The sequence below is a fragment of the Promicromonospora sp. NPDC110617 genome, assembly GCF_055598465.1.
In genome coordinates this window covers 286,759-402,101 of record NZ_JBVKBM010000001.1, presented here as the reverse complement: position 1 = coordinate 402,101, position 115,343 = coordinate 286,759, and the positions used below count along the sequence as shown (strand labels likewise).

At 73.1% G+C, this 115,343-nt stretch carries 99 protein-coding genes (2 of these 99 only partly in view); 40 read left to right on the top strand and 59 right to left on the bottom strand.

The window, feature by feature from the left end:
* Both ACZ7LE_RS01725 and ACZ7LE_RS01720 read right to left on the bottom strand, forming a co-directional pair.
* Positions 1–464, bottom strand: partial view of a carbohydrate ABC transporter permease gene (locus tag ACZ7LE_RS01725; protein ID WP_470401673.1) — the 5' end (the start) only. The gene continues 523 nt to the left of window position 1, outside the view; the window shows 464 of its 987 coding nt (coding positions 1–464); its start codon is at positions 462–464; its stop codon lies off the left edge, out of view.
* A 123-nt stretch (positions 465–587) separates the two neighbouring features.
* Positions 588–1,982 carry an ABC transporter substrate-binding protein gene (locus ACZ7LE_RS01720; protein WP_470401672.1) on the bottom strand — a complete coding sequence of 465 codons (1,395 nt, stop codon included), beginning with the start codon at positions 1,980–1,982 and terminating at the stop codon, positions 588–590.
* A 288-nt stretch (positions 1,983–2,270) separates the two neighbouring features.
* Here ACZ7LE_RS01720 and map point away from each other — a divergent pair, with 288 nt between their 5' ends.
* Positions 2,271–3,047, top strand: coding sequence for a type I methionyl aminopeptidase (gene map / locus ACZ7LE_RS01715; protein WP_470401671.1), 777 nt, complete (start codon positions 2,271–2,273; stop codon positions 3,045–3,047).
* Between the two features lie 116 nt (positions 3,048–3,163).
* Here map and ACZ7LE_RS01710 read toward each other — a convergent pair whose 3' ends face one another.
* The 7 genes from ACZ7LE_RS01710 to ACZ7LE_RS01680 all read right to left on the bottom strand — a co-directional run bounded on the left by ACZ7LE_RS01710 (position 3,164) and on the right by ACZ7LE_RS01680 (position 13,601).
* Positions 3,164–3,982: an HAD family hydrolase gene (locus ACZ7LE_RS01710; RefSeq protein ID WP_470401670.1), complete on the bottom strand. Its 819-nt coding sequence runs from the start codon at positions 3,980–3,982 to the stop codon at positions 3,164–3,166.
* 136 nt (positions 3,983–4,118) lie between these two features.
* On the bottom strand, positions 4,119–4,922 hold the full coding sequence (locus ACZ7LE_RS01705; RefSeq protein WP_470401669.1) for an HAD family hydrolase: 804 nt from the start codon (positions 4,920–4,922) through the stop codon (positions 4,119–4,121).
* A gap of 57 nt (positions 4,923–4,979) precedes the next feature.
* The gene (serS, locus tag ACZ7LE_RS01700) at positions 4,980–6,251 is read right to left on the bottom strand and encodes a serine--tRNA ligase (RefSeq protein ID WP_470401668.1); all 1,272 of its coding nucleotides are present in this window, start codon (positions 6,249–6,251) and stop codon (positions 4,980–4,982) included.
* Between the two features lie 10 nt (positions 6,252–6,261).
* Entirely contained in the window at positions 6,262–10,605 is a 4,344-nt protein-coding gene (locus tag ACZ7LE_RS01695; RefSeq protein WP_470401667.1) for a hypothetical protein, read from the bottom strand.
* Between the two features lie 26 nt (positions 10,606–10,631).
* Positions 10,632–11,750, bottom strand: coding sequence for a diacylglycerol/lipid kinase family protein (locus ACZ7LE_RS01690; protein WP_470401666.1), 1,119 nt, complete (start codon positions 11,748–11,750; stop codon positions 10,632–10,634).
* A 33-nt stretch (positions 11,751–11,783) separates the two neighbouring features.
* The gene (locus ACZ7LE_RS01685; protein ID WP_142032120.1) at positions 11,784–12,581 is read right to left on the bottom strand and encodes a glycosyltransferase family 2 protein; all 798 of its coding nucleotides are present in this window, start codon (positions 12,579–12,581) and stop codon (positions 11,784–11,786) included.
* A 195-nt stretch (positions 12,582–12,776) separates the two neighbouring features.
* Positions 12,777–13,601, bottom strand: coding sequence for a DUF5926 family protein (locus tag ACZ7LE_RS01680; RefSeq protein ID WP_470401665.1), 825 nt, complete (start codon positions 13,599–13,601; stop codon positions 12,777–12,779).
* An 88-nt stretch (positions 13,602–13,689) separates the two neighbouring features.
* Here ACZ7LE_RS01680 and ACZ7LE_RS01675 point away from each other — a divergent pair, with 88 nt between their 5' ends.
* Positions 13,690–14,964: a CoA transferase gene (locus ACZ7LE_RS01675; protein ID WP_470401664.1), complete on the top strand. Its 1,275-nt coding sequence runs from the start codon at positions 13,690–13,692 to the stop codon at positions 14,962–14,964.
* Between the two features lie 20 nt (positions 14,965–14,984).
* Here ACZ7LE_RS01675 and ACZ7LE_RS01670 read toward each other — a convergent pair whose 3' ends face one another.
* From ACZ7LE_RS01670 to ACZ7LE_RS01660, 3 genes are all read right to left on the bottom strand, one after another.
* A complete protein-coding gene (locus ACZ7LE_RS01670) occupies positions 14,985–15,830 on the bottom strand; it encodes an LPXTG cell wall anchor domain-containing protein (RefSeq protein ID WP_470401663.1) in 846 nt (281 codons plus the stop codon).
* Positions 15,831–16,080: 250 nt separating this feature from the next.
* Positions 16,081–17,460 (bottom strand): hypothetical protein, encoded by a 1,380-nt coding sequence (locus tag ACZ7LE_RS01665; RefSeq protein WP_470401662.1) that lies wholly within the window; start codon positions 17,458–17,460, stop codon positions 16,081–16,083.
* A gap of 190 nt (positions 17,461–17,650) precedes the next feature.
* Positions 17,651–19,147 (bottom strand): glutamyl-tRNA reductase, encoded by a 1,497-nt coding sequence (locus tag ACZ7LE_RS01660; protein WP_470401661.1) that lies wholly within the window; start codon positions 19,145–19,147, stop codon positions 17,651–17,653.
* Between the two features lie 49 nt (positions 19,148–19,196).
* Between ACZ7LE_RS01660 and hemE the strand changes: the two genes are divergently transcribed.
* Positions 19,197–20,282 (top strand): uroporphyrinogen decarboxylase, encoded by a 1,086-nt coding sequence (gene hemE, locus ACZ7LE_RS01655; protein ID WP_470401660.1) that lies wholly within the window; start codon positions 19,197–19,199, stop codon positions 20,280–20,282.
* Positions 20,282–21,679 carry a protoporphyrinogen/coproporphyrinogen oxidase gene (locus tag ACZ7LE_RS01650; RefSeq protein WP_470401659.1) on the top strand — a complete coding sequence of 466 codons (1,398 nt, stop codon included), beginning with the start codon at positions 20,282–20,284 and terminating at the stop codon, positions 21,677–21,679. The genes hemE and ACZ7LE_RS01650 overlap by 1 nt, the downstream gene beginning before the upstream one ends.
* A 15-nt stretch (positions 21,680–21,694) precedes the next feature.
* Here the strand turns inward: ACZ7LE_RS01650 and ACZ7LE_RS01645 are convergent, their stop codons facing one another.
* Complete coding sequence (locus ACZ7LE_RS01645; RefSeq protein WP_470401658.1) at positions 21,695–22,918, bottom strand: Fic family protein; 1,224 nt, start codon at positions 22,916–22,918, stop codon at positions 21,695–21,697.
* A gap of 174 nt (positions 22,919–23,092) precedes the next feature.
* Here ACZ7LE_RS01645 and hemC point away from each other — a divergent pair, with 174 nt between their 5' ends.
* The 4 genes from hemC to hemL all read left to right on the top strand — a co-directional run bounded on the left by hemC (position 23,093) and on the right by hemL (position 27,508).
* Positions 23,093–24,142, top strand: coding sequence for a hydroxymethylbilane synthase (hemC, locus tag ACZ7LE_RS01640; protein ID WP_470401657.1), 1,050 nt, complete (start codon positions 23,093–23,095; stop codon positions 24,140–24,142).
* Positions 24,139–25,038 (top strand): uroporphyrinogen-III synthase, encoded by a 900-nt coding sequence (locus ACZ7LE_RS01635; RefSeq protein WP_470401656.1) that lies wholly within the window; start codon positions 24,139–24,141, stop codon positions 25,036–25,038. Before hemC ends, ACZ7LE_RS01635 begins: the two co-directional genes overlap by 4 nt.
* Positions 25,039–25,163: 125 nt before the next feature.
* Positions 25,164–26,126, top strand: coding sequence for a porphobilinogen synthase (hemB, locus tag ACZ7LE_RS01630; protein WP_470403265.1), 963 nt, complete (start codon positions 25,164–25,166; stop codon positions 26,124–26,126).
* Entirely contained in the window at positions 26,123–27,508 is a 1,386-nt protein-coding gene (gene hemL / locus ACZ7LE_RS01625; protein WP_470401655.1) for a glutamate-1-semialdehyde 2,1-aminomutase, read from the top strand. Before hemB ends, hemL begins: the two co-directional genes overlap by 4 nt.
* A 111-nt stretch (positions 27,509–27,619) precedes the next feature.
* Here the strand turns inward: hemL and fdhA are convergent, their stop codons facing one another.
* Positions 27,620–28,840: a formaldehyde dehydrogenase, glutathione-independent gene (gene fdhA, locus ACZ7LE_RS01620; protein WP_470401654.1), complete on the bottom strand. Its 1,221-nt coding sequence runs from the start codon at positions 28,838–28,840 to the stop codon at positions 27,620–27,622.
* Between the two features lie 222 nt (positions 28,841–29,062).
* Between fdhA and ACZ7LE_RS01615 the strand changes: the two genes are divergently transcribed.
* On the top strand, positions 29,063–29,371 hold the full coding sequence (locus ACZ7LE_RS01615) for a hypothetical protein (RefSeq protein ID WP_470401653.1): 309 nt from the start codon (positions 29,063–29,065) through the stop codon (positions 29,369–29,371).
* A gap of 4 nt (positions 29,372–29,375) precedes the next feature.
* Here ACZ7LE_RS01615 and ACZ7LE_RS01610 read toward each other — a convergent pair whose 3' ends face one another.
* Positions 29,376–30,224, bottom strand: a complete 849-nt coding sequence (locus tag ACZ7LE_RS01610) for a rhamnogalacturonan acetylesterase (protein ID WP_470401652.1) — start codon at positions 30,222–30,224, stop codon at positions 29,376–29,378.
* Positions 30,225–30,436: 212 nt separating this feature from the next.
* Between ACZ7LE_RS01610 and ACZ7LE_RS01605 the strand changes: the two genes are divergently transcribed.
* Positions 30,437–30,919, top strand: a complete 483-nt coding sequence (locus ACZ7LE_RS01605) for a hypothetical protein (protein ID WP_470401651.1) — start codon at positions 30,437–30,439, stop codon at positions 30,917–30,919.
* Here the strand turns inward: ACZ7LE_RS01605 and ACZ7LE_RS01600 are convergent.
* On the bottom strand, positions 30,873–31,616 hold the full coding sequence (locus ACZ7LE_RS01600; RefSeq protein WP_470401650.1) for a response regulator transcription factor: 744 nt from the start codon (positions 31,614–31,616) through the stop codon (positions 30,873–30,875). The genes ACZ7LE_RS01605 and ACZ7LE_RS01600 overlap by 47 nt on opposite strands.
* 84 nt (positions 31,617–31,700) lie before the next feature.
* On the opposite strand from ACZ7LE_RS01600, the gene ACZ7LE_RS01595 reads away from it, so the two are divergent.
* The 3 genes from ACZ7LE_RS01595 to ACZ7LE_RS01585 all read left to right on the top strand — a co-directional run bounded on the left by ACZ7LE_RS01595 (position 31,701) and on the right by ACZ7LE_RS01585 (position 34,959).
* The gene (locus ACZ7LE_RS01595) at positions 31,701–32,075 is read left to right on the top strand and encodes a metal-sensitive transcriptional regulator (RefSeq protein ID WP_470401649.1); all 375 of its coding nucleotides are present in this window, start codon (positions 31,701–31,703) and stop codon (positions 32,073–32,075) included.
* 67 nt (positions 32,076–32,142) lie between these two features.
* Entirely contained in the window at positions 32,143–32,451 is a 309-nt protein-coding gene (locus ACZ7LE_RS01590; RefSeq protein WP_470401648.1) for a heavy-metal-associated domain-containing protein, read from the top strand.
* Positions 32,452–32,481: 30 nt separating this feature from the next.
* Entirely contained in the window at positions 32,482–34,959 is a 2,478-nt protein-coding gene (locus ACZ7LE_RS01585; protein ID WP_470401647.1) for a heavy metal translocating P-type ATPase, read from the top strand.
* Between the two features lie 4 nt (positions 34,960–34,963).
* On the opposite strand, the gene ACZ7LE_RS01580 is transcribed toward ACZ7LE_RS01585, so the two are convergent.
* The 5 genes from ACZ7LE_RS01580 to ACZ7LE_RS01560 form a co-directional block, all read right to left on the bottom strand.
* Positions 34,964–35,782: an ABC transporter permease gene (locus ACZ7LE_RS01580; RefSeq protein WP_470401646.1), complete on the bottom strand. Its 819-nt coding sequence runs from the start codon at positions 35,780–35,782 to the stop codon at positions 34,964–34,966.
* Positions 35,779–36,642 carry an ABC transporter ATP-binding protein gene (locus ACZ7LE_RS01575; protein ID WP_470401645.1) on the bottom strand — a complete coding sequence of 288 codons (864 nt, stop codon included), beginning with the start codon at positions 36,640–36,642 and terminating at the stop codon, positions 35,779–35,781. Before ACZ7LE_RS01575 ends, ACZ7LE_RS01580 begins: the two co-directional genes overlap by 4 nt.
* Positions 36,642–36,941, bottom strand: a complete 300-nt coding sequence (locus ACZ7LE_RS01570; RefSeq protein WP_470403264.1) for a transcriptional regulator — start codon at positions 36,939–36,941, stop codon at positions 36,642–36,644. The genes ACZ7LE_RS01575 and ACZ7LE_RS01570 overlap by 1 nt, the downstream gene beginning before the upstream one ends.
* Entirely contained in the window at positions 36,934–37,656 is a 723-nt protein-coding gene (locus ACZ7LE_RS01565; protein WP_470401644.1) for a hypothetical protein, read from the bottom strand. The genes ACZ7LE_RS01570 and ACZ7LE_RS01565 overlap by 8 nt, the downstream gene beginning before the upstream one ends.
* Before the next feature lie 96 nt (positions 37,657–37,752).
* Entirely contained in the window at positions 37,753–38,262 is a 510-nt protein-coding gene (locus ACZ7LE_RS01560; RefSeq protein WP_470401643.1) for a hypothetical protein, read from the bottom strand.
* Positions 38,263–38,685: 423 nt separating this feature from the next.
* On the opposite strand from ACZ7LE_RS01560, the gene ACZ7LE_RS01555 reads away from it, so the two are divergent.
* The 3 genes from ACZ7LE_RS01555 (at position 38,686) to ACZ7LE_RS01545 (ending at position 43,710) form a co-directional block, all read left to right on the top strand.
* Positions 38,686–40,188 (top strand): S10 family peptidase, encoded by a 1,503-nt coding sequence (locus tag ACZ7LE_RS01555; protein WP_470401642.1) that lies wholly within the window; start codon positions 38,686–38,688, stop codon positions 40,186–40,188.
* A gap of 53 nt (positions 40,189–40,241) precedes the next feature.
* On the top strand, positions 40,242–41,039 hold the full coding sequence (locus ACZ7LE_RS01550; RefSeq protein WP_470401641.1) for a CPBP family intramembrane glutamic endopeptidase: 798 nt from the start codon (positions 40,242–40,244) through the stop codon (positions 41,037–41,039).
* Between the two features lie 106 nt (positions 41,040–41,145).
* Positions 41,146–43,710: a flippase-like domain-containing protein gene (locus ACZ7LE_RS01545; protein WP_470401640.1), complete on the top strand. Its 2,565-nt coding sequence runs from the start codon at positions 41,146–41,148 to the stop codon at positions 43,708–43,710.
* Between the two features lie 93 nt (positions 43,711–43,803).
* On the opposite strand, the gene ACZ7LE_RS01540 is transcribed toward ACZ7LE_RS01545, so the two are convergent.
* A complete protein-coding gene (locus ACZ7LE_RS01540; protein ID WP_020015632.1) occupies positions 43,804–44,085 on the bottom strand; it encodes an HU family DNA-binding protein in 282 nt (93 codons plus the stop codon).
* 274 nt (positions 44,086–44,359) lie between these two features.
* Here ACZ7LE_RS01540 and ACZ7LE_RS01535 point away from each other — a divergent pair, with 274 nt between their 5' ends.
* Positions 44,360–45,709: an MFS transporter gene (locus ACZ7LE_RS01535; protein ID WP_470401639.1), complete on the top strand. Its 1,350-nt coding sequence runs from the start codon at positions 44,360–44,362 to the stop codon at positions 45,707–45,709.
* 16 nt (positions 45,710–45,725) lie between these two features.
* Here the strand turns inward: ACZ7LE_RS01535 and ACZ7LE_RS01530 are convergent, their stop codons facing one another.
* Positions 45,726–46,466, bottom strand: a complete 741-nt coding sequence (locus ACZ7LE_RS01530) for a copper resistance CopC family protein (protein WP_470401638.1) — start codon at positions 46,464–46,466, stop codon at positions 45,726–45,728.
* A gap of 67 nt (positions 46,467–46,533) precedes the next feature.
* A complete protein-coding gene (locus ACZ7LE_RS01525) occupies positions 46,534–48,597 on the bottom strand; it encodes an NAD(+) synthase (RefSeq protein ID WP_470401637.1) in 2,064 nt (687 codons plus the stop codon).
* 83 nt (positions 48,598–48,680) lie between these two features.
* Here ACZ7LE_RS01525 and ACZ7LE_RS01520 point away from each other — a divergent pair, with 83 nt between their 5' ends.
* From ACZ7LE_RS01520 to ACZ7LE_RS01490, 7 genes are all read left to right on the top strand, one after another.
* Positions 48,681–49,118, top strand: a complete 438-nt coding sequence (locus tag ACZ7LE_RS01520; protein ID WP_470401636.1) for a hypothetical protein — start codon at positions 48,681–48,683, stop codon at positions 49,116–49,118.
* Between the two features lie 93 nt (positions 49,119–49,211).
* Positions 49,212–49,508, top strand: coding sequence for a DUF4287 domain-containing protein (locus ACZ7LE_RS01515; RefSeq protein ID WP_470401635.1), 297 nt, complete (start codon positions 49,212–49,214; stop codon positions 49,506–49,508).
* Between the two features lie 49 nt (positions 49,509–49,557).
* Positions 49,558–50,793 carry an amidohydrolase gene (locus tag ACZ7LE_RS01510; RefSeq protein WP_470401634.1) on the top strand — a complete coding sequence of 412 codons (1,236 nt, stop codon included), beginning with the start codon at positions 49,558–49,560 and terminating at the stop codon, positions 50,791–50,793.
* Between the two features lie 218 nt (positions 50,794–51,011).
* Positions 51,012–52,577 carry a sensor histidine kinase gene (locus ACZ7LE_RS01505; protein WP_470401633.1) on the top strand — a complete coding sequence of 522 codons (1,566 nt, stop codon included), beginning with the start codon at positions 51,012–51,014 and terminating at the stop codon, positions 52,575–52,577.
* Positions 52,574–53,287, top strand: a complete 714-nt coding sequence (locus tag ACZ7LE_RS01500; RefSeq protein WP_470401632.1) for a response regulator — start codon at positions 52,574–52,576, stop codon at positions 53,285–53,287. Before ACZ7LE_RS01505 ends, ACZ7LE_RS01500 begins: the two co-directional genes overlap by 4 nt.
* A 97-nt stretch (positions 53,288–53,384) precedes the next feature.
* Positions 53,385–53,795 carry an SHOCT domain-containing protein gene (locus tag ACZ7LE_RS01495; RefSeq protein ID WP_470401631.1) on the top strand — a complete coding sequence of 137 codons (411 nt, stop codon included), beginning with the start codon at positions 53,385–53,387 and terminating at the stop codon, positions 53,793–53,795.
* Between the two features lie 165 nt (positions 53,796–53,960).
* Positions 53,961–54,428, top strand: a complete 468-nt coding sequence (locus tag ACZ7LE_RS01490; protein WP_470401630.1) for a hypothetical protein — start codon at positions 53,961–53,963, stop codon at positions 54,426–54,428.
* Positions 54,429–54,572: 144 nt separating this feature from the next.
* Here ACZ7LE_RS01490 and ACZ7LE_RS01485 read toward each other — a convergent pair whose 3' ends face one another.
* The 5 genes from ACZ7LE_RS01485 to ACZ7LE_RS01465 form a co-directional block, all read right to left on the bottom strand.
* On the bottom strand, positions 54,573–56,696 hold the full coding sequence (locus ACZ7LE_RS01485; protein WP_470401629.1) for a penicillin-binding transpeptidase domain-containing protein: 2,124 nt from the start codon (positions 56,694–56,696) through the stop codon (positions 54,573–54,575).
* A gap of 104 nt (positions 56,697–56,800) precedes the next feature.
* Positions 56,801–56,986: a hypothetical protein gene (locus ACZ7LE_RS01480; protein WP_470401628.1), complete on the bottom strand. Its 186-nt coding sequence runs from the start codon at positions 56,984–56,986 to the stop codon at positions 56,801–56,803.
* A 146-nt stretch (positions 56,987–57,132) separates the two neighbouring features.
* Positions 57,133–58,395, bottom strand: coding sequence for an RNA polymerase sigma factor (locus ACZ7LE_RS01475; RefSeq protein WP_470401627.1), 1,263 nt, complete (start codon positions 58,393–58,395; stop codon positions 57,133–57,135).
* A complete protein-coding gene (locus ACZ7LE_RS01470) occupies positions 58,383–58,754 on the bottom strand; it encodes a YciI family protein (RefSeq protein ID WP_470401626.1) in 372 nt (123 codons plus the stop codon). Before ACZ7LE_RS01470 ends, ACZ7LE_RS01475 begins: the two co-directional genes overlap by 13 nt.
* Positions 58,755–58,940: 186 nt before the next feature.
* Positions 58,941–59,609 (bottom strand): hypothetical protein, encoded by a 669-nt coding sequence (locus ACZ7LE_RS01465; protein ID WP_470401625.1) that lies wholly within the window; start codon positions 59,607–59,609, stop codon positions 58,941–58,943.
* A 385-nt stretch (positions 59,610–59,994) separates the two neighbouring features.
* On the opposite strand from ACZ7LE_RS01465, the gene ACZ7LE_RS01460 reads away from it, so the two are divergent.
* From ACZ7LE_RS01460 to ACZ7LE_RS01420, 9 genes are all read left to right on the top strand, one after another.
* Positions 59,995–60,204, top strand: coding sequence for a hypothetical protein (locus ACZ7LE_RS01460; protein ID WP_470401624.1), 210 nt, complete (start codon positions 59,995–59,997; stop codon positions 60,202–60,204).
* 95 nt (positions 60,205–60,299) lie between these two features.
* Positions 60,300–63,320, top strand: coding sequence for a helix-turn-helix transcriptional regulator (locus tag ACZ7LE_RS01455; protein WP_470401623.1), 3,021 nt, complete (start codon positions 60,300–60,302; stop codon positions 63,318–63,320).
* A 90-nt stretch (positions 63,321–63,410) separates the two neighbouring features.
* Complete coding sequence (locus tag ACZ7LE_RS01450) at positions 63,411–65,609, top strand: SpoIIE family protein phosphatase (RefSeq protein ID WP_470401622.1); 2,199 nt, start codon at positions 63,411–63,413, stop codon at positions 65,607–65,609.
* Between the two features lie 72 nt (positions 65,610–65,681).
* Complete coding sequence (locus ACZ7LE_RS01445) at positions 65,682–66,707, top strand: sigma-70 family RNA polymerase sigma factor (protein ID WP_470401621.1); 1,026 nt, start codon at positions 65,682–65,684, stop codon at positions 66,705–66,707.
* A gap of 203 nt (positions 66,708–66,910) precedes the next feature.
* A complete protein-coding gene (locus ACZ7LE_RS01440) occupies positions 66,911–67,372 on the top strand; it encodes a universal stress protein (protein WP_377231197.1) in 462 nt (153 codons plus the stop codon).
* Positions 67,373–67,422: 50 nt separating this feature from the next.
* Positions 67,423–67,890 carry a fluoride efflux transporter FluC gene (locus ACZ7LE_RS01435; RefSeq protein WP_470401620.1) on the top strand — a complete coding sequence of 156 codons (468 nt, stop codon included), beginning with the start codon at positions 67,423–67,425 and terminating at the stop codon, positions 67,888–67,890.
* Positions 67,891–67,895: 5 nt separating this feature from the next.
* Positions 67,896–68,291: a fluoride efflux transporter FluC gene (locus ACZ7LE_RS01430; RefSeq protein WP_470401619.1), complete on the top strand. Its 396-nt coding sequence runs from the start codon at positions 67,896–67,898 to the stop codon at positions 68,289–68,291.
* 32 nt (positions 68,292–68,323) lie between these two features.
* The gene (locus tag ACZ7LE_RS01425) at positions 68,324–68,503 is read left to right on the top strand and encodes a hypothetical protein (RefSeq protein WP_470401618.1); all 180 of its coding nucleotides are present in this window, start codon (positions 68,324–68,326) and stop codon (positions 68,501–68,503) included.
* A 51-nt stretch (positions 68,504–68,554) separates the two neighbouring features.
* Entirely contained in the window at positions 68,555–69,487 is a 933-nt protein-coding gene (locus ACZ7LE_RS01420) for a 5'-3' exonuclease (protein ID WP_470401617.1), read from the top strand.
* On the opposite strand, the gene ACZ7LE_RS01415 is transcribed toward ACZ7LE_RS01420, so the two are convergent.
* Both ACZ7LE_RS01415 and ACZ7LE_RS01410 read right to left on the bottom strand, forming a co-directional pair.
* Positions 69,488–70,315, bottom strand: a complete 828-nt coding sequence (locus tag ACZ7LE_RS01415; protein ID WP_470401616.1) for a sirohydrochlorin chelatase — start codon at positions 70,313–70,315, stop codon at positions 69,488–69,490. It abuts the gene before it with no gap.
* A gap of 141 nt (positions 70,316–70,456) precedes the next feature.
* A complete protein-coding gene (locus tag ACZ7LE_RS01410; protein ID WP_470401615.1) occupies positions 70,457–73,144 on the bottom strand; it encodes a phosphoenolpyruvate carboxylase in 2,688 nt (895 codons plus the stop codon).
* Positions 73,145–73,239: 95 nt separating this feature from the next.
* On the opposite strand from ACZ7LE_RS01410, the gene ACZ7LE_RS01405 reads away from it, so the two are divergent.
* On the top strand, positions 73,240–74,211 hold the full coding sequence (locus tag ACZ7LE_RS01405) for a DNA/RNA non-specific endonuclease (protein ID WP_470401614.1): 972 nt from the start codon (positions 73,240–73,242) through the stop codon (positions 74,209–74,211).
* Here the strand turns inward: ACZ7LE_RS01405 and ACZ7LE_RS01400 are convergent.
* Both ACZ7LE_RS01400 and ACZ7LE_RS01395 read right to left on the bottom strand, forming a co-directional pair.
* Positions 74,162–75,607: a dihydrolipoyl dehydrogenase family protein gene (locus tag ACZ7LE_RS01400; protein WP_470401613.1), complete on the bottom strand. Its 1,446-nt coding sequence runs from the start codon at positions 75,605–75,607 to the stop codon at positions 74,162–74,164. The genes ACZ7LE_RS01405 and ACZ7LE_RS01400 overlap by 50 nt on opposite strands.
* A 1-nt stretch (position 75,608) precedes the next feature.
* A complete protein-coding gene (locus ACZ7LE_RS01395) occupies positions 75,609–76,172 on the bottom strand; it encodes a hypothetical protein (RefSeq protein ID WP_470401612.1) in 564 nt (187 codons plus the stop codon).
* A gap of 152 nt (positions 76,173–76,324) precedes the next feature.
* Here ACZ7LE_RS01395 and ACZ7LE_RS01390 point away from each other — a divergent pair, with 152 nt between their 5' ends.
* Complete coding sequence (locus ACZ7LE_RS01390) at positions 76,325–76,903, top strand: TetR/AcrR family transcriptional regulator (RefSeq protein ID WP_470401611.1); 579 nt, start codon at positions 76,325–76,327, stop codon at positions 76,901–76,903.
* A gap of 12 nt (positions 76,904–76,915) precedes the next feature.
* Here ACZ7LE_RS01390 and ACZ7LE_RS01385 read toward each other — a convergent pair whose 3' ends face one another.
* The 9 genes from ACZ7LE_RS01385 to ACZ7LE_RS01345 all read right to left on the bottom strand — a co-directional run bounded on the left by ACZ7LE_RS01385 (position 76,916) and on the right by ACZ7LE_RS01345 (position 89,489).
* Positions 76,916–77,779 (bottom strand): NAD-dependent epimerase/dehydratase family protein, encoded by an 864-nt coding sequence (locus ACZ7LE_RS01385; RefSeq protein WP_470401610.1) that lies wholly within the window; start codon positions 77,777–77,779, stop codon positions 76,916–76,918.
* 113 nt (positions 77,780–77,892) lie between these two features.
* On the bottom strand, positions 77,893–78,678 hold the full coding sequence (locus ACZ7LE_RS01380; protein ID WP_470401609.1) for a deoxyribonuclease IV: 786 nt from the start codon (positions 78,676–78,678) through the stop codon (positions 77,893–77,895).
* A gap of 48 nt (positions 78,679–78,726) precedes the next feature.
* Entirely contained in the window at positions 78,727–80,424 is a 1,698-nt protein-coding gene (locus ACZ7LE_RS01375) for an outer membrane protein assembly factor BamB family protein (protein ID WP_470401608.1), read from the bottom strand.
* 65 nt (positions 80,425–80,489) lie between these two features.
* Positions 80,490–82,160, bottom strand: coding sequence for an outer membrane protein assembly factor BamB family protein (locus ACZ7LE_RS01370; RefSeq protein WP_470401607.1), 1,671 nt, complete (start codon positions 82,158–82,160; stop codon positions 80,490–80,492).
* A 32-nt stretch (positions 82,161–82,192) separates the two neighbouring features.
* Positions 82,193–83,914 carry an outer membrane protein assembly factor BamB family protein gene (locus tag ACZ7LE_RS01365; protein ID WP_470401606.1) on the bottom strand — a complete coding sequence of 574 codons (1,722 nt, stop codon included), beginning with the start codon at positions 83,912–83,914 and terminating at the stop codon, positions 82,193–82,195.
* 64 nt (positions 83,915–83,978) lie between these two features.
* Positions 83,979–85,601 (bottom strand): outer membrane protein assembly factor BamB family protein, encoded by a 1,623-nt coding sequence (locus ACZ7LE_RS01360; protein WP_470401605.1) that lies wholly within the window; start codon positions 85,599–85,601, stop codon positions 83,979–83,981.
* 29 nt (positions 85,602–85,630) lie between these two features.
* Positions 85,631–87,403, bottom strand: coding sequence for an outer membrane protein assembly factor BamB family protein (locus ACZ7LE_RS01355; protein ID WP_470401604.1), 1,773 nt, complete (start codon positions 87,401–87,403; stop codon positions 85,631–85,633).
* Positions 87,400–88,593, bottom strand: coding sequence for an ABC transporter permease (locus tag ACZ7LE_RS01350; RefSeq protein ID WP_470401603.1), 1,194 nt, complete (start codon positions 88,591–88,593; stop codon positions 87,400–87,402). The genes ACZ7LE_RS01355 and ACZ7LE_RS01350 overlap by 4 nt, the downstream gene beginning before the upstream one ends.
* Positions 88,590–89,489 carry an ABC transporter ATP-binding protein gene (locus ACZ7LE_RS01345; RefSeq protein WP_470401602.1) on the bottom strand — a complete coding sequence of 300 codons (900 nt, stop codon included), beginning with the start codon at positions 89,487–89,489 and terminating at the stop codon, positions 88,590–88,592. Before ACZ7LE_RS01345 ends, ACZ7LE_RS01350 begins: the two co-directional genes overlap by 4 nt.
* Positions 89,490–89,890: 401 nt before the next feature.
* On the opposite strand from ACZ7LE_RS01345, the gene ACZ7LE_RS01340 reads away from it, so the two are divergent.
* Positions 89,891–90,595, top strand: a complete 705-nt coding sequence (locus ACZ7LE_RS01340; protein WP_470401601.1) for a hypothetical protein — start codon at positions 89,891–89,893, stop codon at positions 90,593–90,595.
* 164 nt (positions 90,596–90,759) lie between these two features.
* Here the strand turns inward: ACZ7LE_RS01340 and ACZ7LE_RS01335 are convergent, their stop codons facing one another.
* From ACZ7LE_RS01335 to ACZ7LE_RS01325, 3 genes are read right to left on the bottom strand one after another with little or no spacing between them, the layout of a single operon-like run.
* On the bottom strand, positions 90,760–91,434 hold the full coding sequence (locus tag ACZ7LE_RS01335; protein WP_470401600.1) for a response regulator: 675 nt from the start codon (positions 91,432–91,434) through the stop codon (positions 90,760–90,762).
* A complete protein-coding gene (locus ACZ7LE_RS01330; protein ID WP_470401599.1) occupies positions 91,431–92,984 on the bottom strand; it encodes a sensor histidine kinase in 1,554 nt (517 codons plus the stop codon). Before ACZ7LE_RS01330 ends, ACZ7LE_RS01335 begins: the two co-directional genes overlap by 4 nt.
* A 57-nt stretch (positions 92,985–93,041) precedes the next feature.
* Positions 93,042–94,205, bottom strand: coding sequence for a hypothetical protein (locus ACZ7LE_RS01325; RefSeq protein WP_470401598.1), 1,164 nt, complete (start codon positions 94,203–94,205; stop codon positions 93,042–93,044).
* 297 nt (positions 94,206–94,502) lie between these two features.
* Here ACZ7LE_RS01325 and ACZ7LE_RS01320 point away from each other — a divergent pair, with 297 nt between their 5' ends.
* Entirely contained in the window at positions 94,503–95,318 is an 816-nt protein-coding gene (locus tag ACZ7LE_RS01320; RefSeq protein ID WP_470401597.1) for an MBL fold metallo-hydrolase, read from the top strand.
* A gap of 151 nt (positions 95,319–95,469) precedes the next feature.
* Here the strand turns inward: ACZ7LE_RS01320 and ACZ7LE_RS01315 are convergent, their stop codons facing one another.
* Positions 95,470–95,694, bottom strand: a complete 225-nt coding sequence (locus ACZ7LE_RS01315) for a YbdD/YjiX family protein (protein WP_470401596.1) — start codon at positions 95,692–95,694, stop codon at positions 95,470–95,472.
* A complete protein-coding gene (locus ACZ7LE_RS01310) occupies positions 95,691–97,874 on the bottom strand; it encodes a carbon starvation CstA family protein (RefSeq protein WP_470401595.1) in 2,184 nt (727 codons plus the stop codon). The genes ACZ7LE_RS01315 and ACZ7LE_RS01310 overlap by 4 nt, the downstream gene beginning before the upstream one ends.
* 266 nt (positions 97,875–98,140) lie before the next feature.
* Here ACZ7LE_RS01310 and ACZ7LE_RS01305 point away from each other — a divergent pair, with 266 nt between their 5' ends.
* Positions 98,141–98,959, top strand: coding sequence for a CPBP family glutamic-type intramembrane protease (locus ACZ7LE_RS01305; RefSeq protein ID WP_470401594.1), 819 nt, complete (start codon positions 98,141–98,143; stop codon positions 98,957–98,959).
* Between the two features lie 66 nt (positions 98,960–99,025).
* On the opposite strand, the gene ACZ7LE_RS01300 is transcribed toward ACZ7LE_RS01305, so the two are convergent.
* Together ACZ7LE_RS01300 and ACZ7LE_RS01295 are read right to left on the bottom strand one after the other, a co-directional pair.
* A complete protein-coding gene (locus ACZ7LE_RS01300; protein ID WP_470401593.1) occupies positions 99,026–99,805 on the bottom strand; it encodes a DUF305 domain-containing protein in 780 nt (259 codons plus the stop codon).
* Between the two features lie 224 nt (positions 99,806–100,029).
* A complete protein-coding gene (locus ACZ7LE_RS01295) occupies positions 100,030–101,433 on the bottom strand; it encodes an LVIVD repeat-containing protein (protein WP_470401592.1) in 1,404 nt (467 codons plus the stop codon).
* 260 nt (positions 101,434–101,693) lie between these two features.
* Here ACZ7LE_RS01295 and ACZ7LE_RS01290 point away from each other — a divergent pair, with 260 nt between their 5' ends.
* On the top strand, positions 101,694–102,410 hold the full coding sequence (locus ACZ7LE_RS01290; RefSeq protein ID WP_470401591.1) for a DUF305 domain-containing protein: 717 nt from the start codon (positions 101,694–101,696) through the stop codon (positions 102,408–102,410).
* Between the two features lie 103 nt (positions 102,411–102,513).
* Here ACZ7LE_RS01290 and ACZ7LE_RS01285 read toward each other — a convergent pair whose 3' ends face one another.
* The 5 genes from ACZ7LE_RS01285 to ACZ7LE_RS01265 form a co-directional block, all read right to left on the bottom strand.
* Positions 102,514–104,838: a hypothetical protein gene (locus ACZ7LE_RS01285; RefSeq protein ID WP_470401590.1), complete on the bottom strand. Its 2,325-nt coding sequence runs from the start codon at positions 104,836–104,838 to the stop codon at positions 102,514–102,516.
* Positions 104,839–105,125: 287 nt separating this feature from the next.
* Entirely contained in the window at positions 105,126–106,304 is a 1,179-nt protein-coding gene (locus ACZ7LE_RS01280) for an ROK family protein (RefSeq protein WP_470401589.1), read from the bottom strand.
* A 52-nt stretch (positions 106,305–106,356) separates the two neighbouring features.
* A complete protein-coding gene (locus tag ACZ7LE_RS01275) occupies positions 106,357–107,223 on the bottom strand; it encodes a carbohydrate ABC transporter permease (protein WP_470401588.1) in 867 nt (288 codons plus the stop codon).
* Positions 107,220–108,164 carry a carbohydrate ABC transporter permease gene (locus ACZ7LE_RS01270; protein WP_470401587.1) on the bottom strand — a complete coding sequence of 315 codons (945 nt, stop codon included), beginning with the start codon at positions 108,162–108,164 and terminating at the stop codon, positions 107,220–107,222. The genes ACZ7LE_RS01275 and ACZ7LE_RS01270 overlap by 4 nt, the downstream gene beginning before the upstream one ends.
* 3 nt (positions 108,165–108,167) lie before the next feature.
* Positions 108,168–109,580: an ABC transporter substrate-binding protein gene (locus ACZ7LE_RS01265; RefSeq protein ID WP_470401586.1), complete on the bottom strand. Its 1,413-nt coding sequence runs from the start codon at positions 109,578–109,580 to the stop codon at positions 108,168–108,170.
* Between the two features lie 60 nt (positions 109,581–109,640).
* Between ACZ7LE_RS01265 and ACZ7LE_RS01260 the strand changes: the two genes are divergently transcribed.
* Positions 109,641–111,002 (top strand): MGH1-like glycoside hydrolase domain-containing protein, encoded by a 1,362-nt coding sequence (locus ACZ7LE_RS01260; RefSeq protein ID WP_470401585.1) that lies wholly within the window; start codon positions 109,641–109,643, stop codon positions 111,000–111,002.
* A 109-nt stretch (positions 111,003–111,111) separates the two neighbouring features.
* Here ACZ7LE_RS01260 and rplI read toward each other — a convergent pair whose 3' ends face one another.
* The 5 genes from rplI to ACZ7LE_RS01235 all read right to left on the bottom strand — a co-directional run.
* Entirely contained in the window at positions 111,112–111,561 is a 450-nt protein-coding gene (gene rplI / locus ACZ7LE_RS01255; RefSeq protein WP_020013531.1) for a 50S ribosomal protein L9, read from the bottom strand.
* A gap of 17 nt (positions 111,562–111,578) precedes the next feature.
* Positions 111,579–111,815, bottom strand: coding sequence for a 30S ribosomal protein S18 (rpsR, locus tag ACZ7LE_RS01250; protein ID WP_020013532.1), 237 nt, complete (start codon positions 111,813–111,815; stop codon positions 111,579–111,581).
* Between the two features lie 79 nt (positions 111,816–111,894).
* Positions 111,895–112,440 carry a single-stranded DNA-binding protein gene (locus tag ACZ7LE_RS01245; RefSeq protein ID WP_036964287.1) on the bottom strand — a complete coding sequence of 182 codons (546 nt, stop codon included), beginning with the start codon at positions 112,438–112,440 and terminating at the stop codon, positions 111,895–111,897.
* A gap of 110 nt (positions 112,441–112,550) precedes the next feature.
* The gene (rpsF, locus tag ACZ7LE_RS01240; protein WP_285101724.1) at positions 112,551–112,841 is read right to left on the bottom strand and encodes a 30S ribosomal protein S6; all 291 of its coding nucleotides are present in this window, start codon (positions 112,839–112,841) and stop codon (positions 112,551–112,553) included.
* 232 nt (positions 112,842–113,073) lie between these two features.
* Positions 113,074–115,343: the 3' portion of a transglycosylase domain-containing protein gene (locus ACZ7LE_RS01235; RefSeq protein WP_470401584.1), read on the bottom strand. It continues 292 nt past the right edge of the window; the window shows 2,270 of its 2,562 coding nt (coding positions 293–2,562); its start codon lies beyond the right edge, outside the window; its stop codon occupies positions 113,074–113,076.

Genomic DNA, 115,343 nt, shown 5'->3' with positions numbered 1-115,343 from the left:
CAGATGATCGACGCGCCCACCATCGAGATGGCCATCGGCAGGAACACGAGCCCCTTGGCCACCGCCTCGAAGCGGCTCTTGTCGACCAGGTAGGCGTACAGCAGGCCGAGGAACGTGGCCACGAGCGGGGCGACCAGCACCCACAGCGCCGTGTTGCCGAGCACGATGAGGAACTTCGGCTCGGTGAAGGCCACCACGTAGTTGTCGAGACCGACGAACTCCGTGCTGTTGCGGTTCATGAACGAGTTGATGACCGTACGGATCGCCGGGTACACCAGGCCGATCAGGAGCAGCAGCAGCGCCGCGCCCGTGAACCCGAAGCCGACGAACCACCGCGTGGGGTTACGTGGCCGGTCGACCACGAAGAGGATGATGCCCATCAGCACGACGAACAACACGATCGCGATGAGCATCAGCAAAAGTTTGTGCACGGGGTCGTCCCCGGCATACAGCAGCCAGTCCATGGCTATCTCCCTGTCGCGTCCTGGTCCGGTCGTCCTTGACTCGTCCCGCCCCTCAGCCTAGGACGGCGGAGGCGTGGGACTCGAAGTCCCACGCCTCCGCGCGTCATGGTCGAGGGCCGGGCGTCAGTTCGACGGCCAGGAGTCCTCGATCGTGTCGGTGACCTGCTGGCTGCTCTCGTCGCTGGCGAACCACTCGGTGATGCCGTTCCAGAACGAGTCGGTGCCGACCGCGGCCGGCATGAGGTCCGAGGCGTCGAACCGGGCCACGGTGGCCGGGTCGGCGAGGATCTCGGCGGAGAGCCGGTCGAAGTCCGTCGCGAGCAGCTCCGGGTCCAGGCCGTTGTTGGCGCTCACCCAGCCACCGGCGGGCGTGGCAGCGGCCTTGGCGTTGGCCCAGTCAGCGCTCGACAGGTAGGTCTGGAAGGCCTGCACCTCGGGACGGTCGGTGAACGCGCCGATGAACTCGCCGGCGACCAGCGTCGGCTTCTCGTCGGCGGTCATGGCCGGCAGGTAGAACGCGTAGACGTCGCCGTCCGGGCCCACCTCGGTGCCCTCGGGCCACTGCGTCTGGTAGAAGTTCGCGGCGCGGTGCATCCAGCAGTTGCCGTCCAGGATCGGGTAGCCCGCGTCCGTCCAGGTCGCGGTGGCGATCGAGTCGACGCCGCCCAGGCCGCCGTTCACGTAGTCCGGGTTCTTGAGGATCTCGCCCGCGGTGTCGAACGCGTCGACGATCTGCGGGTCGTTGAACGGGATCTCGTGGGTGTACCACTGGTCGTAGACGTCCGGGCCCGCCGTGCGGAGCACGACGTCCTCGATCCAGTCGGTGCCCGGCCAGCCGGTGGCGTCACCGGACTCCACACCCGCGCACCAGGGGCGGGTGGCGCCCTCGTTGCCCTCGGCGATGGTGGCCGTGAGGTCCATCAGCTCGTCCCAGGTGGTCGGCACCTCGTACCCGGCGTCGGCGAACATCGACGGCGAGTACCAGACGTACGACTTGACGTTGGAGCCCAGCGGCGCGGCGTAGAACGTGCCGTCGACCGTGCCGTACTCCTTCCACTCCGGGGCCCAGCCCTCGTCCACGTTGGCCTCGACCTGCTCCGGCGCGGGGAGGACCGCGTCGTAGTCGTTGACCAGCGTCTGGAGCAGACCGGGCTGCGGCAGGATCGCGATGTCCGGCGGGTTGCCGGCCTGGACGCGCACGGGAAGCTGCGCCTCCATCTCGCGCGAGCCCTCGTAGTTGATGGTGACGCCGGTGCACTTCTCGAACGGCTCGTACGACTTGGTCTGGGTCTCGGCCTCGGGCTCCACGATGGTGGTGTAGACGCTGACCTCCTTGCCGTCGAGGTCACCGAACTCGTCGTAGGCGGCACAGTCGATCGCGGCCTCGGTGGCCTCGCCGCCGTCGCTGCCGCCGCCGTCGTCGCCGGTGTCGGCACAGGCCGTCAGGACCAGGGCCAGGCTCGCGCCGGTCGCCGCCAGGGCGATCGCTCGGCGCTTGGAAGCCATCCGGATAGTCATCTCGTGCTCCTCCACTGCTTCGTGGGCTCAGAACCCTCTGACTTGCGGGTACGGACCGGCAGACTGCCGGGTTGCCCGACCTCAACGCAACCGTGGTTCTCGATCCAATGCAAGCCCATACAGCATCACCTTGCATTACGAAATCGTTGCAATCCCACCGGTCGCCCAAGAGTGGCGAAAAGCCGGGTACGCCACGCGCAAGGCGCCCGCGCACGCCCGCACGGCGGGTGGACGGCGCGACGTAGGCTTGTGCCGCCAGATCTCTGGTGCCCCTACGGAAGGACGGACATGATCGAGCTGAGGACGCCGCGCGAGATCGAGGAGATGCGCCCGGCGGGACGCTTCGTCGCCGACGTGCTGCTCGCCGTCCGCGAGGCCGCGGGCGTCGGGGTGAACCTCCTCGAGCTCGACGAGATCGCGCACAAGATGATCCGCGACCAGGGCGCCGAGTCGTGCTACATCGACTACCACCCCTCGTTCGGCGCGATGCCCTTCGGCAAGGTCATCTGCACCTCCGTGAACGACGCCGTGCTCCACGGCCTGCCCTACGACTACGCGCTCAAGGACGGCGACCTGCTGTCGATCGACTTCGCGGCGTCCGTGAACGGCTGGGTCTCCGACTCCGCGCTGTCCGTCGTCGTGGGCGAGCCCGACCCGGCCCGCGCCGCGCAGGACGTGAAGCTGATCCGCACCACCGAGGTGGCGCTGGAGGCCGGCATCGCCGCCGCGCAGCCGGGCAAGAAGATCGGCGACATCTCGTCGGCGATCGCCGAGGTGGCGCACGCCGCCGGCTACTCGGTCAACACCGACTTCGGCGGGCACGGCGTGGGCCGCACCATGCACGGTGACCCGCACGTGCCGAACAACGGCCGGGCGGGCCGTGGCTTCCCGCTCAAGCCGGGCCTGGTGATCGCGGTGGAGCCGTGGTTCCTGGAGACCACGGACGAGATCTTCACCGACCCCGACGGCTGGACGCTCCGCTCGGCGGACGGCTCGCGCGGCGCCCACTCGGAGCACACGATCGCGATCACGCCGGACGGTCCGCTGATCCTCACCGCGCGCTGACGGAGCGGCTCCCGCTGGTCGGGCTGTCGAGACCCGGGTCTCGACAAGCTCGACCAGCGAAGGAGCTCGACCAGCGAAGGAGCTCGACCAGCGAACGGGGCGCGACCAGCCCTGGGTCAGATCAGGGTCTTCAGCGCCTGGATCACGCCGTGCTGCGAGATGTCGCCCACGGTCTCGTTCGCGATCGCCTTCACGGCGGCGGGGGCGTGGCCCATCGCGACGGCGCGGGCGGCCCAGCTCAGCATCTCGATGTCGTTCAGGCCGTCGCCCACGGCGAGCGTGTTGTGCCGCGGGACGCCGAGCGTGGAGCGGATGTTCTCCAGCGACGTCGCCTTGCTCAGGTGCCGCGGGGTCACGTCGATCCAGTCGGGTCCGGCCTCCGTGGCGGTCACGCCGTGCCGGCGGAGCGGCTCCAGCAGGTCCAGCACGTTCGGCCCCCGCAGGATCGCGCGCGAGGCAGGCATCATGCCCAGCTCGTCGACGCCGACCACGCGCTGGGCGCCGTTGACCTCGTGCGGTTCGAACAGCCGGTTCACGCGGTAGCCGATGCCGATCTCCTCGACGCCGATCTGCACGTCGGGGAACCGGCTCAGCGCCATCCGGACCACCGGGCCGACGTCGAACGTCAGGACGTCCTCGAGCATGTAGCCGTTGGTGCACGTGGCGCACAGCCGCGCCGTCACCGCGCCGTTGGAGGCGACCACCCAGCCGTCGGTGATGCCGAGCTCCTTGGCCACGGGCAGAATCCCCGTCAACGACCTTCCCGACGCCAGGACCACGTGATGCTTCCGGCCACGCACGAGCTGCACGGCCAGAACCGTCGGCCCGGGCACGGGCTGCCCGGTGACCAACAGGGTCCCGTCGATGTCGAGGGCGACCAGGTGAGGCGCGTCGTTGCGCACCCGCATGGACACCGATTGGTCGTCCAGGATCATCACGTACCCCCATGGCACCGTGAGCGCCGTCACCCTTCGACGGATCGCGCCCAAATGTACAGGCATTCGCCCTGTGATCCATACCTTTGCACGGATAACTTTCACCCGTGTCGACAGTCGCCAGATCTTGCCCGACTCAGAGCAGCGAGCGGAGGACGTCCACCACGCCGTCGTCGTCGATCGAACCGGTCACGGCATCGGCCGCCGCCTGCACCGGCTCGGTCGCGTGCCCCATCGCCACGCCCCGTCCGGCCCACCGCAGCATGTCGATGTCGTTGCTGCCGTCACCCACGGCGACGGTGTTCTCGGCCGCCACGCCGAGCTCCTTGCGAACCACCTCGAGGGCCGACGCCTTGGTCACGCCCTGCGGTGCGATGTCCATCCACGCGGACCAGCCGACGGCGTACGTGACGTCGTCGAAGCCGAGCCGCGCTGCGATCTCGTGGAACTCCGCGCTCGTCTCCCCCGGGCTGCGGACCACGACGCGCGTGACGTCGCCGGCCCAGAGCTCCTCGAAGTCCACCACACGGTGCTCCCCGTTGAGCTCGCCCTCGGGAAAGAGCTCGGTCATGCGGAAGCCTACGCCGACATCCTCGACCGCGTAGCGCGCGTGCGGCAGCTCGACCTTGAGCATGCGCAGCACCGGCTCGGGGTCGAACGTCTCGACGCGCTCCAGGGTGTAGCCCATCGGGGCGGTGACGTCGATGCGCGCCGTGACGGCACCGTTCGAGGCGACGATCCACTCGTCCTCGATCTTGAGGTCCGCCGCGACGGGCGTCATCGCGATGAGCGAGCGACCCGACGCCAGCACCACGTGGTGTCCGGCGGCGCGGACGGCGGCGACCGCCTCCCGCGCCGCGTCGGACAGCACCTCGTCGTACGTGACGAGCGTCCCGTCGATGTCGAGGGCGATGAGCTTGCGTTCGATGTCACGGGCCACGCTCGCAGCCTACCGACCGGACGGTGAACGCCGGCCGACGGCAAGGTGATCGACCGCCTACTTCACCGGCTCCAGAACCTCCAGGCCGCCCAGGTACGGGCGCAGGCCCTCCGGGACGTGCACCGAGCCGTCCGGCTGCTGGTGGTTCTCCAGGATCGCGACGATCCAGCGGGTGGTGCCCAGCGTGCCGTTCAGGGTCGCGACGTTCCGGGTCGAGCCGTCCTCGGTCCGCTCACGGACGCCCAGGCGGCGGGCCTGGAACGTGGTGCAGTTCGACGTCGAGGTGAGCTCCAGCCAGCGCTCCTGCGTGGGCAGCCACGCCTCGCAGTCGAACTTCCGGGCCGCCGAGGAGCCCAGGTCGCCCGCCGCCGTGTCGATGACGCGGTAGGGCAGCTCGACCTTGGCCATCATGGCCTCTTCCCAGCCCAGCAGACGCTGGTGCTCGGCCGCCGCGTCCTCGGGGGCGCAGTAGCTGAACATCTCGACCTTGTGGAACTGGTGCACGCGGATGATGCCGCGGGTGTCGCGGCCCGCCGAGCCGGCCTCGCGGCGGTAGCAGGCGCTCCAGCCGGCGTACCGCAGGGGGCCGTCGGACAGGTCCACGATCTCGTCGCTGTGGTAGCCCGCGAGCGCCACCTCCGAGGTGCCGACCAGGTACAGGTCGTCCTTCTCCAGGCGGTAGATCTCGTCGGCGTGCGCGCCCAGGAAGCCCGTGCCCTGCATGGTCTCGGGCTTGACGAGGGTGGGCGTGATCATGGGCGTGAAGCCCTGCTCCACGGCCTGGTCCATCGCCATGTTGAGCAGCGCCAGCTCCAGCCGCGCGCCGATGCCGGTGAGGAAGTAGAACCGCGCCCCGGACACCTTGGCGCCGCGCTTGGTGTCGATCGCGCGCAGGCCCTCGCCGAGCTCCAGGTGGTCCTTGGGCTCGAAGCCCTCGGCCGCGAAGTCGCGGCGGGTCCCGACCTGCTTGACCTCGATGAAGTCCTCCTCGCCGCCCGCGGGCGCGCCCTCGATCACGTTGGCGATCGAGTACAGCACCCGGTCGAGCTCCTGCTCGGCCTCGGCCGCGGTGGCCTGGTGCTGCTTCACCTCCTGCGCGAGCTGCTTGGTGCGGGCCAGCAGCGCCTGCTTCTCGTCGCCCTGCGCCTGCGCCACCTGCTTGCCCAGGGACTTCTGCTCCGCGCGCAGGTTCTCGAACTCGGTCAGGGAGGAGCGGCGGCGCGCGTCGGCGTCGAGCGCCACGTCGACGAGGTCGGGGTCGTCGCCGCGGGCCACCTGGCTCGCGCGGACGACGTCAGGGTTGTCGCGCAGAAGTCGGAGATCGATCACGGGGACGAGCCTAACGGGGCTGTCGCTCTGAATTCGTCCGCAGCGCGACCATCGTGAGCAGTGGCACGGCGGGGATGAGCGCGATCATCGCGATCCGCAGCCCGAAGTCGTTGACCAGCGAGCCCAGGACCGCCATCACCCACATCGCGACCAGCGCGGGGCGCAGGAACTCCCAGCTCCGCTCCGCGCGCGTGAACCAGGCGGGCGTCAGGCGTCGCCGCCACGTCGCCGGCCCGAAGAGGGCGAGGCCGACCAGCACGAGGACCACCACGGTGGCCCAGACCGCCGGCCCGCCCGTGATCGAGTTCAGCGCGTACAGCGCCTTGCGCAGCACGGTGGAGACCGCCTCGCCGTCGACCACCTGGGCCACGAACCGGCCGAGGTGCGAGCGCGACTCGGGCGGGCGCAGCCAGTCCAGGACGCCCACGACGGCCACCAGGCCGACACCGGCCGCGGCGACCCAGGTGAACCGCCAGAGAGTGAGGCGCAGCCCGGACGCGGCGGTGGCGACCACCACGAACGCCGGGACGAGCACCAGGCCGCCACCGAGGTCCGCCCCGAGGGTGGGCCAGACGTCGACCGCCATCGCGATCACGCCCACGACGCTGACGGCCAGGGTGGCCAGGACCCGTCTGCCGCGCGACACGAGGAGCTGCGCCAGCGCGGCCGCGAGCACGATCGCCGCCACCGCGTAGACCGAGAACGTCGGGTTGCCGAAGCCGTAGAACCGCGCGCCGAACGTCGGGGCGGAGCCGAGCGGCGCCGCCCGGTTCAGCGGCGTGCCGAACAGGGCGTCCACCGTGAGCGCGACGAACGTGATGCCCGCGACGACGGCAGGGGCCGCCCACAGGGGCCGTCGTGGGGCGAGCAGGCTCAGCCCGGTCACGGCGGCCGTCACGAGCAGGGTGGCGCCCACGATCGCGAGCACGGGCAGGTCGAACCGCCACCAGCCGGTGAGGGAGACGAGGAACCCGCCCGCCGGGAGCGCCGTCAGCGCCGTGGCGGCGACGACGGCGGCGCGCCGCAGCCCGCCCGGCACGAACGCGACCCGTCGCGGCACCCACCAGCAGGCCGCCGCCAGGGCGAGGCCCAGCCAGAACGGCACGTCGACGAGCCAGATGTACGCGTCCCGGCGCACGTGGTCGCGCGCCGTCATGTCCGCGAGCTCGTCGGCGGTGAGCCAGGCCGAGGCGGGGCGCTCCCCGGCCCGCAGCAGCGGCGTCGGGTCGATGTCGGCGGGCAGGTCCACGCCGACGGCGTCGAGCACCGCCGCCGGGACGTCCATCAGGCGCGCGACGCCCTCCGTGCGGGTCGCCGTGCTGGCCAGGTAGCGCGGCAGCCCGTCGTAGTTCGCCGAGGGGCGCACCAGGGCGGGCCCCAGCTCCAGCGCGTGCTCCGGCGTGGTGGCCACGTCGATCACGAGCACTGTCGCGTCCGCGGGGGCGGCGGCCAGCACGCGCCACACCGTGAGGTCGACGGCGGCGACGAGGTCGGCGCGGATGGCCTCGACCTGGTCGGCGCCGTCGGGCTGCTTCTCCAGGTCCGCCCGCTCGGCGACGTCCAGCAGCGCGGAGCCCGCGTCCACGAACGTGACGGGGCAGTCCCAGGCGCCCGAGTCCGCGGCCAGCGCCGCGTCGAGGTCGAAGTACCGGCCGACGCTGCCGTCCCCCTCGGCGAGCGCGACGGCCGCGCCCGGCCCGACGGCCGTCGTGCACTCGTCGGCGAGGGCGTCCCCGAACGTGCCGGGGTGGGCGGCGTAGCCGGAGCCGCGCTGCAGCGCGGTCAGCCGGTCCCACTGGTCGACGACGGCGGGCCGGTCGCCCTCCGCGGTCCCGGCACCGGCCGAGCCGGCGTCCGCGTCCCCGGCGTCCGCGGCGTCCTTGCCCGCTCCGCCGTCCGCCGTGTCCTCCGCCAGCGGCGTCACGGTGATCTCGTCGCAGATCCAGTGCCGGTCGGCGTCGCGCTCGTCGGCGACCTCGGCCAGGCGCCCGGCCGACAGGCTGAGCCACCCGCTGTCCGGGCACCGCGCGGCGCGCCCGTTGGGGAGGGTCAGGCCCGCGGCGTCCGCGCCGTCGGTGAGCATGCCGTAGAGGGTGGGCGCGGGGGCGGTCCCGGTGTCGAGGGACGGCTGGACGTCGGTCCAGCGCAGACCCTGCGTGCCGATCACGACCACGTTCTCGCCGGGCGGCACCACGGGCTCGGCGCTGCTCAGGGAGCCCGACTCCTCGCCGGCGGCCTCGGCGCCGGGCACGGGCAGCACTGCCGCCGCGAAGAGCAGGCTGAGCAGCAGCGCGCCGGACAGGCCCAGCACGGCCGACGGCACGCGGCGGACCGGCTCAGTCTGCCGGCCGGAGGGGAGCCAGCCGCGGGCGCCGAGGAACCGGGTCACCAGGTCCGGACGCGCCGCGAGCAGCGCGACCAGGGCGAACGGCACGAACAGTGTGAGCCCGCGCAGGCGGTCCCCGAAGTACGGCGCGGCGTCCACGGCGACGGTCACGAGCGCGACGGCGCTCACGGCCGCCACCCCGAGCCACACCGGCCGGGTGGGTCGCTGGGTCTCGCGGGCGCGGGCGCCGTCGCCGAGCACCGAGCCGGCGCTCGTCGCCGTGCGCCGACGCGCCGCGTAGGCCGCGAGCCCGCCCGCGAGGACCAGGCCGGACACCGCGTAGATCACGAAGGCCACGTCCGAGAACCCGTAGAAGCGGTCCGCGGTGGCGAGCGACGGGCCCAGGAGCGAGGCCTGCAGCAGCGTGAACCCCGTGACCCCGTCGATCGTGAAGACCAGCCAGGTCAGGCCCGCCGCCGCGACGGCGTTGCGCCACGGGGCCGGAGGGAGCAGCCGCGAGACGCCCCGGATGCCGAGCGCGACGGCGACCGCGGCCACCGTCAGCGACAGGGCCAGGCCGAACTCCGGCGCGGGCCACACCCACCACCGGGAGAGCGTCGCCAGGCTCGCCGCTGCCGGCGCCGACACCGCGAGCAGCACGGCGCTCAGGGCCAGCCGCTGCCGGTACGGCCCGGGCTCCCGCCGGGGACGGGCGGCGCGCCGCGGCAGCACCAGGACGAGCACGGCGATCAGCAGGAACAGGACGATCACCCCGGCGAAGGCGGGCACCTGCGCGGGGATCGTGTCGGCCAGGACGTTGATGTACTGCCGGTTCTCGACCGTGCGGGCGACCGTGGTCCGCCGCGGCTCGCCCACCTCGATCGGCGAGCCGTCGATCGAGGGCTCCTCGAGCGCCGGGTCCGGCCCGGGCTGTTCCTCGGCCTCGGGGTCCGGGAGGGCGCCGGCGGCCTCGGCTGCGGTAGCCGTGAGGTCGGTGAGCTGCACGAACCCGGTGCTCCGCGACGCGTCCGACGTCAGCCAGCGCACCCGGGGGACGTCCACCACCCAGTCCACGACGACCTGGAGGCCCTGCTGCGTGAGCGGCGTGTCCGCGACGCCCGCCACGAGCACCCGCGTGCCGGCGGGCAGGCTCCGGGTCAGGCTGCTGAGCGTGCCGTCCAGGGTCTCCAGCGCCTGGGCCCGCTCGGGCCCCTCGGGCAGGCTGCCGGCGTCGACGACGGTGACTGGGCACTCCGTGAGGGCGTCGTCCCAGGCCGGGCCCCGTGCGCCGAAGGTGCTCGCCGAGCCCTCTGCGCCGTCCGAGGTCAGGGCGTCCAGCGAGGGGACGTACCGGCCCACGGTCCCGTCCGCGCGGGCGAGCATGACGGCGGCGCCCGGCCCGACCGCGGTCGAGCACGCGTCCGCCTCGTCCAGCATCTCGCCGAGGAGGCCGGGGGCGGGCGCCTCCTCGCGCTCGGCGGGCTCGGCCGGCTCGGCGGCCTCCTCCTCGTCCTCGTCCTTCTCCGGGAGCTGCGCCCAGCCGTCGATCGTGGCGCGCGCCGGCTCCGCGTCGCCGGAGCCCTGCCCGGCACCCGTCGCGGGCTCGGGCACCGGCGTGCACGACGTCGCCCCGCGCGCCTCACGCTTCTCGCCGTCCGGGCTCTCGGGGTCCGGCTGGTCGGCGCGCTCGGCGGTGCCGGCCGAGACCGTCCGGCTGCCCGCCGAGAGCGTGAGCCACGCGTCCAGCGGGCACGTGGCGGGCGCCGCGGTCCGCACGTTGATCGACGCGACCGAGCCGCCGCCGATCATGTGCCACAGGGTCGGGGTGGTGCTCCGGGAGACGTCCGTCCACCGCAGCCCGGCCACGCCGACCACCACGACGGGAGCGGCCGGCGCGAGCTCCACGGCCGAGGACGCGGATCGCGGGGCCGCCGACGCGGTCGTCGGGCCGATCAGGCCCAGCAGGGCCGCGACGAGCATGACGAGGGCGGCGGGCACGGTCAGTGTCCGGGTGGAGCGGGGATTCACCCGCCCAGGGTAGATGGCCGCGGCCGTCACGGGGCCCGGACCAGGAGCGCACCCGGCTGGACGCGCACGTCGACCTCGACGGCCCGGCCGAGGGGATCTCCGTCGACCTGGGCCTCCTCGCCCGCGGGCACGCGGATGCGCGCCCGGCGGGCCTTGGTGTGGTCGATGCGGCCGAGCTTCTCTGGCAGCTCGTTCCGCACCCCCACCCCCTGCATGGCGATCTCCAGGGTCAGCTGGGCCCAGCCGAGCACCCCGCCGCGCACGTCGACGGCGGCCACGTCGAGCACCCCGTCGTCGAGCACGGCGTCGGGCAGCAGGGTGACGCCGCCGGGAAGCATGCCCACGTTGCCCACCATGATCGACCGGGCCCGGGCCTCCACCGGCGGTTGGTCGTCGAGCTGCAGGCTGGCGCGCATGCGCCGGGCCTGCATGTGCGAGAGGCCCGCCACGAAGTAGGCCACCCAGCCCACCCTCTTCTTCAGGCCGGAGTCGGCCGTGGCGACCATCGCGGCGTCGAAGCCCAGGCCCGCGATGACGAGGAAGATGTGCTCGCGGTCCGTGTCGGGCTCGTGGTCGGGCTGGTTCGGGTGCTCGTCGTTGCGCGGGGTGTCCGCGAACTCCACGACCCGCAGCCAGCCGACGTCGATGGCCCGCGTGCGGCCGGCCAGGATCACGTCGAGGGCCTCGTCCATGCTGGTCAGCGGCAGCTCGAGGTTGCGCGCCAGGAGGTTGCCCGTGCCCACCGGCAGCACGCCCATCGGCGTGCCCGAGCCGACCATCGTCTCGGCGACGGCGCGCACCGTGCCGTCGCCCCCGGCCGCGATCACGATGTCCGCGCCGTCGTCCAGCGCCTGCCGGGCCTGCCCCTTGCCGGGGTCGTCGATCGTGGTCTCGTACCAGAGCGGCTCCGGGAGCCCGTTCGCCGCGCAGTGCGCCCGCACCTGGGCGGGCAGCCCGCTCGCGTGCAGCTTGGACGGGTTCACGACCACCGCGATCTGCCGGGCCGCCGGCGCGCTCTGCGGCACGGCGCGCCGGCCCTCCCGGCGACGCATCCAGGCCTGCTGCGACCACGCGCCGGCGGCGACGGCGAGTGCCAGTACCCCGATGACGATCGCGATGATGCCAAGCCAGACCTGCCACTCCATGAGGTCAGGGTACGGGGCCGGCCTGAGGGTCGATCAGCTGCGGACGTTCGACCCCGCGTGCCGCACGGCGTCCACCGCGCCGCGCATCTTGCGCGCGTTCACGGCCAGCAGGACGTCGCGGTACTGGGCCGCCCGGTGGATCTGCCCCTTGAGGTCGTTGGCGGAGGCCCGGTGCTTGAGGTCGCACGGCACCTCGACGGCGACGTACCCCTTGCGCAGCAGGTCGATGGTCATGCCGGTCTCGACGCCCCAGCCGCGGGCGAGCGGCGTGGCCGCCTCGAACGCCTCGCGGGTGAGGCACCGCATGCCGGACAACGGCTGCGACGGGCTCCAGCCCGTCATGGCCTCGATGGCCCGGCGGGACGCGCCGACGACGACGCCCCGGCCACCGGCACCGGCCTGCTTGGGCAGCAGCGCGATCGCGAGGTCGGCGACGCCCTCACGGACCGGGCGCACGAGGGGGGCGGTGTTCACGGCGGTGTCGCCGAGGTCGCCGTCGATGAACATGAGGAGACGCGGGGGCCGCCCGTCGGCGTCGCGCATCGCCACCACCGCCGCGCCCGTCTCCATCGCGGCGGCCTTGCCGCGGTTGTGGGAGTGGCGCACGACGACGGCGCCCGCGGCGCGCGCCACGTGCTGCGTGTCGTCCTCGGAGCCGTCGTCGACCACGAGCACGAGGTCGACATGGGGGATCGCACGCGCGGAGCGCACGGTGGCGGCAATGCGCTCGGCCTCGTCCTTGGCGGGAATGATGGCCGCCACCCGCTGGACGTTCTTGCCTGCCTGTGCATTGCCGGGACGCGTGGTCTTCGCGACCGGGAGAGCGTTCACACCTGTCCTGCCTGAAGCGTCGATTTGCCGTGGTGAGTGTTCGGATAGCCCTTTGCTTGGTGAGTGCAAAGGTTTACCCCTGGAATCCTACTCCCTTGGTCCGCTAGTTGCCGAAACCTGGGCCGCTCGTGGCGATCCTCGGTGACAGCCGTAGCGTTCCGGGCCGCTCGCGCACGACCGGCCGGGGCGTCCGGTCTAGCGCAGGGTGACCTGGCGAGAGACGATACCTGCTCTTGCGCGTCGCTCGTTCGCATCAAGCGGCTCCCTGATGGAAAGTGCTTTCGCGAGCTTCTCGCCGAGCTCGGCCACGGGACCCTCCAGGTCGGCGGCCTCGGTGCCCTTCGGCAGCTCCCAGACCGGGACGACCAGGCCGGACGCACGAAACGCTCCCACGAACCTTCCACCCGCGAGCCCTGACTCGCGCTTTGCGTGCAGGCGGGAGATCGCGTCGATGACGTCGTCCTCCGGCTCGGGGCGTGCCCAGCGGAGGAACTCGCGCGACATGCTGCACCAGTAGGCGGACTCGACCGAGGTGACCTTGACGGTGGGGATCGCGCCGTCGGCCGCGTCCTCCAGGTTCTGCTTGAGCTCCGGCGTCACGTCGGCGCTCGGGTCGAGCCAGTAGTCGAACGTGTCGTGCACGGTGACCTCGAACGGCACGCTCAGGTCGAGCACGTCCTGCAGCCGCGGGCCCTCGCCCGGCAGCTCGCCCGACTCCACGGCCGTACCCGGCTCCAGCTCCATCGCCTCCAGCAGGGCGGCGGCGAGGTCGCGGCTCACGTCACCCGAGCCGACGATGCCCTGCACGGCGAGCAGCAGCGTGCCGTCGGCCCGGTGCAGCGCGGTCCAGGCGCCGGGCAGGAGCGTCACCACCGTGACGTCACGGGAACCGTACTCGGCGGTGGTGCGGGCGGTCGCGGTCGCCGACGGGACGATCTCGCGCATCGCCACCCAGTCGGTCTCCCCGGGGAGACCTTCGAAGGGCCGGAGCACGAAGTCGGAGGAGGGGTTCTTGGCCATGCGGCGAGTGTATCCGCGCGCATGGTCGCAGATCTGTCCTCCCGGTGATGTTTCGGGGCAGCCCGTCGGACGGGACGATGATGGAACCGTGGAACCCTGGCTCGCTGCGCACCTGCCCGTGCTCGACCTCGCGCTGGACGCCGTCCTCGCCGTGCAGCGCGCGGCCGCCCGGGCGGGCGCGGCCGACCCCGTGCTCCTCGACCCGGCCCGCGCCGACCCCGCCCGGGTCGCCGTCGGCTTCGCGTCCGACCGCGTCCTCGCGCTCGACGGGCAGCCGGTGCAGGGCTTCGCCCCGCTCTCCGGCTTCTTCGCCACGGCCGACGGCTGGGTCCGCACGCACGCGAACTACCCGCACCACCGCGCCCGCCTGACGGCGCTCGCCGGGCTGCCCGACGACGCCGGCCGCCCCGCGTTCGCGGAGCGGCTCACCGCGCTCTCGGCGCAGGACCTGGAGGACCGCGCCGCCGAGGCAGGCGCGATCGTCGCGCGCGTCCGGACCGAGCAGGAGTGGCGGGAGTCCGCGCCGGGGCGCGCCGCCGCGGCGGGCCCGCTGGTGCGGACCGGGGTGCGCGGACCCGCGACCGGAGCGCGCGCCCGCCGGGCGGGCGCGACGCCGGCGGCCGGCATCCGGGTGCTCGACCTGACCCGGGTCATCGCCGGGCCGGTCGCCACGCGGACGCTCGCCCTGCTGGGCGCGGACGTGCTGCGGGTGGACCCGCCGGAACCCGTTGAGATCGAGTGGCAGCACCTCGACACGGGGCAGGGCAAGCGCAGCGCCGTCCTGGACCTGCGGGACGCCCGCGATCGCCGCACGGCCCAGGACCTGCTCGACGCCGCCGACGTGCTCGTGACCGGCTACCGGCCCGGCGCGATCGAGGTGTTCGGGCTCCGGGTGCCGCCCGGCGCGGTGACCGGGCGGGTGTCCGCCTGGGGCGACGCCGGCCCGTGGGCCGGCCGCCGCGGCTTCGACTCGATCGTGCAGGCGGCCAGCGGGATCGCGCTGCTGGAGGGGGGCGACGGGACGCCCGGAGCACTGCCCGCCCAGGCGCTCGACCACGCCTCGGGGTACCTGCTCGCGGCGGGGATCGTGGACGCCCTCACGCTCCGGCGCGACGACGGCCTCGGCCGCGACGTCGCGGTGTCGCTCGCGCGCACCGCCGCCTGGCTGCTGGACCTGCCGGGACGCGACCCGGTGCACCCGGCCGCCGCAACGGCGTCGGGCACGGGGACGGAGCGCGACGGGACCGTGACGCACGCGGGCGTCACGACCGCGCGGCCGGTGCTCCCGGGGTACGCCGACTACCCGTACCCCGCGCACCCGTGGGGTACGGACGCGCCGGGCTGGCTGCCCGTCCCCGGCTAGGGGCGGGCGCGGGCGTCCGGTCAGGCGCGGATGCGGCTGCGGCGGGCGACCAGGAGCGAGGCGGCGCCGCCGAGGACCAGGGCGCCGGCCGCCGACGTCAGGGCGGTGGCCTCGGCGCCGGTCGTGGCGAGCCGGACGGGAGCGTCCAGCGTGGCCTCGGTCAGCGAGCCGGACTCGCGCTCGGTCGTGGCCGCGGTGTCCTGGCTCGGCACGTACGCGGTGAGCTCGGCCCCGGCGGTGTCGGCCTCGGTCGGGCCCTCCCACTGCTGGCCCGGCGCCTGGACGGCCACCGGGGGCTCCGACGCCTCGACCTGCACGGGGGTGACGGCCTTCGCGGGGGCCTCGGCCTCGGCCTCGGCGGCCGCCGGCTTCTCGGCGGGCGTGGTGGCCTGCTCGACCTCGGTCTCGACCTGCGGCTGCGCCTCGGCGGCAGACTCGTTGGCCTCCTCCACGTACTCCCACACGGCCTCGCGGACCTTTTCCCGGTCCTCGTCGGTCCAGTCGCGGTGGTTGCCCTGGGGCGTCGCGCCGCGACCGCAGTTGCCGTCCTCGGAGCGGCCGTCCTTCGAGCCGCCGTACTGCGGCACGTCGTAGTCGGGCTCCGTGTAGCTGGCGGGCTGGTACGAGCGCGGGGCCTGCGCCTCGCGGCCGCGGTCGTGCCCACGGTCGTTCCCGCGGTCGTGGCCACGGTCGTTCCCGCGGTCGTAGCCGGCGGAGTGCCCGTCCGGCCCGTCGTGCCCGTGGCCCTCGTGCGCCATCGCCGGGCTGGCGACGGCGGTCGCCGCGGTGGCGAGCGCGATCGTCGCCACGACGCGGGTGGCCGCGGACCTGGCGACGGACGAAGGCTTGACGGCGGCGTGCTTCATGAGAGCTGCTCCAGCATGGTCGGCTACGACGGCCCGGAACCCGGGACGCCACGACGCTACCTGATCGGTAATAGCCGGAAAAAGGGGTAGACCGGAAAAACCTGATGCGATGGTAACGATCCGATAACAACGGACACAAGAATGGAACCTTCTGAAAGCGCCGGAGAACGCAAACGGGGTGGAGCGCCAATGGCGCTCCACCCCGCTACGTCAAGACCGAAGAGGCTGGGGTCCTCCCGGGGAATTCAGCTCAGGAAAGACCTCCCAGCAGACCGCCGGTGAGGCCGCTCACGGCACCGCCGGTGAGGCCGTCCACGGCACCGGTCACGCCACCGACGGTGTCCTTGACGGCGCCGCCGGCGACGCCCTCGACGGTGCCGGTCACGGTCTTCACCACGGGCTTGGCCACGCCGTCCACGACGACGTCCTTCACGACGGGCTTGGCGACACCGTCCACGACGACGTCCTTGACGAGCGGCTTGGCCACGCCGTCCACGACGGTGTCCTTGACGACCGGCGTCACGACGTCCTCGACCACGTTGCCCTTGACGACGCCGCCGACGACCCCGCCGAGCACCACGTCACCGACGACGGGCTTGGCCACGCCGTTCACGACACCCGGCACGACGTCGCCGGTCACGGTGCCGACGGCACCCGGGACGACCGAGCCGGTCACGTTGCCCACGGTCGAGGTGACGCCCGGCACGACGCCGCCCTGCACGGCGCCCACGGCGCCCGGCACCACACCGGTGGCGACCGGCTTGACGACGCCGTCCACGGCGACGTCGCCCACGACCGTCTCGACCGCACCGGCGGCCGGGGTGGTGACCTTGGCGACGAGGCCCGGAACGCTGGCGACCACGCCGGGAACGTTCGAGACGACGCTGTTCACGACGCCGCCCACGCCGCCGAGCACGCCCGGCAGGTTGGCCGTGAGGCCGGCGACCGGAGCGGTCACGCCGCCCAGGACGTTCGGCACGTTGCGGATCACGTCGGCCACGGTGGCCGGCACGTTCTCGACGGTGCCGGTCGCGACGCCCGTCACGGTGCCCGCGGCGCCGTTCACGACATCGCCCTGCAGCACGCCACCGGCCACGCCGTTGACGACGTCACCCTGCAGCACGCCGCCGGTCACCCCGGAGACGACGCCGGTCGCGGTGCCCAGAGCACCGCCGCCGAGCACGTTGGCCAGCGCGGCCTTGGCGGTGCCGGTCACGCCGGACACGGCCGAGCCGCCGGTCACGCCACCGACGACGTCGGAGACGACCTGGGGCGCGGCACCCTGGAGGGCGCCCGAGACGTACTGCGCCGGCTCGTAGTTCGGCGCGAGGGCCGTGGTGGGGGCGATGGAGGCGGGGAGCTCAGCCTTCTTCACCACGTCCGTGACCACGTCGGTCGCGGGGAGCGAGCCGGTGAGCTCGCTGAGGTCGATCGAGGTCGACGAGAGGGCAGGGACCGCCGACTTGAGGCCCTCGGCGGTGGTGCCGAGGTCCCCGAGGGAGTCCAGCGGCGAGGCCTCGGCGGCCATGGCCGGCGCAGCCATGCTCGTGGCCGCGGTTGCGATGGCGACGGTCGCGATGGTCCGCGCGCCCGCCGATGCGGTCTTCTTCTTGTGTGCTGCGTGCTTCAAAAGGTGCTCCAGCATCTCGATGCGCAAATGCGCGTTCGGTCCTTGAGCCACCGAACTTAGCCCGCACCCCCGGGTGAATAAAATCACCCTGATCACGATTCGGTAACGATGGACGAATTGGACCCTGGATGCCAGTCCGCCCGGCATATCCGGACAATCGCCGCCGGTTGGTTATCGGCGCGCGGCCGAGTTATCGGCTGGAGCGGTGGTCGGCGTCCCGCTGGGTGGACGCCGTCATCGTCAGGGCCACGGCGCCCTGGACCAGCGCGGCCTCCGCGGCCCGCGCCTCGGCGGTGGCCCGGGCGCGGACGGCGACGATCTTGTCGTGCAGCTCGGCGTGCACCCGCTTGCGCACGTCGCGGGCGATCACGTCGACGTCCGACTCCTCGGGGGCGGGCTCGCCCCGCAGGGCGAGCTCGGCGGTCAGCCGCGCGACGGCGGCGTCGACCTCGGCCACGACCCGGACCTCCGCCTCGTCGAGCAGCGCGACCACCGCGGCGTCGGCCTCCCGGCCCAGGCGCGTCTCCTCGAAGCGCCGGGCGGCGGTGTCCACGATCCCCTGCGCCTGCGCGACGACGTCGTGCGCGACCGCGGGAGCGTGCGCCTTCAGGGTGGCGAGGTCGTAGAGCAGCACGCCCTCGACGTCGGCCACCAGCGGGTCCACGTCGCGGTGCAGGGCGAGGTCCAGGATCACCAGCGGGCGCGGCTCCGGCTCGTCGCCGGCCCGGTCCGCGGCGCGCTCCCGGGCGCGCACCACCGCGGCGGCGTCGAGCACGTGCCCGAGGCTCGCCTCGGGGCCGGCCTCGCCGGTCAGGCCGTGCGGGAGCGTGGTCTGACCGCCGAAGTTCCCCGCGACCATGGCGCCGAGCGCCGCCTCGTCGGTGCCGGTCAGTTCTTCGTCGGCCCGCGCCGCGAGCGCCCGGCCCCGGGCCCCGCTGCAGCTCACCACGATGTCGGCGTCGGCGAGGGCCTCGACGAGCGAGTCCACCGGCCGCACGCCGTGCGACTCCGCGAAGGCCTCGGCACGGCCGGACTGCGAGTAGACGGAGATGTCCTCGCAGCCGCGGGCCCGGAGGGCGGCGACCGAGGCGCCCGCGTACGAGCCGGTGCCGATGAGCACGGCGCGCGCGCCGTCCCACGGCGGCAGCTCGCTCTCGGCGAGGTCCAGGGCGAGCGCGACGACGGACCGGCCCGCCGCGCCGAGCTCCGTGTCCGTGCCGACCCGCTTGGAGGTGCGCGACGCCGTCTGGAACAGGAGCTCCAGGGTCTTGGACGTGGTCTCCTGCTCGCGGGCGATCGCCAGCGAGCGCTTCACCTGGCCGGCGATCTCGCGCTCGCCCACGACCATCGCGTCCAGGCCCGACGCCACGGCGAACAGGTGCTCCGTGACCTCCGGCCCGGTGCGGACGGTGAAGCTGCGGGCGGCGACGTCGCCGGTCACGCCCGACGCGTGGGCCACGAGCTCGGCCACGTGACGCGTCGCGTGCCGCACGCTGTCGCCGCTCAGCGGCGCGTCGACGTCGAGATAGAGCTCGAAGCGGTTGCACGTGGAGATCACCACGGCGCCCGCGACGGGGCCGCACGTACCCACGACGACACGACCCACTGACGACGAACCCGTGGACAGGCGCTCCAGCGCGTCGAGATCGAGCTCGCGGTGGCTGGCGGTGAGGGAGAGGAGAACCACAGTGCTCCAACTTTATGCACCGTGGCCGGGCAGGGCAGAATCGTGAAGCGTGAAGTCCACCACGATCAGCCCTGCTCACCCGCTCGCCGACGGGCGGACCACCGCCGCTCCCCTTGTCCGGGCGCTCCGGGGTGAACGTCCTGGTCGCACGCCCGTCTGGTTCATGCGGCAGGCGGGCCGCTCCCTGCCCGAGTACCGCGAGGTGCGCCAGGGCACCGGCATGCTGGAGGCCTGCCTGCGACCCGACCTCGCGGCCGAGATCACACTCCAGCCGGTGCGCCGGCACGGTGTGGACGCGGCCGTCTTCTTCTCCGACATCGTGGTGCCGCTCAAGCTGGCCGGCGTCGGCGTGGACATCCAGGCCGGGGTCGGGCCGGTCATGGACCAGCCGTACCGCACGTCCGACGACGTCGCCCGGCTCACCTCGCGCAGCCTCGACGACGCGGCCCTCGAGCCGATCCGGGAGGCCATCGCGCTGACCGTCGCCGAGCTCGGGTCGACGCCGCTCCTGGGCTTCGGCGGCGCGCCGTTCACGCTCGCGGCCTACCTGGTCGAGGGCCGGCCGTCGCGCGACCACCTCGCCGCGCGCACCCTGATGCACGCCGACCCCGCCACGTGGGACGCGCTCGTGCAGTGGACCGCCGACCTCACCGGGACGTTCCTGCGGGCCCAGGTCGAGGCGGGTGCCAGCGCCGTCCAGCTCTTCGACTCCTGGGCCGGGTCGCTCTCGCTCGCGGACTACACGGCCCACGTCGCCGCGTCGTCGACCCGCGCGCTCTCCTACGTGGCGGACGCCGGCGTGCCGGCCATCCACTTCGGTACCGGCACCGGGCACCTGCTGCCCGCCCTGCGCACGGTCCTGGTCGACGCCGGACTGGCGGACCACGCCGTCGGCGTCGACTACCGGACGCCGCTCGACGAGGCCGCCGCGCTGCTGCCCGGCGTGCCCCTGCAGGGGAACATCGACCCCGCGCTGCTGGCCGCGCCGTGGCCGGTGCTGGAGGCGCACGTGCGTGACGTCGTCTCCCGCGGCCTCAAGGCGCCCGGCCACGTGGTCAACCTGGGCCACGGCGTCCCCCCGGAGACGGACCCGACGGTGCTCACCCGCGTGGTCGAGCTGGTCCACTCGTCGTGATGCCCTCGGCCGGTCGGTCCGGTGCGGCGGGCGCCGACGCCGTCGTCGTCGGCGCCGGGATCGGCGGGCTCGTCGCCGCGCACACGCTCGCGGCCCGGGGGCTGCGCGTCGTCGTGCTGGAGGCCGGCGAGCGAGCCGGCGGGCCGATCCGCGGCGGGGCGTTCGCGTCGCTGCCGGACGTGCCGCTGGACCTCGGGGCGGAGTCGTTCGCGGTGCGGGGCGGGGCCGTCGAACGCCTCATGGCCGAGCTCGGGCTGACCGTCGAGGTGCCCGCCGGGCTCTCCGCCTGGGGTTATGCCGCCGGGAGGGCGTTCCCGCTGCCGGCGGCGGGTGTGCTGGGCATCCCCTCGCGGCCGTGGGCCGCCGACGTGCGGCGCGCGATCGGCTGGCCCGGCGTGCTGCGTGGCTCGCTGGACCGGGTGCTGCCCGCGCGGCTCGTCGACCCGACCGACCTCGGCACCCTCGCCCGGTCGCGGCTCGGCTCCCGGGTGGCGGACCGGCTCGTCACCCCGGTCGCCGCCGGCGTGCACTCGGCGCCGCTCGACCGGCTCGACGTCGCCGCCGTCGCGCCCGGGCTGCTGGACGCGTACGCGCGGACCGGGTCCCTGTCGCGGGCCGTGGCGTCGCTCCGGGCCGCGGCGCCCCCCGGGTCCGCGGTGCGCGGGATCGACGGCGGCGTGCACGCCCTGGTGAACGCGCTGGTGGACCGCCTGGACGTCCGGTTCGGCACGCGGGTGACGGGCCTGGAGCGGACGGCCGACCCCGCCGCCTGGCTGGTGCGCACGGCCGACGGCCGGGTGCTGCGCACGCCCCGCGTGGTGCTGGCGACGCCCACCGCCGCCGAGCTCGGTCGGCAGGGGGAGGTGCTTGAGCCGCCTCTGGCGCCCGAGCGAGGGGCCGACATCCGGCTGGTGGCGCTGCTCGTGGACGCGCCCGAGCTGGACACGGCTCCGCGTGGCTCGGGGATGCTCGTGGCCCCCGACACGGCCGCGGGCGGTGTCCGGGCCAAGGCGCTGACCCACGCGACGGCCAAGTGGCCGTGGCTCGCGCGCCGCGTGCGCGCCGCCGCCGGGCCGGGCGTGCACGTGGTGCGCCTCAGCTACGGCCGCATGGGCGAGCCGACGCCGCAGCCCACCGCCGAGGAGGCCGCCCGCGATGCGTCGGCACTGCTGGGCGTGAACCTGACCGACCGGGTGCGCGAGGTGCTGCACCAGCGCTGGGACGGCGCGCTGCCCCCGCCCACCCCCGCCTACCGAGCCGCCGTCCGGGAGTACGAGGCAGCGGTGCTGGCCGAGCCAGGCCTCGACGTCACGGGCGGCTGGATCGCCGGGACCGGCCTGGCGGCGATCGTCGCGCACGCCGGACGAACGGCCGAACGCCTGGGCGAGGGTGCCTGAGAGGTTCCGGAGGGCTCAGCCCCGCGAGAGCCGCTGAGCGTAGGCGTCCAGCACCCGCAGGATCCCCGCGTGCTGCCAGACCCGGTTACGTCGCAAGCCAGTACGTTCTTCCAGCACCCCCGCCTCGGTGAGCTGGCTCAGCGCGCGCTGGGCCGTCGTGTCGTTCATGTCGAGCCGGTCGACGAGAAAACGGGCGTTGACGACGGGCTGCGCCACCAGGCAGGGGAGCACCTTCCACGCGGACGCCTGCCGCCGGAGACCGGTCAACTCACGGCGGGACACATCCACCTGGTTCGCGAGCTCGTCGACGAGCTCCGAGCCCGACGCCGCCGCGAACCGGCACGCCGCGGCGAATCTCTCCACGATCGGTCGCGCGTCTCCTTCCCGGAACGCGCCCAGGGCGTCGAAGTACTCCTCGGTCTGGATGAGCAGGCCGGCCGATACCGGCGCGGTCGTGTGTGTGACCAGCCCCTTCGCCTTCAGGATCGCGTGCACGACGGCACGGCCGGTGCGACCGTTCCCATCGCTGAACGGGTGAATGGTCTCGAACTGAGCGTGCGCGACAGCCGCCTGGACCAGCACCGGGAGATCATCCCGGTGCATGAAGCGGACCAGGTCCGCCATCGAGCCGGCGATGAGCTCTGCCTGCGGTCCGACGTGCTGAGCACCACGCGGGGAGACGCTCGTCGAACCCACCCAGACCAGCCCCGAACGGTATCTGCCTGCGTGGTCCTCCCAGCCACGCTGCCGGGACAGCAGCTCTGCGTGCATCGCGAGCATCGCGTCCTCGTCGAGCCGGTCCGCGAGGGCGAGCGCTGCCTCCATCGCCCGGACGTTGGCCACCACCACCCTGGCGTTGTCGCTGCTCGACTGGTCGAGCTCGGCGAGGGCCAGCTGTCGCGCACCGACCGTGAGGTTCTCGATCTGCGACGACGACGTCGACTCGGTCCGCAGCAGGATGGAGCTCATCGGGCCCAGCGTCGGGTTGTCGGCCCCGAGACGCCCTCGCGCGTAGGCATCGAACCCGGCGAGTGCGGCCGCGGCCTCCTCGATGTCCGCCCCGAGATCTGCCGGCAGGTGTGGCGCGTACTCCGCAATCCGTGTCGGGATCGTCGACTCGTACGCCCCGGAGGCTGCGGCGAGCTGGCCGCGGCTGACCAGGCCGTTGTCCTCCGCGACCCAGTAGTGCTCGTCCCGGCCGACCGGGGCGATGGCGAGGGGCTCGGAAAGTGTGACCACGTCACCCATCTTACTAACAGTTTCTTGACAAGTGTTGGTGCGGAGGATCCGCTACTCACACTTCCCCTGGGTTCGCCGAGTCCGTTCTGACAGCACGCCACCAACCCTGTGAAATCCGCCCATCGAGCACCTTCTGGTTTCCTCCCGGCGGGGGTTCGGGTGGAGACTGGGTTGGTGACCCCGACCCCCCTGTCCGTCAGCACCCCTGGAAGCACCCCGGACGACGCCGCGCCGATCCGCCTCGGCACCCGGGCGAGCGCCCTCGCCACGACCCAGAGCGGTCTGGTGGCCAGGCGCCTGGAGGAGCTGACCGGCAGGCCTGTCGAGCTGGTGCACATCAAGACCGAGGGCGACGTGCGGACGGGGAGCCTCGCGAGCCTCGGCGGCACCGGCGTCTTCGTGACCGCGTTGCGCGAGGCGCTGCTGGACGGCCGCTGCGACGTCGCCGTCCACTCCCTCAAGGACCTGCCGACCACCCCCGCACCCGGCCTCACCTTCGTGACGCCCGAGCGCGAGGACCCGCGCGACGCCCTGTGCGCGCGGGACGGCCTCACCCTCACGACGCTCCCGCACGGGGGGCGCGTCGGCACCGGCTCGCCGCGGCGGGCGGCCCAGATCCGCGCGGCCCGGCCCGACCTGGACGTCGTCGACATCCGCGGCAACGTGGGCACGCGGCTCAACCGCGCGCTCGGGCCCGACGCCGACCTCGACGCCGTCGTGCTCGCCTACGCCGGGCTGTCCCGCCTGGGACGCACCGACGTGATCAGCGAGGTGCTCGACGTCGACATCGTGGCCCCCGCCCCCGGACAGGGCGCGCTCGCCGTGGAGGTGCGCACCGCCGACATCGTGTCCGACCCCGGCACGGGCCGGGCCCCCGCGCCCGATCTCGCCGAGGCGATCCACCTGCTCGACGACCGGCCGACCCGGCTCGCGGTGCTCGCCGAGCGCTCCGTGCTGGCCCGGCTGGAGGCCGGCTGCGCGGCGCCGGTCGGTGCGCACGCGACGGTGACCGGCTCGGTGCTGCGCCTGCGGTCCGTGGTGGCCGCCGTCGACGGCTCGGAGCAGATGTCGCGCGGCGGCGAGGCGCCGCTGTCCCAGGACGTCGCGCCCGAGGCGCTCGACGCCGCCGCCCGCACGCTGGGCATCGCCGTCGCCGAGCACCTGCTGGCCGACGGCGCCGAGCGGCTCGCGCCGCTGAGCGCGACCGTCCCGGAGAAGGCGTGACCGAGCCGGTCCCGCCTGCGGTCGCTCCCTCGGGACCGGCCGGGCAGCCCGCCGTGCTGGTCGCCCGCGCCCCGGAGCGCGCCGCCGGGCTCCTCGCTCTGCTCCGCGAGCAGGGGCTCGACCCCGTCGCGGCCCCCGTCATCGAGCGGGCGCCCGTCGAGGACCCGGCGGAGCTCGACGCAGCCCGCGGGCGCCTGGCCGACGGCGCGTACGACTGGGTCGCGATCACCAGCGTGAACGCCGTGGACGCCCTGCTCGGACCGGCGGTGCGCGGCGCGAACGCTGACGATGCCGCCTGGCCGGGGGAAGACACCACGTCCGCGGGGTCGGTTGCCGAGAGTGGACAACGTCTACTCAGTGCAACACACCCCGCGGTACCGGCTTCTCCCCCGGGCGACACGCCCGACACGCTTCCCGCCCGGCCGCTGCGGTGGGCCGCCGTCGGACCGGCGACCGAGCGGGCGCTGGCCGCGCACGGCCTCGCCGTCGACCTGGTGCCGCGGACCGCGACCGGGGCCGGGCTCGCCGACGCGTTCCCCCAGGCGCCCCAGAATTCCGCACGCCGCGTCCTGCTGCCGCTCGGCGACCTCGCGTCCGACACCCTCCGCGCGGGCCTCGTCGCCAAGGGCTGGGCCGCCGACGTGGTGACCGCCTACCGCACGGTCGCGCGCGAGCTGCCCGCGCAGCTGCGCGGCCCGTACGACGTCGTCGTGGTCACCTCGGGCTCGGCGGCCCGCCAGGTCGCGGCCCAGCTGGGCCCGCAGCGGGTCGTCGCGATCGGGGAGCCGTCGGCCGGCACGGCACGAGCCGTCGGGCACACGGTGCTCGCCGTGGCCGTCACACCCACGGACGCGGCCCTGGCCGACGCCGTGACCGAAGCCCTCGTCAGAACCTGATGCACCTGTCGGACGCACAGGTCACCCTGGTGACCTGTGCGTCCGACACCACCACGAGAGAGAAGGACATCGTGAGCTCCTCCGGGATCGTGTACCGGCCGCGCCGTCTGCGCGCCACGCCGGGCATGCGCCGACTGGTCGCAGAGACCCGCTTGCACCCCGCAGACCTGGTGCTGCCGCTCTTCGTCAAGGAGGGCCTGACCGAGCCGGCGCCGCTGGCGAGCATGCCCGGGCAGGTGCAGCACACCGAGGAGTCCCTGGTCGAGGCCGTGCGCGCCGCGCGGGACGCGGGCCTGGGCGGCGTCATGCTGTTCGGCATCCCCACCGTGAAGGACGCGAACGGCTCGCAGGCGGACGCCCCGGACGGGATCCTGCAGCGGGCCCTGCGGGCCTCGCGCGCGGCACTGGACGAGGGCCTCGCCCCCGGCGCGCCCACCCCGGTGCTCATGGCCGACACCTGCCTCGACGAGTTCACGGACCACGGGCACTGCGGCGTGCTCACGTCCACAGGGGCTGTGGACAACGACGCGACCCTGATCCGCTACGCCTCCATGGCGGTGGCGCAGGCCAAGGCCGGGGCGGACGTGATCTCGCCGTCCGGCATGATGGACGGCCAGGTCGCGATGATCCGGGACGCGCTGGACGACGCCGGCTTCGCCGACACGAGCATCCTGGCCTACAGCGCCAAGTACGCGAGCGCGTACTACGGCCCGTTCCGCGAGGCCGTGGACTCGGAGCTGAAGGGCGACCGCAAGACCTACCAGATGGACTCCGCGAACGGCCGCGAGGGCCTGCGCGAGGCGGACCTGGACCTCGCCGAGGGCGCCGACCTCGTCATGGTGAAGCCGGCCGGGTCGTACCTGGACGTGCTGCGCGCCGTCGCGGACCGGAGCGACGTGCCCGTGGCCGCGTACCAGGTCTCGGGCGAGTACGCAATGATCGAGGCGGCCGGCGCGAACGGCTGGATCGACCGGGACCGCGCCGTCCTGGAGTCGGTGACGAGCATCAAGCGGGCCGGCGCCGACGTCATCCTCACCTACTGGGCGCTCGAGCTCGCCGAGTGGATCAAGAGTGGGTGGATCAAGTGACCGAGCAGAACCGAGACACCGTCGAGGCCCAGGCGCTGCGCCGGGCGCCCGAGGCCAACCACGCGGCGTTCCTGCGTGCGCAGGGCGCGATCCCGGGCGGCGTGAACTCGCCCGTGCGCGCCTACGGCAGCGTGGGCGGGGACCCGCGCTTCCTCGCCTCGGCCCGCGGCCCGTACGTCACCGACGTCGCGGGGCGCGAGTACGTGGACCTGGTGTGCTCGTGGGGTCCGGCGCTGCTCGGGCACGCGCACCCCGACGTCGTCGCCGCCGTGCAGGACGCCGCCGCGCGCGGCCTGTCGTTCGGCGCCCCGACCGTGGCCGAGGTCGAGCTCGCGGAGGAGGTCCGGCGCCGGGTCCCGGCGGCCGAGCGCGTGCGCCTGGTCTCCACGGGTACCGAGGCGACGATGACGGCGATCCGCCTGGCGCGCGGTGTCACGGGCCGGCCGCTCGTCATCAAGTTCGCCGGCTGCTACCACGGGCACATGGACGCGCTGCTGGCCGAGGCCGGCTCCGGTGTCGCGACGCTCGCGCTCCCCGGCTCGGCGGGCGTGACCGAGGCGACCGCCGCCGAGACCCTGGTGCTCCCCTACAACGACCTGGCCGCCGTCGAGGCGGCGTTCGCGCAGCGCGGCTCCGAGATCGCGGCGGTCATCACCGAGGCGTCGCCCGCGAACATGGGCGTGGTGCCGCCCGCGGAGGGCTTCAACGAGGGCCTGCGCCGCATCACGTCGGCGCACGGGGCCCTGTTCATCATGGACGAGGTGCTCACCGGGTTCCGCGTGGGCCCGGCCGGCTGGTGGGGCGTCGAGAACGACACGATCCGCGCCGCCGGGGGCGAGGGCTACACGCCCGACCTGTTCACGTTCGGCAAGGTCGTCGGCGGCGGCATGCCGGTGGCGGCCCTGGGCGGACCGGCGTCGGTCATGGAACACCTGGCCCCGCTGGGGCCCGTGTACCAGGCGGGCACGCTGTCGGGTAACCCCGTGGCGGTCGCCTCGGGTCTGACCACTCTGCGGCTGGCCGACGACGCCGTGTACGCCCGGGTCGACGAGGTCTCGCGCGTGCTGTCGGCCGCGGTGGGCGAGGCGCTCACCGCCGCCGGCGTCGAGCACCGTGTGCAGCGCGCGGGCTCGCTGTTCTCGGTGTTCTTCGGGCCGCTGGCCGCGGCGTCCGGCGTGCGCGACTACGCGCAGGCCCAGGCGCAGGAGACTTTCCGGTACACGGCCCTGTTCCACGCGATGCTGGCGGCCGGGGTCAACCTGCCGCCGTCGGTCTTCGAGGCCTGGTTCGTCTCCGCGGCGCACGACGACGCCGCCGTGCAGCGGATCCTCGACGCGCTCCCGGGCGCCGCCGAGGCCGCGGCCGCTGCAGCCCCGCGGTAGCCCGAGCCCTCACCGCTGGTCGAGCTTGTCGAGACCCGGGTCTCGACAAGCTCGACCAGCGGTGGGTCGGCTCGACCAGCGCAGGGTCGGCTCGACCAGCGAGGACCGCCGTCAGGCGGCCTTGATGTAGTCGTTCGGGTTGAGCACGAACTTCTTCGCCGCACCCTCGTCGAACGCGTGGTAGCCCGTCGGCGCCTCCGGCAGCGGGATCGCCTGGGCGTTGACGGCCTTGGCGATCTGCACCTTGTCGTGCAGGATCGCCTGCATCAGGCCGCGGTGGTACTTCATCACCGGGCACTGGCCGGTCGTGAACGCGTGGGACTTGGCCCAGCCGAGCCCCAGCCGCAGGGACAGCGAGCCGACCTTCGCCGCCTCGGTCGCCGCACCCGGGTCGCCCGTGACGTACAGGCCGGGGATGCCGAGCGAGCCGCCCGCCCGCGTGACCTCCATGAGGGCGTTGAGCACAGCGGCCGGCTGCTCGTTCGACGAGTCGGCACCGTGCCCGCGGGCCTCGAAGCCGACGGCGTCGACGCCGCAGTCCACCTCGGGCTCGCCGAGGATCTCCGCGATCTGGTCGCCGATCGGCCCGGCGGCCACGTCGATCGCCTCGCAGCCGAACGACCGCGCCTGCTCCAGCCGCTCCTTGTTGAGGTCGCCCACGATCACCACGCCGGCACCGAGCAGGTGCGCGGACGCCGCGGCGGCCAGACCGACGGGCCCGGCACCGGCGACGTACACCGTGGACCCCACGCCCACCCCGGCGCTCACGCACCCGTGGAAACCCGTCGGGAAGATGTCGCTGAGCATCGTCAGGTCCATGATCTTCTCGAGGGCCTGGTCCTTGTCCGGGAACTTGAGGGCGTTGAAGTCCGCGTACGGCACCAGCACGTACTCCGCCTGGCCGCCGACCCAGCCACCCATGTCGACGTACCCGTACGCCGATCCCGGCCGGTCCGGGTTCACGTTGAGACAGATGCCGGTCTTGCGCTCCTTGCAGTTGCGACAGCGCCCGCACGCGATGTTGAACGGCACGGAGACGATGTCACCCACGTCGAGGAACTCGACGTCCGGGCCCTTCTCGACGATCTCGCCGGTGATCTCGTGCCCCAGGATCAGTCCCGGGGGCGCGGTGGTGCGGCCGCGGACCATGTGCTGGTCGGAGCCGCAGATGTTGGTGGCCACGGTCCGGAGGATCACTCCGTGCGGCACCTTGCGGCCCACGTTGGCCGGGTTGACCCCGGGTCCGTCCCGGAGCTCGAACGTCGGGTAGTCGATGTCGACCACCTCAACCACGCCGGGTTCGCGGTACGCGACCGCCTTGTTTCCAGGCATGTTGGGTTACCCCTTCCAGGTCATCCTTGAACTGGCTTCGGTCCCTTTTCACGCTACGCCGGGCCCCGGCGACTCTCATCCGCGGCCGCGAACCTCATCCACTGCGGCATCCGCTGCGGCGCGAGGTGGGGAGTTCTCCCCACAGACGGCCGGCACACGCTCTGCCACGCTTCGCTCGCCGCGCGCACGGTGCGCGCGGTTCGAGACGAAGGAAAGAAGAACATGGTCTTCTTCGGCTGGGGCAGCAAGAGCAAGACGGCGCCGCTCGACGCGGGGCGAGCCCTGGTGCTGCGCTACTCGTACGTCCACCTGTTCTGGCTGCTGCGGTTCTCGTGGGGCCTGCAGTACAGTCTGGCGACCGCCACCGAGGCCGGGTGGGCGACGCGCCCGCTGTCGGACGCCGAGGCCATGGCGCTGGACGCGCCGAAGCGGCTGAACCTCAACCTCTGGTGGCGGTTCGGCCTGCTCCTGTGGGCCGCCGTGGCGGTCGTCGCCATCGTCGCCGCCAACATCGACGCCGCCATGGGCTGACGGCTCAGGTCGCCGCGGGCAGCTCCTCCGGCCACGTGAACCACTCGACCGGGATGCTCTCGTCGAGGCGACGCACCTGGTTCTCGGCGAGGACGCCCGCGGCGAGCAGGCCGCGCGCCACCATCCGCGCGATCAGCCGGGCGCCGGGCGTGTTGAAGTGCGTGTTGTCCTGCCGCCCCTCGTAGGTGTTCAGGAAGTACACCTGGGTGCCGGCCGGGCCGAGCTCCTGCCACAGCGCCAGGGTCTGCGCGGTGACGTCGATCAGCGGCACGCCCTCGGCGGCGGCCAGCGCCCGCATCGCGTCCGGGTAGAACCCGTGGGTCGCGACGGCGTTCCCGGCGGCGTCGAAGCGGCGGCGCTCCGCCGGGGTCAGCAGCACCGGGCGCGCGCCCCGCTCGCGGGCGCCGTCGACGTAGCGGCGCAGGTGGGCCGGGTAGGTGGTCCACGGGTCCGTACCGACCGCCGGGTCGGCCTTCTGGTCGTTGTGCCCGAACTGCACGAGCAGCACGTCGTCGGGGCGGACGGCGTCCAGGATCGCGTCGAGGCGTCCCTCGGCGATGAAGCTCTTGGAGCTGCGCCCGTTCATCGCGTGGTTGAGCACCTCGATCCGCGGCGCGACGTACCAGGGCAGGCCCATGCCCCAGCCGGTCTCGGGAAAGACCCCGGCGTACTTCTGCGAGGCGGTGGAGTCGCCGGCGAGGTAGATCCGGGGCGCCCGCTGCGCCTGAGCCTTCCGCGTCGCGGCGGGGACCACCGCGGGCGGCGGCACGGGGGTGTTCGTGGGTGCCGCGCTCGCCGTGAGGGCGAGCGGTCCGGCCGCGGCGAGCGCGGCGAGCAGGAGGCGGCGAGACATCGAAGCGGGCATGCCGACGGGAGGACCTCTCGGGGAATCTGGGGTATTCAGGACGAAAGGTATCGGATCCGGCCCCTGAGGACGGCCGACCTCAAGAACCTCAAGAACCTCAAGGGCGATCCTGAGCAGCCCTTGAGGTTCTTCGGCCGGGCGTTGAGTTCCGGGACGCACGCTGGGAGCAGCCAGTCAGGCACTCACGGGGAGGCGCGGCCATGGCTGAGGTATACAACTTCTGGACCGGCGGGGACGAGCTGGCGGCCGAGACCGGCGGCTCGGTCCGCGACGAGACCGGGCCCATGCTCGCCCGGACGCCGCGCGTCCTCGCGACGGACATCCTCGACGAGGGGGTGCTCCACGATCTCGGCCAGGACCTCGGCGAGCCGACCGCCCGGCGGCTCGCCGAGCAGTACGCCGCCGGTCTCAAGCGGCGCCTCGAGCTCCTCACCGTCGCCGCCCTCGACCGCAGCGCGTACGCCGTCTACGACACAGCGGCCGAGCTGGCCGTCTCGGGCGCCATGGTGGGGGCCGTCGCGCTGGCCCGGGCGGCCTGGACCGCGGCGCAGGACGTGGCGCGGACCCGCACCGCCCCGCGGGTCGAGTCGCTGGAGCGGCTCATGCGCCTGGCGCACGACACCGAGGTGGCCCTGGTCAGACATTCTCGAAGCGGTACCCCAGCCCGCGGACCGTATGGATGAAGCGCGGGCTCGTGGGGCTGTCGCCGAGCTTGCGCCGCACGTTGGCCACGTGCACCTCGACCGTGCGGCGGTCCGCCTCGGTGACGTCGCCGCCGTAGCCGTGCTCGTCGGGCCAGAGCAGGCGGGCCAGGTCGCCCTTCGGTACCGGTCGGCCGCGCGCGGCGTGGAGCGCCGCGAGGAGGACGAACTCGGTGCGGGTGAGGTGGACGGGCTCGCCCCCCAGGCGGACCGTGCGGCGCGCGGTGTCGACCTCGAGCCCGTCGTCGCCGTCCGGGCCGGGGGCGGGATCCTCCGCCGACGGCGTCGCCGGGACGAGATGCCCGGAACGGCGCAGGAGCGCGTCGATGCGCGCGCGGAGCTCCCGTGGCCGGAACGGCTTGGTGACGTACTCGTCGGCACCGGACTCGAGGCCCATCAGCGTGTCGACCTCGTCGACCCGGGCCGTGAGCATGACGACCACCGTCTCGGAGAAGGTCCGCAGCCGGCGCACCACCTCGAACCCGTCGATGTCCGGCAGGGAGACGTCCACGGTGGTCACGACAGGCTGGTGGGCCTTCACCAGTGCGACGCCCTGCGCGCCGGTGGCAGCAGGGTGCACGGTGAAACCGGCTTGCTGCAACGTGACCTCGACGACCTCACGGATGAGGTCGTCGTCCTCGACCACGACCGCCACGCCCCGCCCCCCAGACTGGTCCATCGGTCGAACGTAGCAACGTACTCGCCACCGCGCCCGTGGTCAGCACACTTGACTCACTACCCCCATGGGGTATCTCATGGACACATGACCGAGGCGACGGAGACCACTGAGGCGACCGAGGCCGCCACCCGGCACGACGACACCCTGCACCACGACGGGTCCGGCGCGCACGACGGGCCGCACGGTTACGCATCCGACAAGACCGGCTACCTCAAGCGGATGCGCCGCATCGAGGGGCAGGTTCGCGGCATTGCACGGATGATCGACGAGGACGAGTACTGCATCGACGTGCTCACCCAGGTCAGCGCCGTGACCAAGGCTCTGCAGGCGGTGAGCCTGGCGCTCGTCGAGGACCACCTGGGACATTGTGTGGTGGACGCGGCCAAGGCGTCCGACGCCGAGGGCGCCGCCAAGGTCCGGGAGGCCTCGGAGGCGATCGCCCGCCTCGTCCGTATGTGAACGCCGGGCAGCCCCTGCACGGCCCGCAGCACCCGCACGTCCAGCAGCCCACGAACCGAGGAGAGACATGACCACCGTGACCAAGCTCGCCGTGACCGGCATGACCTGTGGGCACTGCGTGTCCGCCGTGACCAACGAGCTGCGCGACGTGCCGGACGTCCAGGACGTGAGCGTCGAGCTGCACGCCGGTGAGACCTCGCAGGTGCACGTGATCTCCAAGCTGCCGCTCGCCGAGGCCGCGCTGCGCGACGCCGTGGACGAGGCCGGCTACGACGTGGCCGACGTCGAGGTGCTCGAGAACGCCGTCGCCGCCGAGTCCGCCGCGCAGGCCCCGGGCCGCCAGGCGACCCGCATGCTGCCGATCGTCCCGTCCTGACCCGGACGCCCCGCCCCTTCAAGGAGAACCGTGCCTGCCGCTGAGGCCCTGCACCCCCTCGGCGAGGTCGAGCTCGCGGTGTCCGGGATGACCTGCGCCTCGTGCGTCGCCCGGGTCGAGCGCAAGCTCAACCGGCTCGACGGCGTCGCCGCGACCGTGAACCTGCCGCTGGAGTCGGCGCACGTCGTGCTGTCGTCCGAGGTGACCGACCAGGACCTGGTCGACGCCGTGGAGTCCGCCGGGTACGAGGCGCGCGTCACGCGGCGCCGGGGCGCGAACGGCGCCGTCGGCCCGGATGACGCCGCGGACCGCGTGCCGGGCTCCGGCCCGGACGACGCAGCCGGCGCCGACGGCGCGACCCCCGCACCCGGTGCCGAGTACCGCGGCGAGGACCTGCTGCGCCGGCTCCGCGTCTCGGCCGTGCTCACCGTCCCGGTGCTCCTGCTGTCGATGGTCCCCGCGCTGTCCTTCCCGGGCGCCGGGTGGGTGGTCGCCGCCCTGGCGCTGCCCGTCGTCGGGTGGGGCGCCTGGCCGTTCCACGCCGCCGCCGCGCGCGCGGCCCGGCACGCGAGCTCCACGATGGACACGCTGGTGTCGATCGGCGTGGTCGCGGCGACCCTGTGGTCGGTCTGGGTGCTGGTCGCCGACACCGTCCGGCCCGCGGGGCACGGCATGGGTCCGGCGCTGTACTTCGAGGTCGGCGCTGTGGTCACGACGTTCCTGCTGGCCGGGCGGTACGCCGAGCACCGGTCGCGGCGGCGCGCGGGCGACGCCCTGCGGGCCCTGCTCGACCTGGGCGCCAAGGACGCGGAGCGCATCGCGCTGGGCCCGGACGGCACCCCGCTCCGCCTGCCGGACGGCGGCTGGCGCACCACCGCGGTCCCCGTCGCCGCGCTCCAGGTCGGGGACATTTTCGCGGTGCGCCCCGGCGGTACCGTCGCCACGGACGGCACGGTGGTGGAGGGCGCCTCAGCGCTCGACACGTCCCTGGTCACCGGGGAACCGGTGCCGGTGGACGTGACCCCGGGCGACGACGTCGTGGGCGGCACGGTGAGCACGTCGGGGCACCTGCTGGTGCGCGCGACCCGCGTGGGCGAGGACACGATGCTCGCCCGCATCGGGCGGCTCGTGGCCCGGGCCCAGACGGGCAAGGCCCCCGTGGCCCGGCTCGCCGACCGCATCTCCGCGGTGTTCGTCCCGGTCGTGCTGGCGCTGGCCGTGCTCACCCTGGCGGCCTGGCTCGTCCTGACCGGTGACGTCGAGGCTGCCTTCACCGCCGCCGTCGCGGTGCTGATCATCGCGTGCCCCTGTGCCCTGGGGCTGGCCACGCCCACGGCGATCCTGGTCGGCACGGGTCGCGGCGCGCAGCTCGGCGTGCTGATCCGCGGCCCGGAGATCCTGGAGAGCACCCGGCGCGTGGACACCGTGGTGCTCGACAAGACGGGCACGGTCACCGAGGGCCGCATGCGCGTGGTCGACGTGTGGAGCCCCGACCGGAGCCCGGCCATGGCCGGCGCCCGCCGCGCGGCCCCGCGCCACGTCGAGGAGCCCGCACGGCCCGACGACGCCGAGGCCGCCGACGACGCGAACCACCTGACCAACGCCCCGGAGGCACTGCGGTACGCCGCCGCCGTCGAGGCGCTGAGCGAGCACCCGATCGCGCGGGCCGTCGCAGCGGCGGGCCGGGCCGCGGCGGAGCCGGACCCCGAGACCCCGCTGGAGGTCACGGGCTTCGTCGCGCACCCGGGCGGCGGCGTCGAGGGCCTGGTCCGGCGCGCGCACGCGGGGCTCGCCCCGGACGGTGCGCTGAACACCCGGCGCGTCCTGGTGGGCCGCCCCGACTGGCTCGCCGAGCAGGGGGTGACCGTCTCCGCGGAGGTGCGTGCCGCCGTCGGCCAGCAGGAGGAGGCCGGGGCGACCGCCGTGGTGGTGGCGTGGAACGGCGCCGCAGGCGGCGTGATCGCCCTGCGCGACCCGGCCCGGCCGACGTCGGCGCGGGCGGTCGCGGAGCTGCGGGAGCTGGGCCTGCGGCCCTACCTCCTGACCGGCGACTCGGCGGGCGCGGCGCTCGTGGCCGCGCGCGCCGTGGGCATCCCCGACGCGGACGTGGTCTCGCGCGTGCTGCCCGCCGAGAAGGCCGCGGCGGTGGCCCGGCTGCAGGCCGAGGGGCGCACCGTGGCGATGGTGGGCGACGGCGTGAACGACGCCGCCGCCCTGGCCACGGCCGACCTGGGCCTCGCGATGGGCACCGGCACCGACGTGGCGATCGAGGCCGGCGACATCACGCTGGTCCGCGGCGACCTGCGGGCCGCCGCGAGCGCCGTCCGCCTGTCCCGGAAGACCCTGCGGGTCATCCGGCAGAACCTGTTCTGGGCGTTCGCGTACAACGTCGCGGCGCTCCCGCTGGCGGCGGCCGGGCTGCTGAGCCCGATGGTCGCAGGCGCGGCGATGGCGGCGAGCTCGGTGCTGGTGGTCGCGAACTCCCTCCGCCTGCGCCGCGCGTCGTGAGCCGTCAGCGGAAGCGGCGGCCCTCGTCGCTCCGGTAGGCCAGGATCGCCAGCACCGCGAACAGGAGGGTCCACCCGGCCAGGACCGGGAGCGCCAGCGCGTAGGCGTCCATGCCGGTGGTGGCCTGGACCAGCAGGTCGCGGCCGGCGCGGGTGGGCGTGGCCTTCGAGATGGCGTCCAGCCAGGCGGGGAACATCTGGGGCGGCAGGAACAGGCCGCCCGCGAAGGCGAGCGGGAACAGGATGACCTGCACGACCGGCAGCGCGGCCTTGGCCGACAGCTTGTAGCCGATGGCCATGCCGAGCAGCACGAACGGCACGGAGACCGCGAGGATGGTGCCGACACCCGCGAGGAGCTGGCCTGCGGTCAGGGTCGCCGCGGTGAACAGCCAGCCGATGAGGATCAGCGGCAGCAGGCCGAACAGCGAGAAGATGCCGCCGTTCAGCACGCGCGCCACCATCTGCGGCCCGGGTCCGGCGGGCAGCGTCCGCAGGAACGGGTAGAAGGGCAGCTGCCGGTCCTCGGCCACGCCCAGGCCGTAGGTGAAGAGGCTGGCGGAGCAGACGGCGAACAGGCCGAGGCCGGCGACCGCGATCGTGGCGTAGAGGGGGTTGCCCGCCACCGACTCCTGCGGCACCACGAAGAAGAACATCGACAGCGACGGGAACAGCACGTTCCCGAGCACCGCGATGGGGATCCGGACGGTCTCCAGGAACTGGTACTTGAGGTGCAGCCAGGACAGCACCCAGATCGACTGGGTCTGCCCGGCGGGGGCGTCAAGGCCCGGTGCCCCAACCCCGGTCGTGCTCGTGGTGGCGCTCATCGCACCGCTCCTTCGTTCGTGGCGTCGGCATCGTTCGTGGCGTCGACGAGCTGGCCGAACGCCTCCTCCAGGGAGGCACCCCGGATCTCCAGGTCGCGGAACTCCGTGCCCGTGCGGACCAGGTCGCGCACGAACGCGTCGGAGTCCGCCACGAGGTGCTCCTGGCGTGTGCCCTCGGCGTCCGTGAACTGCACGCGGCGCGCGCCCACCCGGCCGAGGATCGCGTCGAGGGAGTCGTCGGCGAGCACGATCCCGCGGTCGATGACGACCACCCGCTCGGCGAGCGCCTGCACCTCCTCCAGGTAGTGCGAGGTGAGCAGCACCGTGCCGCCGCCCGCGTGGTACTCCCGGATCGCGTCCCAGAGCGCGCCGCGGCCGGACACGTCGAGCCCGGTCGTGGGCTCGTCGAGCAGCACGACGCGCGGCCTGCCGACCAGCGACAGCGCGACGGCCAGCCGCCGCTTCTGCCCGCCCGACAGGGACCCGGTCTGCCGCTTACCCAGCTCCGCCAGACCGAACTGCTCCAGCAGCTCGCCCGTGGGTACCGGGTCGGGGTAGTGACCGCCCACGAAGTCGACCACCTCGCGCACCCGCAGCGTGGCGGGCAGGCCGGTCTCCTGCGGGGTCAGGCCCAGGACGGTCCGCGACCGGGCATCCCGCGGGTCGTGGCCGTTCAGGCGCACCACCCCGGCGTCGGGCCGGCGCTGGCCGCTGACCAGCGACAGCAGCGTGGACTTCCCGGCGCCGTTGGGGCCGAGCAGGCCGACCAGCTCGCCGTGCCCCACCTCCAGCGACACGTCGTCGAGGGCGACGACCGTGCCGAAGCGCCGGGTCACCCCGCTGACCTCTACCGCACTCATCACCGTGCTCCCTTCAGAAGATCCATCAGTGCCGCCTGGTAGTCCGCGAACGCGGTGCGGCCGGTGTCGGTGAGGGCGAGGTACGTCGCGGGCGTGCGGCCCTCGTGGGTCTTGGTGACCCGCACGTACCCGGCGTCCTCCAGCTTGCGCAGGTGGGTCGACAGGTTGCCGGCGGTCATGTCCAGCAGCTTGCGCAGCTTGGGGAAGGCGACCTCGTCGCCGCGGCCCAGGGCCGCGAGCGAGGCGACGACCCGCAGGCGGGCGGGGGCGTGGATGACCGGGTCGAGGTCCTCAGGCACGCTGGCCACCGCCCTCCGTCCTGCCGGGCGACCAGGGCGATCGGCGGCGGGTCCGGAACACCTGCTCCAGCACGGCCATGACCAGGAAACCGCCTCCACCCGCCACGGCCATCACCAGGTAGGTGTTCGGCATCCCGGCGAAGGCCGCGAGTACCGCGGCGACCAGCATCCAGCCGCCGACGGCGGCCATGCGGACCTCCTCGAAGAGCAGCCCGCCCGCGATGTACATGAGGCCGACGACCACGCATGCGAAACCGTTCGCGGCGATGGCCATGACCTGCGGCGACGCTCCCGCGGCGCCCATCGCGCCGAGCAGCACGCCGAAGGCCGTGAAGGCGAGGAACCAGGTCCAGCCGTACAGCGCGCCGATCCGGGCGCTGTCGCCGCGCATGCCGGCGGTCCGGGTCACGCTGTGCACGATCGTGAAGGTCGTGGCGCCGACGATGCAGCCGGCGAACACCCAGCCGGTCCACGGCTCCGGAGAGCCCGTCTCGCGCGCCGTCGTCCACATGGCCAGGTACCCGATCACCCAGGCCAGACCCCACGCGCCGAACAGCAGACGGCCGTCGGGCTCGGTGGCGTCGCGCGCTGCCTCCTGCTGCTCCCGGATCAGGCGCAGCGTCTCGGCGGGGTCGAGGCCTGTGCCGTCGCCGGGTTCCGCGGGCCTGCCCGACCCTTCGGCAGGCTCAGGACGGCGCGTCGGATCGTTCGCCACGATGAGCTCCTCGTCTTCCAAACTGGTTTGTACTGCAAACCAGTTTGCCGGATCGCCGGGCAGAGATGCAAGGAGTTTTCGGACGAAGTCGGGTGATCAGGCGGAAGCGAGCAGTGCGACCGCCTCGGTCGGCGCAAGCGCCCGTGCGCGCAGGATGTGCGACGCGGCGGCCAGCAGGCGGGCGTCCGCATCGTGCGGCTGCACCACGACGCCGAGCCTCTCGGCGAACCAGTCCGACACCTCGACCCACGAGTACAGAGACGTCTTGCCCGAGCCGACGGCGGCAGGGAAGCCTCCCGGCCCACGGCGGCCGGCGGCGAGGAGCCGGACGGACTCGTGAGTCCGCCCGCAGCGCTCGGCGATCTGGCCGAGCGTGACCAGGTCCTCGTCCCCGATCGCCACGGGGCGCAGGCCGGCCTGGACGGTGTCACGCACGGCGGACACGATCGCGTCCAGGAGACGCGGCGCCTCCCGCGTCACGGCGACATACCCACGACCGCCCTCGGAACCCGGGGAGCTGTCGTCGAGGCCCGCCTCGAAGAGCCGGTCGTAGTCGGCGTCCAGCAGATCTCGGTCGAGGAACATCGTGAACTCGTAGACCGGCATCTCAGCCCTCCTCGTCGTGCACGTGCCGCGTCACGAACCTGAGCAGCCGGCGTGCGTGGTTGTCGGCGTCCCGCGGCGTGGACCAGATCGCCTCCGTGGCGTCACATCCCCCGCACCTCAGCAATCCCCAGCGATGCCCGTTGTGGATCGGCACCACGACGATTCCCTGCGGCAGATCGCAGATCACCGCGTTGATCGCGTTCCTCGGGTGACGCCCGGTGCTGACCGTGCAGTCACAGCCTATCTCTTGTGTTGGATTTCGCCAACACGCCGAAGCCCGAGGGCCCTCAGCGGCGACGCACGACTCACCGCATGCTGCCCGGTTTGCAGATGGATCGCATCCTTAGTGGTCCTTTGTTGCGTATATGCAACGGCGCAACACGCCGGCATCCCGCCGGCAGGGTCGCGCGATAGGTTCCCCGGGTGACCGACGAGAAGCGCACCAGCACCGAACAGCCCGAGGCGACCACGGCGGCGTCGGAGGGGACCCCGGCGAAGAAGCCGGAGCCCGCCGACGACCTCGTCACCACCCACCACACCCTGCACACGGCCGAGGGCGACCTCGTCTACTCCGCCACGACCGGCCGGATCGTGCTGCGCCAGGAGTCCGTCAAGGAGGAGAAGTACGACGGCCGCAAGGCCAAGGCCGAGGTCTCGATCACGTACTACACGCTCGACGACGCCGACGTGACGCAGCGCCCGGTCACGTTCGCGTTCAACGGTGGCCCGGGCTCGTCGTCGGTGTGGCTGCACCTGGGCGTGCTGGGCCCACGGCGGGTCGACTCCGGCGACGTCGGCAACCTGACCGCGCCGCCGTACGGGCTGATCGACAACCCGGAGACGCTGCTGCGCGTCTCCGACCTGGTGTTCATCGATCCCGTCTCCACGGGGTTCTCGCGGGCCACCGAGGGCGAGCAGGCCAAGCCGTTCCACGGCTTCACGGGCGACCTGGAGTCCGTCGGCGAGATCATCCGCCTGTGGACGAGCCGGAACGACCGGTGGATGAGCCCCAAGTTCCTGATCGGCGAGTCCTACGGCGGCACGCGCGGCGCGGCGCTGGCCGAGTACCTGCAGCAGCGCTTCGGCATGTTCCTGAACGGCGTCATGCTGGTGGCCCCGGCCCTGAACATGGAGGCGCTGTTCGACGGCGAGCACTCCAACCTGCCGCACCCGCTCTTCCTGCCGGTCTACGCCGCGACGGCGCACTACCACGGCCTCCTCGGCGACCGGGCGCTGGACGACGTCGTGGCCGAGGCCCGGGACTGGGCCGAGACCTACGCATCCGTGCTGGCCCGCGGGGCGCGCGTGCCCGACGACGAGCGCGCGGCCGCCGTCGCGAAGATCGCCTCGCTGACCGGGCTGAGCGAGGACTACGTGGACCGCGCCAACCTGCGGCTGGAGCACACCCGGGTCTACGCGGAGCTGCTGCGGGCGCGGCGCCTGGTCACCGGGCGCCTCGACACCCGGTTCACAGGCCCGGCGGACCACTACATCCACGAGCAGATGCCGTACGACCCGTTCCTCACCGCCACTTCCGGCCCGTACACCGCGGCACTGCACCACTACCTGCGCGGCGAGCTCGGGTACGAGCACGACGCGATCTACGAGGTGCTCTCCCGGCACGTGCACCCCTGGTCGTACAAGGAGTTCGAGGGCAAGGCCGTCGACGTCGCCGACAAGCTCGCGACCGCGATGATCCTGAACCCGCACCTCCAGGTGCACATCGCCATGGGGCGGTACGACGGCGGGGTGCCGGTCGAGGCCATCGAGTACAGCCTCGACCAGATGGCCGTCCCGGCGTCCTACCGCGAGCGCATCGAGACCCGGGTGTACCCGGCGGGCCACATGATGTACATCCACCCCGAGTCGCGGGTCGCGCAGTCGGCGGACCTCGCGGACTTCGTGCGGCGGGCCTCGAACCGGTGAACCACCGCGTGGCCGGCCGACGAACTGCCGGCCACGCGGGGTAGGTTCCGGACGTGACCGTGACCGAGCAGCCCCTCTCCCGCCGCCGCATCACCGCGGAGGTGTGGATCGTGCTCGGGCTGAGCCTGGGCCAGTCCGGCGTGTACGCGCTGGTCAACATCGTGGCCCGGCTGACGGCGGAGACGCCGCTCGCCGAGCAGACCGCCACGCTCAACGCGAGCCAGTCGGAGCGCCCCTACCTCGACCTCGTCTACCAGCTTCTGAGCATCGGGTTCGCGCTGGTGCCGGTGGCCCTGGCGCTGTACCTGCTCAGCGCGAACGGCCGCAGCGCGGTGCGCAGCCTCGGCCTGGACGCGTCGCGTCCGGGCCGCGACCTCGGGTGGGGCTTCGCCCTGGCCGCCGCGATCGGCATTCCCGGCCTCGCGTTCTACGCCCTCGGACGGGCGGTCGGCATCACCGTGGAGGTGCAGGCCAGCGCGCTGGACGCGTACTGGTGGACCGTCCCGGTGCTGCTGCTCAGCGCGTTCCAGAACGGCCTCCTGGAGGAGGTCATCGCCGTCGGCTACCTGTACGAGCGGACGCGGGATCTCGGGTGGAACCGCGTGAAGTTCGTCGTCGCCAGCTCGCTGCTGCGCGGCTCCTACCACCTGTACCAGGGCATCGGGCCGTTCATCGGCAACGTCGTGATGGGCGTCGTGTTCTCGTGGTTCTACACCTCGCCGCGGTTCCAGCCCGGCGGCCGGCACCGGATCCTCCCGCTCGTGATCGCGCACACGCTGCTCGACATCGTGGCGTTCGTGGGTTACGCCCTGGTCCCGGCCGAGTGGCGCGAGGCCCTCGGGATCCGGTGAGGATGCCTGGACGGACGCCGGGGACGCCGTCGACCTGACCCGGATATTCCGGGCGTCACACCAGCTTCCCGGTCAAGCGCGCCTCAACGGCTCTAGAATCGCGAGCATGTCCAACTCGCGCACCGGCCGGGCTGACGCCGGTGCCGAGGTGTCCGACGTACCGGAGGCAGTGCCCTTCGAGAGCGGCCTCGTCCGTGTCGTCGACACCCCGGAGGAGCGTGTGCGCCACCCGCGCGCGCTCGTCTGGATGATCGCGTGCGCGCTGGGCACCGCGGGCGTCATGTTCCTGTCCGTCGTGGCGCACGGCACCACCGCGGGCGTCACGGAGGACGTCCGGAGCTTCAACGACCTGCTGGCCACGATCCTGTTCGTGCCCGTCGCCGTGCTCCAGGGTCTGGTGATCCTGTTCGCGCCGGTCGCCGTGATGATCGAGCTGGGCGTGCGCCGGCTGGGCCGGCAGATCGTCGAGTCCATCGTCGCCGGGGTCCTCGGGCTGCTGATCGGCGTGCTCACCTCCGTCCTGGTGCGCCACCTGGGCTCGGACGAGCTGGTGCGCGGCATGTCGGTCTGGGAGCGCGGCACGGGGTACGTGCTGACCATCCCGGAGTTCGCGGTCGCGCTGACGGCGATGCTCACCGTCGCCGGGCCCGCGACCCGGCGGCGCACCGTGCGCATCTCGTGGAACCTGATGTTCCTCGCCCTGCTCATCGTGCTGATCACGGGGCAGGTCTCGCTGCCGGGCACCCTCGTCGCGCTGCTGCTGGGCCGGCTGGCGGGCTCCACCGTCCAGTACGTGTCGGGCATCCGCAGCGAGCGCGCCTACGGCCCCGACCTGGTCGCCGCCGTGCGCCGCGCGGGGTTCGCGCCGACGTCGCTGGCCCGGGTGCACGCCGTGTCCGAGCGCGCGCCCGGACAGGGCGCCGCGCGCGACGCCGGACAGCCTGTCGCGGCCGCCCTCGCCGTCGAGCACGGCCCGCCGGACGACCCGGCCGCGCTCGCCCTGGGCCGGGCCGGCGGCAACCGGGTGTACGCCCTGTACAGCGACGACGGGGTGCGCCGCGACGTCGTGGTGCTCGACGGCGACCGCCAGGTGGTCGGCCTCATCACGCGGCTGTGGCGGGCCCTGCGCCTGCGCGGCATCGAGGGCCGGGCCGCCATCTCGCTCAAGGCCGTGGCCGAGCGCACGGCCCTGCTGTCGTACGCGGCGAGCGCCGCCGGCGTCCGCACGCCGCGCCTCCTCGGGATCGGCGAGTACGGCGACTCGATCGCTCTCGTCCTGGAGCACGCCTCGGACGCCGTCTCGCTGCGCGACGTGCCCGACGACGAGCTGCACGAGGACGTGCTCGCCGAAGCCTGGGACCAGCTCGGCCGGGCGCACGCCGTGGGCCTCACGCACCGCGCGCTGACCCAGGACGTCCTGCTGACCCACCGCGACGCCGACGGCCGGGCGCACGTGTGGATCACCGGCTGGGAGCAGGGCGACATCGCGTCGTCGCCGTTGTCCCGGCGCCTCGACCTGGTGCAGATGCTCGCGCTCATCGGGCTGCGGGTGGGCCCGCGGCGCGCCGTCGCCTCGGCGGTGCGCGCCCTGCCCGACGCCGACATCGCCGCCATCGGGCCCCTGATCCAGACGATCGCGCTGCCCCGGACGACCCGCGAGGAGGTGCGCAGGGCGAAGGGGCTCATGGGCGAGCTGCGGAACGCGCTGGTGGAGCGCCTGCCCGAGGCCAGCGTGCAGCCGCAGCGCATCTCCCGGTTCAGCGCGCGCACCGTGCTGACCACGACCGTGGCGATCGTCGCCGTGGCCGTGATCGTCACGACCATCAACTTCGACGAGATCGCCACCGCCGTGCGCGAGGCCAACCCCTGGTGGGTCGCGGTCGCGTTCGTGCTGGCCCTCGTCACCTGGTTCGGCGCGGGCCTCACCCTGGTCGCGTTCTCCCCGGCGCGGGTGCCGATCGGGCGCGCCACCCTCACGGCCGCCGCCGGTTCGTTCGTGGCGCTGGCCGCCCCTGCGGGGATCGGCCCGGCCGCCCTGAACCTGCGGCTCCTGACCCAGCGCGGTGTGTCGATGTCCATGGCCGTCGCCACCGTGGCGCTCGTGCAGGTGTCGCAGTTCGTGGTCACGGTGCTGCTGCTCGTGGCGCTGTCGGTCTTCACGGGCTCGGGGGCGCTCGTGGAGCTGCCGTCGCCGGCCGTGCTGATCACGCTGGCGGGCGTGGCCCTCGCCGTCGTCGCGACGCTGCTGGTGCCGCCGGTCCGGCGGTGGGGCATGGGCTTCATCGGGCCGCGGCTGCGCCAGGTGTGGCCGCGGCTCGCGCAGATGCTGAGCCACCCGGGCCGCCTGGCCCTGGGCGTGGCCGGGAACCTGATCATGACGCTCGGCTACATCGTGGCCCTGTGGTGCTGCCTCGCGGCCTTCGGCGAGTCGCTCTCGCTGGTCGACATCGCCCTCGTCAACCTGGTCGGCAACGCGCTGGGGGCGCTCATCCCCACGCCCGGCGGCCTGGGCGGCGTGGAGGGCGCCCTGACGGCCGGTCTGTCGGCCGCGGGGGTGCCGGCGACCATCGCGTTCTCCGCGACGATCCTGTACCGCCTGTGCACCTACTGGGGCCGGATCCCGATCGGCTGGGTGGCGATGCGGTACCTGGAGCGCAAGGGCGACCTCTGAGCCGCTGACGGCCGCCCGGCCCCGGACATGCGAAGGCCCGGCCCCCAGGGGGAGCCGGGCCTTCGCGTCGCTGAAAAGCTCAGCGGCGAAGCGTCACTTGGCGACAGCCTTCTTCAGCAGCGAGCCGGCGCTGATCTTGACACCGAAGTTCGCCGGGATCGAGATCTCCTCGCCGGTGCGCGGGTTGCGACCCGTGCGGGCGGCACGCTCGACGCGCTCGGCCGAGAGGAAGCCCGTCACCTTGACGGCCTCGCCCTTGGCGAGCGACTCGATCAGCACCTCCTGGAAGGCGTTGAGCGCGGCCTCGGCCTCGGTCTTGTTGATCTCGGCCTTGCTGGCGATGGCCGAGACGAGCTCGGACTTGTTGAGCGACATGCGTTTCCCTTCTTCGGTCACGTCGTGCGGCGGTACCCGCCCGACGACGAGGCCCCATACTGCCAGCAGATCGGCAGGAATTCGCGGAGAACAGGCCTTTCCGCGGCGAGTCGTGCGTAACTTTCTGCTCACAGAGGACGCGAACCTGTGTACGAACCTGTGGACGACGACGGTGTGACGGCTCCCGCGGCCGTGTCAGCCCGCACTATCCGATGACTTCCGCAACCCAGAGCGGTCTACCGTTCCGGTAGATCCGGGCCAATGAGAGGAAATCGTGGAGAATCCGCCGCACGCCCGCCGAAACCTCGTCGTGCTCGTGTTCAGCAACCTCCTGGCCGGGGTCGGGGTGGCCTCCGGCGCCGCCGTCGGCGCCCTGCTCGCGGAGAGCCTGGGCGGCACCTCCGTGGCAGGTCTCGCCCAGGCCGTCAGCGTGCTCGCCGCGGCGGTCGCCTCGATCCCCCTGGCGACGCTCGCCCAGCTCCGCGGACGCCGGTGGGCGCTGTCGCTCGGCTACGCGCTGTCCACGGTCGGCGCACTGCTGATCGTGACGGCGGCCGTGGTCGGCCAGCTCGTCGTGCTCCTGGTCGGCCTGATGCTCTACGGCGTCGCGAACGCGACCAACCTCCAGTCGCGCTACGCCGCCGCCGACAACGTCGGCTCCGGCACCCGCGCCCGCACCATGTCGGTCGTCCTGTGGTCCACGACCGTCGGCTCCGTGGTCGGGCCCAACCTCGCGGCGCCGGGCGCCGTCGTGGGCAGCGGGTTCGGCGTGCCCGACCTCGGCGGGCCCTACCTGTTCTCCGTCGTCGCGTACCTGCTGGCCGGGTTGCTGCTGCTGAGCCTGTACCGGGACCCGGCCGGCGGCGTGGCGGGTCGGGTGGTCCCCGCGGGCGCCGTCGGACAGGGGCACGGCGACAAGCGTGCCGAACCGCGGCGGACCGGGGCCCTCGCGGCGCTGCGGTGGGCCTGGGCCCGTCCGCGCGCCCGGTTCGCCGTGGTGACCACGGCCGTGGCCCACGGCGTGATGATCATGGTGATGGTGATGACGCCGGTGCACATGCAGCACGGCGGGATGTCGCTGCAGCTCGTGGGCATCGTCATCAGCCTGCACGTGCTGGGGATGTTCGCGTTCAGCCCTGTGTTCGGCTGGCTGGCCGACCGCTTCGGCCCGCTCCGCGTCGCCGTCGGCGGCATCGGGCTGCAGGCGGCCGCCGTGGCCCTCGGGTTCACGGCCGCGGCCCTGGCCGCGGACGTCACGCCCGACGCCGGCGCGCACGCCGGGCACGGCGCCGCCGCCCCGGCCCTCGACGCCGAGGTGCTCACGGCGGTCGCACTGGTGCTGCTCGGGCTCGGCTGGTCGGCGTGCCTCATCGCCTCGTCGGCGGTACTGGCGTCCGTCGCGGAGCCGCACGTCAAGCTGCCGCTGCAGGGCGCGACCGACGCGCTGATGAACTACTTCGGCGCCGCCTCGGCCGCGCTCGCCGGACCGCTGCTCGCCTGGGGCGGGTTCGAGGCGGTGAACACGGCGGGCGCCGTCCTGCTGGCGCCCGCCGTGGTGACGGTGATCCTGGCGGTCCGGTCGTCCCGCCCCGTGTCAGACACACAGATCACCCAGGTGACCTGAGGGTCTGACAGATCGATCAGCCCTTCGGGTCCCGGTTGTCGTTGGGCTTGTCGGCGTCCGGGCCGTCGGACTCGGGGTCGTCCTGGTTGCCGGCCCCGCGCAGCCGGTCGTTCTCGAGGATCTTGCGGCGCATCATCACCACGGCGCCCAGCACGACCAGCACCGCGGCGAGGATCCCGCCGGCCACGGCGAGCCCGCTGGGGCCCGAGCCGTCCCCGGCTCCGGCGAGCTCCGTGGGCGTGCTCGCGTCGTCCGTCGCGGCCGTCTCCTCGTCGGCCGGGGCGGCCTCCTGCGTCGACATCTCGGACTCGCCGCTCGCGGTGGGCTCCTCGGTCGGCTCCGGCTCGCCCTCTACGGTGTAGGCGAGCTCGCCGTCGATCGGGTGGCCGTCGGAGGAGACCACGTGCCAGGCGACGTCGTACTCGCCCGGGGGCAGGTCCGCGGGGAGCTGCGCCGTCACGACCTCGTCGTCGACCGTGATGTCCGTGCCCCGCGTGGTGGCGCCGTCCGGGCCGACCAGTGCCACCTCGATACCCGTGTCGAGCGGGGCGGAGCTGAACGTGAGCGCGATGCTCGTCGGCTGCTCGTCGAGCGTGGCGCCGTCCTTCGGGTCGGACGACAGGAGCTGGTCGTGAGCGCTCGCCGGGCCGGCCACCAGCAGCAGCGCGACAAAGGTCAGGACCGCTGCGAACACGGTGATCAGGCGGACGAGGCGACGGCTACCGGGCCGGGCCAGGGCAACGGAAACAGCAGGCATGACGGAACCCTACTCCTCGTAGAACTCGCGGGACGGGGCGTGTGTCCGGCCTCACCAGGGACGTCGGTCACGCCTCCGGGACGTTCTTCGCGAGCTCCGCGAGCCACGCCGCCGCCGATGCGTCCGAGGGCATGCGCCAGTCACCCCGCGGCGACATCGTGCCGCCCGGCGAGACCTTGGGCCCGTTCGGCAGCGCCGACCGCTTGAACTGCGAGGCGAAGAACCGGCGCACGAACACCTCGAGCCAGCTCCGGATCGTCGCCAGGTCGTAGGCGGTGCGGCGCTGGTCGGGGAAGCCGGGGGGCCACTCGCCGTCGTCCGCCACGCTCCACGCGTGCCAGGCGAGGAACGCGATCTTGGAGGGGCGGTAGCCGCGCCGCAGCACGTGGAACAGCGTGAAGTCCTGCAGGGCGTACGGGCCGATCGTCGCCTCCGTGGACTGCGGCGTCTCGCCCTCCTCGGTAGGGATCAGCTCGGGCGTGATCTCCTGCTGGACGATCTCCGTGAGAACCACGTTGACCGGGCTCGTCGCCTCCGCAGCAAACTGGCCGCTGTCGATCGTCCAGCGGATGAGGTGCTGGATGAGCGTCTTGGGCACGCCCGCGTTGACCGCGTAGTGCGACATCTGGTCGCCCACGCCGTAGGTGCACCAGCCGAGGGCGAGCTCCGAGAGGTCGCCCGTGCCGACCACGATCCCGCCGCGGTGGTTCGCGAGCCGGAAGAGGTAGTCGTAGCGCAGCCCGGCCTGGACGTTCTCGAACGTGACGTCGTACTGCTTGGTGCCCTCGGAGTACGGGTGGTCGAGGTCGCGCAGCATCTGCTCGGCGGCCGGCCGGATGTCGAGCTCCTGGAACGTCACGCCCAGGGCCTCAGCGAGCCGGACCGCGCGGTCCTTGGTCTCCGAGGTCGTCGCGAAGCCCGGCATGGTGAACGCGTGGATGTCCGTGCGCGGCCTGCCCAGCCGGTCCATCGCCTTGGCCGCGACGATCAGCGCGTGCGTGGAGTCCAGGCCGCCGCTGATGCCGATGACCACCTTCGGCTGCCCGATCGCGCGCAGGCGCTGCTCCAGGCCGGTGACCTGGATGTTGTACGCCTCGTAGCAGTCCAGGGCGAGGCGCTCCGCGTCGTCCGGCACGAAGGGGAAGCGGTCCACCTTGCGGCGCAGGCCGATGTCGCCCTGCGGCGGGTGCACGCTGAACGCGACCTCACGGAAGTCGTCGCCCGTGCCGGGCGTCGCCAGCCCCAGGCCGCGCCGGTTGTCGTCGAAGGTGCCCTGCCGCAGCCGCTCCTGCCGCAGGCGGTCGAGGTCGACGTCGACCACGGTGGCGCGCGGGCCGTCCGGGAACCGCTCGGTCTCGCCGAGCAGGTCACCGGCCTCGTAGACCATGGTCTGGCCGTCCCAGGACAGGTCCGTGCTGGACTCGCCCTGGCCCGCCGCCGTGTAGACGTAGGCCGCGTTGCAGCGGTAGCTCGCGCTGCGCACGATCAGGCGGCGGTCCTCGGCCCGGGCCACGGTGATCGGGCTCGCGGACAGGTTGAGCAGCACGTTCGCGCCCGCGAGCGCCGCGAGCGCGCTGGGCGGCACGGGCACCCACATGTCCTCGCAGACCTCGACGTGGATCGCGAGCCCGGGGACGTCGTCCGCCCGGAAGATGAGGTCGGAGCCGAGCGGAACCTCCTCGCCGAGCAGGGTCAGCGAGCCGCGGTGCTCGTCGCCGGGTGCGAACTGCCGCTTCTCGTAGAACTCGCGGTAGTTCGGCAGGTAGGACTTGGGCGCGACGCCCAGGATCCGCCCGCGGTGCACGACGACGGCGGCGTTCAGCAGGCGGCTGCCGACCAGGAGCGGCGCGCCGACCACGAGCACCGTCATGAGGTCGACGCTCGCCTCCTTGATGTCGGCGAGGGCGTCCAGGACCGACTCCAGGAGGGTGTCCTGCATGAGCAGGTCGTCGATCGCGTACCCGCTCAGGCACAGCTCTGGGAAGACCGCGACGGCCACGCCGTCGTCGTGCAGCCGACGCGCCTGGTCGAGCACGACGGCGGCGTTCGCCGCGGGGTCGGCGACGGCGACGGGGATGGTGCAGGCCGCGACCCGGGCGAACCCGTGGGCGTAGGCGTTGTAGAAGTCCACGACGTCGAGTCTATGGATGCGCGCGGTGGGTGCCCGGCGGGTGGCGCGGGAGCGTGTCAGAGACGGGTGGCATCCTCTCGGCCATGGGCATCCTGACCGACTACTTCATCGCCGCCTCCGACACGGAGGCCGCCCGGTTCCTCGACGGCGGGGTCCACGGCCAAGGGCTTCCCGACGACCACGTGCTCGAGTCCAAGGGCATCGAACCGTTTGTCGCGCTCGGGACCCTGGAGGAGATCCTGACCGGCCCGGCCGACACGGGGACCACGGCCGAGAAGCTCGACGTGGTCTTCTCCATGGAGACCGGGGCGGTCGTCGCACGGGTTCGGCCGAGCCTGCTCCACGCACTCGGGAGCGCGACCGAGAGGGACCTGCTCGACGCCGCGGACCTGTGGTCGCGAACCGAGGAGCTCGCAACCGATGATCCAGCCCCGCTCGCGGCTTTCCTGGACGACCTGGCCGGACTCGCCCGTACCGCCGACGCCGAGGGTGCCGGGGTCTACTGCTGGGCCTCGCCGTGAGGCCCAGCACCGATGAGTTCCGGGGGACGGCGGCGTCTGTGCTGCCAGAAGGCGGTGCCGACGGCCCCGTCTCCCGTACCGAGAGGACCACCCATGTCATTTCAGGCCTACCTCGACGCCGTCGAGGAGAAGACCGGGCACACCCCGCGCGAGCTGGTCGCGCTCGCGCAGGAGCGTGGGTTCGACGCGTCCACCAAGGCCGGCCCGATCCTGGAGTGGCTCAAGGAGGACTACAGCCTGGGCCGGGGGCACGGGATGGCGATGGTCCACGTGATCACCAAGGGGCCGCAGATCAGCGCGAAGCACGTGGGCACCTCGGGCGCCCACGCCGACGCGTCGGACACGCTGTGGCTCGACGGCAGGGCGACCAACCCGGCGTCGGCCGGCTGACGCCGCACGGCGTTCCGGCCGCCTCGTTACCTTGGGTAATGATGTACCCATGACAACCCGCTCCAGCATCGCCATCACCAACGCCTACGTGGTCCCGGTCGCCGCCGAGCCCATCGAGAACGGCACGGTCCTCATCCAGGACGGCGTCATCACCGCCGTCGGCACGGACGTCGCCGTGCCCGAGGGCACCGAGACCGTCGACGCGCAGGGCAAGTGGCTCCTCCCCGGCTTCGTCGAGGCGCACGGCCACATCGGCATCCACGAGGAGGGCGAGGGCTGGGCCGGCAACGACACCAACGAGATGACGGACCCGAACGGGTCCGCCCTGCGGGCGATCGACGCGGTCCAGATCGACGAGGAGGGCTTCCGCGACGCCCTGGCCGGCGGTGTGACGACGGCGGTCATCAAGCCGGGCTCGGGCAACCCGATCGGCGGTCAGACCGTCGCGATCAAGACCTGGGGCGGCCGCACGATCGACGAGCAGGTCATCAGTGACTCGGTGTCGGTCAAGAGCGCCCTCGGCGAGAACCCGAAGCGCGTGTACGGGGACAAGAAGCAGCTCCCGTCGACCCGCCTCGGCGTCGCGAACGTGATCCGCAAGGCCTTCGTCGACGCCCAGAACTACGCCGCGAAGCGGGACGCCGCGGTGGAGGAGGGCAAGCCCTTCGAGCGCGACCTCGGCAAGGAGACCCTGGCCCGCGTGCTGGCCGGCGAGCTCGCCTGGGACCAGCACACACACCGTGCCGATGACATCGCCACGGCGATCCGCCTGTCGGAGGAGTTCGGCTACCGGCTCGTCATCAACCACGGCACCGAGGGCCACCTGATCGCCGACGTCCTCGCCGAGAAGGACATCCCGGTCATCTACGGCCCGATGTTCGTCTCGCGGTCCAAGGTCGAGGTGCGGCACCGGGCGAACCGCAACATCGCCGCCATGGCCGCGGCCGGGGTGCGGGTCGCGATCACGACCGACCACCCCGTCATCCCGATCAACTTCCTGGTGCACCAGGCGTCGTTCGCGGCGCGCGACGGGCTCCCCCGCGAGACCGCGCTGGCCGCCATCACCACCAACCCCGCGTCGTTCCTCGGGCTCGACGTCCGCGTGGGGTCCATCGCCGAGGGGCTCGACGGCGACGTCGTGCTCTGGTCGGGCGACCCGCTCGACACGGACCAGCGCGCCGAGCGCGTCTTCATCACCGGCACCGAGGTCTACACCTGGGACCCGGCCGCCGACGCCGGTCGCGGCGCCGGCCGCGTGGTCGAGCGCACGGCCCGCTTCGTCTGAGGCTGGGCAGCGCGACTCTGGGGCTGGGCGAGGCCGATCAGGGTGGTCGGCAGAATGTCAGGTGGTCGGTAGCTCGGAATGCCGACCACCTGACATCCTGCCGACCGCCCAATCTGCCGACCACTCACCCCCGACCAGCAGCCCCCGGTACCGCAGGGGGACACGCGGCGGTACCGCGGTGCGACGCGGCGGCACACCGCCCGGCGTAGCGTGCGAGCATGCTGGGCACCATCCGTCCGAACCACGCCGCCCTCGCGGACCCGCCGGTCACGGCGCCGTTCGACCGCCTCCGGCCGCGCGTGCTCGTGGGCGCCGCCGTCGCGGTCGCCTCCGTCCTCGGCTCGTTCGGTGCGTCGCGCGGCCAGTCGTGGGCCACAGACCTTGACCTCGCCGGTGTGCTCCTGCTGCTGGTGTCTCCGGCGGCGCTGGTGTTCCTGCTGCCCCGCCGTCCCGCCCTCGCGACCGTGCTGTCCGTCGCCGCCACGCTCGTGTTCCTGCTGGCCGGATACCCGTGGGGGCCGGGGTTCCTCGGCCCGGCCGCGGTGCTGGCCGGCGTGATGCTCAGCGGCGAGGTGCGCCGCGCGCGGCTGGTCGCGTGGTCCGGCGCCGCACTGCTCTCCGGCGGGGTGGGGGTGGCCGCCACGCTGCTCGCCCCGCGCCTCCGACGGTTCCTGACCGAGAACCCGATGCAGCCCGACCGCACCTGGGGTCCGCCGGGGTACCACGGCCCGGGCTGGGACAGTGCGGACGGCTCGTGGTTCCTCACCACGGGGGCGCTCGTCGCGGGGGCGGCCTGGCTCACGGTCGTGCTGCTGATCGCGAGCGGGGCGCGTGACCGGATCGCACGTCGGGCGGCCGCCCGCGCGGCGGCCCTGGAGACGGCCGCCGAACGGGAGCGCACCGCCGTCGCCTCGGAACGCCTGCGCATCGCGCGCGAGCTGCACGACGTGCTCGCCCACTCCCTGTCCGCGATCAACGTCCAGGCCGGCGTGGGCCTGCATCTGATCGACCGGAACCCCGGCCAGGCGCGCGAGGCGCTGACCAACATCCGCGACACCAGCAAGGACGCGCTCGCCGAGGTGCGCACGGTGCTCGGGATCGTCCGCGAAGGGACGTCCCCGTCCGCTTCGGGAACGCAGCCCGCCGGCCCGCCCGACGGCGTCGGCCCGCTCACCGCCGCCGGCGTGGTCGGCGCCGCCCGGCCCGCCGCCGTCCCGACCGCCGCCGCGGAACCGCGGTGGGACGACGCCGCGCCGCTGACCCCCACCTGGGACCTCACCGGTCTGCGCCGGCTGGCCGACCAGGCCCGCGCCGAGGGCCTCGACGTCACCGTCGAGCTCACCGGCGTGGACGACCTGCCCGACCACGTCGCCGGCGTCGTGCACCGGGTGGTCCAGGAGTCGCTGACCAACGTGCGGCGGCACGCGCCGTCCGCCCGCCGGGTCACGCTGTGCGTGACCAGGGGCGACGCCGTCGAGGTCACGGTGTCCGACGACGGCGCGCCCGCCGGCGCGGAACCGGTCGTGGCCGGCTACGGGCTGCTCGGGATGCGCGAGCGCGTCGAGGGCGCGGGCGGCACCCTGACGGCCGGCCCCCGGGCGGACGGACCCGGCTGGGCGGTCCGGGCCCGGCTCCCGGTCGCCCCCCGGCCCTGGACGCCGTCCGCGGCGGACCAGGCCGCGAGCAGGCCGACCCGCGCCGAGGACCCACCACCCACGGCGGGGACCGCACCGCGGAGCCAGGCCGACCAGTCCGACGCAAGCGAGACCGGGGAGACCACATGATCGACGTCCTGCTCGCCGACGACCAGGCCCTGGTGCGCGGTGGGTTCCGCGCCCTGATCGACTCCGAGGACGACATGCGCGTCGTGGCCCAGGCCGCGACCGGCGACGACGCCGTCGCGCTCACCCTGGAGCACCTGCCCCAGGTGGTGCTCATGGACATCCGCATGCCCGGCCTGGACGGGCTGGAGGCGACCCGTCGCATCATCGCGGAGCCCCGCGCGGCGGGCGTGCACGTGGTGGTGGTGACGACGTTCGAGCTCGACGAGTACGTCACGGAGGCGATCCGCGCCGGGGCGTCCGGCTTCCTGGTCAAGGACACCGAGCCCGCGGAGCTGGTCCGCGCGGTGCGGGTCGCGGCGTCGGGCAACGCGCTGCTCTCCCCCACGGTGACACGGCGCCTGCTGGCCAAGGTCGCCGACGCGACCCGGACCGTGCGACCGGTGCCCGCGCTCGCCGACCTCACGCCGCGGGAGCGCGAGGTGCTCGTCGAGGTGGCCGGCGGCCTCGCCAACGACGAGATCGCGGGCCGGCTGTACCTGTCGGAGTCGACCGTGAAGACGCACGTCTCCCGGGTGCTCATGAAGACCGGCTCCCGCGACCGCGCGCAGCTCGTGGTGCTGGCGTACGAGGCGGGCCTCGTCCGCCCCGGCTGGGCCGGAGGCGCAGCCGGCAACCAACAGGGCGTGGGCCGGGCGGCACCAGAGGGGTAGCCCGGCAGGTACGCCGGACTGACGCCCCCGGCGCCGGACGGCGGCAGCCTGGTGGTGTGGCCGGAACGACCGGCCGAACCGACTGCTGGAGGTCGACATGCTCACCGCGACGACAGAGGTCCTCGCACACGGGCCGCAGTACGGCTGGGGCGGACCCGGCCCGTTCTTCTTCATCTTCCCGCTGCTGTGGTTCCTGCTGTTCGCGACCGTGGTCTTCCTGATCGCGCGCCGGGCGCGCCGCGGGGCACGCGGCGGGTGGGGCGGCCCGTGGGCCGCGCACACGGCGGCCGGGGCCGACCCGGTCACGCTCCTGGGCCACCGCTTCGCCCGCGGCGAGATCGACGAGGCCGAGTACCGCTCGCGGCTCGCCGTGCTCCGCTCGGCCGGACCCGTCCCCGGTTCCGGTCAGGGTTACGGCCCGGGCTCCGGCCCGACGCCGCCGGCGGAACCCGCACCGCCCGCGGCCCCCGGGCCGCAGGACCAGCCCCCGGCGGACGGCGGACGCTGACCGCCGGCTCCCACCACCTGTCGGACGCTCAGGCCGCCCCGTGGCCTGAGCGTCCGACGTCCGCCACGGGACCGCTGGCCTTCCGTGGTGGCCGTGGCGCTAGACTCGCGGGCGAGTGCGGCCGAACCGCACTTTTCTGACCCGATGACGTGAGGGATGTAGATCGTGAGCACCAGGAAGAACTGGGCGACCGTGGCCGTGGTCGCCAGTGCGCTTCTGCTGTCCGGATGCGGGGCCCTCGAGGACATGGCCAACGACTTCACGCCCTCCAGCGGCGAGGTGGAGCAGGTCGCCCCGTCCCCCGTGGCAGAGGCCCCCATCAGCACCGGCGAGTACGACATCGTCGAGACGTGCAACGCGTTCTTCGCCGGGCCGCTCGTGTCGAGCATCCAGGCCGCGGCGATGGACGTCGCCTCCCCGCTCAACGAGGACCAGACCGGTACCGCCACGAAGGTGAGCACGAACATCGGCCTGATCATCGGCAAGGCGGACGAGGTCAGCATCGCCCACCTCGAGGCCGTGCGCGCCCCGTTCGACCAGGCGCTCGGCGGTTCGATCGCCCGTCCGGCGGCCATCGCCAGCGCCATCGAGTCCTACAAGGCCACGTGCACCGAGGCCGGCTTCAAGGGCTGACCGCCCGCCCGCACCGGCCGCACGACGGCCTCCGGCACGACGCCGCACGACAGAGCGCCTGCCCGACCCGTCCCCGGCAATCGCCGGGGACCGTCGGACAGGCGCTCCGTCGTTCGCGCTCGGGGATCGGCTCCCCGCGAGGGATCAGCTCCCCTTGAGGAACTCGTGCATCACCGGTCCGGCGGTGGTCGAGCCGAGCTCGCCCTCCTCGATGAACACGACCGCCGCCAGGTCGTTCGCGATCGCGAGCATCCAGACGTGCGCCTTGGTGCCGTCCCCGAACTGGGCGGTGCCCGTCTTGGCGCCGACGATCCCGGGGACGTCCTGCAGCAGCTCGGCCGAACCCTCCTGCACCACGCCACCCATGAGGTCGCGCAGCGTGGCCGCCTCGTCCGCGGTCAGGTCGCCCGCCGGCTCGGCGTCCGCCTCCTTGCCCGTCGGCTCGACCAGCCACGGTGACACCGTGTGGCCGGCGGAGACGCTCGCCGCGACGGTCGCCATCGCGAGCGGGGTGGCCAGCACCTGACCCTGGCCGATCATCGACGCCGCGTGCTCCGTGCCCGAGGCCTCGGTCGGCACGTCGCCGAAGGCCGCCGCACCGCCGAAGGAGACCGTGTGCTCGGTGCCCAGGCCGAGCGACGCCGCGGCGTCGTGCAGCTGCTGCTGCGAGATCGCCTGGTGCTGCGAGATGAAGGCGGTGTTGCACGAGTTCGCGAACACGGTCCGGAACGGCACCGCGTCGCCCATCGCGGACTGCGGGTACCCGGGCACGTTCTGGAACTCGCGGCCCTCCACGTTGATCGTGGCGGTGCAGGGCAGCGTCGAGTCCGGCGTCGTCCCGGCGCGGAGCATCGCGAGCGAGGTCGCGATCTTGAAGGTGGAACCCGGCGGGTACTGTCCCAGGGTCGCGGTGTTGAACCCCTCCGAACCCGGGCCCGACGCCGCCGCGAGCACCTCACCGGTGGACGGCTTGATGGCGACGATCGCGCTCGCCAGGTCACCGAAGTCGGCGAGCGCGGCCTGGGCACGCAGCTGCGTCTCCGGGTCGAGCGAGATGGCCACGGGTTCGCCGTCCTTCTTCTCGATCGTGAAGGCCTCGCGGCCCCCGCCGCCCGCCGTGTCGTCGACGGGCTCGATGGTCACCGCCAGGCCGGGCACGCCGCGCAGCTGCTCGTCGTACGCCGCCTGAACGCCGGACAGGCCCACCATGTCGCCGGCCTTGATCGTGCCCTTCGACTCGTCGACGATCTCCTGGGTCGCCTCGCCGACCGTGCCGAGCAGCGCGCGTGCGAAGTCGCGGTCCCGCGCGAGCGGGATCTCGTCCGGGATCCCGACCACGCCGGGGATCGCCATCGCGGCCTCGAAATCGTACTCCGGGTCGTTGTCACGGATGGTGATGACGTCGATGAACGCCTTGTCGCCCGCGGCCTGCACCCGCGCGGCGATGTCGTCGGTCGTCGCCTGGTCGAAGCCCAGCACGGTGCCGAGCTGGGCGGCAGCCGTGTCCCAGCCCGGGCGGGTCTTGTCGATACCCACGCGGTGCACGGGGGTGAGCCCCACGATGGTCTCGCCGCTCGTCGTCACGATGTCGCCGCGCACGGGCTCGGTGCGCTCGACCGCGAGCCGCTCACCCGCCTCCAGGCCCGGGACCAGCACGCCGAGGTTCCAGGCGGCCTCCCAGGCGCCGGCCTCGCCGTCGGCCGCCCCCGGGTAGGTGAGCTGCGCGACCGTCTCGTACTCCCAGGCCTCCTCGGTCGCCACGGGCCAGGTCCAGGCGAACGTCGCGGTCGCGGTCGCGGTGCCGCCGTCGCCCTCCTCGAGCGGGGTCACGCTCTTGACCGCCACGGTGCCGGCATCCTCGCCGACGGCGGCCACGAGCTGCTCGAACACCGAGGCGTACTGCTCGTTGGGCGACGCCGACGTCTCCATGGTCAGCGGGAACTCGGCCGGCGTACCCGCCTGGAGCGCGGCCGCGAGCTGCTCCGCGGCGGACTCCGGGTCGGGGATCGGCGGCGGCCGCAGCAGGTACCAGACCCCCGCGCCGGCCGCGAGGAGCAGGACCACCACGACGGTGATGATCAGCGCCAGCCGCCCGTTCTTCCGGGGGGTGGCAGGGGGCTGGCCGCCGGACACCGGGACGCCGGGCGGCGTGGCGGGAGGCGGTGGCGGAGGCCCGCCGGCGGGCGGCACGGAGTCGTACCCACCTGGCGGGGGCGGGACGGGCGCATGACCGTCCGCCGGCAGATGGGGTGAAGAGTGTCCGCTCATGCCAAGGAGCCTAAGGGGCAGGTCAGGATCGCTCCGTGTAAATTCCTGGGTGAAATGAGGCAGGGCCGCCGAACCCCCTGGATCTGCGGCCCCGCCCACCGACGTCACGCGTCCGCGTACCGCCTGCGGTCCCGTGAGCGCGTGGCGAGCGTGAGGTAGGACGTCATCGGGGCCGACCGGCCGGCCGCGCGGATCCTGTGCTCGCGTCGGTTGAGCAGCTCCATGCGCCGCAGATCGCGCTCGACCGCCGCGACATCCTTGCCGGTGATCATCGCTGTGCTGGTCGTCATGGTCGGTCCCCGTTCTCAGGCCCCCTCGAATGGACGCCCCTCGTGGAACAGGACGAACCAGGAGCTCGCTTCGTTGGTAGGGAGGCGTGGATCCGGGTTTCGGGACCAGGGTGGCCGACCTCACCCGGCGGCCTCACCCGGCGGCCTCACCCGACGGCGTTGCTCCGGTACGCCAGGAACTCCCGCAGGGCCGGGTCCGTCGTGAGCGAGCGCGCCTTGTCGTAGGCGGCCCGGGCGGCCGCGGTGTCGCCGGCCTCGGCCAGGAGGTGCGCCCGGGTCGCCCACAGCGGCTGGAACCGGCCCGACGCCGGCTCCGCCGCCGCGACCTCGTCCAGCGCGGCCAGCCCCGCGGGCGCGCCGTCGACCCGGGCGACGACGGCCGCGAGCGCCACCCGCCCGCCCAGCGTCGGCGCGACGCGGAGCAGCGCCCGGTGCAGCGTGACGAGCGCGGGCCAGTCGGTGCGGCCGGTGCGCGCCCGCGCGCAGTGCACGGACTGGATCGCGGCCTCGAGGCGGAACCGGCCGGGCGGGCCGGCGGGCTGCCCGGGCGAGGCCGGGTCGGCGAGCGACCGCCGGAGCAGTGCCTCGCCGCGCTCGATCAGGCCGGCGTCCCAACGGGCGACGTCCTGCTCGTCGAGCGGTACGAAGGCGCCGTCGGCCCCGCGGGCGCCGGCGCGCGCCAGCGAGAAGCAGAGCAGGGCGGCCAGGCCGAGCACCTCGGGCTCGGGCAGCAGGTCGGCCAGGAGCAGGGCCAGCGTGAGCGCGTCGCCGGTGAGCGATCCGCGCACCTCGGGCGCGGCGCCGCGCCAGTCGATGGCGTACGCGCCGTACACCGCCTCCAGCACCGGCGGCAGGCGGTCGGGCGCCTCGTCCCGGCCGGGGATGCGGAACGGGATGCGCGCGTCCCGGATGCGGCGCTTGGCCCGGACCAGGCGCTGCGCCATCGTGGGCGCGGGGACGGCGAACGCCGCCGCGATGTCCGCCGCCTCCACGCCGAGCACGGTCTGCAGCATCAGCGGGGTGCGGATGCCCGCCTCGACCGCGGGGTGGGCGCAGACGAACATGAGCTCCAGCCGGCGGTCCCCGATCGCGTCGGGGTCGACGTCCTCGGGCGGTGCGGTGGGCTCGGGTCCGGCGTCGGGCGGCAGGGTGGTGCGGTGGGCGGCGGAGCGGTACACGTCGCGCAGCCGGTTCCGGGCCACGGTGAGCAGCCAGCCGTCGGGGTTGTGCGGCACGCCGTCGTCGGGCCAGTGCCGCAGGGCGCGCTCGAAGGCCTCACCGAGGGCGTCCTCGGCACGCTGGATGTCGCCGTCGCGGGCAGCGAGCAGCGCCAGCAGGCGGCCGTACGACGTGCGGGCCGCCGCCTCGGCGGCGGCCTGCACGTCCGCGCGGTCGGTCAGCGCGTCCACGCGCCGTTCTCGTAGTGGGTGGCGCTGGGGCGCACCTCCACCGTGCCCCACTGGACCGACGGCGCCTTCTGCGCCCAGGCGAGCGCGGCGTCGAGGTCCGGCACGTCGACGACGAAGGTGCCGCCGAGCTGCTCCTTCGTGTCGGCGAAGGGGCCGTCCTGGACCCGCAGCTCACCGTCGCGCACGGTGACGGTGGTCGTGGACGACGACGGCTGGAGCACCTCCGCCGAGAGCAGCACCCCCGCCTGGTCCAGCGCCGTCGCGTAGGCCTGGAACTCGCGCTCGCCCTCTTCCCAGCCACCGGGCCCGAGCTCCGCGGGCGTCATCTCCGGGTAGTGCAGCAGGATCGTGTATCGCATGGTTCTGTCCTCCGGTCGGGCCTGTCTGACACGGTGGTGACGATCTCCCCCCGGCCTGATCGACAGGATCCCGGCACGATCTGTGGCGGACTTGCTCGACCTGCGCGGAAAACCGTCCGGACATGACTCGGGTCGGGGCGCCCCCTGGTGCGCCCCGACCCGGTTCCCCCTGTCCGGCCAGGTGTGTCAGGCAGTTGTCGGAGCCGCCTTGACCACCGGGCCCCACGCCAGCGGGTCGAGCGTGCGGGCGTCGTCGTCCGCGTTCCCGGCCCAGCGGCGCGCATCGGCGATAGTTGCTGCGAGCAGGTCCCTCAGGCGTGCGTCGACGTCCGGCACGAACGCCTCCGAGATGCCCTGCACCGCCGTGGAGACCACGCTCGGCGCGGCGTCCCGGACGAACCTCTTGGGCCGCACGCTCGTTCCGGCGCAGAAGCGCTCGGCCCAGGCCGCCGTCTTGGGTACGGCCGCCAGCGCGTCCTTGCTCTCCGGCGCGAGGGTGCCTGCGGGACGGTCCTCCAGGACGTCGAGCATGCGCTCCGAGCCGAGGACGGCGACGGCGAGCGTCTGCTGCCGGTCGGCGGGCGAGACCGGCAGCGCCGTCTGCGCGGCGCGCAACGCGATCCGCACGTCCCAGCGCGGGTCGGTGCTGGTCAGGCCGATCACCGACGGGATGAGCGGTGCGAGCTGCGGGCGGGCGTGGTCCGCCGTCAGGTCGTTCACCGCGCGCGCCAGCATCGCGATGAGCGGGTGCGTGCAGGCTGGATGGTCGCTCCACTTCTCGCCTGCGAGGAAGGAGGCGAGCTCCATGAAGCACGCGCCCTTCTTGGGGTTGCGGTGCTTCCCACGGCCCAGCATGGGCAAGATGTCGTACGTTCCAGCTTCGGTTCCGGTCACGATCCACCCCCGAATTGGGTCCGCTGCTACTTCCAGTGTGCGTCTGCTGTGACGTAGATCGCAATAGTGGGGCTGTGAACTCCCTGAATCTCGCCCGCCCAGTGTCTCGCCGCCCGGCCCGCGGGGCATCTCGAGGGCCCGACGAGGCACGTCCCGGTGGCCCTGAGGTGTGCTGAGGCACCTCAGGGCCACCTCAGACGCGCGCGGGGGTACCTCAGACACCGCGCTGAGGTACCCCGCCGGGCAGGACTGGCCGACCTCCCGATCCGCCGCCCTGCGACTCAGGACGAGTGTCTTCCTCATCAGCCGGACGGGCACACGGCCCGCCGGGGACATCGGAGGAATCATGTCGTTGTGGGGACCCGCGGTGGACGCGGAGATCGAGTACCGGCAGGCCCAGGCCAAGGACGCCTGGCGCAGCAAGCGGCCGACCGCGGCGGACCGTGCGGCCCGCCTGGAGCGGCGCGCCGCACGTGCGAACCGCACGGAGCAGATCAGGAAGGGCATCGCGGGCATGCGCCCCGCACCCGTCAAGCGGCACGGCCTGTTCGCGTGACGACGGTGGACGCCGACGTCGTGGGCGCCGGCTCGGCGGAACCGGAGAAAGGCCAGGCCAGGGGGATTGTCAGTGACCGGTGGCACGATGTGCAGGTGCGACGGTCTACGACGATCCCCCTGGTCTCCCGGCAGGAGCAGGTTGCCTCTCTCCTGCTGGCGGTGGGTCGCGCCTCGGCCGGCCGGCCGGGCCTCGTGCTCGTGGGCGGCGACGCCGGTGTGGGCAAGACCCGCCTGATCGGCCACGTCGCCCAGGCGGCGGAGCAGGCGGGAGCCAGCGCCGTCGTGGTGCACTGCGTCGACCTGGGTCAGGTCGGCATCCCCTACCTCCCCTTCACGGAGGCTCTCACCCAGCTGCAGGCCGGGGCCGCGGGGCCCGACGCGGCCGCGCGGGTCACCGAGCTCGTCGCCGAGCGGCCGGCACTGTGGCGGCTCCTGGAGCCCGGCAGCAGCGCCGACGCCGACCACGACGAACGGCTCCAGCTCTTCGAGGGCATCGCGCGCAGCCTGGCGGTCGCCGGCGCGCCCGAGCGCCCCCTCGTGCTCGTCGTCGAGGACGCGCACTGGGCCGACGCGTCGACGCGCGACGTGCTGCGGTTCCTCGCCGCCCGCGCCCGTTCCGAGAACGTCCTGCTCGTGGTCACCTACCGGGCGGACGACGTGGACCGCCGGCACCCGCTGCGCCCGCTGCTCGCCGAGCTGTCCCGGCTGGAGCACGTGGAGCGGATCGACCTGCAGCCGTTCACGGAGGACGAGCTGCGCGAGTTCACCACCGCCCTGGCCGGCCGGCCCCTGCCGGCCCCCGGGTTCGCCGACGTGCTGGACCGGTCCGAGGGCAACGCCTTCTTCGCGGAGGAGCTCCTGGACGCCGGGCCGGACTCCGCCAGCCTGCCCTGGACGCTCACCGAGGTGCTGCGCACCCGGCTGGAACGGCTCGACCCCGAGGTGCAGCAGGTGCTGCGCATCGCGTCGGTCGCCGGTCGCCGCGTGCGAGAGGAGCTGCTGCGGGCCGCGGCCGCCCGCTGGGGCGCGCACGACGTCGACGCCGCGCTGCGCGAGGCCGTCACCCAGCAGGTGCTGGTGGTCTCCGGCGTCCACCTGGAGTTCCGGCACGCGCTGCTCGCGGAGGCCCTGTACGCCGACCTGCTGCCCGGCGAGCGGTCGTCGGTGCACCGTGCCTACCTCGCGGTGATCGCGCAGGACGGGCCCGACGGCATGCCGATCGGCAGCGCGGCCGAGCGTGCCCACCACGCCTACGAGGGCCACGACCTGCCCGCGGCGCTGACCGCGTCGCGCGACGCCGCCCTGCGGGCGCGCCGGCTGCTCGCCCCCGAGGAGGAGCTCAGGCACTGGGAGCAGGTCCTCGCCCTGTGGGAGTCCGTGCCGGACGCCGAGGAGCGGATCGGCCGCGACCGGGTCGACGTCGCGGTCGCGGCGGGCGAGGCCGCCGCGCGCGCCGGCGACCCGATGCGCGCGGTCAAGCTGACGCAGCGTGCGGTCGACGGGGCCGCCGACCCGGTGCGCCGGGCCGGGCTGCGCCACGTGCTCGTGCACCGGTACCTCGACCTGCCGACCTGGGACGAGGTGCCCGGCCAGGTCGAGGCCGCGATCGAGGACCTCCGGACGGCCCTCGAGATGCTGCCCGAGCGCAGCCCCGAGCGGATCTGGACCAACGCGCTGCTGGCCCGGGTCACGATGATCATCGACCTGGACGACGACGCCCGCGGGCACGCCGAGTGCGCCATCGAGGAGGCCCGGTCCGTCGGGCAGCCCGGCGCCCTCGCCGCGGCGCTCTCGACCCTCGCCGTGCTCGACGTGGCCGACCCGGACCGGGCGGCGGCGCTCCTCGACGAGGCCCGCACGGCGGCGACCGAGGCCGGGGACGTGCTCACGGAGATGCGCACGCTCTACAACGCCACGGCGAACCGGTTCTACGCGGGCGAGCTCGAGGCCGCCCAGCAGCGGGTGGAGCACGCGCTCGCCCGGGCCGAGGAGCTCGGGCTGGCCTGGAGCACGCCGACCGTCAACCTCCGGATCCTGCAGGAGGTCATGCTCTACTTCCGCGGCGACCTGTCGCCGCGGCCCGCCGGCGGGGTGCCCGCCACGCACCAGCACGTCCTGGAGGCCACCCAGATGTACGCGGCGGTGGCGCGCGGCGACGCCGACGCCATCTCGCGCGGCGAGGCTCTCTTCGACCACTGGCAGAGCGACGGCCAGATCGCGTTGATCGGCGGCGGCAGCCTGGTCGACGCCTTGACCTGGGCGGGCCGGTACGACGACGCCGCGGCGCTGGCGGTACGCATCACCGACCACCTGGGCGAGGTGTGGACCGAGGTGTTCCTCGGCCGGATCTGGCTGTCCGCGCTGGCGATCGCGGCCCTGGCCGACGCGGCGCAGGCCGACCGGTCGGCAGGCCGCGCGGGCGCCCCCGGCTCGGCCGCCGCCACCGCCGTGGAGACGCGCGCGGCCGAACGTCTCGACAGCGGGGACTCACTCCTGGCGATCGCCCGGGAGACGGCGCAGCGGGGACGTCCGCGCGGCGGCGTGCTGGGCCCCGAGGGGCGGGCCTGGCTCCAGCGGGCGGCCGCCGAGAACGCCCGGCTGCACGCGATCGTGGGCAGCACCGCGGGAGTCGACAGCGGTGAGCGGGCGGCCGCGGACCTGTGGCGGGAGGCCGCCGCGAGCTGGCAGGACACCGTGAACGCCTTCGGCTTCGGGTACCGCTACGAGGTGGCGCGCTCACGCTACCGGTGGGCCGAGGCCCTGCTCGGCGCTGGTGAGCGGCAGGCCGCGGAGGTCGAGGCGGCCGAGGCGCTCTCCGCCGCGGAGGACATGGGCGCGCAGCCCCTGGCCGACGCCGTCCGGGCACTCGCCCGGCGGGCGCGGCTCGACCTGCCGGGGGTCCGCCGGGCGACGGCGTCGACCCTCACGGAGCGCGAGGAGGAGGTGCTCGGCCTGGTCGCGCAGGGGTTGTCCAACCGACAGATCGGCGAGCGCCTGTTCATCTCGACCAAGACGGTGAGCGTGCACGTGTCCAACCTGCTCGCGAAGCTCGGCGCCTCGGGCCGGGCGGAGGCCGTGAGCCTCGCTCACCAGCGCGGTCTGCTGGAGGTATGACCGGGAACGGGCAGGCTACCTGCCCGGCGCAAAAGGGACACATCCGGTACATCTGTCGCGCACGCGTCCTTCTCTCGCAATACTGATGGGATGCCGACGGACCTCCAGGCGCTGCGAGACCTCGAGCACGTCGGTCTCGCTGCTCCCACAGCGGATGAGGCCTTTGACCGGTTCGCTCGCCTGGTGCGGCGGCATCTGCGGGTCCCGGCCGCCGTCGTCTACTTCGTGGTCCGGGAGGGACAGGTCCTCGCGGGAGCGTCCGGGGTACCGGAGCCGATGCAGTCCAACCGGCTGCTGCAGCACCCGGGCACGCTGACCAACGTCATCACGGCCCGCGGCGAGCCGGTCGTCACGGTGGATGCCCGTGCCGACCCGCTGCTGTGCGACAACTACCTGGTCCGGGAGATGGGCCTGGTCGCCCTCGCCGGCTATCCCGTCTTCGACCTGCGCGGGCGCGCCGTCGGCGCGCTGTGCGCCGTGGACGACCAGCCCCGCGAGTGGTCGCAGGACGACCTGGACTCCCTCGCCGACCTCGCCGCGGCCTGCACCGCCGAGCTGCGCCTGCGCGCCGAGCGGGAGCGCGCCCGCCGCATCCAGGAGACCGCCGTCCGGGCGAACCGGCGCAGCCGCTTCCTGCTCTCCCTGAGCGAGGCCTTCGCGAACGCCAACACGATGGACCAGGTCGAGGAGGTCATCGTGGAGGTCGGTACCGCGGGGATCGGCGCGCGGTACTGCGCGTTCGCCCTCGCGGACGCCGACGGGCGCGGCATCACCTACCGGTCCCTCGTCCACGCCGAGCCGCAGTTCCCCCAGCGGCTCCGGCAGACCAAGCTCGACGAGCAGCGGCCCCTGGCCGAGGCGGCCCGCACGGGCCGACCCCTGTTCTTCCGGTCGGCCGACGAGATGTTCACGGCGTTCCCGGGCTCGGAGGAGCTCTGCGACCCGGAGGTCGGGGCCCGCGCCTACCTGCCCGTGGTGACGGCCGGCGCCGTGGTCGCCGTCATCATGCTGGCCTGGGAGCGCGACCGCGGGCCCGACCAGGACTCCTACGCGCTCCAGACCGGACTCGCCCACTACACGGGTCACGCGCTGGAGCGGGCCCGGCTCCTGGAGGAGCGGCGCGAGTCCGCCAAGACCCTGCAGCGGGCGATGCTCAGCCGGCTGCCCGAGGTACCGCACCTCGACATGGCGGCGACCTACTCGCCGGCCACACGCTCCGACCAGATCGGCGGCGACTGGTACGACGCCGTGGCGGTGGACGACGACGCGACCATGTTCATGATCGGCGACGTGACCGGTCACGACATGCGCGCCGCGGCGAAGATGGGCCAGCTCAGGTCGCTGCTGCGCGCATTCGCGTGGAGCCACGACGAGTCGCCGTCGGCCCTGCTGTCGCTGCTGGACAAGGCCAACTCCGGGCTGGGGCTGCTCGCCAGCGGGACGGCGGTGGTGGCCCGGCTGGAGCGGGTCGCCGGGGCGTACCAGCTCACCTGGTCGACCGCCGGGCACCCGCCGCCGCTCGTGCTCCGCGAGGACGGCACGGTCGAACGCCTCTCGGTGCTCCCGGACATGATGCTCGGCGTGCGGCCCACGTCCAAACGCACCGACCACGTCACGACGCTGCGCCCCGGCGACACTCTCCTGCTGTACACGGACGGCCTCGCCGAGCAGCGCGGCACCACGCCCGACCAGTGGCTGAACCGCCTGCAGAAGACGCTCGGCGCGCTCGGCGACACGGCCACCGCGGCGCTGCCCGTCACCCTCGTGCGCCGCCTCGCCTCGGACGACCAGCGGGACGACGTCGCCGTGCTCGCCGTCCGCGTCCGGGCGACGGCGCCGTCCGGCCCGCCGTCCCCCGGACGCCCCGCCACGGCGGAGCGCAAGCTCGCCCCGTCGCTGCTCGACGTCGGCCCGGCGCGCATCTGGGTGGACGACGTGCTGGAGAGCTGCGGCGTGCCGATGCCGCTGCGCCGCACGGTGATGCTGCTGACGTCGGAGGTGCTGACCAACGCCGTCGACCACGGGCAGGCGCCGTTCACCGCCACGGTCGAGGTGGACCTGGACCGGCTGCGGGTGGGGGTGCGCGACTCGTCGACCGTGCAGCCCGAGCTGCGTGACCCGGCGGTCACCGAGTTCGGTGGCCGCGGCGTGCAGTTCCTCGAACGGCTCGCGTCCCGGTGGGGCGTGGACCGGCACGGCGGGGCGCCCCGCCCGAGCCACCGGCGCGGCCCGGCTCGGGAGGGCCGGCGGACGGGCAAGACGGTCTGGTTCGAGCTCGACCTCGGGTGAACTTGGTCCCAGGACTTCGGCGACGGTCGAATCCACGAGAGCGTGTCAGTGGCTCCGCGTACGGTGTGAGCTATGGCACAGACAGCGTCACGACCCACGCAGAGCACCGGTGAGGACCTGGCCGGGGCCGAGCTCTCCGCTCAGCTCGAGGTGTACCGCCGCGAGCTGACCGGATACTGCTACCGCCTGCTGGGCGGCACCTTCGACGCCGACGACGCCGTGCAGGAGACCCTGCTGCGCGCGTGGCGTTCGTACGACCGGTTCGAGGGCCGTTCCTCGCTCCGCACGTGGCTGTACCGGATCGCCACCAACGTCTGCTTCGACCAGCTCGGTTCGAGCCGCGCCAAGCGGGAGCGCCCGATGGGCCTCGGCGCCGCGGCCGACCCGGTCGAGGAGAGCCTGACGATGGTGCTGCCCGAGTACGCGTGGGTGGAGCCGGTCCCGACCGAGCACGTGCTCCCCGGCGCGAGCGACCCCGCGGACACGGCCGTCGCGCGGGAGTCGGTGCGGCTCGCGTTCGTCGCGGCGCTGCAGCACCTGCCGGCCAAGCAGCGCGCCGTGCTGATCCTGCGCGAGGTGCTGCGCTGGCCCGCAGCAGAGGTGGCCACGCTGCTCGACACCTCGGTGGCTTCGGTGAACAGCGCGCTCCAGCGGGCGCGTGCCACGCTCGCCGAGAAGGCCCCTGACCGGTCCGGCACCTCGGAGCTGCCGGAGCATGCCGCCTCGGCCGACGAGACCGAGCTCCTGGAGCGGTACGTTGCGGCGTTCGAGCGCTACGACATGACCGCGCTGGCCAACCTCCTGCGCGAGGACGCGGTGATGAACATGCCGCCGTACGCGATGTGGCTGGAGGGCATCGAGAACATCCAGGCATGGATGACCGGGCCCGGCAACGGGTGCGAGGGTTCGCGCTGCATGCCGATCCACGTCAACGGCACCCCCGGGTTCGCGCAGTACCGGGTGGACCCGAAGGGTGGGCACTACCCCTGGGGGATCGTGGTGCTGGAGAACGACGGCAAGCACATCACCGGCATCACCACTTTCATCGACACGGAGAAGTGGTTCCCCCGATTCGGCCTGCCGGACCACCTCGACTGAGCCGGAGGTGCAGCGCAGGGTGGGGGCCGAGGAACGAGGCACCCGCCCGGAGCGGAACCGCAGGCTCAGCCGATACAGGTAGGGCCTGAGCCGGAGGTGCAGCGCAAGGTGAGGGCCGAGGAACGAGGCACCCGCCCGGAGCGGAACCGCAGGCTCAGTCGACAGATGGTGGAGCCTGGGGTCTTGGCAATACCCTCTTCAGGGTGACTGTGCGATCCGTGGTGGTCGGCGTGGACCACAAGCACCCGGACCTGGCTCGGCGGGCAGCGTCGCTCGTCCAGTCGCTGGGTGGAAGCCTGATCGAGCTCGTGTGCGTGTGGGTCGACGAGACAGCCGTCTCGAACTCCCGGGGATTCACCGTGTCGGTGGATCCGGACATCGCCGTGCCCTCCGACGCGTACGGGGCCGACGTCCTGGCCGGGCTGAACCGGGCGATGGCCGACGTCGGCCTCCCCTGGTGCGCGCGGCGCGGAGCCGGCGACCCGGCGGCCGAGCTGGGCCGGGTGGCCGACGAGGTAGGGGCGGCGATGATCGTCGTCGGCGCCCACCGCTCGGGCCTGCGCGGCTGGACCACCAGCCTCGTGAGCGGGACGGTGGCAGGGCGGCTCATCCACAACCAGTCGCGCCCCGTCCTGGTGCTCCCCGAGACGATGTCGGCCCCGTGAGCGGTAGGTTCGTCCCAGACCTGTCGAGCCTCCACGAGGGAACACACCGCGTGACACGAGCACCGCACCGCGACTGGCGGTACGTCGGCCTGGTGGCGCTCGGTGGCGCGGGCGGTTCGGTCGCGCGGTATCTCGTCAGCAAGTGGTCCGGGATCCTGCTGACGCCCCTGACCTACCTGTTCCCGGCCGCCGGCTACACGATCATCTGGTTCCCGATCGGGACCCTCGTCGTGAACCTCGTCGGCGCGTTCGCCCTGGGCTACCTCCTGGAAGCCCTGGCGCGCCGCGGCCGGGAGACCGTCCGGCGCCGCAAGATCCGCCTCGGGATCGGCACAGGCGTGCTGGGCGGGTTCACCACCTACTCCGCGCTCGCCCTGGAGGTCCAGACGCTGGTCGGCCAGGGGATGCCTTGGCTCGCACTCCTGTACGTGACGCTCACCCTTGCGGGCGGCACGGCGACATGCCTCGCCGGGATCGCGCTGGCGGCACGCGCCGACCGGCGCCGGAAGGGCAGGTGACGGCGGTGCTCGCACTGCTCCTCGTGGCCGTCGGCGGCGGCCTCGGCGCCGCCGCCCGGTTCGTGGTCGACGGCGAGGTCAAGGCCCGGCACAACGGCGGGTTCCCGTGGGGCACGTTCGTGGTGAACGTGACCGGCTCGTTCCTGATCGGCGTCTTCTCGACCCTGTTCCACACGCTCACCTGGTACGGGGTGTCCACCGACGTCGCGCAGCTGGTGCAGTTCTCCCTGACCACGGGCCTGTGCGGCGGCTACACCACCTTCTCCACGGCCACGATGGAGTCCGTGCGCCTGGCCCAGTCCGGCCGGCTCCGGCTCGCACTGACGAACACCCTGGGCACGCTGCTGGTGACGGTGCTCGCGGCGAGCGCGGGCGTGGCGGTGGGCGGCATGTTCGTCTGACCAACGACGTCCTCGACGCGGACGCTTTCTTCGTGCTCCTCGACGACACGTCGCCGGAGACCGTCCGGCAGGTCGCGGAACGACAGGCCCGACACTTCTGGCAGTCCCGCGGCGAGGCCGACCTCTGTCGGCCGCTCAAGGCGGCAGGCTGTCCTGGTTTCGCCGAGCGGGTCCGCCTGCACCTCCAGGTGCTCGACACCGACGGGTGGTGAGCCCGAGCGTCGTCGGGCGGCGTGTCGGTGGTGCGTGGCAGGCTTCGCTGCATGAGCCTCATGCTCCTCGACTCCGCCTCGCTGTACTTCCGCGCGTTCTTCGGCGTGCCCGACTCGCTGCGCGCACCCAGCGGCGTGCCCGTGAACGCCGTCCGCGGCCTGCTGGACACCATCGCGTGGCTCGCCACGACGCACGGCCCCGACCGCATGGTCGCGTGCTGGGACGACGACTGGCGGCCCGCCTTCCGCGTCGAGGCGATCCCCAGCTACAAGGCCCACCGTGTCGCGCAGGAAGTACCCGGCACCACCGGCATCGAGGAGGTGCCCGAGACGCTGCTCGCGCAGGTGCCGGTCATCGTGGACGTGCTGGCGGCGCTCGGCATCGCGCGCGTCGGCGTGCCCGGCTACGAGGCCGACGACGTCATCGGCACGCTGACCGCCCGGGCGGTCGAGCAGGGCGCCGGGCCGGTGGACATCGTCACGGGCGACCGCGACCTGTTCCAGCTCGTCGACGACGCCGCCGGGGTGCGTGTCCTGTACCCCGCGCGCGGTATCCGCGACCCCGACGTCGTGGACGAGGAGCGGCTGGCCGAGAAGTACGGCGTCGCCTCGGGGCAGGCCTACGCCGACATGGCGACGCTCCGGGGCGACCCGAGCGACGGCCTGCCCGGCGTGCCGGGAGTCGGCGAGAAGACCGCGGCCAAGCTGCTCGCCCAGTACGGCACGCTCGCGGGAATCCTCGCGGCGCGGGACGCCGGGGACAAGGGACTCACCACCACTCAGCGCCGTCGCCTGCTGGAGGCCGACGAGTACCTGAAGGTCGCGCCCGTCGTGGTGCAGGTGGCGCGGGACGCTCCCCTGCCCGTGTTCGACCCGGCGGTCCCGAAGGCGCCCGCCGACCCCGAGGCGCTGGAGGCGCTCACCGCGCAGTGGGGTCTGCGCTCCAGCGTCGACCGCGTCCGCACGGCGTTCGGCTGGGCGTGATCAGACGCTGACGGCCGCGTCGTAGCGGTCCAGCACCACCTGGACCAGTCGCGGGTCGGGCTTGTCGGCCCCGGCCGGACCGGCGACCGGGTCGGTCACGACGTCCGCGCCCGCCTCCAGCACCCGGTCCAGGAAGTAGCCGGGGGCGAGCAGGTAGGACACGACGATGACGCGGCCGGAGCCAGGCGTGCCCGCGCGGGCGGCGGCCACCGCGTCCGGGACGCGCGGCTCCGCGCCCGCGCCGTACGACGGTGTGACCGGTCGGCCGAGGCGCTGGGCCAGCGCGCTCGTGACCTCCTCGACCGCCGTCGCCGCGGCCGCCACCGAGGACCCGGCCGCGGCGAGGACCACTGCGTCGTCCGGCCGGAACGGGCCGTGCGCCGCCTCGGCGGCCGCGAACCGGTCGGCCAGGATGTCGACCAGCAACGGGTGCGGACCGAGCGGGTCGGCGGCGACCGCCGTCCCCGCGCCGGCCGCGTTGACGACGGCGACGGCCTGCGCGATGTCGTGCCGCACGTGGTACCCGGTGGACAGCAGCAGCGGCACGACGACGGCGGACAGCCCCGGCGACTCCTCGCCGGCGACGTCAGCAGCACCGGCCTCACCGGCAACTGCCTCGTCGACGCCCGACGCACCGCCGGTGCCGACAGCATCCCGCACCGCCTCGGCGAGCACGTCGCCGACCTCCGGCTGCTGCACGTCCACGAACGCCTCGCGCACGTCGAACCCAGGCCGGGCGACGCGGACGCCGTCGAGCAGCGCGCGTACGGCCGCCTGACCCGCGGGGTCGTCGGTTCCGTGGGACGTGCCGATCAAGGTCGCGCTCATGCTCTCTCCCTGTGGTCCTCACCCATCACGAGCCGTGCCGACTTCGGTCGGTTGCCTCGAGACCGGTCAATCGACCGAACGATCTCGAAGCAACCGACCGAACTCGAACCACCGGCCAGCCGGCCGGCCAGCCGGCCCAGCTCACCCCGTGTTCTGCAGGCCCGCCGAGACGCCGTTGACCGTGAGCAGTAGCAGGTGCTGCAGCCGGCCGGCGTAGCCGCCGTCCACCGCGGAGCCGCCGTCGGACCCGGTGCGCAGCCCGCGCAGCGCGCGGACCTGCAGCAGCGAGAGGGCGTCGACGTAGGGCGACCGGAGCTGCACGGCGCGGCCGAGCACGCGCTTGGACGCGAGCGGCCACTCGTTGCCGCTGATCTTCAGCACCCACTCCCGGGTGAGACGCAGCTCGTCGAGCACCATCTCGGCGAGGTCGTCGCGCGAGCCCAGGGCCAGGTACTGCGCGGCGATCCGCTCGTCGGTCTTGGCGAGCGACATCTCGACGTTGTCGAGCATCGTCGCGAACAGCGGCCACTCGGCGCGCGCCGCGCGCAGCAGCTCGACGTCGCCGGCCGTGGCCAGCGCCGTGCCCAGGCCGAACCAGCCGGCGAGGTTGATGCGGGCCTGCGACCAGGAGAAGACCCAGGGGATGGCCCGCAGGTCGTCGAGCGAGTTGACCGACAGGCCGCGCTTGGCGGGGCGCGACCCGATCGGCAGCAGCCCGACCTCCTCCAGGGGCGTCACCTGCGCGAACCACTGCGGGAACCCGTCGGCCTTCACGAGCTCGTGGAACCTGGCGCGGGACGTCGCGTCGAGGGACTCGGCGAGCCCGGCGAACTTGGCCGTCGCGCTCTCGTTGACCGCCTCGACGGACGGCGCGGAGGCCAGCAGCGTCGCCGCGGCGACCTGCTCGATGTGCCGGGACGCGATGACCGGGTCGCCGTAGCGGGCCAGGATGACCTCGCCCTGCTCGGTCAGCTTGAACCGGCCGTCCACCGAGTGCGGCGGCTGCGCGAGCACGGCGCGGTTGGCGGGGCCGCCGCCGCGGCCGAGCGCACCGCCACGGCCGTGGAACAGGGTGAGCTTCAGGTCGTTGGACCGCGCCCACTCCGCGATGCGCGACTGCGCGTCGTGGAGCGCGAGCGTGGCCGCCACCGGGCCCACGTCCTTGGACGAGTCCGAGTAGCCGAGCATGACCTCGACGCGGCGGCCGTTCTCGGCCAGGCGCTTCTGCACCGCGGGCAGCGTCAGCATCGAGTCGAGGATCGGCACCGAGTTCTGCAGGTCCGCGAAGGTCTCGAACAGCGGGATGGCGTCGATCACGGGCGCGCCGTCCGGGTCGTCCGCGAAGGCGTACGCCGCCAGCTCGTAGACGGCGGCAAGGTGCTCCGGCGCCTGCGTGAACGAGACGATGTAGCGCCGCGCGGCCCGCTCGCCGAACCGGCTCTGGATCGCGCCGAGGGCCCGGTAGGTGTCCAGCACCTCGCGTGTCTTCTCGCCGAGCGCGCCGTCGACCCCGAGCTCGCGGATCTCGGCGAGCGCCGCCGCGTGCACCTGCGAGTGCTGCCGCACCTCGAGCTCCGCCAGGTGGAACCCGAAGGTCTGCACCTGCCAGACCAGCCGCTGCAGGTCGCCGTACGCGGCCCGCGCCGCGCCGGTCGCCACCAGCGAGTCCTGCACCACGAGCAGGTCCGCCTCGAGCTGCTCCGCGTTCGCGTACGCGAGGTCGGCGTCGCGGGTGCGGGTCGCGGCGATGCGCTCCGCGATCGCCAGCATGACCGCACGGTGGGGTTCGTTCGGCGACGCCTCCTCGGAGCGCCGGGCCACCTCCTCGGAGATGAGCCGGATGCGCCGCCAGAGCGCGTTCAGGTCCGACGACGGCGTGGTGCCCTCGGCGTCGAGCGTCAGCTTGCGCCCGGTCTCGACCGCGAGGCTCTCGAGCGCCGCGAGGGCGTGCTCGGCGGCCAGGCCCGCGGCCTGGCGCGTGACCTCGGCGGTGACGTTCGGGTTGCCGTCGCGGTCGCCGCCGATCCAGGTCCCGAGCTTCACGAACGGCTTGGCCACGGGGGCCACGCGGCCGGCGTCCTCGGCCAGGAGCCAGTCGTCGAGCCGCCGGTACACGTCGCCGAACACGTCGACGAGCACGGCGTCGAACACGCCCATGACCGTCTTGACCTCGTCGATCACGGACGGCTTGCTGGTCCGCACGGGCGCGGTGCGCCACATGGTGTCGATCTCGGCGAGGATGCGCCGCTCGTTCTCCGCGAGGGTCACCCCGCCGAGCCGGCGCATGTCCCGCTCGGCCAGGAGGTCCGAGATGCGGCGGATGGTCCCGCTGATGGCCCGACGGCGGGCCTCGGTCGGGTGCGCGGTGAGCACCGGCCGGAACTCCAGGTCGCCGAGTCGGCGCAGCGCCTCGTCCCGGCCCACCTCCTCGGTGAGCCGCGCGAACGCCGCGGGGATCGTGTCCTCCAGGACCGCCGGTCCGGTGGTCGTCTCGGCCTCGCGGGCGCGCAGCACGCGCACCCGGTGGTACTCCTCCGCGAGGTTCGCGAGGTGGAAGTAGCAGGTGAACGCGCGGGCGACCTGCTCGGCGCGCTCCACGGAGAACGACGCCACGACCTCGGCGGCCTCGTCCAGCGCGTGCGGCGACGGGTCACCGTAGGCGCGGATCGTCAGCTCGCGGAGACGTTCGACGTCGTCCAGCAGGTCCTGCCCCCCGTCCTCACGGAGAATCCTGCCGAGAAGGCCGCCGAGCAGGCGCACGTCCTCGCGCAGCGGGTCAGGTACCTCGTGCCGGGCGTTGCCGCGGACGGTCTGAGTTGATTCACTCACGGGCTAGAGCCTAGGACGAGATTGCCTTCCGGCGTCCACCGCGTCCGATTGTTGGTCTGGCCATGACCTGGCTCACTCTGGTTGGCTGTCGGCCTGTGACCGGATATGACGCACAGTTCCTCGGTTTCGGCGTCGCGCTCCCCGTCTCCCCGGTCGAGCTGCGCGTGCTCGACTACACCCACTTCTCCGTGCTGCTCGACCCGGTCCGCCGGCTCGCCGCAGCCACGGCCTGCACGATCGACGGCGCCACGCTCCAGGCGTTGCGCCGCTCGGGCCGCTGGCGCCTGGACTCCCGCGTGCCGAGCGGTGAGCAGGCCGGGGGCGAGCTCTACGCGGGCAACCCGCTGGACCGCGGCCACCTCGTGCGCCGTCTCGACCCCGTCTGGGGTGACGCCGAGACGGCCGCGCGCGCCAACCACGACACGTTCACCTACACCAACGCGGCGCCGCAGGTGAACAGGTTCAACCAGTCCAAGGAGCTCTGGAACGGGCTGGAGGACCACGTGCTGCGGTACGCAGCGGCCCACGACCACCGCCTGGCGGTCCACACCGGTCCCGTCTTCGCCGCCGACGACCCGCCGTACCGCGGGGTCCGCCTCCCGCGCCTGTTCTGGAAGGTCGTCGCCTGGGTGGACCCGGCCGGCACGCCCGGCCTGCCCGGCACGCCCGTCCCCGCCGGCACCGCGCCCGGTGCCCTGCGGGCGACGGCGTTCGTGCTGGACCAGACGCCCCAGCTCGACGACGCCCGGCTGTACGAGATCACCGCCCAGGCCCTGGCCAGGGACGAGGTCCCGCCGCTCGGCCCGTTCCGCACCTACCAGGTGCCGGTGCGCGACGTCGCGGCGCTGACGCGGCTGGACCTCGGCCCCCTGGCCGGCGCGGACGTGCTCGCCGTGCCGCCTGCGGAGCCGGCGGGCGAGCGGCCCACGGACATCACGATCCACCGGCTCCCGCGGGCACGGGCGTGGTCGGAGATCCGGACCCCCGACCAGATCGCCCTGCCCGGCCGCGTCCCGCCTACGCCGACCGCCCGTAGGTCTCGAGGAGCCGGAGCCACACCTCGCTGACGGTGGGGTAGGCGGGCACGGCGTGCCACAGCCGGTCGATCGGCACCTCGGCGGTGATCGCGATCGTCGCCGCGTGGAGCAGCTCGGCCACGTCGGGGCCCACCGCGGTGAACCCGACGAGCACCTTGCGGTCCTCGTCGACGACCATGGCGGCCCGGCCCGTGTACCCGTCGGCGTGCAGCGAGGCACCGGCGACAGCGCCCAGGTCGTACTCGACGGAGCGCACGCGCAGCCCCGCGGCCTCGGCGGAGGCGGCGGTGTGACCGACGCTCGCGATCTCGGGGTCGGTGAAGATCACCTGCGGCACGGCGCGCTCGTCGGCCGTGGCGGCGTGCCGGCCCCAGGGAGCGACGTCGACCGGGGTGCCGTTGGCGCGTGCGGCGATGGCGTCGCCCACGGCCCGTGCCTGGTACTTGCCCTGGTGCGTCAGGAGCGCGCGGCGGTTGACGTCGCCTGCGGCGTAGAGCCAGCCGTCGCCGACCGGCACGCCGTCGGCGCCGAGCACCCGCAGGGAGTCGTCGACCGCGAGCCAGTCCCCGGGGGTGAGCCCGACGTTCTCCAGGCCGATCGATTCCGTGCTGGGCCGGCGACCGGTCGCGACCAGCACCTCGTCGGCGGTGACGTTCGTGCCGTCCGCGAGCGCGACGTGCACCGTGCCCTGCTCGTCCCGTCGGACGTCCACCGGCTGGGTACGCAGGTGCAGCGCCACCCCTTCCGCCTTGAGCGACTCGGCCACGAGCTCGCTCGCGAACGACTCCACGCTGGGCAGCAGCCCGTCGCGGGCGATCATCGTGACCTGCGCGCCGAGGGCGGCGAACGCGGTGGCCATCTCGGTCCCCACGACGCCGCCGCCGATGACCGCGAGCCGTCCGGGGACGGCCTGCGCGGACGCGGCCTCGCGGCTGGTCCACGGCGCGGCGTCGGCCAGGCCGGGGATCGGCGGGACGACGGCGCTGCTGCCGGTCGCGACGACGACGGCGTGCCGGGCCCGCAGCACGGTCGTGCCGCCGTCGGCGTCCGTCACCTCGACGGTGCGGGTGGCGCTGATGCGGCCGGCGCCGCGGAACAGCGAGATCCCGGCGCCCTGCAGCCAGTCGACCTGGCCGTCGTCGTGCCAGTGCGCCGCGAACTCGTCACGACGGGCGAACACGGCGGCGGGGTCCAGCTTCCCGGTCACGGCGGCACCGGCGCCCGGCAGGCTCCGGACCGCGCGCAGCGCGGCGGCGTCGCGCAGGAGGGCCTTGGTGGGCATGCAGGCCCAGTACGAGCACTCCCCGCCCACGAGCTCGCGCTCCACGATCGCGGCGGTCAGGCCGCCCTGGACCACGCGGTCGGCGACGTTCTCACCGACGGGTCCGGCACCGATGACGACGACGTCGTAGACGTTCTCGGTCATGTCAGCTCTCCTTCTTGATGACGCGGCCCAGGCGCAACGCCGAGACCAGGAAGAAGATTCCACCGAGCGTGGCGTATCCGGCCAGCCCGCTCAGGGCCGGGACGTCCCCGCCCGACATCATGAAGAAGCCCGTGCCGGCGAACACCGAGATGCCGCCGCTGAGGATCATGGCCCACTGGCCGCCGAGCTTGTAGCGCCGGATCGCGACGATGAGCTGCACGAGGCCGGCCGTGATCGCCCAGACGCCCCAGACCCGCAGCACGGCGGGGATGCCGGAGGTGACCGCGACGCCCAGGCCGATGGCCGTGGCCAGGCTCAGCGCCATGTTGAAGTACAGGCCCACCGTGGGGCGCGCGGCCTTCGAGGACCGGAAGTCGGTCACGGCGGCCGCGACGTCGAACAGCGGGTACAGCACCAGCAGGCCGATCGTGACCGGGCCCAGGCTGCCCCCGACGACGAAGAGCAGGGCTGCCCAGACGATCGCGAAGCCGAACCGGACGAAGTACAGGTTCCGCAGCGCGCGGGCCGTGGCGACGGCCGACGTTGGTTCCACGGTGGTGGACATGTGAGTTCCCCTCGGTAGCGGCGGGCGGGAATGGATCCGCCCGACCATTTGTCTAGGTAGACTTACTAGTAACTCTACCTATCGAGACAGTACACATCCTCGGGCGACTTGCGCAAGAGGACGGGCGAGAGGGGCCACGTATGATCACGACCGTGCGCGGATCAATGTCAGACCGCCTGATCGAGGCGGCGAACGAGCTCTTCTACGCGCACGGCCTGCGTGCCGTGAGCGTGGACAAGGTGATCGAGCGCGCCGGCACCACGAAGGTGACGTTCTACCGGCACTTCCAGAGCAAGGACGACCTCGTCGTCGCCTACCTGGAGCACCGGGCGGCGCAGGAGCGTGCCGGGGTGGACGCGGCCATCGCCCATGGCGACGGCGACGTCGACGTCTCGCTGAGCCTGATGGCCGGGCACACCGGGGCCATGGCGTGCGAGCCCGACTTCCGCGGGTGCCCGTTCATCAACGCCGCGGCCGAGTACCCCGATCCCGACAGTCCCGTCCGCAAGGTCGTCGACGAGCACCGCGGGTGGTGGGTGCGCGCGTTCGAGCGGCTCGTGGCCCCCCTGGGGCTCGCCGAGCCGGCCGCGGTCGCGGAGGACCTGATGCTGCTCCGCGACGGCGTCATGGTCGCGGGCTACCTCGGCGACCCGTCGCGGGTCGGCGCCTCGTTCCTGCGGAGCTGCCGCGCCGTCGTCGGCAGCGCACCCCGCGCGGCCGCCGAGGCGTAGCGGCCGCCGACGTCAGACCTCGTCCTGCCAGCGGTGTCGCGGCGCGTAGCCCAGGACCCGGCGGGCCTTGTCGATGCTCAGCAGCGTCTCGCGCCCCTGCAGCGGGCGGCGCACCGGGACGTCGGGGAACTGCTCGGCCACCAGGTCGGCCGAGTCCCGCTCCATCACGGTGTCGTCGTTGGCGATCACGAACGCCTCGAACCCCGTGAAGTCGGCCTCCAGCGCGCGGCGCACCGCCTGCGCCCCGTCGCGCCCGTCGATGTAGCCCCACAGGTTCCAGCGCCGGGCCGCGGCGTCGTCCTGCCAGGACGGGAAGCGGGCGTAGTCCTCCGGGCGCATCACGTTGGAGAACCGCAGCGCGGCCACCTTGAGCTCCGGGTCCCAGCGCGTGAAGTGCCGGGCCATCTCCTCCTCGAGCGACTTGCCGAGGGAGTAGGTGGACTGCGGCAGCACGTCGTACTCCTCGTCCACCGGGATGTACGGCGGCGGCACGTCGAACGGCAGGCCGAGCACGGTCTCGGAGGAGGCCGTCACGACGTTCCGGACGCCCAGCACCTGGGCGGCCCGCAGCACGTTGTACGTGCTCGGCACGTTGTTGCGGAAGGTCGCGGCGTTGGTGGCCAGGCCGGGCGCGGGGATCGCGGAGAGGTGCACGACGGCGTCGGCCGCGTGCCCCTCGTCCACGCCGGACAGGAGCTCGACCACCTGGCCCAGGTCGGTCAGGTCCGCGACCGTGAAGTCACCGGGGCTGCCGGGCTCGGGCGCCACGCGGTCGGTCGCGACCACGTCGTACCCGGAGTCCACCAGGTGCTCCACCACGAACCGGCCGAGCTTGCCGCTCGCGCCCGTGACCACTACCCGCTGCGTCGTCGCCATGGTCCGATCCTGCCAGGTGGTCTCGACAAGCTCGACCAGCGAGTCGGCTCGACCACCGAGTCGGCTCGGCCGGCGAGTCAGCTCGGCCGGCGAGTCGGCTCGACCAGCCGGCGTCAGCCCAGGCGCTCCCGCAGCCACGCGATGTCCGGGGCCATGTCGCCCTTGGTCTCGCAGATGACAGGGGCACCCGCGGCGGCGATCACGCCCACCAGCAGCTCCTCGGGGATCAGGCCCCGGCCGAAGTTGATGTGCCGGTCCGCGCCCGAACCGGCGTCGTCGCGCGAGTCGTTGGCGTGCACCAGGTCGATGCGGCCCGTGATCGCCCGGATCTGGTCGGCGGCCGTCGCGAGGTCGATGCCCCCGGCCCACGCATGGCAGGTGTCGAGCGTGAAGCCGACGGCGTCCCCGCCGTTCGCCGCGGTCACCGCGGCCCAGAGCTGCTCGATGCGCTCCAGCCGGCGGGCCATCGAGTAGTCGCCGCCCGCGGTGTTCTCGATGAGCACCGGGACGTCGGTCTCCAGCGCGTCGATGGCCTTGCGCCAGTTGTCGAAGCCCTTGGCCGGCTCGTCGTTCGCGGTGACGTGCCCGCCGTGCACCACGACGCCCTTGGCGCCGATCGCCGACGCCCCGTCCATGATCTGCTGCAGCAGCTTGCGGCTCGGGATCCGGATCCGGTTGTTGGTCGACGCCACGTTGATCACGTACGGCGCGTGCACGTAGAGGTCGAGACCGGCCGCCGCGGCGTCGGCCCGGAGCGCCTCCGCACCGCCCTCGTACGGCAGGTCCGGGACCTTCCAGGCCTGCGGGTCGCTGAGGAACACCTGCACCGCGTCCGCGTCGAGCGCCTTGGCCGCCCCGATCGCGTCGGCCAGGTCAACGTGCGCGCCGATTCTCACCATGGGCCCACCCTAGGACGGCTCACCGACATCCGGCGGCGGCGGCGCGGATCAGCCCAGCCGGCGGACCCCGTCCAACGAGACCTCCAGCAGGTTACCGTCCACCGCGAGCAGCATCGTGTCCGGCTTCGGGGTGAGGAGGTGCGACGAGGTCCCGTCCCAGACCAGCTCGCCCGAGGCCACGTCGAGCGACACGAGGCCCTGGTCGCCGCTCCCGCTCTCCAGGAGCAGCAGGAGCGACTGCCCGTCGGTGAAGGCCTGGGACACGTAGCTGCTCTCGTACGGCCAGTCGTACAGGCCGCCCTGCGTGCGCCACGTCCAGCGGACCGCGCCCGAGTCGAGGTCCAGCCCGCGCACGCCGCCCGCCCAGGTGGTCGTCACCACGGTCCGGTCCACCTGGGCGAGGAACTGGGCCGTGCCGTCCCGTACCGCGACGTCCCAGCGCTGCGTCCCGTCCGCCGCGTACGACCGCAGGTGCCCGCCGGGCGGTTCCGTCGAGAGGAGCGTGGCCGCACCGGGGTCGTCCGTGGTCTCCGGGCGGTTCAGGGTCCCGGCGACCTTCCTGACCGCCTCGCCGTCCGGGGAGTAGAGCGCGCTGTCCATCCGGCCGGCGTACCGCTGGGCGATCGTCTGCGCGACGTACCCGCCCGTGTCCAGGCCGACCACCGACGCGAACCCCGGCACGCCCTCCATCATCAGCACGGCGCCGTCCGCGGTGACGCCGGCCCGGAATCCGCATCCCCACATCTGCACGAGGCCCGGCTCGATCCGCGCGCCGAACCCCTCGGGGTCGAGGTGCTCGCCCGACCGCACGATGTCGTCCCTCCGGTCCCAGGACAGGAAGGGACCGGCCCGGCAGCCCTCGGCCGCCATTGCTCGGAAGGGGACGACGACGCTCCAGCGCTCCGCACCCGTCAGGGCGTCCTCGGCGCGCAGCAGCAGGTCCCGGCCCGCCGCGACCGTCCCGCTGCACTCCCCCTCGTCCGGGCACTGAGCGCCGTTCCCGTCCGCCGGCTCGGGCCCGATCCGCCGGGCGCGCAGCACGGTCCCCTCAGGGCCGGGACGGGCGTACCCGTACCGCTGCTCGTCCCCGGCGTCGAGCGTGCGCGGCGCGGACGGCACGCCGTCGGGACCCACGGTGAAGGCCTCGCGCTCGGGCCCGGAGCCCTGGAGGCAGACCAGGACGTCGGTCGCCACCTCCGACCAGCCCAGATAGCCGGTCGGCCCGCAGTCCGGGTCGTCGCCGAGCGGTACGGTCCACTCCTCCTCGCCGGTGGCCGCGCGCAGGGCCAGCAGGCCGTCGCCGGACTCGAAGGCCAGGTAGGGGCCGAGAGCGGCGACCTGGTTGCCCTCCCCCTGCACGAACGCCCGGCGCGAGCCGACGGCGCCCGTCCACGCCCACACCTCGTCGAGCGGCGCGGACACGTCCACGACGCCGCCGCGCACCGACCTGATCTGCGCGGCCCGCGCGGCGTCGCGCACGCCGTCGACGACGAGCCCGGTGCCCAGCACCGCCGCGACCACGACGACGCCCACGAGCGTGCGCCGCCGCCGGACGGCGGTCCGCGCGGGGTCGCCCGCCGGACGTGCCGCGTCGACCGTCGGGCCGCTCTCACCCTCGGCCTCGGCCTCGGCCTCGGTCACGCTCTCGCCCTCGGCCGACGGCGGGACGGGCGGCGCGGCCCGGCGTCCCCCGTCGTCGACCAGGTCGAAGACGACAGCGTCGTCGTCGTCCGCGTGACGAGCCATACCACCGAGCGTATGCCGCACGGGCCGTCCGCTCACCCAGAGCGCGGGCCGCCCGTGCCGCCCGCTCAGCCCAGGCCGCGGACGCCCGACGGCGTGACCTCCAGCAGGTGTCCGTCCACGGCGACGTGCGAGGTGTCGAACCTCTGGTACATGCCGCTGGTGACCGTCGCGTCGCCGTGCTGCTCCCAGACGACCTGGCCCGAGACCGCGTCCAGCGCCACCAGCCCCGCGCCGCCGGACCCGTCCTCGGTGAGCAGCAGCACCGACTCGCCGTCCGTGAACGTGCGGGACACGAAGAGTCCCTCCAGGTACCGGCCGTCGGTGTCGTCCCACACCCAGCGCGTCTCGCCGGTCGCGGCATCCAGGCCCCGCACGTCCCCGGCCACGGTCATGACGAGTATCGTCCCGGCCACCTGGGCGAGGAAGAAGAACTGGCCGCCCGCGCGCGTCGCGGCGTCCCAGCGGGGCGTGCCGTCGGTCTCGTAGGCCCGCAGCCGCGGACCGGCCGTGTCCATGGCCAGCAGCACGCCGGGCCCCTCGCCGTCCGTCACCCCCGGTTCCAGCGCGTGCCCCTCGATCTCGCCGACGACGGCCCCGTCGCCGGAGTACAGGACCGTCCGCACCATGCCCTCGAAGGTGAACTCGGTGTACCCGCCCGAGACGAGGCTGCTCACCCCGCCCGTCCCCGGCTCGATCTCCGTGCCGAGCGGCACCCCGCCCGGGGTGACGGCCGTCTCGATGCCGCAGCCGTAGAGCTGCACGAGGTCGGCGCCGATCCGCGCGCCGAAGGCCCGCGGGTCGATCATCTGCGCGAGGTCCACGGCGTTGCCGCCGCCGTCCCAGGACGAGCCGAGCCAGTTGTTGCACTGGTCGGCCCGGGTGGGCCGGAAGCGCACGACCGTGCTCCAACGCTCGGTGCCCGTGACGGCGTCCTCGGCGCGGAGCGCGAGGCCCTGGCCGTCCACCACCGTGCCGGAGCACTCGCCCGTGTCCGTGCACCGTGCGTCGCCCAGGTCCACGGCCGACCCGGGCCCCGCCCGCCGGGCCCGCAGGACGGTGCCGTCCGGCCCGGGCCGGGGCAGCCCGAAGCGGTCGGTGTCCGCGGCCGGAAGCTCCCGCCGGGCCGAGACGACGCCGTCGGGGCCGACCGTCGTTGCCGCCCGGTCCGCGCCGGAGCCCTCCAGGCACACCAGGGACGGGGTGGTCGTCCGGGCCCAGCCCGCGGCCCCGAACGGGCCGCAGTCCGGGTTCTCCCCGAGCGGCACGGTCCACGCCTCCTCACCCGTCGCCGGGCGCAGCGCGACGAGCTCGCCGTCGGACTCGAACACCAGGACGTCGCCGAGCACGGCCACCTCGTTGCCGCGCCCCTCGTCGATCGCCGCCCGGGACCCGACCAGGCCCTCCCACCGCCACGTCTCCGCCAGCGGGCCGGACACGTCCGCGACCCCGCCGCTGACCTCGCGCATCCGCTCGATCCGCGCCCCGTCCCGCGCGCCCTCGACGGCCAGGCCCGTCCCGAGCACGACGGCGAGCACCGCGGCGACCGGCACGAGGACACGCAGCCGCCCGTTCGAGGCGCCGGACGCCGGCCACGGGCCGGCCGCGTCGGGGCCCGCGCCGTCGTCCGGGAGGGGCAGGTCGTCGGAGCCGGGCCCTGTTCCGGGCGCCGCGGCTACCGCGGTGTCGTCGACCAGGTCGAAGACGAGCCGACCGCCCTCGCCCGGTTCTCGCGCCATGAGATCGAGGGTATGCCGGAGCCGCCTCCGGCTCACCCGAGACCGCGGACGCCGACCGACCCGACCTCCATCAGGTGTCCGTCCACCGCGATCAGGTCGCCCGTGACCCCCTGCCGCACGATGTCGCCGTCGTGCGGGTCGAGCGTGGTGCCCGGCCTGCCGCCGGCCTCGTCCCAGACCACCTCGCCCGTGCCCGCGTCGAGCGCCACCATGCCCCGCGCCACGCTGCCGTTGCCCTCGGCCAGCAGGAGCACGACCTCGCCGTCGGTGAACGACTGGACCACGTAGGCGGTGCCGAAGTAGCCACCCTCGGCCGTCACGTCGGGGTCCGAGCCGTCCCAGGTCCACCGCTCCTCGCCGGTCGCCAGGTCCAGGCCCCGGACCGTCCCCGCCCCGGTGGTGATCACCGCCGTCTCGCCCACCTGTGCGACGAACTCCTGCCCGCCGGACTGGAGCGTGATGTCCCAGCGCTCCGTCCCGTCGGCCTCGTGGGCCGACAGGCGCCGACCCGGCTCGTCGATCGCGAGCAGGGTGGCCGGGCCGGCCTCGTCCGTGGACCTCGGGGCGATCACGTACCCGCTGACCTCACCCGTGGTCGCACCGTCGGCGTCGTACAGGAGGGTGCGCGTCACGTCGTCCCAGGTCATCCCCAGGTACCCGCCGGTGTCGAGCCGCCCCACCACGCTCGCACCCGGTTCGAGCCGGCTGCCGAGCAGCGTGCCGGACGACGTGACGGCGGCCTGGACGCCGCAGCCCTCCACGTTCACGAGGCCGGCCCGGACGCGGGCCCCGAAGGCCTCGGGGGCGAGCTGCCCGCTGAGGTGGATGCGGTTCTCCGAGCTGCCCCAGGCCGCGCTGAACGTGCTGGTGCACTGGCCGGCCTCCGTGGCGCGGAACGGCACGGTCACGCTCCAGCGCTCCTCGCCCGTGACGGCGTCCTCGGCCCGGAGCACCAGGTCGCGCCCGTCGACGATCCGCCCGGTGCAGTCGCCCGACTCGTCGCACCGGACGTCCTCGCCCAGCGGTGTCTCGGGCCCGACGCGCCGCGCGCGCAGCACGGTCCCGTCCGGCCCGGTGTGCGGCTGCCCGTACCGGGCGGCGTCCGCGGCGGGAAGCAGGCGCGGGGCCGACGTCGCGCCGCCGGGCCGCACCACGACCACCTCGGTCTCGCGGCCGCGCTCCTGGAGGCAGACGAGCGCCGGCGTCCGCGGGTCGTCCCACACCGGCGACACCGTGGGGCCGCACTCCGGGCCCGCGCCGAGCTCGACGGTCCAGGACTCCTCGCCCGTGGCCGGGTCCAGCGCGACCAGCTCGCCCTCCGACTCGAACACCAGGTCGCCGCCGAGCACCGCGACGTCGGTCATGCCCTCGCCGAGGTCGACCTTGCCCTGCCAGGCCCAGGTCTCGTCGAGCGGTGCGGACAGGTCCGCGACACCCCCGGGGACGTCGCGCATCCGTTCCATCCGGGCGGCGTCGCGCGCGCCGTCGACCGCCAGGCCCGTGCCCAGCGCCACCGCCAGCAGCGCCAGGACCGGCGCCGCACGGCGCCACGTCACGACCTGGCCGCCCGACGGCGCCGGCCCGCCCGCCCGGACGGCGGTGCCGGTACCGTCCGCACCGGGCCGGCCGTCGGCCGGATCCTGGCCGTCCGGGGCACCCGCCGGGGTCGCGCCCGGCAGCACGCCCGGATCGGCCGCGTCGTCGTCGACCAGGTCGAAGACGTACGCAGCGCCCTCGTCCGGGTCGCGCGCCATGCGGCGAGCGTAACGCCGCCCGAGGCCTCGGATCAGCCCCTCGCGGGAGGTCCCTCGCGGCAGGTCATCCGAGGCCGGCCAGGCCCTCCGGACCGACCTCCACGACGTGCCCGTCCACGGCGACGGCGGAACCCGCGAGCGGCGCGTCCCAGACCTGCTCGCCCGTGCCGAGGTCGAGCGCGACGAGCACACCCGGACCGGAGCCTTCCTGTCGCTGGTGCTCCAGGACCACGGTCTCGCCGTCGGTCAGCGCGCGGTACCGGGACAGGCCCGCCATGTCACCGCTCTGCCAGGACCAGACCTCCTCGCCGGTGTCCCGGGCCAGCCCGACCACCGTGGACCCGCGGTCCGCGACCACCACGTCACGGCCGACGAGCAGGATGCTCCGGCTGTTCAGGTCCGTCCAGGCCACCGAACCGTCCTCGCGCACCGCCTCGAACCCGTAGCCGCCCGACCGGGTCGTCACGAACCAGAGGTCGTCGGGGGCGTCGGGGGACGCGTTCCCGCCCCGCACCCAGCCGTCCAGGGTGCGCAGGACCTTCCCCGCGCCGTCCACGACGACGGTCCGCATGGGGTCGAACTCGACGGCGAAGAGGTCCGGGCCGAGCTCGGTCACCCAGCCGTGCGTGGGCACGCCCGTGCGGGCGTCGATCTGGGCCTCGGCGTCGGCGTCGCTCGCGAGGTCGAGCCGGACGCCCCGCATCGACAGCGCGGCCCAGATGCCGCAGCCGTCCACGGTGACGCTCTCGGCGCTGGTGTAGACGGTGACGTGGTTCGGGTCGACGCTTCCCTGGTCGAACTCGTCGCCCACCTGCTGGCAGTTGATCGTGTCCGCGGGTGCGAACTCGACGGTGCTCGTCCAGCGCTCGGCCCCGGTCGCGGCGTCCTCCGCGGTGACCAGCACGTCGCGGCCCTTGGTGAGGACGGACGGCGTGCAGGCGCCCAGGTCGCACACCGCGTCCTCGGCTGCGCCACCGGTCCGGACCACCCGCACCGCCGCGCCGTCCGGCCCGGGGAAGATCTGCTCGCCGTCCGCGAGGTCCGCCGCCCGGGTCCGGGTGCCGCCGTCCGCCGCCACGGTCAGCACCTCGCGCGCGTCCGCCGGCCCCTGCACGCACACGAGCGCGTCGGCCGACACCGACGCGTCGTAGCCGGACGGCGCGCACACGGGGTTCGCGCCCAGGGGCACCCGCCACGCGACCTCGCCCGTACCCGGGTCGACGGCCACGAGGTCCTCGAAGCCGACCCGGGCGGGATCGGCCGATCCGGTGCTGACGTCCTGGACGAAACCCCGCGTGGTGCCCGGGGGCACCACCAGCAGCCCGTCCATGGTCAGGAGCTGCTGGTCCACGAACGGCTGGCCCCCGGCCGGAGCGGCGACGTCGAAGGGCACGGTCCAGCCCTCCGCGAGCGGGTCGTCGAGCGAGGTCACCCCGATCGGCGAGGTGCGCATCAGCTCGGCCCTCCGGTGGTCGCGCACCAGGTCGACGGCGGTGACGCCCCCCACCACGACGGCGACGACCGCGGCCGCGACCAGCCAGGTGCGCCGCGACAGCCGGGGCAGCCAGGCCGCGCGCCGGCCGGGGGAGCCGTCCGGGCCCGGATCGCCGTGTGCGGTGCCCGCGTCCGGCCCGGAGTGCTCGACCAGCTCGAAGACGATGGGTTCCTGCTGGTCAGGCCGCGACATGGCCGGAGCCTACTCGCGCTGCCCGCGAGTCAGCCGAGACCCACCACACCCTGCTGGGTGATCTGTGCGATGTAGCCGTCCACGCTGATCACCTGCGTGTAGGGCGTGTCCTGCCCGACCTCCCAGCGCACCGAGCCGTCCCGGACGTCGATCGCGAGCAGCCGCAGCCCGGAGGACCCGCCCGCGGGGTCCGCGGACGCCGGGAACAGCACGGTGTCGCCGTCCGTGTAGGCCCCGAAGATCATCGACTCCACGGTCCAGGCGTTGCCGTGCGTGGAGAGGACGTCCGGGTCGACGGTCCAGCGCTCCGCGCCGGTGCCGAGGTCGATCCCGTGCACCTCGCCCTCCTCGTCCATGACCACGGCGGTGCCGGACACCCGGGCCAGCACCGCGACGACGGCGAGGTCGGGCACGGTCCAGAGCACCTCCCCGGCGTCCTTCGCGTCGGTGGACACGGCGCTCGTCCGCGGGCCCACGCGGGCCAGCAGCAGCCCCGGGTCCCGGCCGTCGGTGGCCCACGGCACGAGGGCCCGGCCGTCGAGGGTCACGACGCCGCCGTCCGGGAGGTGCACCGCGTCGCGCGGCGCGCCGTCGGGGGCGGGCTCCGGCGCGGGCTGCACCCAGCCGCCGTCGGGCAGGGCCGCGAACGAGGCGGTGTCCAGGCCGCCGGCCGGGGCGTCCGCGGGGTCCTCGGGATCGTCGAGCCGCGTGCCGTCGAGCAGGAGCGCGGCGGAGACGCCGCAGCCCTGCACCTCCAGGACGCCGTCGAGCAGGGTCCAGCCGAGGGCGCCGGCCACATCCAGCTGCGGCGCGCTGTCGTCGTAGGTCACGCAGCTCTCGGGCAGCGGGTCGCCGAACGCGACGGTCTCGCTCCAGCGCTCCGTCCCGGTGGCGGCGTCCTCCTCGCGGACCACCAGGTCGGGCCCCGTGAACCCCTTCGGGAGGTGGGCGGCGCCCATCTTGTCGACCACGACGGGTCGCGGCTCCGGCACCGTGCCCGTCAGCTCGAAGGTGATCAGCGTGCCGTCGGCGGACGGGGCGACCACGGCGCCGTCCTCGAGCTCGCGGCTCGCCGTCGTGCCGTCCGCCTGGATGACCGTCACCTCCTGCGGGTCGCCGCCCGAGCTGACGCAGACCAGGGGGTCGGCCGGCTCGGCGGACACGGGGCCGCCCACGCCGAGCCGCCCCGCCGGGCCGCAGTCCGGGTACTGCCCGACGTGCACGGTCCAGCGCACCTCGCCCGTGGCCGGGTCCACGCCGCGGACCCGCTCGTCCCCGACGATCGCGAGCAGGCCCGGCATCTCGACCAGGGTCGCCGAGATCGGGTCCTCCAGGTCGACGGACCACTGCTCGGCGGGCTGCTCCGCCAGGCTCCGCACACCGCCCGGGGCGGCCAGCAGCGCCTGGTGGCGCAGCCGGCCGTCGACCAGCACGCCCGCCACGACCGCCAGCACGACGACGGCGGCCGTGCCGCCCGCCAGCAGCACCTTGCCCCGGCGGGTGGTCGGCAGCCGCCGCCGGACGGCCGCCCCGCCCCGCCGCGCCGTCCGCCCGACGGCGGTGCGGGCGCCCGCGACTGCCACCGCGACCCGTCCGGGTTCCCGCGGTGCCGGCTCTCCGTCCGGGTCGGCCGCGGTGCCGGACCCGTCGTCGTCGGGGTCGGCGCCGTTCGGACGGGCGCCGTCCGGTTCGGCAGTCCTGCCGGATGCGCCCGGGACCTCGTCGATCAGGTCGAAGGTGTGCACCTTCTCGGGGTCGGAGCTCCCGGGCGCGGCGGAGTCGGGCTGGGTGCGTTCGGTCACGCCCCGAGGGTAGTGCCCCGGTCCGTGGCCAGGGCCGATCTCCAGGTGACGCGGCCGCCGGTCTGCATCAGCGCGCCTCGGTAGGCGCGCTCGCTGAGCAGCACGGCGCCCAGGGTGGCGACCACGAGGACGAGGAGCGACACGATCGGCTCCCACCAGAGCGCGTCCCCGTTGAGCACCCGCACGGGCATCGACACGATGGACGCGGGCGGGATGTAGGAGAGGACGCGTTCGAGCACGCCGTCGGCCGAGAACGTCACGATGTAGACGCCCATGAGCAGCATCATCAGCGGGGTCGTCGTGTACTGGAGGTCCTCCGTGCGGGACGCGAGGGACCCGGCCACGGCGTACAGGGCCGCGACGGCGACGAACCCGACGGTGAAGAAGACGACGAACCAGATCATCGTGGCCGTCATCGCGGGCAGGACGGCCGACAGGTCGGTGAACGAGAGCCCGACGAGCCCGACGGCGGCCAGCAGGAGGTTCTGGGCCAGTGCGATCACGGAGCTGCCGATGATCTTGCCCGCCAAGAGCTGCCGCAGCGGGACGGCGGTCGCGATGATCTCGACCAGCCGGGACTGCTTCTCCTCGATGACGCTGCCCGCGATCATCGCGCCCGAGCCGACCGCACCCGTGAAGAACAGGAACGCGAGCACGAACCCCGCGAGGAAGACGACCTGCGGGTCCACGGGGTTGCCGTCGAGGCGCTGGGTCTCGATCTCGCTGCCCGCCGTGAGCGCCTCCATGGTGGTGCCCGCGCCGGTCGCGCGGTCGGTCATGACCTGGTCGCGCACGGTGGTGCCGAGCAGGCCGGCGAGGTCGCCGTCGGGCTCGCGCCAGCCGGAGAGGGACCAGCCGGACCCGTCGTCGGAGCTGAGCCAGGCGTCGGCGGTCTCGTCCCGGAGGGCCGCCTCGGCGGCGGCCGCGTCGTCGACCGGGACGACGTCGAGCTCGATGTTCTGGTCCGACGCCGCCGCCTCGTCCCGGGCCGACTCGACGGCCGTCAGCGCGGCGTCGTCCCCGGCCACGACGGCGACGTCGAACGACTCGGTGCGCCCGTCCATGTAGGCGCTGAAGCCGACCAGCCCGCCGATCATCGCGATGGTGATCGCGAGGCCGACCAGGAACCCCTTGTTGAGCGCGCGCACCACGATCTCGCGGGTCGCCACCAGCATCCACGCACTCGTCATGAGGTCACCTCGCGGTAGATCTGGGCCAGCGTCGGCCGCACCGGGGAGAACTCCTGGACGGAGCCCCGGTCCAGGGCGGCCGTCAGGAGGCGGGTGGCCGCGGCGTCGTCGTGCACCTCGACCAGGGCGGACGAGCCGTCCACGTCGACGGCGAGGACGCCGGGCACGCCGCGCACGAAGCCGGCGTCGCCCGACAGGACGAGCCGGTGCCGGGTCACGCCCTGGGCGCGCAGGTCGTCGGGGGTGCCGTCCGCGAGGAGCCGGCCCCCGCCCAGGATGACGAGCCGCTCGCAGAGCCGCTCCACGAGGTCGAGCTGGTGCGAGCTGAACAGCACGGGGACGCCGCGCCGGGTGTGCTCGCGCAGCAGGTCGGCCATCGCGTCGACGGCGGCGGGGTCGAGCCCACTGAACGGCTCGTCGAGCACGAGTGCCTTGGGCTGCCCCATGACCGCCGCGACGATCTGCACGCGCTGCTGGTTGCCGAGCGACAGCTTCTCCACGTGGTCCTTCGCCCGGCCCGCGAGCCCCAGCCGGTCGAGGTGCTCCAACACCTCGCGGCGGGCGGCGGGGGCGTCGATGCCGCGCAGCCGCGCCAGGTAGACGAGCTGGTCGAGCACGGGCTGCTTGGGGTAGAGGCCGCGCTCCTCGGGCATGTAGCCGAACTCGCGGCGGTCGTGCCGCGTGACGGGGGCGCCGTCGAACAGCACCTCGCCGCTCGTGATCGCCAGGACGCCCATGATCATCCGCATGGTGGTCGTCTTGCCGGCACCGTTCCCCCCGACGAACCCCGTGAGCAGGCCCGACGACGCGGTGAAGCTCACGCCGTCCACCGCCCGCCGGGGTGTGTCGCCCGAGGCGAACACGCGGGTCAGTGCCCGCACCTCCAGATCGCTCATGGCCCTCACGCTAGGGGCCGCGAGTCGCCCGCGGGATCCACCGGAAGTCGGAACCGGCTCCCCCGAGGGAGGGGCGGCGATGCCGTCTGGGGTGGTGGTCGGCAAAATGTCAGGAAGTCGGCATTACGAGTTACCGATCTCGCGACATTCTGCCGACCATGCACCCCGGCACGCGGGCTTTGATCTGGTATTACACGTTCCGGTTGCCGTCGTCGTTCTGCCACGTATTGTCCCGTCCGGAACGCCGCTCAGAACAAGGGCGGCCCTGAACCGTTCAAAAGCCCGTCCGCGGAGGAATGTGCAAGACACTCCGGCGGATGAACGGCGGTCCGGCCCCACGGGCCGGAGCGTCGTGGCAGAGGGGCACCGGGCAACATCTGAACCCGCAGGGGGAGCGAAGCGTGCGCAAGCGTTTGTTCATCACAGGAACGGCCGCGGCCTTGGTGCTGACGGCCGGAATCATGGGCGCCGTCGCCGTGCAGCCGGCAGGCAAGGACCAGAACCGGCTGACGTCGGCGGGGGCCACGTCGGCCGACACCCTCCAGGGGCTGCCGCCCATGATGCTGAAGCGTGAGCCCGTGGCCGGGTCCGGCGAGAACGGGACGGTCGACGTGCACGGCAAGCCCGCACCGCAGAAGAACCCGTTCACGTACATGCCGCCGCCGGCGCAGGAGAGCACGCCGGCGAACACGGGGAAGACCTACGAGCCGCCGGCGAGCGACCGCCCGGTCGCCCCGGGCCCGGACGTCAACCCGGGCGCGGGCAACCCCGTGCCGCCGGCCCGGCCGACCACGCAGCCCACGCCGAAGCCGACCGCCCCGCCGACGCAGAAGCCGACGCCGCGGCCCACGCCCACGCCCACCCCGACGCCGACGCCGACGCCCACCCCGGAGCCGACGCCCGAGCCGTCCGACCCGCCGTCGGAGGAGCCCACGCCGGAGCCCTCCGTGGAGCCGACGTCGCGGCCGACCCCGGAGCCGTCGCCCACCCCGACGCCGACCCCGGAACCGTCGACCGAACCGACCACGGAGCCCTCGGCGGAACCGACCTCCGAGCCGTCGACGAGCCCGTCGCCGGAACCCTCGGCGAGCCCTTCCGCGGAATAGGCTGAATAGTCCTTTTCCGGGGTTTATGCCGGATCGAAGAATGCGCGGCCGAGCGGTCGGGTCGCGCATTCTTCGCCTACCCAGCCATTCGGCCCGGAACAAGCTGTGTTTCGGGCCCGCTGACTGGGTAGAAGCGCACTTCGGATCGTTCGGATCAGGCCTGGTCAGACCAGACCCAGGCGGTGGGACAGGACGACGGCCTGGACGCGGTCGCGCAGGTGCAGCTTGGACAGCACGTTCGAGACGTGCGTCTTGACCGTCGCCTCGCCCAGGAACAGCGTCGAGGCGATCTCCGCGTTCGACAGCCCGGTGCCGACCAGCTCCAGCACCTCCCGCTCGCGCGGGGTGAGGAGCGCGAGCCCGGCGGGTGCCGGCTTCGCCGTCTGGCGCGGGGCGCCCACCGGGCCCGACGACGGCCGCTCCCCCGCCACCATCTGCTCGATCACCCGCCGCGTGATCTGCGGGGCCAGCAGCGCGTGCCCGGCCGCCACCGTGCGGACGGCCTCCACGAGGTGCTCCGCGTCCGAGTTCTTCAGCAGGAACCCGGAGGCGCCGGCCGCGAGGCCGTCGAACACGTACTCGTCGTGGTCGAACGTGGTCAGCACCAGCACCTTGGCGAGGTCCTCCGCGACGATGCGGCGCGTCGCCTCGATGCCGTCCATGACGGGCATCTGCACGTCCATGAGCACGATGTCGGGGCGCAGCTCGCGCGTCAGCTCGATCGCCGTCGCGCCGTCGCCGGCCTCGCCGACCACGTCGAGGTCGTCCTCCACCGAGAGGATGAGGGAGAAGCCGGAGCGCACCAGCGCCTGGTCGTCGACCAGCAGCACGCGCGTCATCCGGTGGCCTCGGTCCGGGCGGCGGACCGGGTCGCGGACCGGGCGTCCCGGTGGGCGACGGGCCGGGCCTCAAACGAGGTGTCCGGCGCCGGCAGCGGCAGCCGCACGCGCACGCGGTACCCACCGATCGCCCGCGGCCCGATCTCGACGACGCCCCGGTGCGTCGAGACGCGCTCCCGGATCCCGAGCTGGCCCAGCCCCGAGCCGGACGTCCCGTGGCGGGGCCGGCCGTCGTCGAGCACCTCCACCTCCGCGTAGCCGTACGGGAACCGCTCGTCCGCCAGCAGCTCCGGGCCGCGGACCACGCGGAGCGTGACCGTCGCGGACCGGGCCGTCGAGTGCTTCCGCACGTTCGCCATCGCCTCCTGGGCGGTCCGGTAGAGGCTCAGCCCCATGGGATCGGGCACGTCGCCGGCCGCGCCGGGCGGCTCCTCGACCTGGCGGTACGTCGTGTCCAGCCCGTCGTCGTCGGCGGCGGCCAGCGCCGGGAGGTCGGCCAGCCCGGGTTCGGGCGCGCGGGAGGCGCCGTCCGACCCGGCGGAAGGAGCGCCGGCAGGCACCGTGCGCAGGGTGCCCACCAGGTTCCGCATCTGCGTGACGCCTTCGCGCGACTCGCGCTCGATCGTGGCCAGGGCCTCGGCGGCCCGCGCGGGATCCCGGTCCAGCACGCGGCGGGCGGCGGCCGCCTGGATGCCGATCACGGACACGTGGTGCGCGACGACGTCGTGCAGCTCGCGCGCGATCCGGATGCGTTCGGTGACCACGGCCTGATCGGTCAGGGCGGTCCCCTGCCGCTCGATGGTGGCGGCCTGCTCCGCGAGCAGGTCGCGGCGCCGCGCCGCGTTCCACTGCATCTGTCCCGCCAGCACCGCGCCGCCGAAGAACGCGACGTTCATGATCACCTGGTAGATGGCGCTGGCGAGGTACGGGTCCATCTGGCCGGGCCAGTCGGCGGGTGTCGGGAACTCGTCCAGGATGGTCTCGATGCCCTGCTGCACCGCGAACATCCAGACCACCCAGCCGAGCATCACCATGGTGCACGCGCTGACCACGATGAGCATGGCCCGCCGGTCCCGCGCCCACGCCACCGCGGTGAACATCGCCACGAAGTACATGATCTGCATCGGCATGAGCATCGTGGCCGACGGGATGGTCAGCCCGAGCCCGAGCCATGCCGCGTACACGAGCACCAGCGAGATCAGGGGGTAGCGGCGGCGCCACGCGAGCGGGAGGGTGCTGGCGACACCGAGCAGGTAGACGAGCCACATCGGCAGGTCGACGCCCTCGAACAGGCCCATGCTGAGGCCGAGCTCGATCGAGAGGGCCGCGAACACCGCGAAGCCGGCCCCCAGCAGCAGGTCCCGGCGGTAGGCCTTCTGGCCGGCGGGCACCCGCTCCCAGTCGGCGTCGACACCGAACCAGTCCGCGAGCCGGCTCGCGGCGGCCCGGGCGCGGTCGGATGGCGCGGCGGGCCGCCGGGCACCGGCGTCGGGACGCCGCGTTTCGGCGTCGGAGCGCCGGGAATCCGGCTGAGATGGGGCAACGGCCATGCCCCCAGCGTAGGAAACCGGGGGCACGGCCGCTTCCGCCTTGCGACGGAGACGCGCTCAGCAGACGGTGAACGACCCGTTGCCGCTCAGGTTCCACGTGGTGTTCTCCCCGCACGGCGACTCGCGCACGGTGGTGTTGTCGACGCGGAGCGTGACGGCGATGTTCCGGTTGTTGGGGAACTCGGTGCGCGCCGCGAGCCGGACCTCGCCGCCGCCGTTGACGGTGCCGCCCGCGATCGTGATGTCCGAGCAGTTCTCGATGAGCACGGAGTTGTTGCCGTTGCCCGCCAGGTCCACGGAGCCGATGCGCGCCCCTCGCGAGTTGGACACGCAGAACACGCCGCGGCCGCCGCCCCGCGACCGCACGCGGTCCACGGTGATGCCGGGACCGTTCTCGTTGGCCATGCGGAACGTGGCGTAGCCGGTCCCGGTACCCACGTTCTCGCCGTCCACGGTGCCGATGGTCGCGTCGGTGGTGCCCTGGAGCAGCAGCCCGGACTCGCCGACGTCGCGCGCGGTGACCGTGCCGATCGTCAGACCGTCGATGTGCCACGTCTCGATCGCGTGGCTCGTCATGCCGGAGGCGTAGACGGAGTCGATCCGGACGTCGGAGCTGCCGGGCAGGTCCCGCTCGAACCGGATGCCGATGCCACCGGTCATCCGCAGGTCGATCTGGCCCAGGTGGAGGCCGTGCGCGTCGGCGAACCGCAGGCCGAAGTACGGGGCGCCGGTCATGCGCAGGTAGGGGATCGAGACGTCCTCGACCCCGACGGCCTGGATCGCGCCGCGGCCGGCCACGTACCCGGTGGCCAGCGTGCCGCAGACCTCGAACGCCGTGTGGCTCGGGAGGTCGATCGTGTTGTCGCCGATCCACGCGCTGGCCATCACCGACACCTTCTCCTGGCTGGTGCGGCCCGGCGTGAGGGCGCCCAGCGCCGCCCAGATCGCGGTGATGTAGAACTCGCCCTGGTAAACGGTCCGGCCGCGGTAGGTGGCCGTGAAGCCCGACGACTGGCTCCCGGTCACGAGCGCGTCGGCGCCGTCGCCGCAGGCGGCGGCCTGGGTGGTGGCTGCGGCGGACACGACGTCGGCCGCGGCGACGTCGAGCGCCGCGACGTCGGTCGCTGCGACCGCCGGGCCGGCGAGCAGGGAGACGACGGTCGAGAGGGCGACGACCCCGGCGGCAAGAAGCCGCGGGCGACGCCGGTGCGTTGGTGCCATGGTCACTCCTCCTTGAGGACTCGGTGCTTCAGGACTCGGTGCATGAAACCCTGGCACTACAACGTTGTAGAACCAGGTGGGTCACGAGGGTAGGGACGAGACCGCGCCCGCACCAGGTCTCGCCGCGATCCGAAACGTTTCACCCGCGACGCGCCGGTCCGGCACGCCGCAGCGGACGTGCGACCGACCTCGGCCGGACGAGAATTGCTGGACACGGCCGGCACGGTGACGCAAGGTGGCGGAGCACCGGCTGACGCGACGTGGCAAAGCACCGGCCCGACGAAGGGAAGTCCTCGAATGACGTTCTGGATCTGCAGCACCTGCGGCGTGGAGCACGAGTCCCGGCCCGAGGTGTGCGCCGTCTGCGCCGACGAACGCCAGTGGGTGCCCGCCGACGGCCAGCACTGGACCACGCTGGAGGAGCTCGCGGCAGCGGGTGAGAGCATCGCGGTCGAGGAGCTGGAGCCGGACCTGTACGGCCTCAACACGGTGCCCGACGTCGGCATCGGCCCTACCGCGAAGATCGTCCGGACCGCGGCGGGCAACCTCATGTTCGACGTGCCCGGCTACGTGGACGACGCCGCGGTGGACGCCGTGCGCGAGCTCGGCGGGCTGGCGTTCATCGTGGCGAGCCACCCGCACATGTACGGGGTGCAGGTCGAGTGGAGCCGCCGGCTCGGCGGGGTGCCGATCCTGGTCAGCGAGGCCGACGCCGGCTGGCTCGCCCGGTCCGACGACGCCGTCGAGCTGTGGAAGGGCGACCGCGAGATCCTGCCCGGCGTGACGCTGAGCCAGCCGGGCGGGCACTTCCCCGGGTCCGCGGTGGCACACTGGGCCTCCGGCGCGGCCGGCAAGGGCGTGCTGCTGAGCGGCGACACCATCTTCGCCAACCCGGACCGCACGTCGGTGTCCTTCATGCGCAGCTACCCGAACCGGATCCCGCTGTCGGGCCCGGTAGTGCGGCGCGTGGCGCACCACGTGGCGCGGTTCGAGTTCGACCGGCTCTACAACAACTTCCGGGGCGTGATCCCCGTCGACGCCCGCGACATCGTGCTGCGCTCGGCGGACCGCCACGCGGCCTGGACCAACGGCGACTTCGACCACCTGACGTAGGCGGGGCGCGGGCGCCGGCGGGCGCGGCCGGGCGCGGCCGCGCGATCAGGGTGGTCGGTAGAAGGTCAGGTGGTCGGCAACCCGGGTTGCCGACCACCTGACCTTCTACCGATTACTCGCCCGCCGGCGGAGCCGGCGCGTGCTCATCCGGTCAGCAGCAGCGGGCGCCCGGGTTCGCGTCCTGCGCCGCGTAGCGGTCCCGCCAGAACTCGCCGACGGTCGGCACGGCGGCGTCCGGGTGGGCGCGGCGCAGGTGCGCCACGTACCGCTGGTAGTCGCTCTCGCCCAGCACCCCGGTGACGTACCAGGTCAGGGCCTGCCAGCCTCGGCGCACGACGGCGACCGGCCCGGGGTTCCGTGCCACGAGCGCACTCATGCGTGCGTCCCCGTCCTGACCTGGTCCGGGTTGGCCTCGTAGTAGGCGGTCCACTGGGCCGCCACCTCCTTCTCGACGTCGGTCGGGACGAGGCCCGACGGCGCGAAGGTGGTCGACTCGGCGTCCGGCTCCTCCGTCGTCGGCAGGCCGCCCGCGCGGATCGCCTTGACGCAGACCCACAGCGCCACGAGCGCGACGACCAGCACGAGCACCGCGAACACGATCGACAGGGTGCCCTGCAGGAACGTGTTGCGGATGACGGCGTCCATCGCCGCGGGGTCGGTGGCGGTACCGAACGACGTCTCGCCCGCGTCCCGCGCCTCCCGGAACGCGTTGTGCTGCGCCCAGTACCCCAGGCTCGGCTCGGGCGAGAAGATCTTCTGGTACGACGCCGTCATGGTCACCGCGAGGTCCCACACGAGCGGGACCGCCGGGATCCACGCCCACCTGAGGTAGCCCTTCTTGACCACGACCACCGTGACCAGGGCGAGCGCCATCGCGGCGAGAAGCTGGTTGGCGATGCCGAAGAGCGGGAACAGGGTGTTGATGCCGCCCAGCGGGTCGGTGACACCCATCAGCAGGATGGCGCCCCACAGCCCGCAGACCACGATCGAGCAGAGCCAGGCGCCCACGCGCCAGGACGGGTCGCGGAACCTCTTGAGCGGGCCGCCGAGGTTGCCGAGCGTGTCGGACAGCATGAAACGGGCGACGCGCGTGCCGGCGTCGACCGTGGTGAGGATGAACAGCGCCTCGAACATGATCGCGAAGTGGTACCAGAACGCCTGTAGGCTCGCCCCACCCAGGAACGAGCCCAGGATCTGGGACATGCCGAAGGCGAGGGTGGGCGCGCCGCCGGTGCGCGAGACGATCGACTCCTCGCCCACCGCGTCCGCGGCGCCCTGGATGTCGGCCGCCGTGGCGGGCGGGCCGGCGAGGCCGAGCCCGTTGACGTAGTCGGCGGCCGTGCCGGGCTCGCCGCCCGTGAGCGTGGCCGGGGCGTTCATCGTGAAGTACAGGTGCTGGTCGATCGAGATGGCCGTGACCAGCGCCATGATGGCCACGAACGACTCGGTGAGCATGCCGCCGTAGCCGATGAGCTTGAGCTGGCTCTCCTTCTCGACCAGCTTCGGACTCGTGCCGGACGAGATCAGCGCGTGGAACCCGGACAGCGCACCGCACGCGATGGTGATGAACAGGAACGGGAACAGCGACCCGGCGAACGCCGGGCCGTTGCCCTCGATGGCGAAGCTCGACACCGCGGGGGCCTGCACGGCGGGCTGGGCGATGATGACGCCCACGGCCAGCAGGATGATCGTGCCCACCTTCATGAACGTGGACAGGTAGTCGCGCGGGGCGAGCAGCAGCCAGACGGGCAGCACGGAGGCGAGGAAGCCGTAGCCGACGATGAGCCAGGCGACGGTCACCTTGTCGAGCGTGAACATCTCGGCGCCCCAGGTGGTGTCGGCCACCCAGCCGCCCGCGACGATCGCGAGCACCAGCAGCACGACGCCGATGATCGACACCTCGGACACCCGTCCCGGACGGATGTACCGCAGGTAGACGCCCATGAAGAGGGCGATCGGGATGGTCATGCCCACCGAGAACACGCCCCACGGCGACTCGGCCAGGGCGTTGACCACCACGAGGGCGAGGACCGCCAGGATGATGATCATGATGACGAACACGCCGATCAGGCCGGCGGCGCCGCCGACCGAGCCCATCTCGTCGCGGATCATCTGGCCGAGCGAGCGGCCGCGGCGGCGGGTGGAGAGCCACAGGACGAGGTAGTCCTGGACGCAGCCGGCCAGGACGGCGCCGATGATGATCCACAGGGTGCCGGGCAGATAGCCCATCTGGGCCGCGAGCACGGGGCCGACCAGCGGGCCGGCACCCGCGATGGCCGCGAAGTGGTGGCCGAACAGGACCCGGCGGTCGGTCGGGGCGAAGTCGCGGCCGTTCTCGTGCTCCTCGCCCGGCGTCGCACGGTCGTCCCGCGGGCGCACGACCTTGTACTCGATGAGGCGGGCGTAGAAGCGGTACGCGATGACGTAGGTGCCGACGGCGGCGACGACGAAGTACGCGCCGTTGACCGACTCGCCGCGGACGAACGCGACCAGGGCCCACGCGACGGCCGTGACGAGGCCGATCACGGCGAAGACGATCTTCTTGCTGGTGGTCATGGGTCTGCGGTCGATGACCGCGACGGGGGGAAGGTCCGGGTTGTTCCGAACGAGCTCAACGTGCTCGGGTGAGCGCACGACGGCCTCCTTGCCGGGTGGCCGGCCCGTGGCGGGCCGGATGCTGGGTGAATCCTGACTACCCACCGACTCTAGTTGTCCGGCAACACGAGAAACCAGGCCCGATCCCCTGGACTCGACGTGTCAGACGTACAGATCCCTCCCGTGACCTGTAGGTCTGACACGTGAGGTGTGGGAGCCTCGTCCCCGTGACCTTCACCCTGCCCGCGCCGCTGGTCGGCCCGGCACGCCTCACGGCCGCCTTCCTCGTCTCGGCGTCCGCGATCCTGCTGTTCGCGATCCACATCCGGCCGGTCGCGTACCTGCCGCTGGTGCTGGGTATCGCGCTGGGCCTGTGGGCCGACCGGGCTCTCGGCCGCGACCTGGCGCTGATCGGCGTGGGCATGGGGATCATCTCGCTGATCTCGCTCAAGGCCGACCTGTCCGACGCCGGGATGCTGCGCTTCACGCTCGCGCTCGGCGGGTCCGTCCTGGTGCCGTGGGCGCTGTCCCGGTTCGTGTTCAAGCAGGACACGATCCGGTTCCCCGTGGCGACCGGACAGCGCTGGAGCCGCGGGCAGTGGATCTACCTCGCCCTCGTGGTGATCATCGGATACCTCCTGCTGCCGTTCTACTTCCTGGGCTCGGGCGCCTACCTGAACTGGCCGGACCTGGAGGGCACGCAGGACATCTGGCGGCTGTTCGTCGGCGTGAACGCCGTGGGCATCTGGGACGAGCTGTTCTTCATCTGCGTCGTGTTCGCCCTGTACTGCAAGCACTTCCCGATGTGGCAGGCCAACATCCTGCAGTCGATGATCTTCGTGTCGTTCCTGTGGGAGCTCGGCTACCGCGAGTGGGGGCCGCTGCTGACCGTGCCGTTCGCGCTGGTCCAGGGCTGGATCTTCGCCAAGTTCAAGTCGCTCAGCTACGTGGTCGCGGTGCACCTGCTGTTCGACGCCGTGGTGTTCGCCGTGCTGGTGCACGGGCACCACCCGGAGCTGTTCGACATCTTCGTCACGGCGCCGTAGCGGTCCGGGCGCCGTCGTCCGCCTGGGCGGGCAGCGCCGTCCGCCCCCGCGGGCGGACGACGGCGCCTAGTTCGTCTGGTCGTTCGTCTGGCCCGGCCCGCCGACGGCGGCGAGCAGGTCGCGAACGTCCTCGACCTCGACCCGGATCGCGTCCGCCTCCGACTGCGCCAGCGCCGTGGCCTCGGGGTCCGTGCCGCCCTCGATCTCCTTGTCGGCCGGCTGCAGGCCGCCGTAGTGGTGCTCGACCAGCGCGGCCAGCAGCGCGATGTCGAACTCCGAGCCCTGGAGGCCGGCCATGGCATCGATCTGCTCGTCGGTGAGCATGCCGTGGTTCCCGCCCTCGTGGGAGTGTGCCGTCGTGCCCGCCCGGGGCCCGCTGCCGTCGTCGGGCACCTCGGTCGTGAGGCCGCCCTCGGCGAGGGCGAGCGCCTCCCGGCCCGCGGCGGGAACCGGGATGTCCCGGGCCTCCAGCCAGGCGGCGAGCTCGTCGACCCGGCCCGCAGACGCCTCGCCGACCTCGACGGCGAGGGCGAGCACGTCGTCGTCCGTGGAGCGTCCCGGCGCGAGGGCCGCGAGCTGCACGGCCTGCGCGTTGTGCTCGATCGCCACGGCCGCGTAGCCCGAGTCGGCCTCCGAGTACCCGGCCGCCTCCTGCTTGGCCGGGACCAGCACGCCGAGCCAGAGCAGCAGCGCCAGCACCACGGCGAGGCCGCCGGCGAGGACGGCGCCCATGATCCGCAGCCGCCGGCCGAGCCCGTAGGCGGACGGCGTCCCGCCGTCGTCCGCGGGCGTCACGCTGCCCGACGGCGGGGTGGTCTCCTCGGTCGTCGAGTCCTGGGGCGTCATGTCCGGGAGGTTCCCACACAAAGCACCGTCCGCGCCATCACGGAAAACCCTGATGCGGTGTCCTTCACGCAAGGGACTGACCAGGTACTCCTCTTCGAGGCCGGGGTTTCTCCTCTTTGCGGCGACTCAAAGCGAAGAAACCCGGGCCTCAAAGACAATGCCGAGGCCCACCGGCAGCGAACTGCCGGTGGGCCTCGGGTGTCGGACGCCGTCAGACGTTCGGGTCAGTGCCCGAACGGCTCCTGCATCTGCGGGTTGAGCGACTTCTGCTTGACCCGCTCGGCACGACCGTCGATCGAGTCGTCGATGTCGAACGTGTCGAAACCGATGCCGAGGTCGTTCGAGTACGCGTAGCCGTTGTAGTAGTACGTCGACCACGTGCCGCCGCTGCTCACGCCCTCGCCGCGGTCGAACCAGGCGAGCTCACGCGGACGCTCCGAGTTGGTGAAGTCGTACACCGACACACCGCCCTGGTACCAGGACTGGACCATGATGTCCTTGCCCTTGACCGGGATCAGCGAGCCGTTGTGCGCCACGCAGTTCTCGGCGGCGGTGTTGATCCGGGGGATCTTGTAGTACGACTTGAACTCGAGCTCCGTCTTGCCGTGGCGCCCGCGCTCGATGTCGTAGATGCCGTTGGCACCCAGCTCCGGCGCGTACTCGCCGGTGCAGGTCGCGAGACCGCCACCGCCGAGCTCGTCGGTGAAGACGACCTTGGTCGCGTCGTTGTTGAACGTGGCCGAGTGCCAGAACGCGAAGTTCTCCGTGTCGCGCACCTGGCTGATCACCTTCGGACGCTCGCGGTCCTTGATGTCCAGCAAGATGCCGTCACCCATGCACGCACCGGCGGCCAGGTCGTACTTGGCGTAGGTGGTGATGTCGTGGCAACCGCTCGTGGTGGAGGCGCTACGGCTGGGGTCACCCTCGTAGCCACCGTCCGGGAACAGCACCGGCGTGGAGACGAGCTTCGCGGCCTTCGGGTGCTTCACCGGGATCTTCACGATCGAGATGAAGTCGTGCGGCGGCTGGCAGTCCGGGAACGTCGCGTTGGGCGAGTAGGACGACACATAGGCGTAGAGGTCCCGGCCGTTCTTGGACGGCGCGAGCGAGTGCGTGTGCGAACCGCACTCGGTCTCGACCGACTTGATGTACTCCGGGGCGAGCGGGTTCGAGATGTCCCAGATCTTGATGCCCTCCCAGGCCGCCTTCTCCGTGGCGGGGAGGGACGTCGAGGCACACGAGTCGTCGCTGCGGGACGAGTCCGTGGACAGCACCAGGATGTCCTTGTAGACCGAGACGTCGTTCTGCGAGCCCGGGCAGTAGACCTGCACGACCTGCTCCGGGTTCTCCCTGTCGGAGAGGTCGTACACGGTGAAGCCGTCGTAGTTGCCGGCGAACGCGTACTTGCCCTGGAACGCGATGTCCGAGCCGGTGCCCTGGAGGGCGCCGTTCTTGGGCTGGTTGCTGAGGTGGGTCATGTTCTCGGACGCGGTCTCGCCCGGGGGCACGTCCGGAGCTGCGACGTCCGCGGCGACGGGCGCCGCGAAGGCCGTGGCCGCGATCATCGCGGCCAGGGCGGCGCCGGCGGCGCCCCGTACACGAGGTCGGGTAAAGGTTGGACGACGCACGGGCGTCACACCTCCTAGGTCGGTTGAGGGCAGTGTTGCTCACAGGGACCTCTCAGGACCAGGAGTTTCGGGATCTTTAACATGGTGGTGACAAACCGTCACCTAGTGCTGCGGAAGCGACATCCGGTGATGGTGTTCCCACGTCACAGCGCCTTGATAGATTCCGGCGTCAGCGTCGTCCATGGTTTGTCGCGACCCGGAGCAGGGGAGCCGATGACCGGTCGATGACGCGGCATTCAGCCCGTACGAGAGGATCGCCCGTGAAGACGCTGACAGGTGCCGGACGACGAGCTCGCGCCCGGACGGCCGTGATCGGCCTGGCCGTGCTCACGCCGACCCTCGTGCTCTCGGCCTGCAGCCCGGACGAGGAACCGGAGGCGGTCTCGACGCCGAGCTCGGTGGTCGTGCAGCCGGGCAAGCCGGGGGAGCCGGCGCAGACCATCGCGCCCGAGGACTACGAGGGAGCGCCGAACGCGGAGGCGCCCTTCTCGAAGGCGGACGCCGAGTTCCTGACCGACATGATCTGGCACCACGGGCAGGCGATCGAGATGTCGGTGCTCGCGCCGGAGCGCGCCGGGTCCGAGCAGCTCAAGAAGTTCGCAAGCCGGATCGACGTCGTCCAGGGCAGCGAGATCGACCTCATGTCCGGCTGGCTGGAGGAGAACGACTACCCCGTGCCCGTCACGGCGGAGGGCGGGGACGGCTCGGGTCCGCGAGCGCCGGAGCACGGGCACGACGCCGACATGCCCGGCATGCTGACCGACGCCGAGATGGCGGAGATCGAGGACGCGTCCGGGGCGGAGTTCGACCGGCTGTACCTGGAGGGCATGATCAAGCACCACGAGGGTGCGCTGGCCATGTGCAAGGACGTCGCCGGGGCGGGCAGCGAGGAGCGGGTGCTGGAGCTGGCGAACAACATCGCCGCGGACCAGATGGCGGAGATCGACCGGCTCGACCAGATGCTCGCGGAACTGTGACGGCCGGCCTGTGACATGACGATCGCCGGGGACGGAACAGGTGTTCCGTTCCCGGCGATCGAGGGTGACCGGCGGCGGCCCCACCAGGCCGCCGCCGGTCACGTCAGGCGCGGCGCCGACCCAGCAGGATCAGGCCCGCGAGGGCCAGCAGCACACCGAGTGCCGCCGCCAGGATGACGCCGACGCCGATGGCGCCGAGCGGCGCGCCGTCGACGCTGGCGCGGAGCTCGCCCGTGCCGTCGGACAGCTGCTCCGTGCCGGACGCCACGTCGGACGTGCCGGCAGCGAGCTTCGCGGACCCGTCGGCGAGCTGCTGCGTTCCGTCGGCCAGGGTGACCGCGCCCGCGGCGAGGGTGTGCGTACCGTCGTCGACGGCACCCGTGCCCTGGACGAGGTCGCGGGCACCCGTGCGGGCGTCCTTGAGCCCGTCGCGCACCTTGACCGACCCGTCGGCCAGCTTCTGCGACTTCTCGACCTTGGGCACGACGCGGTCGCGCACCTCGATGATGCCGTCGACCAGGCGACCAGAGCCGTCGTAAAGCTGCCCGGAACCGTCGTGCAGCTGCTGCACACCGGAGACAAGAGCCGGTGTCTGGCCTGCCAGCTCGACGTTGCCGCCGGCGACCTGGGTCGCACCGGCGAGCAGGGCAGGCAGGCCGCCCTTGAGCTGACCCGTGCCGGCAGCCAGCTCGGCGTTCCCGTCCGCGACCTGCGTCGCGCCCGACAGCAGCGCGGGGAGCCCGCTCTTCAGCCGGCCCGTACCAGCCGCCAGGTCAGCGTTACCGCCGGCGACCTGGGTCGCACCGGCGAGCAGGGCAGGCAGCCCGTTCTTCAGCTCTCCCGCACCGGCCGCCAGATCGGCGCTGCCAACGGCCGTGCGCTGAGCACCCGCGACGAGTTCCGAGCTGCCTGCGTATGCAGAACCGACGCCTCCGACGTACTGCTGGATGCCAGGAGCGAGATCATCAACGCCCGCGTTCAGTGCCGCGCTGCCCGCCTTGAGCTGCTCCGAGCCATCAGCCAAGATGGCGGCACCGTCCGCAAGGGGCTGCAGGCCACCGGCCACCTTCTGCACACCGGCTGACACCTCGGCCGAGCCCTCAGCCAGCTTCGCAGCACCGTAGGAGACCTGCGAAGCTCCGGCCGACAGGTCACCGAGTGAGGAAGCCAGACCCGACGCCCCGGCCTGCGCCTGCGCCGCACCGTCGCGGACTCGCCCAGCACCGGCCGCAAGGTCGCCGGACGATGCTGCGAGCGTCTCGAGCTGCGCCTTCAGAGTGGGATCCTCGGTGGCTCCAGCGAGCTGCGTCAGCTTGCCCTCGAGCGCGAGGTTCCCGCCTTCGACCTGATCTGCACCGGCGACGAGGCCGCCGATCTTCGTGGACAGTGTCTCCGCGCCAACCTGCGCCTTCGAGACGTTGCCAGCCACCGAACCCGCACCGGCCGCTACTACCTCAGCACCCGCTGCCGCATCACCTGCACCCTTGACGAGCGCGGGCGTAGCGGCGTTGAGCTGCGCCAGGCCGCCTGCGATCTGGTCTGCCCCTGCGTCCAGCCCCGCGGCGCCGGAAGCGACCTGGCCGGCACCGGTCTGGAGGGCATTGGTCCCGCCGAGAATTGCTTTGTTGTTGGCAGCAAGCAGCCCGAGACCGGAGTTGAGGTTCTGGCTACCGCCATAGATCAGCGCAGACCCCTCCGCCAGCTGGTTCGCTCCGTCAACCAGCGCCGGCGCCTTGCCGCTCAGCGTCGCGACCCCGGCCCGCACCTGTCCGGACCCGGAAGCCAGCTGACGCGCGCCCGCGTCGAGCGGAACCACCCCCGCGTTGACCGTCGCGACGCCCTCCTGCACCTGCCCGGCCCCGGAGGCCAGCTTCCGGGCGCCCGCGTCGAGCGGGGTCACTCCGTCGCTGACTGTTGCAACGCCGGCGGCGACAAGAAGCGATCCACCAGCAAGCCGCTGGGCGCCGTCGGCCAGCTCCGGTGCCTTGGTGTTCAGGGTGCCGAGACCGTCGTTCAGTGTCCCGAGCCCATCGTTCAGCTGCGTAGAACCGGCCGTGAGCAGCAGGGAGGCGTCCGCGAGGTCCGAGACGTCCTCCGCGGTCTCCGCAGTGCCGTCCGCGATCTGCTTGGACCCGTCGTGCAGCTTGATCACGCCCGCCCGCAGCTTCGCGGCACCGGCGTCGAGCTCCGAGGTCCCGTCCGCGAGCTTCTCCGCACCCGGCACCACGTCGTTCTGCACACCGTCGTTGAGCTCGGTGGCCCCGGCGCTCAGGTCGCCGACGCCGGAGACCAGTTCTGCCTGGACGCCGTCGTTCAGCGTGCTCGCGCCGTCGTCGAGCCGGCCCGCGCCGTCCGCCACGCTGCCCTGGAACAGCAGCATGAAGGCCGTGGCCACGATGGCGCCGATCAACAGCATGGCGACACCCACGGCCGTGAGGATCGTCGGCCCTGGTCCTGATCGTGGTCTCGGTGATGCATGAAGCTGCGTCATCGGTTCGCCTCTCGTTCTGCGGGCTTCGTCGCCCCGCGGAAGTTGTCGGACCGGCGCCCCTGCCCGCCGGGCTCGCCGTCATTGGCGAGCACGAAGCCCGTGATGGCGGGCGTCTGCGCAGAAGTTACCTGGGCGTTCAGCCCTGCGGAACGCTTTTACTGATCACAACTCAGTAAAGGAACGAAGATCACCCGCTCACGCGAAACGGTTCTACTGACCCGAAGTCAGCCCAGCCGGGCGTCCACGGCCTCGGCCGAGAACCGGTCGTCGATCGCGACCCGGGCCAGCCCGACGAGCACCGCCGCGGGCCCGAGCGCGGCTGCCCGGATCCGCAGCCGCGCGGTCGCCCGGGGCTGCGCGCCCGCGTATACGCCCGCGCGGATCCCCGCGATCATCGCGGGCATCGCGAGCTCGCCGGCCACGACGAGATCGGCGGGGTTGAGCACCCCGACCACCACGGCCAGCACCCGCCCGATCAGTCCGGCTGCCCGCTCGAGCTCGGCCGTCACGAGCGCGTCGCCGCGCTCGGCGAGCGCGCGCAGCTCGGTCAGCGAGCCGACGTCGGACCCAGCCTCGCCGAGGCGGCGCAGCAGCGCCGTCCCGCCCGCCTCCGCCGCCAGGCAGCCCCGCCGGCCGCAGCGGCAGACGGCGTCGCCCCCCACGTCGACGTGCCCGATGTCGCCCGCCCCGCCGTCGGTCCCGCGGTAGGTGCGTCCGTCGATGACGAGGCCTGCCCCGAGGAACCGGGACACCTTGACCAGCACGAACGGCTCGGGCCGGCCGTCCCGCCCCGCGCCGAGCTCGGTGAACTCGCCGTACGCCATCGCGTCGGCGTCGTTCTCGAGGTGCACCGGCACGTCGAACCGGGCGCGCACGGTCTCGACGACCGGCCAGGCGCCCCAGCCCGGCAGCACCGGCGGATCAGACAGGCGGTGGTCGTGCGGGTCCACGGGGCCGGGCACCGACAGCGCGACCCCGCCGACGGCGGCCGGCTTGATGCCGGCGTCGGCCAGCAGGTCGTCGAAGCCGTCCAGGAGCTGAGGCAGCACCGCCTCCGGTCCCGCCGCGAGGTCCACCGCCAGCGACGCGCGGGCCAGGACCGCCCCGTGCGGGTCGACGACGGCGAGCTCCGCCAGGTCCGAGGCATCAGGCACGGGCTCGCCGAGCTCCAGCGCCGCCACCAGCACCAACGAGTCCGTCGGGTCGAACACGAACCGCTCCGAGCGCCGTCCGCCCGTCGCGCCCGCGTCACCCGCCGTGCGGACGATCCCGGCCGCCACCAGCGCGTCCATCCGCTGCGCCACGGTGACGCGGGAGAGCCCCGTCGCCTCCAGCACCTGGATCCGCGTCGTCGCCCGTCCGCTCCGGATGAGCTGCAGGATCTCGCCCGCGCCTGCTGCCACGTCGTTCCTCAGTTCTTCTCAGGCCGACCGGCCCTCGTCGTTCCCGGGCCGATCAGCCCTTGTCCGCGCCGGCGGTCAGTCCCTCGGTGAGGGCACGCTCGGCCACTCCATACAGAATCACGATCGGCACGGTGAGGAGCACGCTGCCCGCCATGAGAACCGTCTTCGACACCTCCTGACCGTCGGCGAGGCGGGTCAGGCCGAGCGACACCGTCCACAGGTCCTGCTTGGCGGACAGGAACAGGAGAGCGAACAGGAACTCGTTCCACGCGATCATGAACGAGTACAGCGCCGTCGACATGATGGTCGGCATCGCGAGCGGCACGGTGATGCGGGTCATGATCTGGAACCGGGACGCGCCGTCGATCACGGCCGCCTCGTCGATCGACTCGGGGATGCCCGCGAGGTAGTTGCGCAGCATGTGTACCGAGACCGGCACGGTCAGCGCCACGTACGCGATGACCAGCCCCACCAGGGACGACCCGAGCCCCAGCACCTGGAACCCGACGAACACCGGCACCGCGATGATGATGGTCGGGAACAGGTAGACGGCCAGGAAGAGCCACGAGACCTGCGACCGCCCGGCGAACCGCAGGCGGGTGAGCGCGTACGACGCCGGCACCACGAGCGCGACCGTCAGAGCCGACGCCGCGACCGCCACGATCGCGGAGTTGCGCATGAACCGCCCGAACCCGTAGCCGCCGTCCTCCTCGGAGGCCAGCACGGCGCGGTAGGTCTCGGTGGTGATCCGGTCGAGCTGCGGCAGCACGCGCAGCGGGTCGCGCAGCAGGTCGTCGATCCGCACGAAGCTGAGGCTCAGCATGTAGACGAACGGGAGCACCGTCGCCGCGACGAGGAGCACGATGACGACGACGCGCAGCACCCGCAGCACGCTGCTCTGGACGGACACCGCGCTCATCGGTTCTCCTCCCGCTGCCGGGCCGTGAGCCGCAGGTAGATCGCCAGCGCGACACCCAGGAACACGGCCATCACCGCGGCGGTCGCGCTGGCGCCGCCGATGTCGCTCGACCCGGTGAGCTGCTCGAACACCCGCACCGAGGCCACCTGCGTGCCCGCGGCGCCGCCGGTGAGCAGGTAGACGTCGTCGAACTCGTTGAAGGCCATGACCATGCGGAACAGCACCAGCAGGGCGACCGTGGGCAGGAGCTGCGGCAGCACGACGAACCAGAACTTCTGCAGCGGCGTGGCGCCGTCGACCACCGCGGCCTCCTCGATCTCCTTGCTGAGGCCCGTCAGGGCCGCCCCCAGGAAGAGAAAAGCGAACGGGAAGTACCGCCAGATGTCGTAGACGATCACGGTGCCGAGCGCCGTGGGCGCGGCCGAGAGGAAGTTGACCGGGTGCTCCCAGCCGAGCACCTGCGTGCCGAACGCGTTCACGACGCCGTACTGCGGGTTCAGCGCCACCTGCCACACGAACGTGGTGGCCACGACCGGCGCCACGTACGGGAGCAGCATCACGGCCCGCAGCGGCGCGCGGAACCGGAACCGGTCCCGGAATGCGAGCGCCGCCACGAGGCCCACGGCGATGGAGCCCACGGTGGTCGCCACCGAGTACTGGACGGTGGTGAGCAGCGCCTGCCAGAACGCGGGCGACGTGAGCACGTCGGCGTAGTTGTCGAGCGTGAGCTCGTTGAACAGGCCGTTGCGGGCCACGTCCACGTAGCGCGCGTCCTGGAACGACAGCACCACCGTCCACACGATGGGGACCACGATGATCGCAGCCGTCACCAGCACCACCGGCGCGACGAGCGTGATCCCGTCGCGGCTCTCGCGGCCGCGCAGCTTCGACGCCGGTACGCGCCTCCCCCTGCGCAGCCGCCGTTCTCTGCCCCGCACCATGGGTCAGTCCCGGCCGGCGATCTCAGCCACGGACTCCTGCATGGTCGCCTGGGCCTCGGCGGCGTCGACGCTCCCCGACCCGAGATCGGCGGCCGCCTTGGCGAGCGGCAGCTCGCTCGTGACCGGGCCCAGGATGGCGCCCTGACCCTGCGGCAGCGCCCAGCGGTCCGCGGACTCGGGGGCGGCAGCCAGGGTGTCGGTCACGTCGGCGGGCCAGACGTCGGAGAACGTCTGCCGGGAGTCGATGCCGATCTCCAGCCCGGACCAGGCGTCGGTGTACTCCGTGGGGCTGTCGGCCGTGCCCGTGCGCACGGGCACCTTGCCCTCCGGCGCCATGGCCAGCCAGTCCACGTACGCGTCGGACATCATGTACTCCACGAAGTCCGTCGTCTCGGGATCGGCGCCGTCGGTGATGCCCCAGGACACGAACTCGACGTAGCCGGCCGCGTCGCCGCCGTCACCGCCCGCGGACGGCCCCTCCACCACGGGTACGACGCCGGTGTGGTCGGCGAGCCAGCCCGGGTCGTCCGCGCACTCGTCGCACGACGGCGTGAACTCCTCGCGCAGGCCGGCCATCTCGTCCAGGAGGAACGACGACCAGACGGTCATCGCGGCCTGCCCGGCGAAGTACGACGCGCGCGTGGACTCGACACCCTGCGAGCCCTCCGGCGAGAAGTCGGCGGCAAGGGCGCCGTACAGGTCGATCGTCTCGGTGCACGCGGGGCTGTCGAGGGTCGCCTCCCCGGCGTCGTCCACGAGCTCGCAGCCGTTGCCCTGGGCCAGGAACTCCAGGGTCTGCTGGGTGAACGGGTCGGCCGCGTCGGTGGACAGCGTGATCCCGTACCGCCCGTCGGCGGTGAGCTCCTCGGCGGCCGCACGCAGGTCGTCGTAGGTGGTGGGCGGCTCCAGGCCCGCCTCTTCGAACAGGTCGGTGCGGTAGTAGACCATCATCGGCCAGGCGTCCGAGGGGACGGCGAGCAGCTCGTCGCCGTCGCTGGTCAGCTCCAAGGCCTGCGGCGTGAACGTGTCGGCGCCGAGCGCGTCGACCACCTCGGCGGCGGCGTCCCGGTCGAGGTAGCCGTCCCGGTCGAAGGAGCGGACCAGCCCCGGGCTGATCGCGTTGACGACGTCCGGCATGTCCTCGCCGGAGAGGGCGGCGGCGGACAGGAGCTGCGAGACCTGGTCCTCCTCGACGGGCACGAGGTCCGTCTCCACGCCCGACTCTTCGGCCCAGGCGTCCATCGCGGCCTGCTGGATCGCGAGGCGCTCGGGCTGCGTCTCGACGGTCCAGACGGTGATCATCCCGTCGGACTCGGGACCGCCGCTGCCGCAGGCGGTGAGCGTGACGACCGCCGCCGCGGCCGTCGTGGCCGCAATCGTCAGGCGGACAATGGCTGCGCGGTGGTGCCGGAGCATGACTTCTCCTCGTCATCGAGTGAGTAGATCTGGCACTTATGTCTAACCTATTGTCGAAAGATGTACAAGGACTTTGAGGAAGATCCGGCCGACGCCGCAGCTCGTGTCCTGGACGCCAACTGGACCGGGCGGCACACCGTCCCGGCCACGGGCCTGTACCCCCACCAGTGGAGCTGGGACTCGGCGTTCGTCGCGATCGGCACCCGGCACCGCGCACCGGCGCGCGCCCGGGCGGAGCTGGTCACGCTCCTCGACGCCCAGTGGCCCGACGGGCGGGTGCCCCAGATCGTCTACGACGTCGACCGCGACGACGACTACGCGCCCGGCGCGGGGTTCTGGGGGGCGGCGACCTCCGGGCTGGTGCAGCCACCGGTGCACGCCTGGGCCGCATGGCTGGTGCACTGCGCCGACCCGGCCGGGTCCGCCCGGGAGAACTTCCTCGCGCGCGTGTACCCCCGCCTCGCCCGCTGGCACGAGTATCTGCACGGGCCGCGTGCCGGCCGCGTCGGCCTGCCGGTGACCAAGCATCCGTGGGAGACCGGGACGGACAACTCACCCCTGTGGGACGCCGCCCTCGAACGCGTGCCGCCGGAGGCGCGCACCGTCATCCGACGGCTCGACCTGCAGCACGCCGACACCGGCGAACGCCCCGGCAGCCGCGACTACCGGCGCTACTACCGCCTCGCCGAGGCATATCGCGACGCCGGCTGCTCCGACGACGTCCCGGTCGGCTTCGCCATGGTGTGTCCCCTGTTCAGCACGCTGCTGGTGGTCTCGGAGGTCGCCCTGGCCCGGATGGCGGAGGTGCTGCCCGACGGCGGGGGCGGGCAGCCATTGCCCGACGGCGGGGGCGCCGGGCGGGCCGGCGCGCACGAGGCGGCCGCCGCCCGCCTCGTCGCCGCGCTGGACGAGCACCTGTGGGACGAGGAGCTGGGGCTCTACGTGGCGCTCGACGACACGACCGGGGAGCGCGTGCGGCGGGCGACGGTGAACGGCCTCGTCCCGCTGCTGCTCGCCGAGGAGCTGGCGCAGGCCGCAGCGCCGGCGGCGCTGCCCCCGGGCCGTACCGACCGCCTGCTCGCGTCCCTCACCGGCCCGGGTTTTCTCGGCGGCGGCCGGTACCTGCCGAGCGCCTCGCGCGATGACCCGGCGTTCGACCCCGCCCTGTACTGGCGAGGGCCGGCGTGGTTCAACATGTCGTGGCTGCTGCTGCGCGCCGTCCGGCAGCTGGGCCGGGACGACCTGGCCGCCCGCCTGCGCGCGCACTTCGACGCCGCCGCGCCGCAGGGGTTCCCCGAGTACACGGATCCCGACACCGGCGTCGGCCGCGGGACGCGCCAGTTCTCCTGGACCGCAGCCCTGACCCTGGACGTGCTGCTCTCGAACGAGTCGACCGTCCTCCCGGACCCGGCCCGACCCTGACCGGGCCCGGCCCAGCCCGGCCGCGCGATGGTGCCCACAGCAGAAGGCCCCGGCTCCCACAGGGGGAACCGGGGCCTTCTCGCGATCAGGCGATCAGCTGGGCCGAAGCTCAGCCGGCGACGACCTGGACGCCGATCTTGGCCGACACCTCGGGGTGCAGGCGGATCGACACGGTGTAGTCACCGGTCGTCTTGATGGACTGACCGATCTCGATCTTGCGCTTGTCGACCGACGGGCCACCGGCAGCGGCAACCGCACCGGCGATGTCCGCCGTGGTCACCGCGCCGAACAGACGGCCACCGGGGCCGGCGTTCGCCGTGACGACGACCGGCTTCGCGGACAGCGAGGAGGCCAGGGCCTTCGCGTCGTCCAGCGAGGCGATCTCGCGGGTCTTGCGAGCCTTGCGGATCGCGTTGATGTCGGACTCGGCGCCCTTGGTCCACGGGGTCGCCAGCGAGCGCGGGATGAGGAAGTTACGGGCGTACCCGTCCTTCACCTCGACCACGTCGCCGGGCTCGCCCAGGCCGGTCACCTCGTGGGTCAGGATCAGCTTTGCCATTGTTCTCGATCCTTTCCTCAGCGAGCCGTCGACGTGTACGGCAGCAGGGCCATCTCGCGGGCGTTCTTCACGGCCTTCGCGATCTGACGCTGCTCCTGGACGGAGACGCCGGTGACGCGACGGGCACGGATCTTTCCGCGGTCGGAGATGAACTTGCGCAGCAGCGCCGTGTCCTTGTAGTCGATGTTGGCGATCTTCGCGGACTTCAGCGGGTTGATCTTCTTCTTGGGCTTGCGCACCACAGGCTTCGCCATGGTGTTGCTCCTTCGTCAGGTGCTGCTCACGAGGCCTGGCGGGCCGCGTCAGCAAAAAAGGTGAACTGGGGGGTGCCGATCAGAACGGCGGGTCGTCCGAGAACGAGCCGCCCGACGACGCCGGGCCTGCCGTGGCCCACGGGTCGTCATTGCTCTGACCGCCACCGGAAGAGCTGAATCCTCCACCGGAGCCGCCGCCCTGCTGGCCGCCGCCTCCGTTGTAGCCACCACCGCCGCCACCGAAGCCGCCGCCACCGGACCGCTGGGCCCGGGTGACCTTGGCCGTGGCGTAGCGCAGGGACGGACCGATCTCGTCCACCTGCAGCTCGACGACGGTGCGCTTCTCGCCCTCACGGGTCTCGTAGGAGCGCTGGACCAGGCGACCCTGCGCGATGACGCGCGTGCCCTTGGTCAGCGACTCCGCGACGCTCTCCGCGGCCTCGCGCCAGATCGAGCAGCGCATGAACAGGGTCTCCCCGTCCTTCCACTCGTTGCTCTGGCGGTCGAAGGTGCGCGGGGTCGACGCCACCGTGAAGTTGGCGACCGCCGCACCGGAAGGGGTGAAGCGCAGCTCAGGGTCCCCGGTCAGGTTCCCGATCACTGTGATGACAGTTTCACCAGCCATGCCAATTCCTCGATTCAGTCGACGTTCCGCACGCGTTGTCCGTGCTCGCGGTGAATGCAACCACGAACCACTGACACTCGCGCGGGCGTAGGAGGTTCAGTTCCGACGACTTACTTGTCGCCGGTGCGCAGGATCTTGGTCCGGAGCACGACCTCGTTGAGGCCGAGCTGACGGTCCAGCTCCTTGGCGGTGTCCGACGTCGCGGTGAAGTCGACGACGGCGTAGATGCCCTCGGACTTCTTCGAGATGTCGAACGCCAGGCGGCGGCGGCCCCAGATGTCCACCTTGTCGACGGAGCCACCCTCGGTCGTGATGACCGACAGGTACTTGTCGAGCGACGGGGCAACGGTGCGCTCCTCGACCTCCGGGTCCAGGATCACCATCAGTTCGTACTGACGCATGTGTATACCCACCTCCTCTGGTCTCAGCGGTCACGGTCGTTCCGTGACAGGAGGGTTCACAGCAAGGGCCAAGCCTACCCGCCCTGTGGACAACGGCGGAATCGAGCGCGCGAGAGCCCTCTCACACCGTCCACGGGCACCCACGGCCCGCGGCTCCGGGCCGGGCAGCCGAACGGCCGAGGGGCCGCCTCCCGCAGGAGACGGCCCCTCGGCCGTGTTCGTCAGAGGACGGTTACGGGCTGCCGTTCCCGTTGCCGCCTCCACCGCCGCCACCGGGGCCTCCGGTCGGCTCCTCGGTCGGGAGCCCGATGTCGCTCGGACCCGACGAGACAATCACCTGCACCCGCGTGCCCACCGGCACCTGGGCGCCCTCGTTCGGGTTTACGGAGATGACGGTGCCCTCAGCGACGTCCTCGGACGGCTGGTACTCGATCTGTGGATCGAGCCCCGCGGCCCGGAGCTGCCCGCGAGCATTGTTCTCGTCACCGCCCACCAGGCCGTTCGGCACGTTGACGGTGTCCTCGTCCGGTCCGGTCGATACCTCGACCCTGATGCTGCTCCCGCGCTTGACCTCCTGGCCCTCCTTCTCCACGGAGAGCACCGTGCCCGGGGGCTGGTCGCTCGGGACCTGCACGAGCTGGGGCTGGACGCCGGCCCCGGAGAGCACCGCGGCCGCAGACGGGAACTGCTGACCGACGAGCCCGGTCGGGACCATCACCTTGTCGTTCGGGTCGTCGGACACCGTCGGCGACGGGGTCGGCGTCGGGGTCGGCGAGGGCGGCGGGGCCGGCGGCGTGTACTCCGGGAACTTCTCGACCTCCATGCCCTCGGTCACGGCCTGCATGTACTGGGTCCAGGCCGTGACGGGCCACGTACCACCGGTGATGCTGCCACCGGCCCACTGGCCGAAGGGCGTGATCTCGGCCTGGGCGACGCCGTCCTCGGCCGTCTGGTAGAGCCCGACCACCGTGGCGAGCTGCGGGATGTAGCCGGCGAACCACGCCGACTTGTTGCCGTTGGTGGATCCGGTCTTGCCGGCGACCGGACGCTGCGTGCCGTCCGGGCCCACGAGCTCCTTCGCGGGCTGGCCCGAACCCTCGTTGACGACCTGCTCCATCGCGTAGGTGGCCTTGGCCATCACCTCGGGGTCGATGGCCTCCGTCGTCTCCCCGCTGAACTCGTAGATCAGGTCCTCGCCGTTCTTCACCGACGTGACCATGTGCGTCTCGTGGTGTGTGCCCTGCGCGGCGAACGTGGCATACGCCCCCGCCAGGTCGACCGCACGCACCGGTTCCGTGCCGAGCACGTTGGACAGCGTGGCGTTGGTGTCCTTCTCGGGGATGCCCGCCCGGATCGCGACCTCCTGCGACTTCTTCGCCCCGATCTTGACGTTGAGCTGTGCGTACACCGTGTTCACGGAGTTCGCCGTGGCGTCGATCAGGTCGATGTCGCCGTACGACTCACCGCCCGACCCCTCGGGGCCGAAGTTGGTGAGCTCCACCTCGGGGCCGCCCGCTTCCTTGGTCCAGCCCGGGATCTGCATCGGGCTGTTGCCGTTGTAGTACTCGTTGAGCTCGTGGCCCTCCTCGAGCGCGCCGATCAGGGTGAACGGCTTGAACGTCGATCCGGGCTGCGCCTTGCCGTCGGTCGCGGAGTTGTACTGGACCTCTTCGTAGTTCTTGCCGCCGTAGAGGGCGCGGATCGAGCCGTCCTTGGGGTCGATCGACACGATCGAGACGCCGAGCCGCTTCGACGCGGGAGCCTCCCCGTCGTACGGGATGGTCTTGGCGGCCTCGACCGCCGCCTTCTGGAACTTCGAGTTGATCGTGGTGCGGATCTCATAACCGTTGTTCATGAGGTCCTCCTCACCGATGCCCTCGTCGGCGAGCTCCTTGCGGACCTCCTCCAGCAGGTAGCCCACCTGGCCGGCGCGCGAGGCCGGCTTGTACTCGATGGGCTCCGGGAAGGTGGCGGAGCTGCGCTCCTCCTGGGTGATGTAACCCATGTCGGCCATGTTCCGCAGCACACGGGCCCACTTCTGCTCCGCGACAGCCTTCGACTCCTCGCCGAAGCGCGGGTCCCAGTAGGACGGCGACGGGATGATGCCCACCAGCATCGCGGTCTCCGAGACGGTGAGCTCGGCCGCGGGCTTGTTGAAGTAGGCCTTCGCCGCCGCCTCGAACCCGTAGGCACCGCGGCCCAGGTAGATGCTGTTGACGTACCCCTCGAGGATCTCGTCCTTCGTCTTCTCCTGGTCCACCTTGAGTGCCAGGATGATCTCGCGGAACTTGTCCGCGTAGGACGACTGCCCGGGCTGGTAGTACGTGTTCTCGACGTACTGCTGCGTCAGCGTGGACGCGCCCTGCCGGCCGCCGCCGGTCACGTTGCTGATGAACGCCCGGACGATGCCCACCGGGTCGACGCCCATGTGGTCCTCGAAGCCCTGGTCCTCGGACGCCACCACGGCCTGGCCGACGTACGGCGGCAGCTCGTCGAGCGTCC

Coding starts and splice junctions, on each gene's coding strand:
- ACZ7LE_RS01300 (WP_470401593.1), bottom strand. CDS start 99,805: ATGACGCCCCAGGACTCGACGACCGAGGAGACCACCCCGCCGTCGGGC.
- ACZ7LE_RS01595 (WP_470401649.1), top strand. CDS start 31,701: ATGACCGAGGCGACGGAGACCACTGAGGCGACCGAGGCCGCCACCCGG.
- map (WP_470401671.1), top strand. CDS start 2,271: ATGATCGAGCTGAGGACGCCGCGCGAGATCGAGGAGATGCGCCCGGCG.
- ACZ7LE_RS01370 (WP_470401607.1), bottom strand. CDS start 82,160: ATGGCGCGAGAACCGGGCGAGGGCGGTCGGCTCGTCTTCGACCTGGTC.
- ACZ7LE_RS01450 (WP_470401622.1), top strand. CDS start 63,411: ATGCCGACGGACCTCCAGGCGCTGCGAGACCTCGAGCACGTCGGTCTC.
- ACZ7LE_RS01575 (WP_470401645.1), bottom strand. CDS start 36,642: ATGAGTGCGGTAGAGGTCAGCGGGGTGACCCGGCGCTTCGGCACGGTC.
- ACZ7LE_RS01420 (WP_470401617.1), top strand. CDS start 68,555: ATGAGCCTCATGCTCCTCGACTCCGCCTCGCTGTACTTCCGCGCGTTC.
- ACZ7LE_RS01510 (WP_470401634.1), top strand. CDS start 49,558: ATGACAACCCGCTCCAGCATCGCCATCACCAACGCCTACGTGGTCCCG.
- ACZ7LE_RS01600 (WP_470401650.1), bottom strand. CDS start 31,616: ATGGACCAGTCTGGGGGGCGGGGCGTGGCGGTCGTGGTCGAGGACGAC.
- ACZ7LE_RS01335 (WP_470401600.1), bottom strand. CDS start 91,434: ATGACGCGCGTGCTGCTGGTCGACGACCAGGCGCTGGTGCGCTCCGGC.
- ACZ7LE_RS01470 (WP_470401626.1), bottom strand. CDS start 58,754: ATGCGATACACGATCCTGCTGCACTACCCGGAGATGACGCCCGCGGAG.
- ACZ7LE_RS01495 (WP_470401631.1), top strand. CDS start 53,385: ATGCTCACCGCGACGACAGAGGTCCTCGCACACGGGCCGCAGTACGGC.
- ACZ7LE_RS01350 (WP_470401603.1), bottom strand. CDS start 88,593: ATGACGAGTGCGTGGATGCTGGTGGCGACCCGCGAGATCGTGGTGCGC.
- ACZ7LE_RS01415 (WP_470401616.1), bottom strand. CDS start 70,315: ATGAGCGCGACCTTGATCGGCACGTCCCACGGAACCGACGACCCCGCG.
- ACZ7LE_RS01485 (WP_470401629.1), bottom strand. CDS start 56,696: ATGAGCGGACACTCTTCACCCCATCTGCCGGCGGACGGTCATGCGCCC.
- ACZ7LE_RS01720 (WP_470401672.1), bottom strand. CDS start 1,982: ATGACTATCCGGATGGCTTCCAAGCGCCGAGCGATCGCCCTGGCGGCG.
- ACZ7LE_RS01365 (WP_470401606.1), bottom strand. CDS start 83,914: ATGGCGCGCGACCCGGACGAGGGCGCTGCGTACGTCTTCGACCTGGTC.
- ACZ7LE_RS01520 (WP_470401636.1), top strand. CDS start 48,681: ATGGGCATCCTGACCGACTACTTCATCGCCGCCTCCGACACGGAGGCC.
- ACZ7LE_RS01400 (WP_470401613.1), bottom strand. CDS start 75,607: ATGACCGAGAACGTCTACGACGTCGTCGTCATCGGTGCCGGACCCGTC.
- ACZ7LE_RS01690 (WP_470401666.1), bottom strand. CDS start 11,750: ATGGAGTGGCAGGTCTGGCTTGGCATCATCGCGATCGTCATCGGGGTA.
- ACZ7LE_RS01560 (WP_470401643.1), bottom strand. CDS start 38,262: ATGCCGGTCTACGAGTTCACGATGTTCCTCGACCGAGATCTGCTGGAC.
- rpsR (WP_020013532.1), bottom strand. CDS start 111,815: ATGGCGAAGCCTGTGGTGCGCAAGCCCAAGAAGAAGATCAACCCGCTG.
- ACZ7LE_RS01480 (WP_470401628.1), bottom strand. CDS start 56,986: ATGACGACCAGCACAGCGATGATCACCGGCAAGGATGTCGCGGCGGTC.
- ACZ7LE_RS01375 (WP_470401608.1), bottom strand. CDS start 80,424: ATGGCTCGTCACGCGGACGACGACGACGCTGTCGTCTTCGACCTGGTC.
- ACZ7LE_RS01610 (WP_470401652.1), bottom strand. CDS start 30,224: ATGTCTCGCCGCCTCCTGCTCGCCGCGCTCGCCGCGGCCGGACCGCTC.
- ACZ7LE_RS01505 (WP_470401633.1), top strand. CDS start 51,012: ATGCTGGGCACCATCCGTCCGAACCACGCCGCCCTCGCGGACCCGCCG.
- ACZ7LE_RS01460 (WP_470401624.1), top strand. CDS start 59,995: ATGTCGTTGTGGGGACCCGCGGTGGACGCGGAGATCGAGTACCGGCAG.
- ACZ7LE_RS01545 (WP_470401640.1), top strand. CDS start 41,146: ATGTCCAACTCGCGCACCGGCCGGGCTGACGCCGGTGCCGAGGTGTCC.
- ACZ7LE_RS01580 (WP_470401646.1), bottom strand. CDS start 35,782: ATGAGCGCCACCACGAGCACGACCGGGGTTGGGGCACCGGGCCTTGAC.
- ACZ7LE_RS01245 (WP_036964287.1), bottom strand. CDS start 112,440: ATGGCTGGTGAAACTGTCATCACAGTGATCGGGAACCTGACCGGGGAC.
- ACZ7LE_RS01385 (WP_470401610.1), bottom strand. CDS start 77,779: ATGGCGACGACGCAGCGGGTAGTGGTCACGGGCGCGAGCGGCAAGCTC.
- ACZ7LE_RS01275 (WP_470401588.1), bottom strand. CDS start 107,223: ATGAGCGCGGTGTCCGTCCAGAGCAGCGTGCTGCGGGTGCTGCGCGTC.
- rpsF (WP_285101724.1), bottom strand. CDS start 112,841: ATGCGTCAGTACGAACTGATGGTGATCCTGGACCCGGAGGTCGAGGAG.
- ACZ7LE_RS01345 (WP_470401602.1), bottom strand. CDS start 89,489: ATGAGCGATCTGGAGGTGCGGGCACTGACCCGCGTGTTCGCCTCGGGC.
- ACZ7LE_RS01605 (WP_470401651.1), top strand. CDS start 30,437: ATGGCTGAGGTATACAACTTCTGGACCGGCGGGGACGAGCTGGCGGCC.
- ACZ7LE_RS01530 (WP_470401638.1), bottom strand. CDS start 46,466: ATGCCTGCTGTTTCCGTTGCCCTGGCCCGGCCCGGTAGCCGTCGCCTC.
- ACZ7LE_RS01260 (WP_470401585.1), top strand. CDS start 109,641: ATGTACAAGGACTTTGAGGAAGATCCGGCCGACGCCGCAGCTCGTGTC.
- ACZ7LE_RS01315 (WP_470401596.1), bottom strand. CDS start 95,694: ATGAGTGCGCTCGTGGCACGGAACCCCGGGCCGGTCGCCGTCGTGCGC.
- ACZ7LE_RS01540 (WP_020015632.1), bottom strand. CDS start 44,085: ATGTCGCTCAACAAGTCCGAGCTCGTCTCGGCCATCGCCAGCAAGGCC.
- ACZ7LE_RS01650 (WP_470401659.1), top strand. CDS start 20,282: ATGCCCTCGGCCGGTCGGTCCGGTGCGGCGGGCGCCGACGCCGTCGTC.
- ACZ7LE_RS01395 (WP_470401612.1), bottom strand. CDS start 76,172: ATGTCCACCACCGTGGAACCAACGTCGGCCGTCGCCACGGCCCGCGCG.
- ACZ7LE_RS01265 (WP_470401586.1), bottom strand. CDS start 109,580: ATGCTCCGGCACCACCGCGCAGCCATTGTCCGCCTGACGATTGCGGCC.
- rplI (WP_020013531.1), bottom strand. CDS start 111,561: ATGGCAAAGCTGATCCTGACCCACGAGGTGACCGGCCTGGGCGAGCCC.
- ACZ7LE_RS01680 (WP_470401665.1), bottom strand. CDS start 13,601: ATGGCCAAGAACCCCTCCTCCGACTTCGTGCTCCGGCCCTTCGAAGGT.
- fdhA (WP_470401654.1), bottom strand. CDS start 28,840: ATGCCTGGAAACAAGGCGGTCGCGTACCGCGAACCCGGCGTGGTTGAG.
- ACZ7LE_RS01710 (WP_470401670.1), bottom strand. CDS start 3,982: ATGATCCTGGACGACCAATCGGTGTCCATGCGGGTGCGCAACGACGCG.
- ACZ7LE_RS01465 (WP_470401625.1), bottom strand. CDS start 59,609: ATGCTGGGCCGTGGGAAGCACCGCAACCCCAAGAAGGGCGCGTGCTTC.
- ACZ7LE_RS01590 (WP_470401648.1), top strand. CDS start 32,143: ATGACCACCGTGACCAAGCTCGCCGTGACCGGCATGACCTGTGGGCAC.
- ACZ7LE_RS01320 (WP_470401597.1), top strand. CDS start 94,503: ATGACGTTCTGGATCTGCAGCACCTGCGGCGTGGAGCACGAGTCCCGG.
- ACZ7LE_RS01310 (WP_470401595.1), bottom strand. CDS start 97,874: ATGACCACCAGCAAGAAGATCGTCTTCGCCGTGATCGGCCTCGTCACG.
- ACZ7LE_RS01330 (WP_470401599.1), bottom strand. CDS start 92,984: ATGGCCGTTGCCCCATCTCAGCCGGATTCCCGGCGCTCCGACGCCGAA.
- ACZ7LE_RS01380 (WP_470401609.1), bottom strand. CDS start 78,678: ATGGTGAGAATCGGCGCGCACGTTGACCTGGCCGACGCGATCGGGGCG.
- ACZ7LE_RS01670 (WP_470401663.1), bottom strand. CDS start 15,830: ATGAAGCACGCCGCCGTCAAGCCTTCGTCCGTCGCCAGGTCCGCGGCC.
- ACZ7LE_RS01325 (WP_470401598.1), bottom strand. CDS start 94,205: ATGGCACCAACGCACCGGCGTCGCCCGCGGCTTCTTGCCGCCGGGGTC.
- ACZ7LE_RS01515 (WP_470401635.1), top strand. CDS start 49,212: ATGTCATTTCAGGCCTACCTCGACGCCGTCGAGGAGAAGACCGGGCAC.
- ACZ7LE_RS01445 (WP_470401621.1), top strand. CDS start 65,682: ATGGCACAGACAGCGTCACGACCCACGCAGAGCACCGGTGAGGACCTG.
- hemB (WP_470403265.1), top strand. CDS start 25,164: ATGCGCCGACTGGTCGCAGAGACCCGCTTGCACCCCGCAGACCTGGTG.
- ACZ7LE_RS01360 (WP_470401605.1), bottom strand. CDS start 85,601: ATGTCGCGGCCTGACCAGCAGGAACCCATCGTCTTCGAGCTGGTCGAG.
- ACZ7LE_RS01615 (WP_470401653.1), top strand. CDS start 29,063: ATGGTCTTCTTCGGCTGGGGCAGCAAGAGCAAGACGGCGCCGCTCGAC.
- ACZ7LE_RS01500 (WP_470401632.1), top strand. CDS start 52,574: ATGATCGACGTCCTGCTCGCCGACGACCAGGCCCTGGTGCGCGGTGGG.
- ACZ7LE_RS01270 (WP_470401587.1), bottom strand. CDS start 108,164: ATGGTGCGGGGCAGAGAACGGCGGCTGCGCAGGGGGAGGCGCGTACCG.